At 59.1% G+C, this 111777-nt stretch carries 114 protein-coding genes, 2 pseudogenes and 1 riboswitch (1 of these 117 running past the window's edge); of the genes and pseudogenes, 77 read left to right on the top strand and 39 right to left on the bottom strand.

Features of this window, described 5'->3' with window-relative positions; genetic code table 11:
• The 21 genes from FUU19_RS14530 to FUU19_RS14430 all read left to right on the top strand — a co-directional run.
• Nucleotides 1-1216: the 3' portion of a flippase gene (locus FUU19_RS14530; protein WP_141968235.1), read on the top strand. The gene continues 83 nt to the left of window position 1, outside the view; only the last 1216 of its 1299 coding nucleotides appear in the window; its start codon lies off the left edge, out of view; the stop codon is at nt 1214-1216.
• A complete protein-coding gene (locus FUU19_RS14525; RefSeq protein ID WP_141968237.1) occupies nt 1197-2045 on the top strand; it encodes an ATP-grasp fold amidoligase family protein in 849 nt (282 codons plus the stop codon). Before FUU19_RS14530 ends, FUU19_RS14525 begins: the two co-directional genes overlap by 20 nt.
• Before the next feature lie 6 nt (nt 2046-2051).
• Complete coding sequence (locus FUU19_RS14520) at nt 2052-3206, top strand: hypothetical protein (RefSeq protein WP_230490868.1); 1155 nt, start codon at nt 2052-2054, stop codon at nt 3204-3206.
• 3 nt (nt 3207-3209) lie between these two features.
• Entirely contained in the window at nt 3210-4115 is a 906-nt protein-coding gene (locus tag FUU19_RS14515) for a glycosyltransferase family 2 protein (protein ID WP_141968241.1), read from the top strand.
• Between the two features lies 1 nt (nt 4116).
• Entirely contained in the window at nt 4117-5172 is a 1056-nt protein-coding gene (locus FUU19_RS14510; protein ID WP_141968243.1) for a glycosyltransferase family 4 protein, read from the top strand.
• Between the two features lie 7 nt (nt 5173-5179).
• Nucleotides 5180-5923: a glycosyltransferase family 2 protein gene (locus FUU19_RS14505; protein ID WP_230490869.1), complete on the top strand. Its 744-nt coding sequence runs from the start codon at nt 5180-5182 to the stop codon at nt 5921-5923.
• An 11-nt stretch (nt 5924-5934) separates the two neighbouring features.
• Complete coding sequence (locus FUU19_RS14500; protein WP_373275460.1) at nt 5935-7794, top strand: carbohydrate binding domain-containing protein; 1860 nt, start codon at nt 5935-5937, stop codon at nt 7792-7794.
• A gap of 292 nt (nt 7795-8086) precedes the next feature.
• Entirely contained in the window at nt 8087-11848 is a 3762-nt protein-coding gene (locus FUU19_RS14495; RefSeq protein ID WP_141968247.1) for a nitrate reductase subunit alpha, read from the top strand.
• Nucleotides 11845-13389 carry a nitrate reductase subunit beta gene (gene narH, locus FUU19_RS14490; protein WP_016927361.1) on the top strand — a complete coding sequence of 515 codons (1545 nt, stop codon included), beginning with the start codon at nt 11845-11847 and terminating at the stop codon, nt 13387-13389. The genes FUU19_RS14495 and narH overlap by 4 nt, the downstream gene beginning before the upstream one ends.
• Nucleotides 13386-14108: a nitrate reductase molybdenum cofactor assembly chaperone gene (gene narJ / locus FUU19_RS14485; RefSeq protein ID WP_230507148.1), complete on the top strand. Its 723-nt coding sequence runs from the start codon at nt 13386-13388 to the stop codon at nt 14106-14108. The genes narH and narJ overlap by 4 nt, the downstream gene beginning before the upstream one ends.
• Before the next feature lie 2 nt (nt 14109-14110).
• Nucleotides 14111-14788: a respiratory nitrate reductase subunit gamma gene (narI, locus tag FUU19_RS14480; protein ID WP_025303199.1), complete on the top strand. Its 678-nt coding sequence runs from the start codon at nt 14111-14113 to the stop codon at nt 14786-14788.
• Between the two features lie 273 nt (nt 14789-15061).
• Nucleotides 15062-16069 carry a 3-oxoacyl-[acyl-carrier-protein] synthase III C-terminal domain-containing protein gene (locus tag FUU19_RS14475; RefSeq protein WP_141968249.1) on the top strand — a complete coding sequence of 336 codons (1008 nt, stop codon included), beginning with the start codon at nt 15062-15064 and terminating at the stop codon, nt 16067-16069.
• Nucleotides 16066-17082, top strand: a complete 1017-nt coding sequence (locus FUU19_RS14470) for an NAD-dependent epimerase/dehydratase family protein (RefSeq protein WP_230490871.1) — start codon at nt 16066-16068, stop codon at nt 17080-17082. The genes FUU19_RS14475 and FUU19_RS14470 overlap by 4 nt, the downstream gene beginning before the upstream one ends.
• A complete protein-coding gene (locus tag FUU19_RS14465) occupies nt 17075-17881 on the top strand; it encodes an MBL fold metallo-hydrolase (RefSeq protein ID WP_230507147.1) in 807 nt (268 codons plus the stop codon). The genes FUU19_RS14470 and FUU19_RS14465 overlap by 8 nt, the downstream gene beginning before the upstream one ends.
• Complete coding sequence (locus tag FUU19_RS14460; protein WP_230490873.1) at nt 17878-19164, top strand: F390 synthetase-related protein; 1287 nt, start codon at nt 17878-17880, stop codon at nt 19162-19164. The genes FUU19_RS14465 and FUU19_RS14460 overlap by 4 nt, the downstream gene beginning before the upstream one ends.
• Nucleotides 19161-19778: a phosphatase PAP2 family protein gene (locus FUU19_RS14455; RefSeq protein WP_025303194.1), complete on the top strand. Its 618-nt coding sequence runs from the start codon at nt 19161-19163 to the stop codon at nt 19776-19778. The genes FUU19_RS14460 and FUU19_RS14455 overlap by 4 nt, the downstream gene beginning before the upstream one ends.
• Nucleotides 19775-20908, top strand: coding sequence for a sterol desaturase family protein (locus FUU19_RS14450; RefSeq protein WP_230490874.1), 1134 nt, complete (start codon nt 19775-19777; stop codon nt 20906-20908). Before FUU19_RS14455 ends, FUU19_RS14450 begins: the two co-directional genes overlap by 4 nt.
• A complete protein-coding gene (locus tag FUU19_RS14445; protein ID WP_230490875.1) occupies nt 20901-21983 on the top strand; it encodes a fatty acid desaturase family protein in 1083 nt (360 codons plus the stop codon). The genes FUU19_RS14450 and FUU19_RS14445 overlap by 8 nt, the downstream gene beginning before the upstream one ends.
• Nucleotides 21980-23065, top strand: coding sequence for an acyl-CoA desaturase (locus tag FUU19_RS14440; protein WP_197833679.1), 1086 nt, complete (start codon nt 21980-21982; stop codon nt 23063-23065). Before FUU19_RS14445 ends, FUU19_RS14440 begins: the two co-directional genes overlap by 4 nt.
• 106 nt (nt 23066-23171) lie before the next feature.
• On the top strand, nt 23172-23396 hold the full coding sequence (locus FUU19_RS14435) for a hypothetical protein (RefSeq protein ID WP_046687272.1): 225 nt from the start codon (nt 23172-23174) through the stop codon (nt 23394-23396).
• Complete coding sequence (locus FUU19_RS14430) at nt 23393-23614, top strand: hypothetical protein (protein ID WP_141968262.1); 222 nt, start codon at nt 23393-23395, stop codon at nt 23612-23614. The genes FUU19_RS14435 and FUU19_RS14430 overlap by 4 nt, the downstream gene beginning before the upstream one ends.
• A 179-nt stretch (nt 23615-23793) precedes the next feature.
• On the opposite strand, the gene FUU19_RS14425 is transcribed toward FUU19_RS14430, so the two are convergent.
• The 3 genes from FUU19_RS14425 to FUU19_RS14415 are packed head-to-tail and all read right to left on the bottom strand — an operon-like array spanning nt 23794 to nt 26371.
• Entirely contained in the window at nt 23794-23946 is a 153-nt protein-coding gene (locus tag FUU19_RS14425; protein WP_071605360.1) for a DUF2474 domain-containing protein, read from the bottom strand.
• Nucleotides 23947-23960: 14 nt separating this feature from the next.
• Nucleotides 23961-24968, bottom strand: a complete 1008-nt coding sequence (gene cydB / locus FUU19_RS14420) for a cytochrome d ubiquinol oxidase subunit II (protein WP_141968263.1) — start codon at nt 24966-24968, stop codon at nt 23961-23963.
• A gap of 2 nt (nt 24969-24970) precedes the next feature.
• The gene (locus FUU19_RS14415) at nt 24971-26371 is read right to left on the bottom strand and encodes a cytochrome ubiquinol oxidase subunit I (protein ID WP_016927376.1); all 1401 of its coding nucleotides are present in this window, start codon (nt 26369-26371) and stop codon (nt 24971-24973) included.
• 144 nt (nt 26372-26515) lie between these two features.
• Between FUU19_RS14415 and FUU19_RS14410 the strand changes: the two genes are divergently transcribed.
• The 6 genes from FUU19_RS14410 to FUU19_RS14385 all read left to right on the top strand — a co-directional run bounded on the left by FUU19_RS14410 (nt 26516) and on the right by FUU19_RS14385 (nt 33678).
• On the top strand, nt 26516-27934 hold the full coding sequence (locus FUU19_RS14410) for an aminotransferase-like domain-containing protein (protein ID WP_230490876.1): 1419 nt from the start codon (nt 26516-26518) through the stop codon (nt 27932-27934).
• Between the two features lie 187 nt (nt 27935-28121).
• The gene (locus FUU19_RS14405) at nt 28122-29777 is read left to right on the top strand and encodes an ABC transporter substrate-binding protein (RefSeq protein WP_255703156.1); all 1656 of its coding nucleotides are present in this window, start codon (nt 28122-28124) and stop codon (nt 29775-29777) included.
• A 48-nt stretch (nt 29778-29825) separates the two neighbouring features.
• Entirely contained in the window at nt 29826-30782 is a 957-nt protein-coding gene (locus tag FUU19_RS14400; RefSeq protein WP_141968269.1) for an ABC transporter permease, read from the top strand.
• Between the two features lie 4 nt (nt 30783-30786).
• Nucleotides 30787-31737: an oligopeptide ABC transporter permease gene (gene opp4C, locus FUU19_RS14395; protein WP_141968272.1), complete on the top strand. Its 951-nt coding sequence runs from the start codon at nt 30787-30789 to the stop codon at nt 31735-31737.
• Nucleotides 31734-32720 (top strand): ABC transporter ATP-binding protein, encoded by a 987-nt coding sequence (locus tag FUU19_RS14390; protein WP_141968274.1) that lies wholly within the window; start codon nt 31734-31736, stop codon nt 32718-32720. Before opp4C ends, FUU19_RS14390 begins: the two co-directional genes overlap by 4 nt.
• Nucleotides 32710-33678: an ABC transporter ATP-binding protein gene (locus FUU19_RS14385; RefSeq protein WP_230490877.1), complete on the top strand. Its 969-nt coding sequence runs from the start codon at nt 32710-32712 to the stop codon at nt 33676-33678. The genes FUU19_RS14390 and FUU19_RS14385 overlap by 11 nt, the downstream gene beginning before the upstream one ends.
• A 2-nt stretch (nt 33679-33680) precedes the next feature.
• Here FUU19_RS14385 and FUU19_RS14380 read toward each other — a convergent pair whose 3' ends face one another.
• Nucleotides 33681-34655: an alpha/beta hydrolase gene (locus FUU19_RS14380; RefSeq protein ID WP_230490878.1), complete on the bottom strand. Its 975-nt coding sequence runs from the start codon at nt 34653-34655 to the stop codon at nt 33681-33683.
• Nucleotides 34656-35319: 664 nt separating this feature from the next.
• On the opposite strand from FUU19_RS14380, the gene FUU19_RS14375 reads away from it, so the two are divergent.
• The 6 genes from FUU19_RS14375 (at nt 35320) to ompC (ending at nt 43131) form a co-directional block, all read left to right on the top strand.
• Complete coding sequence (locus FUU19_RS14375; protein WP_025303180.1) at nt 35320-36534, top strand: aspartate aminotransferase family protein; 1215 nt, start codon at nt 35320-35322, stop codon at nt 36532-36534.
• Between the two features lie 52 nt (nt 36535-36586).
• On the top strand, nt 36587-37621 hold the full coding sequence (gene astA / locus FUU19_RS14370; RefSeq protein WP_141968280.1) for an arginine N-succinyltransferase: 1035 nt from the start codon (nt 36587-36589) through the stop codon (nt 37619-37621).
• Nucleotides 37621-39093 carry a succinylglutamate-semialdehyde dehydrogenase gene (astD, locus tag FUU19_RS14365; RefSeq protein ID WP_230490879.1) on the top strand — a complete coding sequence of 491 codons (1473 nt, stop codon included), beginning with the start codon at nt 37621-37623 and terminating at the stop codon, nt 39091-39093. Before astA ends, astD begins: the two co-directional genes overlap by 1 nt.
• 52 nt (nt 39094-39145) lie before the next feature.
• Nucleotides 39146-40486 carry an N-succinylarginine dihydrolase gene (gene astB / locus FUU19_RS14360; protein ID WP_197833686.1) on the top strand — a complete coding sequence of 447 codons (1341 nt, stop codon included), beginning with the start codon at nt 39146-39148 and terminating at the stop codon, nt 40484-40486.
• Nucleotides 40487-40496: 10 nt separating this feature from the next.
• Nucleotides 40497-41480: a succinylglutamate desuccinylase gene (gene astE, locus FUU19_RS14355; protein WP_230490880.1), complete on the top strand. Its 984-nt coding sequence runs from the start codon at nt 40497-40499 to the stop codon at nt 41478-41480.
• A gap of 568 nt (nt 41481-42048) precedes the next feature.
• Nucleotides 42049-43131 (top strand): porin OmpC, encoded by a 1083-nt coding sequence (gene ompC, locus FUU19_RS14350; RefSeq protein WP_304622316.1) that lies wholly within the window; start codon nt 42049-42051, stop codon nt 43129-43131.
• Nucleotides 43132-43210: 79 nt separating this feature from the next.
• Here the strand turns inward: ompC and FUU19_RS14345 are convergent, their stop codons facing one another.
• Nucleotides 43211-43435, bottom strand: coding sequence for a biofilm development regulator YmgB/AriR family protein (locus tag FUU19_RS14345; RefSeq protein ID WP_033643403.1), 225 nt, complete (start codon nt 43433-43435; stop codon nt 43211-43213).
• Between the two features lie 121 nt (nt 43436-43556).
• Complete coding sequence (locus tag FUU19_RS14340; RefSeq protein ID WP_004934567.1) at nt 43557-43748, bottom strand: YdfD/YebW family protein; 192 nt, start codon at nt 43746-43748, stop codon at nt 43557-43559.
• Nucleotides 43749-43976: 228 nt separating this feature from the next.
• Here FUU19_RS14340 and lysM point away from each other — a divergent pair, with 228 nt between their 5' ends.
• The 5 genes and pseudogenes from lysM (at nt 43977) to FUU19_RS14315 (ending at nt 46860) form a co-directional block, all read left to right on the top strand.
• Nucleotides 43977-44423 carry a peptidoglycan-binding protein LysM gene (gene lysM / locus FUU19_RS14335; protein ID WP_016927389.1) on the top strand — a complete coding sequence of 149 codons (447 nt, stop codon included), beginning with the start codon at nt 43977-43979 and terminating at the stop codon, nt 44421-44423.
• Between the two features lie 264 nt (nt 44424-44687).
• Nucleotides 44688-44843 carry a hypothetical protein gene (locus FUU19_RS14330; RefSeq protein ID WP_016927390.1) on the top strand — a complete coding sequence of 52 codons (156 nt, stop codon included), beginning with the start codon at nt 44688-44690 and terminating at the stop codon, nt 44841-44843.
• A 23-nt stretch (nt 44844-44866) separates the two neighbouring features.
• Complete coding sequence (locus FUU19_RS14325; protein ID WP_164491940.1) at nt 44867-45031, top strand: hypothetical protein; 165 nt, start codon at nt 44867-44869, stop codon at nt 45029-45031.
• A gap of 107 nt (nt 45032-45138) precedes the next feature.
• A pseudogene (locus tag FUU19_RS14320) lies at nt 45139-46080 on the top strand (pirin family protein).
• A 426-nt stretch (nt 46081-46506) separates the two neighbouring features.
• The gene (locus FUU19_RS14315; protein WP_141968290.1) at nt 46507-46860 is read left to right on the top strand and encodes a DUF1304 domain-containing protein; all 354 of its coding nucleotides are present in this window, start codon (nt 46507-46509) and stop codon (nt 46858-46860) included.
• 21 nt (nt 46861-46881) lie between these two features.
• On the opposite strand, the gene FUU19_RS14310 is transcribed toward FUU19_RS14315, so the two are convergent.
• Together FUU19_RS14310 and FUU19_RS14305 are read right to left on the bottom strand one after the other, a co-directional pair.
• A complete protein-coding gene (locus tag FUU19_RS14310) occupies nt 46882-47268 on the bottom strand; it encodes a helix-turn-helix domain-containing protein (RefSeq protein WP_004927697.1) in 387 nt (128 codons plus the stop codon).
• A 446-nt stretch (nt 47269-47714) separates the two neighbouring features.
• Complete coding sequence (locus FUU19_RS14305) at nt 47715-47927, bottom strand: YccJ family protein (RefSeq protein ID WP_004927694.1); 213 nt, start codon at nt 47925-47927, stop codon at nt 47715-47717.
• Nucleotides 47928-48111: 184 nt separating this feature from the next.
• On the opposite strand from FUU19_RS14305, the gene FUU19_RS14300 reads away from it, so the two are divergent.
• On the top strand, nt 48112-48351 hold the full coding sequence (locus tag FUU19_RS14300) for a DUF2766 family protein (protein WP_141968292.1): 240 nt from the start codon (nt 48112-48114) through the stop codon (nt 48349-48351).
• Between the two features lie 40 nt (nt 48352-48391).
• Here FUU19_RS14300 and FUU19_RS14295 read toward each other — a convergent pair whose 3' ends face one another.
• Entirely contained in the window at nt 48392-48625 is a 234-nt protein-coding gene (locus tag FUU19_RS14295) for a YobH family protein (protein WP_049202099.1), read from the bottom strand.
• 176 nt (nt 48626-48801) lie between these two features.
• Between FUU19_RS14295 and mgrB the strand changes: the two genes are divergently transcribed.
• Together mgrB and FUU19_RS14285 are read left to right on the top strand one after the other, a co-directional pair.
• Nucleotides 48802-48945, top strand: a complete 144-nt coding sequence (gene mgrB / locus FUU19_RS14290; protein ID WP_016927395.1) for a PhoP/PhoQ regulatory lipoprotein MgrB — start codon at nt 48802-48804, stop codon at nt 48943-48945.
• Between the two features lie 81 nt (nt 48946-49026).
• On the top strand, nt 49027-49305 hold the full coding sequence (locus FUU19_RS14285) for a YebO family protein (protein WP_141968296.1): 279 nt from the start codon (nt 49027-49029) through the stop codon (nt 49303-49305).
• A 39-nt stretch (nt 49306-49344) separates the two neighbouring features.
• Here FUU19_RS14285 and fos read toward each other — a convergent pair whose 3' ends face one another.
• The gene (gene fos, locus FUU19_RS14280) at nt 49345-49752 is read right to left on the bottom strand and encodes a fosfomycin resistance glutathione transferase (RefSeq protein WP_230490881.1); all 408 of its coding nucleotides are present in this window, start codon (nt 49750-49752) and stop codon (nt 49345-49347) included.
• 170 nt (nt 49753-49922) lie between these two features.
• On the opposite strand from fos, the gene FUU19_RS14275 reads away from it, so the two are divergent.
• From FUU19_RS14275 to FUU19_RS14265, 3 genes are all read left to right on the top strand, one after another.
• Nucleotides 49923-50225, top strand: a complete 303-nt coding sequence (locus tag FUU19_RS14275; RefSeq protein ID WP_004927682.1) for a phage protein NinX family protein — start codon at nt 49923-49925, stop codon at nt 50223-50225.
• 74 nt (nt 50226-50299) lie between these two features.
• The gene (locus FUU19_RS14270; protein ID WP_004927680.1) at nt 50300-50536 is read left to right on the top strand and encodes a DUF4060 family protein; all 237 of its coding nucleotides are present in this window, start codon (nt 50300-50302) and stop codon (nt 50534-50536) included.
• Nucleotides 50537-50710: 174 nt separating this feature from the next.
• A complete protein-coding gene (locus FUU19_RS14265; RefSeq protein WP_025303166.1) occupies nt 50711-52072 on the top strand; it encodes an amino acid permease in 1362 nt (453 codons plus the stop codon).
• Nucleotides 52073-52117: 45 nt separating this feature from the next.
• Here FUU19_RS14265 and FUU19_RS14260 read toward each other — a convergent pair whose 3' ends face one another.
• A complete protein-coding gene (locus tag FUU19_RS14260) occupies nt 52118-52408 on the bottom strand; it encodes a hypothetical protein (protein WP_025303165.1) in 291 nt (96 codons plus the stop codon).
• A gap of 222 nt (nt 52409-52630) precedes the next feature.
• On the opposite strand from FUU19_RS14260, the gene FUU19_RS14255 reads away from it, so the two are divergent.
• From FUU19_RS14255 to cspE (FUU19_RS14240), 4 genes are all read left to right on the top strand, one after another.
• The gene (locus tag FUU19_RS14255; protein ID WP_230490882.1) at nt 52631-53653 is read left to right on the top strand and encodes an MBL fold metallo-hydrolase; all 1023 of its coding nucleotides are present in this window, start codon (nt 52631-52633) and stop codon (nt 53651-53653) included.
• 456 nt (nt 53654-54109) lie between these two features.
• The gene (locus FUU19_RS14250) at nt 54110-54277 is read left to right on the top strand and encodes a hypothetical protein (protein ID WP_185742283.1); all 168 of its coding nucleotides are present in this window, start codon (nt 54110-54112) and stop codon (nt 54275-54277) included.
• A gap of 68 nt (nt 54278-54345) precedes the next feature.
• Entirely contained in the window at nt 54346-54462 is a 117-nt protein-coding gene (locus FUU19_RS14245; RefSeq protein ID WP_002211058.1) for a DUF2627 domain-containing protein, read from the top strand.
• A 41-nt stretch (nt 54463-54503) separates the two neighbouring features.
• On the top strand, nt 54504-54713 hold the full coding sequence (cspE, locus tag FUU19_RS14240; protein ID WP_002221949.1) for a transcription antiterminator/RNA stability regulator CspE: 210 nt from the start codon (nt 54504-54506) through the stop codon (nt 54711-54713).
• 52 nt (nt 54714-54765) lie between these two features.
• Here the strand turns inward: cspE (FUU19_RS14240) and pgeF are convergent, their stop codons facing one another.
• On the bottom strand, nt 54766-55482 hold the full coding sequence (gene pgeF, locus FUU19_RS14235; RefSeq protein ID WP_230490883.1) for a peptidoglycan editing factor PgeF: 717 nt from the start codon (nt 55480-55482) through the stop codon (nt 54766-54768).
• Nucleotides 55483-55643: 161 nt separating this feature from the next.
• Here pgeF and rlmA point away from each other — a divergent pair, with 161 nt between their 5' ends.
• Nucleotides 55644-56462: a 23S rRNA (guanine(745)-N(1))-methyltransferase gene (gene rlmA / locus FUU19_RS14230; protein WP_197833691.1), complete on the top strand. Its 819-nt coding sequence runs from the start codon at nt 55644-55646 to the stop codon at nt 56460-56462.
• A 62-nt stretch (nt 56463-56524) separates the two neighbouring features.
• On the opposite strand, the gene mntP is transcribed toward rlmA, so the two are convergent.
• The 5 genes from mntP to manX all read right to left on the bottom strand — a co-directional run bounded on the left by mntP (nt 56525) and on the right by manX (nt 60695).
• On the bottom strand, nt 56525-57094 hold the full coding sequence (mntP, locus tag FUU19_RS14225) for a manganese efflux pump MntP (RefSeq protein ID WP_025303161.1): 570 nt from the start codon (nt 57092-57094) through the stop codon (nt 56525-56527).
• 11 nt (nt 57095-57105) lie between these two features.
• Nucleotides 57106-57289: riboswitch (yybP-ykoY riboswitch) on the bottom strand.
• 218 nt (nt 57290-57507) lie between these two features.
• Nucleotides 57508-57966, bottom strand: coding sequence for a DUF986 family protein (locus tag FUU19_RS14220; RefSeq protein ID WP_197833692.1), 459 nt, complete (start codon nt 57964-57966; stop codon nt 57508-57510).
• A 54-nt stretch (nt 57967-58020) separates the two neighbouring features.
• Nucleotides 58021-58863, bottom strand: a complete 843-nt coding sequence (locus FUU19_RS14215) for a PTS mannose transporter subunit IID (protein WP_015378157.1) — start codon at nt 58861-58863, stop codon at nt 58021-58023.
• A gap of 15 nt (nt 58864-58878) precedes the next feature.
• Nucleotides 58879-59679 (bottom strand): PTS mannose/fructose/sorbose transporter subunit IIC, encoded by an 801-nt coding sequence (locus FUU19_RS14210; RefSeq protein ID WP_015378156.1) that lies wholly within the window; start codon nt 59677-59679, stop codon nt 58879-58881.
• Nucleotides 59680-59735: 56 nt separating this feature from the next.
• Nucleotides 59736-60695, bottom strand: coding sequence for a PTS mannose transporter subunit IIAB (gene manX / locus FUU19_RS14205; RefSeq protein WP_197833693.1), 960 nt, complete (start codon nt 60693-60695; stop codon nt 59736-59738).
• A gap of 562 nt (nt 60696-61257) precedes the next feature.
• Here manX and FUU19_RS14200 point away from each other — a divergent pair.
• A complete protein-coding gene (locus FUU19_RS14200; RefSeq protein ID WP_197833694.1) occupies nt 61258-62802 on the top strand; it encodes a TerC family protein in 1545 nt (514 codons plus the stop codon).
• 16 nt (nt 62803-62818) lie between these two features.
• On the opposite strand, the gene FUU19_RS14195 is transcribed toward FUU19_RS14200, so the two are convergent.
• From FUU19_RS14195 to pabB, 4 genes are all read right to left on the bottom strand, one after another.
• On the bottom strand, nt 62819-64405 hold the full coding sequence (locus FUU19_RS14195) for an EAL domain-containing protein (protein WP_141968315.1): 1587 nt from the start codon (nt 64403-64405) through the stop codon (nt 62819-62821).
• Nucleotides 64406-64673: 268 nt separating this feature from the next.
• Nucleotides 64674-66038 carry an L-serine ammonia-lyase gene (gene sdaA, locus FUU19_RS14190; RefSeq protein ID WP_141968317.1) on the bottom strand — a complete coding sequence of 455 codons (1365 nt, stop codon included), beginning with the start codon at nt 66036-66038 and terminating at the stop codon, nt 64674-64676.
• 446 nt (nt 66039-66484) lie between these two features.
• Complete coding sequence (locus FUU19_RS14185) at nt 66485-67063, bottom strand: CoA pyrophosphatase (RefSeq protein WP_141959471.1); 579 nt, start codon at nt 67061-67063, stop codon at nt 66485-66487.
• Nucleotides 67060-68433: an aminodeoxychorismate synthase component 1 gene (gene pabB / locus FUU19_RS14180; protein WP_230490884.1), complete on the bottom strand. Its 1374-nt coding sequence runs from the start codon at nt 68431-68433 to the stop codon at nt 67060-67062. The genes FUU19_RS14185 and pabB overlap by 4 nt, the downstream gene beginning before the upstream one ends.
• A 530-nt stretch (nt 68434-68963) precedes the next feature.
• Between pabB and FUU19_RS14175 the strand changes: the two genes are divergently transcribed.
• Together FUU19_RS14175 and FUU19_RS14170 are read left to right on the top strand one after the other, a co-directional pair.
• On the top strand, nt 68964-69965 hold the full coding sequence (locus FUU19_RS14175; RefSeq protein WP_230490944.1) for a glycosyltransferase: 1002 nt from the start codon (nt 68964-68966) through the stop codon (nt 69963-69965).
• 70 nt (nt 69966-70035) lie between these two features.
• On the top strand, nt 70036-70281 hold the full coding sequence (locus FUU19_RS14170; RefSeq protein ID WP_185742284.1) for a YoaH family protein: 246 nt from the start codon (nt 70036-70038) through the stop codon (nt 70279-70281).
• A gap of 34 nt (nt 70282-70315) precedes the next feature.
• On the opposite strand, the gene purT is transcribed toward FUU19_RS14170, so the two are convergent.
• Nucleotides 70316-71494 carry a formate-dependent phosphoribosylglycinamide formyltransferase gene (gene purT, locus FUU19_RS14165; protein ID WP_230490885.1) on the bottom strand — a complete coding sequence of 393 codons (1179 nt, stop codon included), beginning with the start codon at nt 71492-71494 and terminating at the stop codon, nt 70316-70318.
• 246 nt (nt 71495-71740) lie between these two features.
• Between purT and cspE (FUU19_RS14160) the strand changes: the two genes are divergently transcribed.
• The 5 genes from cspE (FUU19_RS14160) (at nt 71741) to yebF (ending at nt 74670) form a co-directional block, all read left to right on the top strand.
• Nucleotides 71741-71950 (top strand): transcription antiterminator/RNA stability regulator CspE, encoded by a 210-nt coding sequence (gene cspE, locus FUU19_RS14160; RefSeq protein ID WP_141968330.1) that lies wholly within the window; start codon nt 71741-71743, stop codon nt 71948-71950.
• 147 nt (nt 71951-72097) lie between these two features.
• Complete coding sequence (gene dbpA / locus FUU19_RS14155) at nt 72098-73480, top strand: ATP-dependent RNA helicase DbpA (RefSeq protein ID WP_230490886.1); 1383 nt, start codon at nt 72098-72100, stop codon at nt 73478-73480.
• A gap of 88 nt (nt 73481-73568) precedes the next feature.
• Complete coding sequence (locus FUU19_RS14150; protein ID WP_141968334.1) at nt 73569-73892, top strand: YebG family protein; 324 nt, start codon at nt 73569-73571, stop codon at nt 73890-73892.
• A gap of 39 nt (nt 73893-73931) precedes the next feature.
• Nucleotides 73932-74240 carry a N(4)-acetylcytidine aminohydrolase gene (gene yqfB / locus FUU19_RS14145; RefSeq protein WP_004927562.1) on the top strand — a complete coding sequence of 103 codons (309 nt, stop codon included), beginning with the start codon at nt 73932-73934 and terminating at the stop codon, nt 74238-74240.
• Nucleotides 74241-74310: 70 nt separating this feature from the next.
• Nucleotides 74311-74670: a protein YebF gene (yebF, locus tag FUU19_RS14140; RefSeq protein ID WP_141968336.1), complete on the top strand. Its 360-nt coding sequence runs from the start codon at nt 74311-74313 to the stop codon at nt 74668-74670.
• 61 nt (nt 74671-74731) lie between these two features.
• On the opposite strand, the gene FUU19_RS14135 is transcribed toward yebF, so the two are convergent.
• From FUU19_RS14135 to mdtH, 5 genes are all read right to left on the bottom strand, one after another.
• Complete coding sequence (locus tag FUU19_RS14135) at nt 74732-75295, bottom strand: lipoprotein (protein ID WP_202669625.1); 564 nt, start codon at nt 75293-75295, stop codon at nt 74732-74734.
• A 152-nt stretch (nt 75296-75447) separates the two neighbouring features.
• Nucleotides 75448-77088: an ABC1 kinase family protein gene (locus tag FUU19_RS14130; protein WP_230490887.1), complete on the bottom strand. Its 1641-nt coding sequence runs from the start codon at nt 77086-77088 to the stop codon at nt 75448-75450.
• A gap of 34 nt (nt 77089-77122) precedes the next feature.
• Nucleotides 77123-77770: a glutaredoxin 2 gene (gene grxB / locus FUU19_RS14125; RefSeq protein ID WP_141968340.1), complete on the bottom strand. Its 648-nt coding sequence runs from the start codon at nt 77768-77770 to the stop codon at nt 77123-77125.
• A gap of 127 nt (nt 77771-77897) precedes the next feature.
• Nucleotides 77898-78146 (bottom strand): hypothetical protein, encoded by a 249-nt coding sequence (locus tag FUU19_RS14120; RefSeq protein ID WP_141968342.1) that lies wholly within the window; start codon nt 78144-78146, stop codon nt 77898-77900.
• 72 nt (nt 78147-78218) lie between these two features.
• On the bottom strand, nt 78219-79424 hold the full coding sequence (gene mdtH / locus FUU19_RS14115) for a multidrug efflux MFS transporter MdtH (RefSeq protein WP_141968344.1): 1206 nt from the start codon (nt 79422-79424) through the stop codon (nt 78219-78221).
• A gap of 345 nt (nt 79425-79769) precedes the next feature.
• Here mdtH and rimJ point away from each other — a divergent pair, with 345 nt between their 5' ends.
• The 4 genes from rimJ to murJ all read left to right on the top strand — a co-directional run bounded on the left by rimJ (nt 79770) and on the right by murJ (nt 83563).
• Nucleotides 79770-80354, top strand: a complete 585-nt coding sequence (gene rimJ, locus FUU19_RS14110; protein ID WP_025159814.1) for a ribosomal protein S5-alanine N-acetyltransferase — start codon at nt 79770-79772, stop codon at nt 80352-80354.
• A gap of 9 nt (nt 80355-80363) precedes the next feature.
• Nucleotides 80364-81008 carry a YceH family protein gene (locus tag FUU19_RS14105; protein WP_141968346.1) on the top strand — a complete coding sequence of 215 codons (645 nt, stop codon included), beginning with the start codon at nt 80364-80366 and terminating at the stop codon, nt 81006-81008.
• Nucleotides 81001-81921, top strand: a complete 921-nt coding sequence (locus FUU19_RS14100) for a Gfo/Idh/MocA family protein (protein WP_230490888.1) — start codon at nt 81001-81003, stop codon at nt 81919-81921. The genes FUU19_RS14105 and FUU19_RS14100 overlap by 8 nt, the downstream gene beginning before the upstream one ends.
• Before the next feature lie 106 nt (nt 81922-82027).
• Nucleotides 82028-83563 (top strand): murein biosynthesis integral membrane protein MurJ, encoded by a 1536-nt coding sequence (gene murJ / locus FUU19_RS14095; RefSeq protein ID WP_141968350.1) that lies wholly within the window; start codon nt 82028-82030, stop codon nt 83561-83563.
• A gap of 62 nt (nt 83564-83625) precedes the next feature.
• Here murJ and argS read toward each other — a convergent pair whose 3' ends face one another.
• Entirely contained in the window at nt 83626-85356 is a 1731-nt protein-coding gene (argS, locus tag FUU19_RS14090; protein ID WP_141968352.1) for an arginine--tRNA ligase, read from the bottom strand.
• A gap of 826 nt (nt 85357-86182) precedes the next feature.
• On the opposite strand from argS, the gene FUU19_RS14085 reads away from it, so the two are divergent.
• Nucleotides 86183-86749 carry a VOC family protein gene (locus FUU19_RS14085; RefSeq protein WP_230490889.1) on the top strand — a complete coding sequence of 189 codons (567 nt, stop codon included), beginning with the start codon at nt 86183-86185 and terminating at the stop codon, nt 86747-86749.
• Here the strand turns inward: FUU19_RS14085 and FUU19_RS14080 are convergent.
• A complete protein-coding gene (locus FUU19_RS14080) occupies nt 86746-87897 on the bottom strand; it encodes a MalY/PatB family protein (RefSeq protein WP_230490890.1) in 1152 nt (383 codons plus the stop codon). The genes FUU19_RS14085 and FUU19_RS14080 overlap by 4 nt on opposite strands.
• A gap of 101 nt (nt 87898-87998) precedes the next feature.
• Here FUU19_RS14080 and cutC point away from each other — a divergent pair, with 101 nt between their 5' ends.
• The 3 genes from cutC (at nt 87999) to FUU19_RS14065 (ending at nt 91239) form a co-directional block, all read left to right on the top strand.
• The gene (cutC, locus tag FUU19_RS14075; RefSeq protein WP_038877351.1) at nt 87999-88757 is read left to right on the top strand and encodes a copper homeostasis protein CutC; all 759 of its coding nucleotides are present in this window, start codon (nt 87999-88001) and stop codon (nt 88755-88757) included.
• 431 nt (nt 88758-89188) lie between these two features.
• On the top strand, nt 89189-89593 hold the full coding sequence (locus FUU19_RS14070) for a hypothetical protein (protein ID WP_141968358.1): 405 nt from the start codon (nt 89189-89191) through the stop codon (nt 89591-89593).
• Entirely contained in the window at nt 89590-91239 is a 1650-nt protein-coding gene (locus tag FUU19_RS14065; protein ID WP_230490891.1) for an FKBP-type peptidyl-prolyl cis-trans isomerase N-terminal domain-containing protein, read from the top strand. Before FUU19_RS14070 ends, FUU19_RS14065 begins: the two co-directional genes overlap by 4 nt.
• A gap of 36 nt (nt 91240-91275) precedes the next feature.
• On the opposite strand, the gene cmoB is transcribed toward FUU19_RS14065, so the two are convergent.
• From cmoB to FUU19_RS14040, 5 genes are all read right to left on the bottom strand, one after another.
• Nucleotides 91276-92247 carry a tRNA 5-methoxyuridine(34)/uridine 5-oxyacetic acid(34) synthase CmoB gene (gene cmoB / locus FUU19_RS14060; protein ID WP_164267984.1) on the bottom strand — a complete coding sequence of 324 codons (972 nt, stop codon included), beginning with the start codon at nt 92245-92247 and terminating at the stop codon, nt 91276-91278.
• Nucleotides 92244-92987, bottom strand: a complete 744-nt coding sequence (gene cmoA / locus FUU19_RS14055) for a carboxy-S-adenosyl-L-methionine synthase CmoA (RefSeq protein ID WP_197834360.1) — start codon at nt 92985-92987, stop codon at nt 92244-92246. Before cmoA ends, cmoB begins: the two co-directional genes overlap by 4 nt.
• A gap of 102 nt (nt 92988-93089) precedes the next feature.
• Nucleotides 93090-93485 carry an MAPEG family protein gene (locus FUU19_RS14050; RefSeq protein ID WP_004932387.1) on the bottom strand — a complete coding sequence of 132 codons (396 nt, stop codon included), beginning with the start codon at nt 93483-93485 and terminating at the stop codon, nt 93090-93092.
• A 102-nt stretch (nt 93486-93587) separates the two neighbouring features.
• Entirely contained in the window at nt 93588-94403 is an 816-nt protein-coding gene (locus FUU19_RS14045; RefSeq protein WP_230490945.1) for a DUF72 domain-containing protein, read from the bottom strand.
• A gap of 53 nt (nt 94404-94456) precedes the next feature.
• Complete coding sequence (locus tag FUU19_RS14040) at nt 94457-95035, bottom strand: hydrolase (protein WP_230490892.1); 579 nt, start codon at nt 95033-95035, stop codon at nt 94457-94459.
• 215 nt (nt 95036-95250) lie between these two features.
• On the opposite strand from FUU19_RS14040, the gene FUU19_RS14035 reads away from it, so the two are divergent.
• The 7 genes from FUU19_RS14035 to ruvB all read left to right on the top strand — a co-directional run bounded on the left by FUU19_RS14035 (nt 95251) and on the right by ruvB (nt 100880).
• Nucleotides 95251-95481, top strand: coding sequence for an FmdB family zinc ribbon protein (locus FUU19_RS14035; protein WP_320204121.1), 231 nt, complete (start codon nt 95251-95253; stop codon nt 95479-95481).
• A 74-nt stretch (nt 95482-95555) separates the two neighbouring features.
• Complete coding sequence (gene aspS, locus FUU19_RS14030) at nt 95556-97340, top strand: aspartate--tRNA ligase (protein WP_197834362.1); 1785 nt, start codon at nt 95556-95558, stop codon at nt 97338-97340.
• Nucleotides 97340-97786 (top strand): dihydroneopterin triphosphate diphosphatase, encoded by a 447-nt coding sequence (nudB, locus tag FUU19_RS14025; protein ID WP_019452808.1) that lies wholly within the window; start codon nt 97340-97342, stop codon nt 97784-97786. Before aspS ends, nudB begins: the two co-directional genes overlap by 1 nt.
• Before the next feature lie 20 nt (nt 97787-97806).
• Nucleotides 97807-98550, top strand: coding sequence for a YebC/PmpR family DNA-binding transcriptional regulator (locus tag FUU19_RS14020; RefSeq protein WP_033647638.1), 744 nt, complete (start codon nt 97807-97809; stop codon nt 98548-98550).
• Between the two features lie 57 nt (nt 98551-98607).
• A complete protein-coding gene (ruvC, locus tag FUU19_RS14015; protein WP_141968366.1) occupies nt 98608-99129 on the top strand; it encodes a crossover junction endodeoxyribonuclease RuvC in 522 nt (173 codons plus the stop codon).
• Nucleotides 99130-99241: 112 nt separating this feature from the next.
• Complete coding sequence (ruvA, locus tag FUU19_RS14010; RefSeq protein WP_025303126.1) at nt 99242-99856, top strand: Holliday junction branch migration protein RuvA; 615 nt, start codon at nt 99242-99244, stop codon at nt 99854-99856.
• A gap of 19 nt (nt 99857-99875) precedes the next feature.
• A complete protein-coding gene (gene ruvB / locus FUU19_RS14005; RefSeq protein WP_025303125.1) occupies nt 99876-100880 on the top strand; it encodes a Holliday junction branch migration DNA helicase RuvB in 1005 nt (334 codons plus the stop codon).
• 66 nt (nt 100881-100946) lie between these two features.
• Here the strand turns inward: ruvB and znuB are convergent, their stop codons facing one another.
• On the bottom strand, nt 100947-101732 hold the full coding sequence (gene znuB, locus FUU19_RS14000; protein WP_141968368.1) for a zinc ABC transporter permease subunit ZnuB: 786 nt from the start codon (nt 101730-101732) through the stop codon (nt 100947-100949).
• A complete protein-coding gene (gene znuC, locus FUU19_RS13995; protein ID WP_230490893.1) occupies nt 101729-102487 on the bottom strand; it encodes a zinc ABC transporter ATP-binding protein ZnuC in 759 nt (252 codons plus the stop codon). Before znuC ends, znuB begins: the two co-directional genes overlap by 4 nt.
• A gap of 78 nt (nt 102488-102565) precedes the next feature.
• On the opposite strand from znuC, the gene znuA reads away from it, so the two are divergent.
• The 3 genes from znuA to lpxM all read left to right on the top strand — a co-directional run bounded on the left by znuA (nt 102566) and on the right by lpxM (nt 105973).
• The gene (znuA, locus tag FUU19_RS13990; protein ID WP_141972919.1) at nt 102566-103510 is read left to right on the top strand and encodes a zinc ABC transporter substrate-binding protein ZnuA; all 945 of its coding nucleotides are present in this window, start codon (nt 102566-102568) and stop codon (nt 103508-103510) included.
• Nucleotides 103511-103531: 21 nt separating this feature from the next.
• Complete coding sequence (mepM, locus tag FUU19_RS13985; RefSeq protein ID WP_230490894.1) at nt 103532-104854, top strand: murein DD-endopeptidase MepM; 1323 nt, start codon at nt 103532-103534, stop codon at nt 104852-104854.
• A gap of 150 nt (nt 104855-105004) precedes the next feature.
• Complete coding sequence (gene lpxM / locus FUU19_RS13980) at nt 105005-105973, top strand: lauroyl-Kdo(2)-lipid IV(A) myristoyltransferase (RefSeq protein WP_015378127.1); 969 nt, start codon at nt 105005-105007, stop codon at nt 105971-105973.
• Between the two features lie 49 nt (nt 105974-106022).
• On the opposite strand, the gene FUU19_RS13975 is transcribed toward lpxM, so the two are convergent.
• From FUU19_RS13975 to FUU19_RS13965, 3 genes are all read right to left on the bottom strand, one after another.
• On the bottom strand, nt 106023-106904 hold the full coding sequence (locus FUU19_RS13975; protein ID WP_230490895.1) for a leucine-rich repeat domain-containing protein: 882 nt from the start codon (nt 106902-106904) through the stop codon (nt 106023-106025).
• A gap of 85 nt (nt 106905-106989) precedes the next feature.
• Entirely contained in the window at nt 106990-108435 is a 1446-nt protein-coding gene (pyk, locus tag FUU19_RS13970) for a pyruvate kinase (RefSeq protein WP_230507146.1), read from the bottom strand.
• A 190-nt stretch (nt 108436-108625) separates the two neighbouring features.
• A complete protein-coding gene (locus FUU19_RS13965; RefSeq protein WP_038877144.1) occupies nt 108626-109498 on the bottom strand; it encodes a MurR/RpiR family transcriptional regulator in 873 nt (290 codons plus the stop codon).
• Between the two features lie 448 nt (nt 109499-109946).
• On the opposite strand from FUU19_RS13965, the gene zwf reads away from it, so the two are divergent.
• Both zwf and FUU19_RS13955 read left to right on the top strand, forming a co-directional pair.
• A complete protein-coding gene (zwf, locus tag FUU19_RS13960; protein WP_019452799.1) occupies nt 109947-111422 on the top strand; it encodes a glucose-6-phosphate dehydrogenase in 1476 nt (491 codons plus the stop codon).
• Nucleotides 111423-111576: 154 nt separating this feature from the next.
• Nucleotides 111577-111777: pseudogene (locus FUU19_RS13955) on the top strand (bifunctional 4-hydroxy-2-oxoglutarate aldolase/2-dehydro-3-deoxy-phosphogluconate aldolase); the annotation flags it as partial.

Below are 111777 nucleotides of genomic sequence, written 5' to 3'. Positions count from 1 at the left end.
CGTTGCGCGCTATCTGGGGCCCGCGCAGTTTGGCACCCTCAACTATCTGTTGGCGACGATCGCCATCGTGGTGCCACTGGTGCAGTTGGGCGCCGACAGCATCATTTTCAACCGCGTCGCCCGCCGACAGCCGAGCGGCATTCGCCTGATGCTGGCGTCAATACGCCTGCGCCGTTGGCTGTTCCTGGTGGTGGCGCTGCCGATACTGATATGGAGCTATTTCAGCCAGTCGCCCGCCAGCCAACTGATGACGCTGTTGCTGCTTGTCAGCGCCTATTTCTCGATTCAGGACGTGTACAAGATTTATTACGATGCCCGCCTGCAGTCGAAACGCAATACGCTGATCAACAACCTGGCGCTGCTGCTGTCGATAGGGCTGCGGCTGGCGCTGGTGAGCGCGGCGCTGCCGCTGGTGTGGTTCGCGGTACCCTATATCCTCAGCAGCGCCGTCCCTTACCTGGCGCGCCTCTGGTTATTCCGTGGGGAAGCTGCGGCCGCGCCGCGGGTTACGCCGCGCCAGGCCGGGCGCTATGGCCGTTATCTGCTAAAGGTGGGCCTGCCGTTGGCCATCTCCAGCCTGTCGATAGTGATCTATACCCGCATCGATCAAATCATGCTGGGCAATCTGGTCGGCGAGCAGGCGGTAGGTTGGTTCAGTGCCGCCACCACCCTCAGTCAAGGCTGGGTTTTCGTGCCGATGGCGCTGATCACCTCGTTGATGCCGGGCATTGCCAGCTGTCGGGATCCGTTGGAGCAGGAATACCGTATCCGGGTGCTTTATCTGGTGGTCTTGGGCCTGTCGTTGCCGGTGTTGCTGGGCCTATGGTGGTTCGCCCACCCGGCGATTGCGCTGCTGTACGGTGCCGCTTTCCAACCGGCCGCCAACATCCTGGCTATTTGCACGCTGACTTCGCTGTTCTCGGTAATGGGGACAGTTTCGTATCGCAGCATCGTGCTGTTCGCCGGCTATCGCTTTATCGCCATCAAGATGCCGTTGGTGGCCGTGGCGAACGTGGTGATGAATCTGCTGCTGATCCCGCGCTACGGCCTGATCGGTGCGGCGGTGTCTACGCTGTTGGCGGAATTCATTTCGTTCTTCGTGCTGAACAGTTTATTCCGCGGCGGAAAAATTACCCGACTGCAGCTGACCTGTTTTTATTGCTTGCCGCGTCTTGTCAGCAAATTAAGGAGAGAACATGTTAAACATCCTGGTTAAAAACATTTCCAAGCGCCTGCCCGATGCCTGGCACCATCAGGTTAAATACGCGCTCTATTTCAAGAAGCTGCCGCACCTGTCAAAACCGACCGGCTTCAGCGAAAAGATCATGCGTCGCAAAATTTACCCGCGCAGCATCTACACCACCTTGTCGGACAAGTTCAAGGTACGTGAATTTATCGCCGGTCTGTGGGGCGAGGAGTATCTGGTGGAGCTGTATGCGCATGGCACTGAGCTCAGCTACGACATGTTCAGGCAATTGCCCAACGCCTTCGTGCTGAAGGCCAACCACGGCAGCGGTTATAACCGGTTGGTGTTCGACAAGCGGCAGGTTAGCTACGCGGAGTTGTACGATCTCAGCAACGCGTGGATGCGCAGCAACTTTTACGAGCAGAGTCGCGAAAAGCATTATCTGGATATCGAACCCTGCATCATGGTGGAGCGTCTGTTGCTGGATGGCGAGCAGGTGCCGAACGATATCAAGTTTCATTGTTTCAACGACAATCATGAAATTCGTATGTTCATCCAGGTGGATTATCAGCGTTTCGGCACTCATCGGCGCGATATTTTTGATATCGACTGGAACCGCACCGAAATCCGTATCAGCTTGCCGAATGCCGACGAACCGATGCCGCGCCCTACACGGCTGGACGAAATGACGCGTCTGGCTCGCCAGACAGCGCAGCAGTTCTCTTATGTCCGTGTGGATTTTTATCAGGTCGGCGAGAAGGTGTATTTCGGTGAGTTGACGTTTACGCCTGGCGCGGGGTTAAGCAAGCTGATGCCAAAAAACATTGAGCAGGAATGGGGCAGTTATTTTACTGAGTAAACACTTATGCAAAGAGTCGCCTCCAATTTTCAAATGCATGCCAACGCCGGTTATAATCAGTCGCGGGATTTAGTCAATCAATCCATCGTATTGACCTTTCTGCTGATGTTTTTCGTGAAAACCTTCCTGACTTCGGGATCGTTCAACAGCGAGCTGATTAATAAAACCGTGATGGGCCTTAATGGCCTGATGTTGCTCTATGTCGGTTATGCATTTTTTATCGCTACGCTGGCGGAAAAGGCGGTTGCGGGTTTTTTGGCTCTGTTGTTTCTGGTTAATATTGCTACCGGGCATGGGGATTATCTGTTTGGCGTGGTATTCAGCACGGCGGTGATAATTTTATTTCGCCGCATAGACATGGGGCGTGGCGCTGAAATGTTTGCCATCGCCTTTGTGGTGGCCGGGTTGCTGATGGTTATTCCCTATGCCTTTTACACCAATGGGTTTGTTTATCTTGATGAACGCTACGGCAACAGATTAACGCTGGGTTTCGATAACCCGAACACCCTGGCGTATTATTCTTTTGCCTTGTTCGCCACGCTGCTGTGCTTGATCGACCATGCGAAATTAACGCGTGGAATGAAAAATATCGCTTCGTTGGTGGTGTCGGCGTTAATTCTCCCGGTGCTGATGTATTCCTATTCTCGCACCTGTTTTATGCTGGCGTTGTTGATGTTACTGCTGTTTTGGCTGGCGCCGTTGCTGCGCGTCGCCCCCAATAGAAAAGTCTGCATCGTGCTGACGTTGGTCATTGTAGGCTTTCAATTCGCCAGCGTGATGCGCTGGGGAAGCAATCCGGCCTTGGACGTCCTATTGAACCAGGCGTTGACCGGACGAGTCTGGTTCTCCTGGCAGATGTTTCAGGCGGTGGGGCTACCTAATCCGCTGTTCGGCATGAATATAGAGCCTTATAAGCCCGTCGATTTCTTTTTCATTGCCATGTTTTATTCGGCCGGAGGAATCGCCTCTGTGGTCATGCTATTTTGTTATTTTCACCTGTTGGGAAATATGCGCAGTCTGAGTCGATTCATGCGCTGGGTAGTGGTGGTTTTCCTGTTGACAACGTTGACGGAAACCTATTTTTTGGTCCCGGTATTTAACGTGTCGTTATTGTTGCTTTGCCGTGGAAAAGAAATGATAAATTCTAAATTGGAGGGTTAAGAAATGGATTTCTCGATCGTGATCCCTATTTATAATAGTGCACGCTACCTGCCTAAAACTCTGAAGCGGGTATTCAACGCTTGCCAAGGGTTCGACTATCAGGTGATTTTGGTTGATGATTGCTCTGACGAGGAGGACATCAAATATATTCGACAGATAGCAGCGACCAATAGCAACGTGATGCTGCATGAGAAAAAAAAGAAGAGCAATGCGGCGGTATCGCGTAACTTAGGTATCAAGTTAGCGCAATCGGAGATCGTGTTTTTCCTCGACTCAGATGATTACTTCACGACAAATTACATTATTCGCCGCATGAATAAACATGAAGATCGCCATATTGATATTATCTTCGGTAACTATGCGGAGGTGAGCGGCGATTCGGTACGTGACTTTAATTTTCACTACAAATCCGGTTCTTCCGGCGAGGATTTTCTTTTTCTGGAGATGGGCGATATTCGTTCATCCACCATCAGCATACGTAAAAAAAGCGATCGCCGCTTTTTATTTCCCGAGTTCCTCAATAAGCATCAGGATTGGGGTTTCTTGGTCAATGCCACCAATTTGGGCGCGCATGTGGCGCACGATGCCGGCGGAGGGGTGTTTCTCGACATAGGGCGCTACGGGCGCATGACGTCGAAGCTTAATCTGGAGGCCAGTGACCGCTTTATCAATACGTTCCTCAGCCCCAGCGATCGCCATATTAGCGGATTCGCCTGCAAGCACCTGCTGGCCTCGTTGTATTCGGAAAACGCCCAGGCGTTCAACTATTACTCGTCGCGCATCGTACGGCACAGCCTGAGCGGCAAGTTCAAGGTGATCAAATGGTATGGCGATTGTCTGGCGCGGTTGGGGTTGTTCTCGGTTGGCGGCCGGCTGCTGCGCAATGTGCGCCAGGGATTCAGGAGATGATATGCAACCACGCAAGATAATCATCGTTATCGAAAATATAGCGGGCAAGGGCGGAACTGAACGGGTCGCCAGCGGTTTGGCCAATGCGCTGGCGCGTCTGCCGGGTTACGAGGTGGCGGTGTTTTCGCTGTTTGGCGAGCAGAGCTTCTTTCCGCTGGCGAGCGACGTCCGGCTGCGCTGCGGGGATGGCGATTCGCTGTTCTGGCCATGGCGGCTTGCGTTGGCACTGCGGCGTGAACGCGCGGACGTGATCATTACCGTTTCCATGGGGAAGCTGTCGGTGGTGATGACGCCTTTTCTGCGTTTGTTCTGTGCCCGCAGCCGGCTGCTGTTGAGTGAACACGTCAGCTTTCACCAGTATCCGCGGGTATTTAAGTGGTTGAAGTTGCTGGTTTACCGGCTGGGCGACCGCGTGATTTTCCTGACGCGGCAAGATAGCGACGCCATCGCTCGCTGGGTGGGGGCCGGGAAATGTCGGGTGATCGAGAACGTTTCACCGTTCGGCACGCAGGCGCCGACGCCGACGCTGCAGAAAAAGGTGGCGCTGGCGGTGGGGCGATTGAGCAATCAGAAAGGCTTCGATCGTCTGATCGCGTTGTGGCGAGGGGTGGCGGCGCAGGTGCCGGATTGGCAGCTGCTGATTATTGGCGACGGTCCGGAGCGCGACGCATTGCGGCGGCAGATTGAAGACGCCGGGTTGGAGCGGCAGGTGAGTCTGCTACCGGCCACCGCTGACGTGGCGGCCTATTATCGCCAAGCCAGCCTGTATTTGATGACTTCTCGCTATGAGGGGTTGCCGATGGTGCTGATCGAAGCCATGAGTTTCGGCCTGCCGCTGGTGGCCTACGACTGCAAGACCGGCCCGGCCGAGTTGATAGACGATGGTGTCAACGGCTATCTGGTGCCCGATGACGACGCCGCCGCCTTCAGCGAAGGGGTGATCAAACTGATGCTCGATCCGGGTTTGCGCGAGCACTTTTCTATCGCCGCGTTAGAGAAGTCTCGTCGTTTTTCTCCCGAACGTATTTATCCCGAGTGGCAACAGCTCACCGAGTGAGGACAGAATGGAAAAGATATCCGTGATAATGCCGGCCTACAATGCTGCGAACTCTATTAAAGAGTCGATTCTAGGCGTGTTGAACCAGCGATTTACCGATTATCACCTGTATGTGATCGATGATGCGTCCACCGACGAGACTGCCGAGGTGGTACGGCCGTTTATCCACGATCGCCTCACCTATATACGCAATGAGCATAACCAGGGCGTGGCGGAAACGCGCAACATCGGTATTGAGGCGGCGAAAGGCGACTATATCTCCTTCTGCGACAGTGATGACGTATGGCTTCCCAACAAGCTCTCGCGCCAGGCGAGCATTTTGCAAACTCGCCGCTACGACGTGGTGTGCTCCCATTATTACACCTTCGAAGACGACCTGAAATTGATCAAAAACACCCGTGGTGCGGATGAGCTTATTGGTTATCAGGACATGTTGAAAAGCAACTGGATCGGCAATCTCACCGGGATCTACAACCAGAAGCGCATCGGTAAGGTGTACCAGCAAAAGGTGGGCCATGAGGACTATTTGATGTGGCTGGCGGTGCTGCAGAAGGCGCGTAACGGCCTGGCCTACTGCATTCCCGAACCGCTGGCCTGTTACCGATTGTCTACCCACTCGCTGTCGGGCAACAAAATCCGCGCCGCGGACTGGCAATGGCGGATTTACCGTCAGCATTTGGGGCTGTCTTACCAGAAATCCTGCTATCTGTTCGCCACTTATCTGTTCAACGCCGTGGTGAAAAGGAAATGATCATGAAGGGGATGTACCAGATGGCGGCTCTGGGCTGTTGCGCCTGGTGGAGCGCTTCGGCTCTGGCGCAGAGCTGCCAACCCAATCTGTTGGCCAACCCCGGCTTTGAACAGGGGCTCAGCGGCTGGCGTGCGCAGGGCGCACAGGCCGACGGCGATGCGCACAGCGGCCGTGGCAGTCTGCGTTATGACAATGCAGATGCCGCGCAGTACCGTACCTTCAACCAGGCGCTGCAGGTCGTGCCCGGGCAGACGATCGATTTCGGCGTCTGGCTCAAGACCCAGGGCGTACGCGGGCAAAGCCGCGACGGCGGCGCCGGGGTCTATCTGCAGAGCTTTGATGCGCAGGGGCGCTTTCTGGAAGGCAGCTATCCGGCTGGGGTGACCGGCGACAGCGGCTGGCGGCAGGTGAGCGCCAGCTATACCGTGCCGCCGCAGGCGGCGCGAATCACATTTGGCGTCTATCTGCGCAAGGGGAGCACCGGTACCGCCTGGTTTGACGACGCCTATGCGTGTGCTCGAGCGCCTACGCCGGCGTTGTATCAGCTCGGCGCGTCGGCACAGGGGAAGGTCGACACGCTGTTGGTCACTTCGCAGCCGCAGCGTTTGCAGGTCGACAGCGAATTGCTCAATGCCGAGGGGCAGGTTGTTCACAGTAGCCGCGACCGTTATCAGGTTGAAAGGCAGCGCCGTATAGAATACCCACTGCCGACCGGCCTGGCCCAGGGGGAGTACCGCCTACGTCAGCAGGTCACCGGTCAGCAATCCCAGCCGGCACAGGGCAGCGAGCTGTCTTTTCGCGTCGGCCAGCCTGCGGCCAAAGTGGCGATCGACAGCGAAGGCTTTACCCTGCGCGACGGTCAACGGCTTTTCCCGTTGGGCATTTACGCCAACGTGGCTACCGATGAGCATTTGGCGCGCATCGCATCGGCGGGATTCAACACGGTGCTGAACTATGATTATGGGGAAAAGAAAGATCCTTACGCCTTTTTCCGCAACGCACGTCAGCGCGGGCTGCTGGTCATTTACTCCGTCAAAGATCAGTACCGCGGCAGCCGTTTCGCGCCGGCCGTGCGCGGTGGCGACTACGCGGCGATGACGGCCTGGTATGTGCAGCGCTTGCGCTCTCAGCCCAACCTGCTCGCCTGGTACATCAACGATGAGCTGGGGCCGGAATATCTCGATAAGATCGAGGAAAAAAACCTGCAAATAAAGCGGCTTGACGGCGATCATCCCACCTTCCAGGTGTTGAACAAAACCGGGGAGTTGGACGCCTACTTTAACAGCAGCGACATTTTGGCGACCGACCCTTACCCGGTGGGGAACGATCGCGATCTGACGCGCACCACGCGTTATACCGAACTGACGGTGCAGGCCGCCCGCCAGGCACGCGGGGCCTGGGTGGTGATGCAAATCATGGATCACGCCGCTTATGATGCCCGCCGTAAGCCACATCCGCCGTCAGAGGCAGAAATCCGCAACCAGGCCTGGCAGGCGCTGATCGGCGGCGCCAAGGGGCTGTTGTTTTATTCTTATACCGATCTGTTTTACAAGCGTAAAACCGGCCGCTTCGACCAACGGGAGTTTGACGCCACCTGGCGTGGCGTGGCTGCCGTGTCGCAGCAAATTGCCGCTTTCACCCCTTATCTGCTGACGGGAAAATCGACGCCGCTGGCGGGAAGCGATCCGCACATGCCGGCGCGGATGTTTATTCTGGGCGATCGCGCCTTGCTGCTGGTAGCCAATCCTTACTATCGAGAGGGAAGCACCCGATTGCGCCTTCCGGCGGGCTGGCGGCGGCAGGGAGAGGGCTCGGAGGTCAAGCTGGCGTTGCCCGCCGTGGGCACCGCGACGCTGTGGCTTCAACGCTGAACGCGTCGAGTGAACGACACGCGGGAGGTCTCTCCCGCGTCCTACCCCCAAATACCCCGCCTTGCCTCCCGTCCGTCATCCTTTGTCGTGAATTCCTGATTTATTCATTTAGATTCAATTAATTAAGATTAAGTCTCGCACCTATACTTTGGTGGTATTTCTCACCCGGCGCGCACGTCGCCTCCCGCTTTCTCTTGATCGCAATCAATTTGCCGCCGGTTGGCCGTCAGTAGGCTGGCGGCAGATTGAGCATGTCTTCTTATAACGACAAGAGCCTTCAGGAGCATTCCGGATGAGCAAATTTTTAGACCGTTTCCGCTATTTCAAGCAGTTGGCGGAGCCTTTTTCTGGCGAGCACGGCCAGACCTTGAACACCAACCGCGACTGGGAAGACGGCTACCGCAGCCGTTGGCAGCACGACAAAGTGGTGCGTTCCACCCACGGCGTGAACTGCACCGGTTCCTGCAGTTGGAAGATCTACGTGAAGAATGGTCTGGTGACCTGGGAAACCCAGCAAACCGACTATCCGCGCACCCGGCCCGATCTGCCCAACCATGAACCGCGCGGTTGCCCGCGCGGCGCCAGCTACTCCTGGTACCTGTACAGCGCCAACCGGCTGAAATACCCGCTGATGCGCAAGCGTCTGCTCAAGCTGTGGCGCGAAGCGAAAGCGCAGCACAGCGATCCGGTCGCGGCCTGGGGCTCTATCGTCGGCGATGCGGAAAAAGCCAAAAGCTACAAGGTGGCACGCGGCCGCGGCGGCTTCGTCCGATCCAGCTGGCAAGAGGTCAATGAACTGATCGCCGCCGCCAACGTCTATACCGCCAAAACCTTCGGGCCGGATCGCATTATCGGCTTCTCGCCGATCCCGGCGATGTCGATGGTGTCCTACGCCGCCGGCGCCCGTTACCTGTCGCTGATTGGCGGCGCCTGCCTGAGCTTCTACGACTGGTATTGCGATCTGCCGCCGGCCTCGCCGATGACCTGGGGCGAGCAGACCGACGTGCCGGAATCCGCCGACTGGTACAACTCCTCCTACATTATCGCCTGGGGCTCCAACGTGCCGCAGACGCGCACCCCGGACGCCCACTTCTTTACCGAAGTGCGTTACAAGGGCACCAAAACCGTGGCGGTGACGCCGGACTACGCCGAAGTCGCCAAGCTGTGTGACCACTGGCTGAATCCGAAGCAGGGCACCGACAGCGCGATGGCGTTGGCGATGGGCCACGTGATGCTGAAAGAGTTCCATCTCGATCGCGAAGTCGGCTACTTCCGCGACTACGTGCGCCGCTATACCGACATGCCGATGCTGGTGCTGCTGGAAGCGCGTGAAGGCGGCCACTACGCCGCCGGCCGCCTGTTGCGCGCCGCCGATCTGGTGGACGGATTGGGCCAGGAAAATAATCCCGAGTGGAAAACCGTCGCTATCGACAGCCGCAGCGGCGATCTGGTGGCGCCGCAGGGTTCCATCGGCTTCCGCTGGGGCGAGAAGGGCAAGTGGAACCTGGAACAGCGCGAAGGCAAGTCGCAACAGGAAGTCGAGCTGCAGCTCAGTCTGTTGGGCATGCATGACGACGTCGCCGAGGTGGGCTTCCCGTACTTCGGCGGCGCCGACAGCGAACATTTCAACAGCGTGGCGCTGGACGAGATCCTGCTGCACAAGCTGCCGGTGAAACGCCTGCAGTTGGCGGACGGCAGCGAAGCGCTGGTGACCAGCGTGTATGACCTGACGCTGGCCAATTACGGTCTGGAGCGCGGGCTGGGCGACGCCAACTGCGCCGCCGACTATGACGAGGTCAAGGCTTACAGCCCGGCCTGGGCCGAGCAGATCACCGGCGTGTCGCGCCACAACATCATCCGCATTGCCCGTGAGTTCGCGGAAAACGCCGAGAAAACCCACGGCCGTTCAATGATCATCGTCGGCGCCGGCGTCAACCACTGGTATCACATGGACATGACCTACCGCGGCCTGATCAATATGCTGATCTTCTGCGGCTGCGTCGGCCAGAGCGGCGGCGGCTGGGCGCACTACGTCGGCCAGGAAAAACTGCGGCCGCAAACCGGCTGGCTGCCGCTGGCGTTTGGCCTTGACTGGCAGCGCCCGCCGCGTCACATGAACAGCACCTCGTTCTTCTACAACCATTCCAGCCAATGGCGTTATGAAACCGTCGGCACCGACGAGTTGCTGTCGCCGCTGGCGGACAAGTCGCGCTTCGGCGGCAGTCTGATCGACTTTAACGTGCGTGCCGAACGCATGGGCTGGCTGCCGTCGGCGCCGCAGCTGGGCACCAACCCGCTGCGCCTGGCGGAGCAGGCCCGCGCCGCCGGCCAGTCGCCGGTCGAGTTCACCGTCGACGGCCTGAAAAACGGCACGCTGGGCTTCGCCGCCGAGCAGCCGGACAATCCGCAGAACTTCCCGCGCAACCTGTTCGTCTGGCGCTCCAACCTGCTGGGGTCTTCCGGCAAGGGCCATGAGTACATGCTCAAATACCTGTTGGGCACCGAAAACGGCATCCAGGGGAAAGATCTCGGCCAGCAGGGCGGCGTGAAGCCACAGGAAGTGGAGTGGCGCGAGCAGGGCGGCGAAGGCAAGCTGGATCTGGTGGTGACGCTCGATTTCCGTATGTCGAGCACCTGCCTGTACTCCGATGTGGTGCTGCCGACCGCCACCTGGTACGAAAAAGACGACATGAACACCTCCGACATGCACCCGTTCATCCATCCGCTGTCGGCGGCGGTCGATCCGGCCTGGGATTCGAAGAGCGACTGGGAGATTTACAAGGGCATCGCCAAGGCCTTCTCCGAAGTGTGCGTCGGCCATCTGGGCCAGGAAACCGACGTGGTGACCTTGCCTATCCAGCACGACTCCGCCGCCGAGCTGGCGCAGCCTTACGGCGTGCAGGACTGGAAGAAAGGCGAATGCGATCTGATCCCCGGCAAAACCGCGCCGCACATCATTGCGGTAGAGCGCGATTATCCCGCTACCTACGAGCGCTTCACCTCGCTGGGGCCGCTGCTGGACAAACTGGGCAACGGCGGCAAGGGCATCAGCTGGAACACCCAAACCGAGGTCGACTTCCTCAAGCAGCTTAACTACGTCAAGGCCGACGGCCCGGCGGCGGGGCGGCCGAAGATCGAGAGCGCGATTGACGCGGCGGAAGTGATCCTGTCGCTGGCGCCGGAAACCAACGGCCAGGTGGCGGTAAAAGCCTGGGAGGCCCTGAGCAACGTCACCGGCCGCGATCACCGGCATCTGGCGCTGAACAAGGAAGACGAGAAAATTCGCTTCCGCGACATTCAGGCGCAGCCGCGCAAAATCATCTCCAGCCCGACCTGGTCCGGTCTGGAAGACGAACACGTTTCCTACAACGCCTGCTACACCAACGTGCACGAGCTGATCCCGTGGCGCACCCTCAGCGGCCGTCAGCAGCTGTATCAGGACCACGAGTGGATGCGCGCCTTCGGTGAAAGCCTGCTGGTATACCGGCCACCGATCGACACCCGCGCCGCCCAGCCGCTGCTGAACAGCAAGCCGAACGGCAACAAGGAGAAAGCGCTGAACTTCCTGACGCCGCACCAGAAGTGGGGCATTCACTCCACCTACAGCGACAACCTGTTGATGCTGACGCTGTCGCGCGGCGGCCCGATCGTCTGGCTGAGCGAAGACGACGCCAAAGATCTGGGCATCGCGGACAACGACTGGATCGAGGCCTTCAACGCCAACGGCGCGCTGACGGCGCGCGCGGTGGTCAGCCAGCGTATCCCGGCCGGCATGACCATGATGTACCACGCGCAGGAGCGCATCGTGAACCTGCCGGGCTCGGAGATCACCAGCCAACGCGGCGGCATCCACAACTCGGTGACCCGCGCCTGTCCGAAGCCGACCCACATGATCGGCGGCTACGCGCAGCTGGCCTACGGCTTCAACTACTACGGCACCGTTGGCTCCAACCGCGACGAGTTCGTGGTGGTGCGCAAGATGAACCGCATTGATTGGTTGGACGACGAAGGCAACGACTACGCGCAGGGCAGTCAGCAGGAGAACAGCAAATGAAAATTCGTTCGCAAGTCGGCATGGTGCTGAATCTGGACAAGTGCATCGGTTGCCACACCTGTTCGGTCACCTGCAAAAACGTCTGGACCAGCCGCGAGGGTATGGAGTACGCCTGGTTCAATAACGTGGAAAGCAAGCCCGGCGTCGGTTATCCGCACGCCTGGGAAGATCAGGAAAAATGGAAGGGCGGCTGGATCCGTAAAATCAACGGCAAGCTGGAGCCGCGCATGGGCAGCCGCGTCGGCGTATTGTCGAAAATCTTCGCCAACCCGGACGTGCCGGCGCTGGACGACTACTACGAGCCGTTCGATTACGACTACCAGCATCTGCACACCGCCAAACAGGGCAAGCACCAGCCGGTGGCCCGCCCGCGCTCGCTGATTACCGGCCAGCGCATGAACAAGATCGAAAGCGGCCCGAACTGGGAAGAGATCCTCGGCGGGGAATTCGAAAAACGCTCGCAGGACAAGAACTTCGATAACCTGCAGAAGGCGATGTACGGCCAGTTCGAAAACACCTTCATGATGTACCTGCCGCGCCTGTGCGAGCACTGCCTCAACCCGGCCTGCGTCGCCACCTGCCCGAGCGGGGCGATCTACAAGCGCGGCGAAGACGGCATCGTGCTGATCGACCAGGACAAGTGCCGCGGCTGGCGCATGTGCCTGACCGGCTGCCCGTACAAGAAAATCTATTTCAACTGGAAGAGCGGCAAGTCCGAGAAGTGCATCTTCTGTTACCCGCGTATCGAAGCCGGGCAGCCGACGGTCTGTTCGGAGACCTGCGTGGGCCGCATCCGTTATCTCGGCGTGCTGCTGTACGACGCCGATCGCATCGAGCAGGCGGCGGCGGTGGAAAACGACAAAGATCTGTATCAGAGCCAGCTCGATATCTTCCTCGATCCGCATGATCCTAAGGTGATTGCTCAGGCGCTGGCGGACGGCGTGCCGCAGGGCGTCATTGAAGCCGCCCAGCAGTCGCCGGTGTACAAAATGGCGATGGACTGGAAGCTGGCGCTGCCGCTGCACCCGGAATACCGCACGCTGCCGATGGTGTGGTACGTGCCGCCGTTGTCGCCGATTCAGTCCGCCGCCGACGCCGGTGAGCTGGCGCACAGCGGCGTATTGCCGGACGTCGAGAGCCTGCGCATTCCGGTGCAGTATCTGGCGAATCTGCTGACCGCCGGCGATACCGAACCGGTACTGCTGGCGCTGAAGCGCATGCTGGCGATGCGCCACTACAAACGGGCGGAAACCGTCGACGGCGTGGTGGACACCAGCGCGCTGGAACAGGTTGGCCTGAGCGAAGCGCAGGCGCAGGAGATGTATCGCTACCTGGCGATCGCCAACTATGAAGATCGCTTTGTGGTGCCGTCGAGCCACCGCGAACTGGCGCGCGAAGCCTTCCCGGAAAGCAAGGGGTGCGGTTTTAGCTTCGGCGACGGCTGTCACGGCAGCGATGGCAAGTTCAATCTGTTCAACAGCCGCCGTATCGATGCCATCGACGTGACCGCGAAAACCGCGCGGCCGGAGGATGCCTCATGATCAGCCTGAAAGTGATCGCCCGCCTGCTGGATTACCCGGAGCAGGCGCTGTTTGACCATCAGCAGGCGCTGATCGAAGCGCTGGAACCGGCCAGCGAGCTGGATCTGCACCACAGCGCGCAGCTGATTCTGTTTATCCGCCGCCTGTGCGCGCGCCCGTTGCTGGACGCGCAGGCCGATTATTGCGAGCTGTTCGATCGCGGCCGCGCCACCTCGCTGCTGCTGTTTGAGCACGTGCACGGCGAGTCGCGCGGCCGCGGCCAGGCGATGGTTGACCTGATGGCGCAGTACCGCGCCGCCGGGCTGGAGATCGACAGCCGCGAGCTGCCGGATTTCCTGCCGCTGTACCTGGAGTATCTGGCCAGCCGCAGCGCGGCGCAGGCGCGGGAAGGGCTGCAGGACATCGCGCCGATCCTGGCGTTGCTGGGCGCGCGCCTGCAACAGCGCGAAAGCCCCTACGCGGTGCTGTTCGATCTGCTGCTGGCGCTGTCCGGCAGCGAGGTGCAGGCCCAGGCGTTGGAGACCCAGGTGGCGCAAGAGGCGCGTGACGATACGCCGCAGGCGCTGGATGCGGTGTGGGAAGAGGAGCAGGTCAAGTTTCTCGGCGAACAGGGCTGCGCCTCCGCCCAGCAGACGGCGCACCAGCGGCGCTTCGCCGGCGCGGTAGCGCCACAGTATCTGGATCTGACGGATGCGTTAACCGGAACCAAAGGACGCTAATCATGCAATTTTTGAATCAGTTCTTCTTCGACATCTACCCTTATCTGGCCGGCGCGGTGTTTCTGATCGGCAGCTGGTTGCGTTATGACTACGGTCAGTACAGCTGGCGCGCCGGCTCCAGCCAGATGCTGGATAAAAAGGGCATGCGGCTGGCGTCCAACCTGTTTCACATCGGCATTATCGGCATCTTCGCGGGCCACTTCCTCGGTATGCTGACGCCGCACTGGATGTATGAGGCCTTCCTGCCGATCGACGTGAAGCAGAAACTGGCGATGATCGCCGGCGGCGCCTGCGGCCTGATGACGCTGATCGGCGGCGCGCTGTTGCTGAAGCGTCGCTTGACCAACCCACGGGTGCGCGCCACCAGCAGCTTCGCCGACATCATGATCCTGACGTTGCTGGTGGTGCAGGTGTGCCTGGGCCTGCTGACCATTCCGTTCTCCGCCCAGCATATGGACGGCAGCGAAATGATGAAGCTGGTGGCCTGGGCGCAGGCGGTGGTGACCTTCCACGCCGGCGCCTCTGCGCACCTGGAAGGGGTGGCGATTATCTTCAAACTGCACATGGTGCTGGGCATGACGCTGTTCGTGCTGTTCCCGTTCTGCCGCCTGGTGCACATCTGGAGTGCGCCGGTAGAGTACCTGACCCGCCGTTATCAGCTGGTGCGCAACCGCCGCTGAGCCTGACCCCGCCGCCGCTGATCGCCAGCGGCGGCGCTATTCCGATAATTCCCCCGCCGTCTGCCCATTCTCGCCGCCTTGTCGTAAACTAACTGTCTCAGTCATGTTACGCTTATGCTTCCGCCGACGGACGTCGGCCCGTGGTAGCCGATAACAAGAGATACCGCCTTGATGAAAGGCATTTTGGGACATAAAAACCGGGGATGATCCGTGTGGCCTTCGTGCCGTGCGGGAGAATCGCTTTATGGATAGTCAGGTTAATCAATAACAATAATGACCACACAATGTCGCTCACCCGAGCTGTTGCCTCTGAAAATCATTGCCACCGGGGCCGCGTTGCCGCCCAACCGCGTGGCGTCCTCTACGCTTGACGCTCGCCTGGGAAAACCGGCCGGTTACGTTGAAAAACGCTCGGGCATCGTTTATCGCTATCACGCCGCCGACGATGCCAGCCAGGCCGAACTCGCCGCCGCTGCGCTGCAAGATGCGCTGGCTCGCCACGCCATCCCGGCAGCTTCCATTGACCTGCTGATCTCCGCCTCGGCGATATCGGTGCAGGCGCTGCCATGCACCGCCGCGCATATTCTCAAGGTGGCGGGGCTGGCGGCGGGCACGCCGGGCTTCGACATCAACAGCAGCTGCGTCAGCTTTATCTCTGCGCTGCAGGTGGCGGCGGGGCTGTTGAACGCCGGGACGTATCGGCGTATCGCCATCGTTTCGGCGGATCTCGCTTCACGCGGCATCGACTGGCAGCACGAAGAGTCGTCGCTGATTTTCGGCGATGGTGCCGCCTGCGCCATCGTGGAGCGCGGCGACGGCGCCAGCGGTATCCTCGCCAGCCTGGTGGAAACCTATCCCGCCGGCAGCGAACTGTGCGAGATCCGCGCCGGCGGTACGCGTCGTAACCCGCGCGCCGGCATGTGTGAGCAAGACTTCCTGTTTCATATGCAGGGCAAGCCGCTGTTCCGTCAGGCGTCGGCGCTGATTGAGGGCTACCTCGACCGGCTGCTGAACGCCAGCGGCCTGACCCTGGCGCAGATCGCCACCGTGGTGCCGCATCAGGCCAGCCATCTGTCGCTCGAACATATGCGCAAGCGGCTGCACGTCTCCAGCGAGGCGCTGGTCGACATCTACCGCCATCATGGCAATCAGGTGGCGGCGTCCATCCCGACGGCGCTGCATGCCGCTGCGACCACCGGGCGCTTCAATCCCGGTCAGCCGGTGATGCTGATCGGCACTGCCGCCGGGCTGGCGCTGGCCGGCATGGTGTTGCTGCCATGAGGGTGCTGGTCACCGGGGCGACCAGCGGGCTGGGACGCAACGCGGCGCAGTGGTTGCTGGAGGCCGGACATCAGGTGCGCGCCACCGGCCGCGATGCACGGGCCGGTGAAACGCTGCGTCGGCTGGGCGCCGAGTTTTGCGCGCTCGATCTGGCGCAGGCCACGCCGCAGCAGTGCCGGGAGCTGGTGACCGACTGCGAGTGGGTGTGGCACTGTGCGGCCAAGTCTTCGCCCTGGGGCAGCAAGGCGGAATTTCACCGCATCAACGCCGCGGCGACGGAGACGCTGGCGGCGGCGGCGGGGCGCTGCGGCGTGCGGCGCTTCGTGCATATCTCCACGCCGGCAATCTACTTCGATTTTCAGCCGCATTACGATCTTGACGAGGGTTACCGCGCCCGGCGCTTCGCCAATCACTATGCTGCCAGCAAGTATGCGGCCGAACAGCGCCTGTTGGCGCAGGCGAAGATCTATCCGCAAACCACCTACATTATGCTGCGGCCGCGCGGCCTGTTTGGCCCGCACGATCGGGTGATCGTGCCGCGGCTGTTGCAGCAGCTCGAACGCGATCGCGGCGTATTGCGATTGCCCGGCGGCGGGCAGGCGTTGCTGGATCTGACCTTCGCTCCCAACGTGGTGCACGCCATGGAGCTGGCCAGCCGGCAGCGCGGATTGCCGTCCGGCGCCGTGTACAACATCACCAACCACCAACCGCAGCGGCTGGCGGAGATGCTGGATGCGCTGCTGCGCCAGGCGCTGGGGCTGCGTTACCGGCTGCAGGCCGTGCCCTATCCGCTGCTGCATACGCTGGCCGGCGGCATGGAGCTGTGGGCAAGCCTGAGCGGCAAGGAACCGATGCTGACGCGCTACAGCGTGGCGGCGGTGCATTTCGACATGACCCTGAGCCAGACCCGCGCGATCGAAGAGCTGGGCTATCGGCCGCGTTACTCGATGGAAGAGGGGATCCGCCTGACCGGCGAATGGCTGCGGCAGCAAGGAGGCGGACAACATGGCTAAAGTCACCGTTTTTGAAGTGGGCTATTGCACGCATATCGGCTGCATGGCGCTGGCGCGCGCCGGGTTCCGGGTGTGCAAATTCCCGGCGCGCGCCTATCTGCTGGAGGTAGGGGAGCGCCGCTGGCTGTGGGATACCGGCTACGCGCATTATTTTCAGCAGCACACGCAGTCGGGGCTGTTCAGCCTTTACCGCCGCATGACGCCGGTCTATTTCGATCCCGCCGAGTCGTTGGCGCGCCAGCTGCGCGAAGCCGGTTACGCCGAAGGCGACATCCAGGCGCTGATCGTCTCGCATTTTCACGCGGACCACATCGCCGGGCTGCAGGATTTCAGCCAACTCGACTTTATTTGCTCTGGCGAAGGCTGGCAGCAAACCCGTGGGCTGCGCGGTTTTGCGGCGCTGAAGCGCGCCTTTATTCCCGGCCTGATCCCGGCGGACTTCGAGAGCCGTCTGCAGTTTATGGAGGCTTTTCCTTCGGTGGCGTTGCCCGCGCTGCTGGCGCCGTTCGATCGCGGTTATGCGCTGCCGGGCAGCGAAGGGCAGATCGTGCTGGTGCCGCTGCCGGGGCATGCGGCCGGCCATATCGGCGCCTTTATCCTCACCGATGCCGGTTGGACGCTGCTGGCCAGCGACGCCGCTTGGTCGCCGCAGAGCTACCAGACGCTGCGCGGGCCTTCGCGCCTGGCCAATCTGGTGATGGACGACGCGGCGGCGTACACCCGCACGCTGGAGCGGCTCAACCAGCTGTGGGCGGGCGGCCAGGTCAACATTTTGCTGTGTCATGAGGGTGACCTGTGATCCCCTTCATGACCCTTTGGCACTATTTCCGCGCCCGACGCCTGCGCTTTGGCGATCGTGCGGCACTGGAGGCGTATCAGGCCCGGCAGCTCACGGGCTTTGCCCGCCGGGTGCTGAGCAAGAGCCCCTATTTTCAGCGTTTCAGCCGCCGGCCGTTCGCCGAATGGCCGCAGATGGACAAGGCGCTGATGATGGCGCAGTTCGACCGGATGAATACCGCCGGGCTGCAGCGCGATGCGGTGCTGGCCTGCGCGCAGCGCAGCGAGGCGGATCGCGATTTCACGCCGAAGATCGGGCGCTACAGCGTCGGATTGTCGTCCGGCACCTCCGGGCAGCGCGGCGTGTTTGTCGTCAGCCCGCACGAACAGCAGGTGTGGGCCGGTGGCATGCTGGCGAAGATGCTGCCGGACGGGCTGTTGGCCGGCGAGCGCGTTGCGCTGTTTCTGCGGGCGGACAATAATCTCTATCACAGCGTGAACAACCGTTGGCTGAGCCTGGCATTTTACGATCTGCTCGCGCCGTTCAGTGCGCATCTGCCCGCATTGGAACGGCAGGCGCCCAGCATCATCGTGGCGCCGGCGCAGGTGCTGCGCGCCCTGGCGCTGGCGGTGCTGGCCGGGCAGGTGAAGCTGCCGGTCAAAAAAGCGATCTCGGTCGCCGAGGTGTTGGAAGAACAGGATCGCCGCCTGCTGATGCAGGTGTTTCCGGCGGTCGGCGAAGTGTATCAGGCTACCGAGGGGTTCCTGGCCGCGACCTGCGCGCACGGCACGCTGCACCTGAACGAAGAGTTTTTGCATATCGAACCGCAGTGGATCGACGAGCAGCGTTTCACGCCGCTGATCACCGATTTTACCCGCAGTACACAGCCGATCGTGCGTTATCGGCTGGACGATGTATTGGTGCTGCGCAAGGAACCCTGCCCGTGCGGGCAACCGACGCGGGCGATCGCCCGTATCGAGGGGCGACGCGACGATCAGCTGATGCTGCCCGACGCACTGCGGCAGCCGCAGGCGGTATTCGCCGATGCCTGTAGCCGGACGATCGCCAATGCGCTACCGCTGACCAGCGATTACCGCCTGATCCAGCGCGGCGAGCACCGGCTGGAGCTGATCGCTGATTGCAGCCCGGCGGCGTTGGCGCACTGCCAGGCGCAGCTGATCGCACTGTTCGCCCGTCAGGGCATCGCCACCGAGCGGCTCGAATGGCGGCTGACGACGCAGGCGGTGCTGCCGCAGTTCGATCGCAAGCGGCGGCGCATCGTGCGCCAGGCGGAGGAAGCATGAAAAATACGCTGTTCAGGCTAGGGCACATGTTGCTCGGCTGGGGGACGGTCGGGGTCGTGTATAGCCTGACCGATCGCCTGCAGGGGGCGGGAACTTTGTTGCCGCCGTCGGCGCTTGATCGGGCGATCCCGTTCAACCCGGCGGCCATCTGGCTCTACCTGTCGTTCTTCCTCATCGTCCCGGCCGGCTATTTGCTGGCGCCGCTGCGGCGAATCAAATGGCTGACGCTGGCGATGCAGCTGACGGCGCTGGGCGCCGGAGCGGTTTACTTGCTGTGGCCGACCACCATGGCCTATCCGCAGAACGATGGCGTTGGGATCAGCGCGCAGCTGCTGGCGGCGTTAACGCAGGTGGATTCGGCGCAGAACTGCCTGCCTTCGTTGCACATGGCGCTGACGGTGCTGGCGGTGTGGGCGCTGAGCGACGGCGAGCGCAAAATGCGGACGGCGCTGTGGATGCTATGGGGCGTGGCGATCGCGTTCTCCATTCTGCAGCTGCGCCGTCACTTGTTTGTCGATTTGGCAGGTGGCGCCTTGCTGGCGCTGTGCGCCGGCGGGCTGGCGCTGCGTATAAAGGCCCTGCGCAGGCGCGTGGTTAAAGGAGAAATGGGATGAGCGATCTGGCGTTGCCGATAGTGTTCATGCTGTTCATCGTGGTGGCCGAGGCGGTGGCGCTGCAGTGGGGGCGCCGTGAGCCGGTCAACTGGCACGATCTGGTGTTCAACCTGAACTCCGGCCATATCATGCTGTGGCTATTCCGCGGGCTGGAGATCACCTGCTACGGCTACGTGGCCGCGCATTTCAGCCTGGGGCTGCTGGACGCCTGGCCGCCGCCGCTGATGTGGTTGTTCGCCCTGCTGGCGTGGGACTTCGGTTTCTACTGGCTGCATCGTCTGCACCACCGCTTTCGCGTGCTGTGGGCCGTGCATGTGGTGCACCATCAGGGGGAGCACTTCAACCTGTCATTGGGGGTGCGCAACTCCTGGTATTCGTCGTTGACGTCGATTCCGTTCTTTTTGCTGTTGGCGCTGGCGGGCGTGCCGCTGTCGGTGTTTGTCACGGTGTCGATTTTTCACTACAGCATTCAGCTGTTTAACCACAATGCGATGACGCCGAAACTCGGTGTGCTGGAAAAAATTCTGGTCACGCCGGCGCACCACCGGGTGCACCACGTCAAGGATATGGCGTATTCCAATAAGAACTTCGGCGGCAGCTTTATCTTCTGGGACAAGCTGTTCGGCACCTTCTGCCCGGCGTTGCCGACCACGCCGTTCAGCTATGGCGTCAGCGGTGACAGGCCGTCCGCCAACCCGTTTTGGGCGAGTAATCTGCCGTTCCTGCGCTATTTCCGTCTGGCCTGGCGCCCGGCGCCGGGCCAGCCACGCGACCGCCGTTCGGCGCTCAGCGTCTTCAGCGGTGCCATGCTGTTGTTCTCGCTGGTGGTCGGTTACGTCTACCAATACGGTTATGGTTACGGCGACATCAGCTGGCCGCAAATGGCGCTGCTGGTGCTGCTGGCGTTGGGCTCGGTAGCGCTGGGCGGCATGACGGAAGGACGGCCGTGGGCGAGCGCCGTCTGGCTGCTGATCGCGCTGGGCATGCCGCTGCTGTTTATCGGCTATCTTGGCTGGCCGCAGCGCTATTGGCATATCGCCATGGCCGCCGTGGTGTTGCATGCTCTGTGCGTCGCGCTGGGCTGGGGACGGGGGGCCGCATCGGCCGCCGTGGAGGAACCGCATGGCTGAGTCATTGCCGCCGCTGCGTTTTCCCGCCGATGGCGAGCAGGCGTTTCATCGCGATCTCAAGCGCGCGGCGCACGCCTGCCTGGCGGGCGATCATCGCTATGCCGATGCCGCGCGGCTGGTCAAGGCCGCGCTGTTGTTGGCGTTGTGCGCCGGGTTTTACGCGCTCAGCCTGATGCAGCATCAGCCATGGGCGTTTTTCCTCTGCTATTTCCTGTTCGTGACCATGGGTATGCTGCTCAACGTCAACGTCAACCACGATGCTTCGCATAACGCCTTCCTGCGTGCGCCCTGGGCCAATCGTCTGGTGGGACGGGTGGTGACGCTGCCGCTGGGCGTCGATCCGGACTACTGGCGCACGCGGCATGTGGATTACCACCACGTTTACGCCAACGTCGAACACTACGATCTGGATACCGAAGAGAACGGGTTTTTCCGCCAGACGCCGTTCCAGCGCTGGCGGCCCCATATGCGCTATCAGCATCTGTACTGGCCGCTGATCGCCGCGCTTTCCTTGCCCTATATCGCCTGGATTTTCGATTGGTCCGATCGGCTCGATAAAACGCCGCTGCGGGAAAAACGCGTGCTGGCGGGGCGCGGCGGTTGGGCGCTGTTCGTGCTGTGCAAGCTCGCGCATCTGGCGCTGGTGCTGGTGGTGCCGCTGCTCGTGGGCCACCTGCACGGCATCGGCTGGGGCTGGGTGCTGTTGGCTTACGCGCTCAGCCAGATGTTTGCCTCGCTGCTGGTGGTGTTCCTGCTGCTGGGCACCCACTGGGCGCAGGCCGAGTTTTACCCGGCGCCGACGGGCGACAGCATGCCGCAAGGCTGGTACCGGCACAATTTCGCCACCGCCTGCGACTGGCAGCCCGAACCGCGCTGGCTGGAACACCTGACCGGCGGGCTGAACTATCACCTGACCCATCACCTGTTTCCCGGCTGGAATCACCGCCACTATCCGGCGCTGGCCGCCGCGGTGGCGGAGATCGCGCAGCGGCACGGCATGGCGTACCGCTGCATCGGCTATCGCGAACTGCTGGCGCAACAACAGCGCTTCTTGCGGCGGATGGGGCAGCCATGAAACCGCTGCGTCCGTTAGCCTATCGGCGCGACGACGGCGGGTTGCATCGCGCGCTGATGCAGGCCGCCCAGCACTATCTGGCGGCCAACGGCGATCACCGTTTCGCCGACGGGGGCATGCTGGCGAAGGTGGCGCTGTTGTTGGCGCTGTGCGGCCTGTGTTATAGGCTGAGCCTGCAGCAGCAAAACGGCTGGGCGTTTTTCGCCTGCTATTTCGGTTTTATCTTTATCGGCATGTTCCTGACGGTGAACGTGGTGCACGATGCCTCGCACAACGCGTTTTTCCGTCGGCCCTGGGCCAACCGTTGGCTGAACGCCCTGGTGAGTGTGCCGCTGGGACTGGACCCCGACTGCTGGCGCGTGCGCCACGTGCTGTTCCACCATGCTCATAACAATATCGAACATTACGATCCCGACATCGACGCCAACGGCGTGCTGCGGCAAACGCCGTTCCAGCGCTGGCGGCCCTTTATGCGCGCCCAGCGTTACTATTGGCCGCTGGTGGCGGCGCTGACGTTCCCGTACTACATCTGGCTGTTCGATTGGCTGGACCGAGCGGGCCGCACCCGCGTGGCGGCGCGCATGGCGCAGCAGGGCGTGCGCGGCTGGTGCGGATTTCTGGCGGGCAAGGCGGCGCACCTGCTGCTGGCGCTGGCGATCCCGTGCTGGCTGCTGCCGCCGGCCATCGGCATCGGGCAAATCCTGCTGGTCTATTTGCTGAGTCAGATGCTTTCTTCATTGCTGTTCGTGATGTTGATCATCGGCACCCACTGGGCCAAAGCCAATTTTTATCAGGCGCCGGCGCAGGGGGCGATGCCGCACGGCTGGTATCACCATGTGTTCGCCACCACCTTCGACTGGCTGACCCGGCCGCGCTGGCTGGGATACTGGCTCGGCGGGGCGAACCTGCATTTGACGCATCATCTGTTCCCGCACTGGAGCCACCGCCATTACCCGGCGCTGAGCCGCATCATCGGCGAGGTGGCCCCGCGTTTCGGCATCGACTACCGCCTGCTGGAACTGGAGGAGCTGTTGCGCCTGCAGCAACGCTTCCTCAGCGCGATGGGGCGCAAGCCGCAATAGCGTTGCATGCGGATTGTGCGAGGCATTACGCAGTTCACTAATTGAACGATATTTGCCCTTCCAGTAGACTTTCCCCCTGTGAATCAACGGCCACAGGAGGTGGACTATGCGCAGCTTGCCGATTCGGTTATCCAATGAAATCGACGACAGTTTGAACGATATTGCCCGGCGTCACGGGATGGCAAAAACCGACGTCATTCGCCTGGCATTTTCTTTAATGACGATTGCCGACCGTGAGTGGATGAAAAAAGACGGTTCCCGTCTTGGGATCGTGCGTGAAAGCGGCGAGGGGCTGGAGGCGGTCGCCGTGGTGGTGGGGATTTTTCCATGAAGCCGCAAAATGAGCGCCCGCAGGTTGATGCTGAAACGTTGTATTTGGATCCTTCGCTGATCTTCGACGAAATGGAGCGGCTGCGCCTGGCGCGCCAGGTGCTGTGCGGGATATTCGCGGTCAGCGTGGGCGTATTCGCCGCCCACGCCGCTCCTCTAAATAATTGGAGTTGCTTCCCGACGGCAAGAGCGTTCATCCCCGGGAGCTTACTCAGGTAAGTGACCGGGGTGAACGCTTGCAGCCAACACAGAAGCAACTTCAAGTATGACGAGGATATTGGGAGAGAAACGAAGCGCTCGGAAAAGTTTTCGAACTGGTGAAGATCGGCGCCTTGCCGCTGGTCACGCTGGTGGTCTCTTTTTACTTTCCCAACAGCGCGGCCAGATAAGGCGTCTCGTCAATGCGACTTCATGCCCGCCGCGGTCATCAGCAGGCGGAACAGCGAGGCGACCACGAACAGCCCCAGCACGCTGGCGCTCCAGATGATCACCAGCCAACCGATGCGTTTCCACCAGGGCGCTGGAGCGGCGGTTGCCGTTTTATCTTGCATAGCGTCCTCCCTTCTCAGTGATAGCCGTGTTCATGGCTGATCTTGCCGCGGAACACGTAGTAGCTCCAAAAGGTGTAGACCAGAATAATCGGGATGATGAACAGCGCGCCCACCAGCATAAAGCCGAGGCTCTGCGGCGGGGCGGCGGCGTCCCACAGGCTGATGGCCGGCGGGATCAGGTGTGGCCAGATGCTGATGCCAAGCCCGCTCAGGCCGAGGAACACCAGCAGCAGCGTCAGCATGAACGGCGAGTAGTGTGCGCCGCGTTTCACCCCGCGTTGAATTCCCCAGGCGCTGAGCAGCACCAGCAGCGGCACCGGCAGCAGCCAGAACAGGTTCGGCAGCGTAAACCAGCGGGCGGCGATTTCCGGATGGGCGATCGGCGTCCAGACACTGACCGCAGCCAGCACCAGCAACAGGATCGCCAGCAGCGGCGTCGCCAGGTGATACATGCGCGCCTGCAGATCACCGGCGGTTTTCATCACCAGCCAGGTGCAACCAAGCAGGGCGTAGGTCACCACCAGCCCCAGCCCGCAGAACAGCGCGAACGGCGTCAGCCAGTCCAGCGCGCCGCCGGCGTAGGTGCGGCCTTCGACCGGGAAGCCGTTGATCACGGCGCCCACCACCACACCCTGGCTAAAGGTGGCGAACAGTGAGCCCCAGATAAACGCCTTGTCCCAGATATGGCGTTTCTCCGGCTTCGCCTTGAAGCGAAACTCGAAGGCCACGCCGCGGAAAATCAGCCCGATTAACATCAGCGTCAGCGGGATCGCCAGCGCGTCGAGGATCACCGAGTAGGCCAGCGGGAAGGCGCCGAACAGCGCCGCACCGCCCAGCACCAGCCAGGTCTCATTGCCGTCCCACACCGGGGCGACGGTGTTCATCATCAGATCCCGGTCGCCGCTCTCTTTCACCCACGGAAACAGGATGCCGATGCCCAAGTCGAAACCGTCCATCACCACGTACATCATGGTGCTGAACACGATGATCACAAACCAAATCAGCGGAAGATCGATGCCCATGTTCAGCTCCTGTCGTCCAGAGTGTCGTTGACCGCGGACAGCGGACGCGCCGGGCGGCCCTCGGTATTGTCTTCTTGGTGTTCATGCGGCTGCGGCCCTTTGCGGATCAGGCGCATCATGTAGGAATACCCCACGCCGAACACCGAGCAGTAGACGATGATGAACGCCAGCAGGCTGATGCTCATGTGCAGATCGCCGTGTGCGGAGACCGCGTCCTTGGTGCGCAGCAGGCCGTACACCACCCACGGTTGGCGGCCGATCTCGGTGGTGAACCAGCCCGCCAGCAGCGCGAGCAATCCGGAAGGTCCCATCCACAGAATGAAGTACAGGAACGGACGCGACTGATACAGCCCGCCGCGCCAGCGCAGCCACAGGCTCCACACCCCGGCCAGAATCATCAGCATGCCCAGCCCGACCATGATGCGGAACGACCAGAACACCACGGTGGAGTTGGGGCGATCTTCCGGCGGGAAGGATTTGAGCGCCGGCACCTGTTCGGTCAGGCTGTGCGTCAGGATCAGGCTGCCGAGGTACGGCACCTCCAGCTTGAAGCGGGTTTCTTCGCGCTGCATGTCCGGCCAACCGACCAGGATCAGCGGCGTGGCTTCGCCCGGCGGGTTCTCCCAGTGACCTTCGATGGCGGCGATCTTCGCCGGCTGGTGTTTCAGCGTATTCAGGCCGTGCGCATCGCCGATCATCGCCTGCACCGGCGCGACGATCAGCGCCATCCACATCGCCATCGACAGCATTTTGCGCATCGCCGGGGTATCGCGGCCGCGCAGCAGGTGCCAGGCGGCGGAGGCGCCGACGAAGAACGCCGAGGAGAGGAAGGCGGCGGTGGACATGTGCAGCAGGCGGTACGGGAAGGATGGGTTGAAAATCACCTTCAGCCAGTCGACCGGCACCACCTGGCCGTTGATGATTTCATGCCCCTGCGGCGTCTGCATCCAGCTGTTGGAGGCCAGGATCCAGAAGGTGGAGATCAACGTGCCGAGTGCCACCATGCAGGTAGCGAAGAAGTGCAGCCCCGGGCCGACGCGGTTCCAGCCGAACAGCATCACGCCGAGGAAACCGGCTTCGAGGAAGAAGGCGGTCAGCACTTCATAGGTCAGCAGCGGCCCGGTAATGCTGCCGGCGAACTCGGAGAAGAAGCTCCAGTTGGTGCCGAACTGGTAGGCCATCACCAACCCGGAGACCACGCCCATGCCGAAGTTAACGGCGAAAATCTTTGACCAGAAATGGTAAAGCTCACGATAGGCTTCATTGTGCGTTTTCAACCATAATCCTTCCAGCACCGCCAGATAGCTGGCTAAGCCGATGGTGATGGCGGGGAAGATGATATGGAAAGACACGGTGAAGGCGAACTGTATTCTGGCGAGTTCCAGTGCATCAAGACCCAGCATGGCGCCTCCTAGGGTTGAACATAAATTAACCTCTTGAGTATAGCTGTCATTTTTATGTGAAATGCTTGGCGTTAAGTTAAGCACGGAGTACAGTGACTATAATAGTGACAGTTATTTTACTTTTTCATATAACAGTTAATGGTTATGACCCGATACGAGCAGCTTGCGCAGCAGATTAGAGAACAGATCCAGAACCGGGTGTGGCGGGCGGGCGACAAGCTTCCTTCGTTGCGCGAGAGCGGCAAACGCGCCGGATTGAGCCTGATGACGGTGGTGCAGTCTTACCAACTGCTGGAGAGCCAGGGGTGGATCGTCGCCCGGCCGCAATCGGGCTACTACGTGGCGGCGCGTCCGCAGCCGCTGCCCCAGCCTTCGCGCGGCGAGAAGCTGTTGCTGAGCGAGCAGGTGGACATCAACGCTTTTATTTTCGACGTGCTGCAGGCCTGCAAGGATCCGGATATCGTGCCTTTCGGTTCGGCCTTTCCCGACGCTACGCTGTTCGCCCAGCCGAAGCTGGCGCGGGCGCTGAGCAGCGTAGCGCGCAAGTTCACGCCGCACAGTTCGCTGGCCAACCTGCCGCCGGGTAATGACGCGTTGCGGCGGCACATCGCCCAACGCTATGCGCTGAGCGGCATGCAGGTTGCGCCGGACGAAATCGTCATCACCGCCGGGGCGATGGAGTCGCTCAGCCTCAGCCTGCAGGCGGTGACCCAGCCGGGCGACTATGTGGCGATCGAGTCGCCGGCGTTTTATGGCGCGCTGCAGGCGCTGGAACGGCTGCGGTTGAAGGCGGTGGCGATCGCCACCCATCCGCAGGACGGCATCGATCTGGACGCGCTGCAGCAGGCGGTGGAACAGTATCCGATCAAAGCCTGCTGGCTGATGACCCACTTCCAGAACCCGCAGGGCGCCACCCTGCCGGAGGCCAACAAGGAGCGTCTGGTGGCGCTGCTGCGCGAACGGCAGATTTCGCTGATTGAAGATGACGTTTATGGTGAGCTGTACTTCAGCGCGGAACGGCCGCTGCCAGCCAAGGCGCTCGACAGCGGCGGCCAGATCTTGCACTGCTCGTCGTTTTCCAAATGCCTGGCGCCGGGCTTTCGCGTCGGCTGGGTGGCGGCGGGGCGTTATGCGCAGCAGATCCAGCGTTTGCAGCTGATGAGCACCGTTTCCACCAGCGTGCCGACCCAGATGGCGCTGGCGGATTATCTGCTGCACGGCGGCTACGATACCCATCTGCGGCGGCTGCGGCGCCTGCTGGCCCAACGCCAAAGCGCGATGCGTCAGGCGATCGCCCACCATTTCCCGCCGACGGTGAAGGTCAGCCAGCCCGACGGCGGTTATTTCCTGTGGCTGGAGCTGGATCCGGCGCTGTCGTCGATGGAACTGTACCGGCAGGCCCTTTCCCGGGGCATCAGCATCGCGCCGGGGCGCATGTTTACCACCGGCGACCATTTCAACCACTGCTTCCGTCTCAACGCCTCTTTTGAATGGAACGATCGGTTTGAAGAGGCGATCAAAACCTTAGCCAAACTTATCCGGGGGCTGGCTGCGGCCGGTTGAACCGCGTTTTGCAGCGGGGTTCGCCCCAGAAAAATTCATAATGCTTTTTTCGGCAATGGAATGCCGGTTTCGTTGTTAGACAGCCCTCCAGCCGCCCATTACTCTGCGATAAATTTTGTCACATTTTTATCAACGGGAAGACGAGGGGCTGTGGGTGAGCAGAATAAAAAATAAACTAAACAAACTGTTGCGATATCGGCTAACGCCGCTGGCGTTGGTCTGCGCGCTGGGGCTGAGCGCCGGCGCGCAGGCGGAAACGCTGGCCGAAGGCATCACGCCGGCCAGTGACGCCGCTCGGGTACCGGCCGCCGCCAAGCAGCGCAAAGACACCGTGGTGGCGGGCATCTCGGAGCCGCAGGGGATTTTCAACCCGTATCTGTTCACCAACGGCTGGGACGAGAACGTGACCGACGTGATCTTCAGTCGCCTGATCGGCCTGGACAGCCAGGGCAAACCGGAAGGGCGATTGGCGGAGTCCTGGCAGGTCAGCCCCGATAATCTGACCTACACCATCAAGCTGCGGCCGAATCTGGTCTACAGCGACGGCTCGCCGCTGAAAGCCGACGATATCGCCTTTACCCTGACGCTGCTGCACGATCCGGCCTATGACGGCGACACCGACATCACGCCGGCGCACATCCAGGGCGGCGCCGAGTATAAAAACGGTACTGCCGCCGGCATTAGCGGCCTGAAGGTGATCGACGATCGCACCATTCAGATCGTCACCACCCAACCGGGCGCCACTACGCTGCAACTGATTGGCGGGCCGGTCTTGTCGCGGGCTTACTACGGCAAAGACTATCAGCGTGGCAAGCTCGACGGCGTGCGCGCCTTCAACGGCAAGCCGCTCGGCAACGGCCCCTATATTTACGACAAGTACGTGCCGGGGCAGGAGATCCGCTTCCACGCCAACCCGAACTTCTACCTCGGTGCGCCGCCGATGGCGCGCTTTATCTACCGCGTCACCAACCCGGCCACCAACTTCCAGCTGTTCCAGACCGGTGAGACCGACTACGACGCCTTTACCGCCAAGCCGGACGATATCGAACAGCTCAAGCTGCTCGGCTTTGCCAACATTAACCTTTACAGCTCAAGCGATTACAGCCGCGTGGATTTCAACCTCAGACGCCCGGCGCTGCAGGACAAACGGGTGCGCCAGGCGTTGATCTACGGCCTGGATCGGCAAAAGCTGATCGCCGTGGTGTACCAGGGTTACGGCAAGGTCGCCAACCAGCCGATCTCGCCGATCTCCTGGGCCTATGACGCGAACGGCATCAATCCCTACGCTTACGATCTCGATAAGGCCGGGAAGCTGTTGGACGAGGCCGGTTGGCGAGTGGGCGCGGACGGCATTCGGCAAAAAGACGGTAAAAAGCTGGAGCTGACGCTGCTGGTGACCAAAAAGCTGATCAACGACGCGCTGGTGCCGATCGCCAAGGACAACTACCGCCGGCTCGGGGTGGTGCTCAAACCGCAGGTATTGGACTTCAACGCGCTGCTGGCGCAGCGCAAGGCGGGCAACTATGACCTGGCGTCCCTCAGCACCAGTACGCTGAACGATCCGCATGACGGCGTGCGCGATTTCATCAGCCGCGAGAGCGAGACCGGTTATCACAACCCGCAGGTAGACGCGCTGATCGCCAGGGCCAACGCCACGCTGGAGATCGCCCAGCGTAAGCCGCTATACCACCAGCTGTATCAGGCGCTGGCGGACGATCCGCCGGTGATCCTGCTCGGCAATCGCGAGATTTTGAGCGCCAGCAGCGCGCGCGTCACCGGCTTTAAACCGGATATCTATAACGGATTGGTCGGCAGCCTGCCGAACGTCAAACCGGCGCCGTAACGCCCTGACGCCGCCGCGCCACTCCGGGCGGCGGCGATGGAAATCGCGATGAGAAACTTTATCCTGCGCCGTCTGTTGCAGACTATCCCGATGCTGTTGTTGGCTTCCTTGCTGATTTTTTGCATCTTCGCCCTGTCGCCCGGCGATTTTATCGACGGCAATATCAACCTGACCGCGCAACGCGCCGCCGAGCTGCGGGCGCTGTACGGGTTGGATCAGCCGTTGTTCAGCCGCTACCTGCACTGGCTCGGCCGGCTGCTGCAGGGCGATCTCGGTTTTTCGCTGCAGTATCAGATCCCAGTCAGCACGCTGCTGAACCAATACATCTGGAATTCGTTCCTGCTGGCGGCGGTGGCGATGGTGCTGTATTGGGGCATTGCGCTGGCGGTGGGGGTGATCTCGGCGATGAAACCCTATTCGCTGTTCGATCATCTGATCACCGTGGCGGTGTTCGCCGCCATGTCGTTTCCGACGTTCTTCCTGTGTCTGCTGCTGATCAAATGGTTCGCCGTCGATCTGCACTGGCTACCGGCGGGCGGCATGCTGCGCACCGGCAGTGAAGCGAGCGGGCTGGCCTGGGCGCTGGAGGTGGCTGCGCACCTGCTGCTGCCGGTGCTGGCGCTGGTGATGCTGCAGGCCGGCAGCCTGACGCGCTATTTCCGCGCCAGCATGCTGGAAGTGATCCGCATGGACTATATCCGCACCGCGCGCGCCAAGGGGCTCAGGGAGAAAACGGTGATCCTCAAACACGCGCTGCGCAATGCGCTGTTGCCTATCGTCACTCTGCTGGGGTTCGAGCTGCCGGGATTGTTCTCCGGCGCGCTGATCACCGAAAAAATCTTCAACTGGCCGGGCGCCGGACATATCCATATCGACTCGTTGGCGGCGCGTGATTACCCGGTATTGATGGGGTTCACGCTGTTTCTGGCGGCCCTGACCATCCTCGGCAATTTGCTGGCGGACATTCTGTACGCCTACGCCGACCCGCGCATTCGCTTGAGGTAACGCTATGTTGGTTACGCTGTTTTTCGGCCGTCGCCGCCGTTGGCGACAGGCCCAGCTGCCCGCGCTGGCGCAACTGTCGCCACCGCCCGCCGCACAGGCCTGGCGACGTCTGCGTCGCCACCGGCCGGCGATGATCTCGCTGGCGTTGCTGGTGCTGTTGGCGTTGCTGTGCCTGATTGGGCCGTCGCTGTCGCCGTGGCGCGACGACGCCGGCGATGTGCTGAATATCAATCAGGCGCCGAGCGGCGCGCACTGGTTAGGTACCGACTTTCTCGGCCGCGATATCTGCACCCGGCTGCTGCTGGCGGGGCGGATATCGCTGACCATCGGCCTGGTGTCGATGTTGCTGTCGGTAACGCTGGGCTATGTGCTGGGGGCGCTCGCCGGTTATCTGGGCGGTGTGGCAGACAGGCTGATCATGCGCTTCGCCGATCTGCTGATGACCATTCCCGGCCTGCCGCTGCTGATCATCATGGGGGCGATGCTGACCGAACTCGACGTGTCGCCGGATTACCGTATCTACATGGTGATGATCATGCTGAGCTTGCTGGGCTGGCCGTCGCTGGCGCGGTTGGTGCGCGGCCAGATCCTGTCGCTGCGCGAGCGGGATTTCATGTTGGCCACCGAAGTGCTGGGGCTCTCGACCTGGCGGCGTCTCTTCGGCCATTTGCTGCCCAACACCGTGCCGATTTTGGTGGTGGTCGCCACCATGGCGGTGGCCAACGCCATCCTCAGCGAGTCGGCGTTGAGCTACCTTGGGCTGGGCGTGGTGCCGCCGACGCCGTCGTGGGGCAACATGATGGACGCCGCCAATAGCCTGATCGATTTTCAGCGCCGCCCCTGGCTGTGGATGCCGCCCGGGCTGGCGATCTTCGTCACCGTGGTGGCGATCAATATCTTGGGCGACGGCCTGCGGGACGCGCTCGATCCGAAAATGAACGGGGTAACACGATGAGTCAACCGCTGGTGGCGTTCGATCGACTGTCGGTGTCGTTTCAGGGAGAACAAGGGCCGGTGCGGGCGGTGCAGCAGGTCAGCCTGGAACTGCAGGCCGGGCAAACGTTGGGGATCGTCGGCGAGTCGGGCTGCGGCAAAAGCGTGACCGCCATGGCGCTGATGGGGCTGTTGCCGCAGCCGCTGGCGCAGGTAGACGGCGGTGAAATTCGCTTTGAAGGGCAGAATCTGCTGTCGCTGCGGGCATCAAAGATGGCCGATCTGCGCGGCAACCGGCTGGCGATGATTTTTCAGGAGCCGATGAGCGCGCTCAATCCGGTGTTGACCCTCGGCGAACAGTTGGTTGAGCCGCTGATTCGTCACCTGGCCCTGTCGCCGAAAGCGGCCTGGCGTCAGGCGATTCAACTCTTGACGGAAGTGGGGTTGGCGCGCGCCGAGGCGCTAATGCGCTGCTACCCGCATCAGCTGTCCGGCGGCATGCTGCAGCGCGTGATGATCGCCATGGCGATCGGGTGTCGGCCGGCGCTGCTGATCGCCGACGAACCGACCACGGCGCTCGACGTCACGGTACAGGCGCAGATCCTGGCGTTGCTGCGTGAGCAGAGCCGGCGACACAACATGGCGATGATCTTGATCACGCACGATCTCGGGGTGATCGCCCAGATGGCGGATCGACTGGCGGTGATGTACGCCGGGCGCGTGGTCGAGCAGGGTACGACGAGAGAAGTGCTGGCCGAGCCGCGACATCCCTATACGCAGGGGCTGATCGCCTCGCGGCCGGTGCCGGGGCAACGGCGTCGTCGCCTGTACTCCATTCCCGGTCAGGTGCCGGACCTGGCCCAGTTGCCTGAACACTGTGCGTTTGCCGAGCGCTGTGCGCAGGCCTCCGCTCGATGCCGCGATGGCATTCCGCCGCTGTACGGCACGCCGCAGCGCCAGTCCGCCTGTTTCCTTAACGCCGGAGGGCGCCCGCATGTCGACTGAACCTTTGGTGGAAGTGAAAGGATTAAAGAAATATTTTCCGCTGCGCGACGGACTGTTCGGGCGAACCACCGGTCAACTGAAGGCGGTGGACGACGTCAGCTTCAGCATTCGCAAGGGCCGCATTTTCGGGCTGGTGGGCGAGTCAGGTAGCGGCAAAACCACCGTCGGCCGCACGCTGCTCGGCCTGCACGACAAAACCGCCGGTGAGGTAATGTTCAAAGGGCAGGCACTGGATAGCCTGAGCAAAGATGCGCTGCGCGCCCTACGGCCGAAAATGCAGTTAGTGTTTCAGGATCCGTACAGTTCGCTGAACCCGCGCCTGCGCGTGGGCGACGCCATCGGCGAAGCGCTGTTGCAGCACGGCCTGGCAAACAAGGCGGAACTGCGCGAACGGGTGCTCGAGACCCTGACGATTTGCGGGCTGTCCCCACAGCATTACGGGCGGTTTCCACATGAGTTTTCCGGCGGCCAGCGCCAGCGCATCGGCATCGCGCGCGCGCTGATCCTGCAGCCGGAGTTTATCGTCGCCGACGAACCGATATCGGCGCTCGACGTGTCGATTCAGGCACAGATCATCAATCTGTTTTCCGATTTGCAGGAACGGCAGGGGGTAACGCTGCTGTTTATTTCGCACGATCTTGGCGTGGTGGAGCACCTGTGTCAGGACGTGGCGGTGATGTATCTGGGGCAGATCGTCGAGAGCGCCGACCGCGACACGCTGTTTCGCCGGCCGTTGCATCCCTACACGCAGGCCTTGCTGGCGGCGGTACCGACGCTGGATCCGCATCGCTTACCGCTGCAGGCGGCAAGCGGCGAACCGCCGAATCCCGCCAACCCACCGCACGGCTGCCGTTTCCATCCTCGCTGCCCGCAGGCCACGGCGCAGTGCCGTGAACAGGCGCCGCGCCTGCGCAGCGTGGCGCCCGGTCATCTGGTGGCTTGCCACGTGGTCGGCTAGCGTCAGGACAGGTAGTGCTTCAACGCGCGCCCGGCCTGATGGATCGCCGAATGCACCGCCGGGACGTGGGCGAGCGGATTCAACAGGCCGTAGTCGTGGATCAGCCCGTTATAGCGGGTGGCGGTGACCTCGACGCCGGCGGCATCGAGCAGACGCGCGTAAGCTTCGCCTTCATCGCGCAGCACATCCAGCTCGGCGGTCTGCACCAGCGCCGGCGGCAAGCCCCGTAGCTGTTCCGGCGTGGCGTTGAGCGGCGAAGCGTAGATGTCTTTGCGCTGCGCCTTATCGGGCGCGTAGCTGTCCCAAAACCACTTCATCATGTTGCGGGTCAGGAAATGGCCTTCGGCGAACTGATGATAGGAGTCGGTATCAAACTGGGCACGGGTGACGGGCCACAGCAGTATCTGGCAACGCAGCGCCGGTATGCCTTTCTCTTTGGCCATCAGGCTGACCACCGCCGCCATATTGCCGCCGGCGCTGTTGCCGACCACCGCCAGCCGCGAACCGTCGACGTTGATCTTCTCGCCGTACTCGGCCACCCATTCGGTGGCGGCGTAAGCCAGATTGATCGCCTCGGGGTAGCGCACCTCCGGTGAGCGGGGATAATTGACGAACACTGCCACTGCGCCTGAGCTGTGCACCAGATCGCGCACCAGCCGTTCATGGGTGGGGAAATCGCCCAGCACCCAACCGCCGCCGTGAAAGAACATGAATACCGGCAGCGCCTCGTTGACCCTGGCCGGCCGCACCAGCTGCAGCAGAATATCCTGACCTTCTACGTGAATGGTTTTCTCGCTGATCTCGACCTCGCGCAGCGGCACCTCGACGCTGCGTTGCGCGTCCTCCAAGACCCTGCGCGCCTCTTTGGGTTTCATCTGTTCCATGGGTTTACCGCCGCTGGTATTCAGCGCGTCGAGAAACGCGCGGATGTCGTGCTGGGCGTGCGGCTGGCTGAGATCGACGGTTTTCTTGGGCATGGTGACTCCTTGTGCGCAGAAGAGAAGGGGCGGTCAGGATCACAGTGTAGACGCTGTCGCACAAAGCAGGAGCCGCGGTCAGCGCGGCCCTTTTCGGGAGCATAGCCGGGAGGATCTCTGCGTCGCTGCCGCGTTGCACCCTTCTGTCGCACCGCTGCACCGGGTTGGGGCAAAAAGTGTGATGGCGAGCAAATCGGATGAAATTATTTTTGCGAGCCCGATCAGAAATCCTGAAGTTTTTCGTAATTGAATAGGATTTCGCGCGCAATGATGATTTTAGGCCTTATTTTTTAATTTATGCATTACCAATGCATAGAAAATGAATAAATATTCATTATAAGCCGTTGTTTTAACGTAAAAAATAGCAAAATAAGGCAAAAATCCCGTTTTGGCACGATAGCTGCTCTACACTCTTTATCAAACGACATGTATTTTAACTGCTCGTTAACATTTACTCCCCGCTCAGGGACCGGATATACGCCATAAATAGTGAAAAACCGATTTTATGTAACAGATTTGTTTCTAAATCAGCGGTAAGGCACAGCATTTTCTCCGCCGGGAAAGTCGGTTTTGAACAACGGTTTTTTTGCATTGTGGCGGCCTAGCCGGGCTTGAGCGGTCCTTACAGTCAAAATTCAGCCTTTGCTGAGATTATGAGGTCACTATGGAACAGCCAATCGCAGTTACCCGCCAGTCTTTCGATGACTGGATGGTCCCGGTTTATGCCCCTGCCGATTTTATTCTGGTGCGGGGAGAAGGATCGCAGGTGTGGGATCAGCAGGGTAAGTCTTACATCGATTTCGCCGGCGGCATCGCGGTTAACGCGTTGGGGCATGCGCACCCGGCGGTCAAGGCGGCGCTGGTGGAGCAGGCGGGCAAACTGTGGCATCTGGGCAATGGTTATACCAACGAACCGGTGCTGCGCCTGGCCAAAAAGCTGATCGACGCCACCTTCGCTGACAAAGTGTTCTTCTGCAACTCGGGCGCCGAAGCCAACGAAGCGGCGCTGAAACTGGCGCGCAAACATGCGCATGACCAGCACGGCGCCGGTAAAGATCAAATTGTGGCGTTCAACAACGCGTTCCACGGCCGCACGCTGTTTACCGTATCCGCCGGCGGCCAGCCAAAATATTCGCAGGACTTTGCGCCGTTGCCGGGTGGCATCACTCATACGCCGTATAACGATCTGGCCGCCGCGGCCGAACTTATCAACGATCGCACCTGCGCGGTGATCGTCGAGCCGATCCAGGGCGAAGGCGGCGTGCTGCCGGCGGAAGCCAGTTTCCTGCAGGGGTTGCGTGAGCTGTGCGATCGTCATAATGCGCTGCTGATCTTCGACGAAGTGCAGACCGGCGTCGGCCGCACCGGCCACCTGTATGCCTACATGCAGTACGGCGTGGTGCCTGATGTGCTGACCACCGCCAAAGCGCTGGGGGGCGGCTTTCCGATCGGCGCCATGCTGACCACCGATGCGCTGGCGAAAACGCTGGGCGTCGGCACCCACGGCACCACCTACGGCGGCAACCCGCTGGCGACGGCGGTGGCGGGGGAAGTGTTCTCCATCATCAACACCCCTGAAGTGCTGGAAGGCGTCAAACAGCGTCACCAGTGGTTCATCGACGGATTGAACGACATCAACCGCCAGTACCCGATCTTCGCCGACATTCGCGGCGGCGGTTTGCTGATCGGCTGCCAATTGACGAAAGACTATGCCGGCAAAGCGAAGCAGATCACCCAACTGGCCAACGAAGAAGGCGTCATCGCGCTGATCGCCGGTCCGGACGTGGTGCGTTTCACGCCGTCGCTGATCATCCCTGAGCAGGATGTGAAAGAGGGGCTGGCGCGATTCGCGCGTGCCGTGGCGCGCATTTGCAGCTAATCAGCGGGCTGCGCCTTCACCGGCGCAGCCTGATTCAGAAGAGGTTCGCATTATGATGATTATTCGCCCTATAGAGCGTCGCGATCTGGCGGATTTGTTGACGCTTGCCGGTAAATCCGGCATCGGTCTCACTTCACTGCCGCAAAATGAAGATACCCTGTCGGCACGCATTGAGCGGGCGTTAAAAACCTGGCAAGGCGAACTTCCGCAAAGTGACCAGTGTTATCTGTTCGTGTTGGAGGATAGCGAGCGCCGGAAAGTGGTGGGGGTGTGCGCGATCGAAGTGGCCGTCGGCCTGGCTGAACCCTGGTACAGCTTCCGCGTCGGCACTCAGGTACACGCCTCCAAACAGTTGAACGTCTATAAATCGGTACCGACCCTGTTCCTCAGCAACGATCATACCGGCCATTCGGAGCTGTGCACGCTGTTCCTCGATCCGGACTATCGCCACGGTGAGAACGGCAAACTGCTGTCGAAGGTGCGTTTCCTGTTTATCGCTGCGTTCCGCGAGCGTTTCTCCCGGCGCCTGATCGCCGAGATGCGCGGGTTCTCCGATGAAAACGGCCGTTCGCCGTTCTGGGAGAGCGTCGGGCATCGTTTCTTCTCCATCGAGTTCGCCAAGGCGGACTACCTGAGCGGCACAGGGCAAAAGGCGTTTATCGCCGAACTGATGCCGAAACATCCGCTGTATGTCGATTTCCTGGCCGAAGACGCGCAGAAAGTGATCGGTGAAGTGCATCCGCAAACCCTGCCGGCGCGCCGCTTGCTGGAGGCGGAAGGCCTGAGCTATCAGGGTTACGTCGATATCTTCGACGGCGGCCCGACGCTGGAAGCCGAGATCGACCACATCCGCGCGGTGAAACAGAGCCGCCTGGTGAAAGTGGTGCTGGATGACACGCCGATGCGCGCCGATGCGCCGGTGCATCTGGTGGCCAACGACAACTATCAGAACTACCGCGCACTGTTGGTCAATGCCGAACTGTATGACGACCGCCTGCATATCAACGCGGCCACCGCTGCGGCGCTGGGCGTCGAGCAGGGCAGCCCGGTGCGGGTGCTCCCCCTTATTGCACAGGAGAAAGCATGATGTCTCATCCTGCACTGTTGATTAACGGCGTCTGGCGGCAGGGCCGCGGCGCCGAGTTCGGCAAAGCCGATCCGGTCGGCAACCAGCCGCTGTGGCGCGCTAACGCCGCCGATACTGATGACGTCGCCGCCGCCTGCGAGGCCGCGCGCGCCGCGTTCCCCGCCTGGGCGCGTACGCCGTTCGAGCAGCGCGAACAGCTGGTGAAACGCTTCGCCGCCTTGCTGGAAGAACACAAGCAGTCGCTGGCAGAAACCATCAGCCGCGAGACCGGCAAACCGCGTTGGGAAACGTTGACCGAAATTCAGGCGATGATCGGCAAAGTGGGCATTTCGCTGCAGGCCTATCAGACGCGCACCGGTTTTAGCCAGACGGCGATGGCTGACGGCGCTTCGGTGCTGCGTCACCGCCCGCACGGCGTGCTGGCGGTGTTCGGGCCTTACAACTTCCCCGGCCACCTGCCGAACGGCCATATCGTGCCGGCGCTGTTGGCCGGAAACTGCGTGGTATTTAAACCGAGCGAGCTGACGCCGCTGACCGCCGAGGAAACCCTCAAGCTGTGGCAGCAGGCCGGCCTGCCGGACGGGGTGATCAATCTGGTGCAAGGCGGCCGGGAAACCGGCGAAGCGCTGGCGGCCAGTGCGGATATCGACGGCCTGCTGTTCACCGGCAGCGCTGGCACCGGCTATCACCTGCATCGCCAATTGGCGGGGCAACCGGAGAAGATCCTGGCGCTGGAGATGGGCGGTAACAACGCGCTGATCGTCGACGGTTTCGACGATCGCGATGCGGCGGTCAACCTGGCTATCCAATCGGCGTTTATCTCCGCCGGCCAACGCTGCACCTGTTCACGCCGTATTCTGGTGAAGCAGGGGGCGGAAGGCGATGCCTTTATCGCGCGTTTGGTCCAGGTGGCGGGCGAACTGCGTGTCGGCCGCTGGGATGCCGAACCGCAGCCGTTCATGGGTGGGGTGGTGTCGGCAGCCGCGGCGGAAAACATGCTGAAAGCGCAGCAAAACTTGCTGGCGCTGGGCGGTAAATCGCTGCTGACCCTGCGCCTGCTGGAGCCGGGCAGTTCGCTGCTCAGCCCGGGCATCGTCGATCTGACCGGCGTGGCCGGCGTACCGGACGAAGAGTATTTCGGGCCGTTGACCACCATCGTACGTTACCGCGATTTCGACGAGGCGCTGCAGCTGGCCAACCGGACGCGCTACGGGCTGTCGGTGGGGCTGGTGTCGCCGCAGCGTGAGCTGTTCGAGCGGTTGCTGCTGGAAGCGCGCGCCGGCATCGTCAACTGGAACAAGCCGCTGACCGGGGCATCCAGCGCGGCGCCGTTCGGTGGCGTGGGAGCCTCCGGCAACCATCGCCCAAGCGCCTTCTATGCGGCGGACTATTGCGCCTGGCCGATGGCTTCGCTGGAAAGCGAAAGCCTGTCGCTGCCGGTGACGCTCTCGCCGGGCTTGTCGTTCGGTTAATCGTCTGCGGCGGCGCGATGGCGCTGCCGCACGCTATCCACTGGGGATGAACATGTCAGGATATGAAGTCAATTTCGACGGTTTGGTGGGGCCGACGCACCACTATGCCGGGCTGTCGTTCGGCAACGAGGCGTCGACGCAGCATCAAAACAGCGTATCGAACCCGAAGCTGGCGGCGAAACAAGGCTTGTTGAAAATGAAGGCGCTGGCCGATCTCGGTTTCCAGCAAGGGGTATTGCCGCCGCAGGAGCGGCCGCACTTGCCGATGCTGCGGCGCCTGGGCTTCAGCGGCAGCGATGAGGCGGTGCTGGCGCAGGCGATGCGTCAGTCGCCGCGCCTGCTGTCGGCGCTCAGCTCGGCGTCGTGCATGTGGACCGCCAATGCAGCCACCGTATCGCCCTCGGCGGACAGCGCCGACGGCAAGGTGCATTTCACCGCCGCCAACCTGAATAACAAATTCCACCGCGCCATCGAAGCGGAAACCACCACCGCCGTATTGCGGGCGATGTTCAGCGACGATCGGCATTTTGCCCACCACGAGGCGCTGCCGCAGGTGGCGTTGTTCGGCGACGAAGGGGCGGCCAACCACAACCGTCTGGGCGGCGACTACGCCAAGCGCAGCGTGCAGGTGTTCGTCTACGGTCGGCAGGAGTTCGGCGGCGAAACGGCGCCGGCGCGTTATCCGGCGCGCCAGACGCGCGAAGCCGGCGAGGCGATCGCGCGTCTGCACCAGTTGGACGAACAGCATACGGTCTTCGTGCAGCAAAACCCGGCGGTGATCGATCAGGGCGTATTCCATAACGACGTGATTGCGGTCAGTAACCAGAATGTGTTGTTCCACCACCAGCAGGCGTTTTACCGCCAGCAGCAGGCGCTGGATGAAGTGCGCCGCAAGATGGCGACGCTGGACAGCGAGCTGGTGGCGATCGAGGTGCCGACCGAGCGCGTCTCGGTGGCGGACGCGGTGGCGACCTATCTGTTCAACAGCCAAATTCTTACCAAGCCGAACGGCAAGATGATGATCGTGGTACCGGAAGAGTCGCGTCAGCACGTCGGCGTGTGGCGTTATCTGAACGACATGGTCGGCAGCGGCGGCCCGATCGATGAAATCCGCGTGTTCGACCTGCGCGAAAGCATGCGCAACGGCGGCGGCCCGGCCTGCCTGCGGCTGCGGGTGGCGCTTAACGAGCAGGAGCTGCGGGCGGTGAATCCGCGCGTGATGATGAACGAGCGGCTGTTCGCGACGCTGAACGAATGGGTCGATCGCCATTATCGCGATCGCCTGACGCAGGATGACCTGGCCGACCCGCTGTTGCTGCGCGAAGGGCGCGAGGCGCTGGATTCGCTGACGTCGATCCTCGGTCTCGGCTCCATTTATCCGTTCCAACGCTAAGGGAGGCGGCATGATCGATCTACTGCCCTTGACGCTGGAAGGGAACGAACCCGTCGAATGGCAAGGTGAAACCCCGCAGCTGCGCTGGCGCTGGCAGGGGGAAGGGGTGCTGGAGCTCACGCCGCGGCAGCCATACCGCCAGGCGATGGTGATATCGGCAGGCGTGCACGGCAACGAAACCGCGCCGATTGAACTGCTCAATCAGCTGGTCGGCGATCTGCTGGCCGGCCGGTTGCCGCTGACGGTGCGGCTGTTGGTGGTGCTGGGTAACCCGGCGGCGATGCGGGCCGGCAAGCGTTATCTGCACAGCGATATGAACCGCATGTTTGGCGGCCGCTACCGCAACTTCGCCGCCAGCGGCGAAACCGTGCGCGCGCAGCAGTTGGAGCGTGCGCTCGCCGCCTTTTTCGATGGCGAACAGGCGGCGCGTTTCCATTACGATCTGCACACCGCCATCCGTGAATCGCGTTTGCCACGCTTCGGCATTCTGCCCTTCCAGAAACGCCCGTACAGTGAGCCGATGTTGAAGCTGCTGGATGCGGCCGATCTGGATGCGTTAGTGGTACACAGTGCACCGGGTGGGACTTTTAGCCACTACTCCAGCGAACATCTCAATGCGGCGAGCTGCACGCTCGAGTTGGGCAAGGCGCGGCCGTTCGGCAGCAACGATCTGCAGCAGTTCGCCGCCATCGATCGCGCCTTGCGGGCGGCGGTCAGCGAAGGCGCCTTGCCGGTGCGTTCGGGCGACCCGATTCGGGTTTTCCGCGTGATGCACTCGTTGATTAAACACAGCGAGGATTTTACGCTGCACCTGGACGATAACACCGCCAACTTCACCGAACTGAAACCGGGCATGTTGCTGTGCGAGCAGCCGCAGGAGGACTATCGCGTGGGTCAAGAGGGGGCCTGGATACTGTTCCCTAACCCCAACGTGGCGTTGGGCCTGCGCGCCGGTATGTTGTTGAGCGAAGTTTCCCGCTCTACGCTGTATTGATTCATCTACGGCGGTGCCGTCAGCGCGCCGCCGTTATTCCCTTCATTATTTTAGCCTGCTAATTCCCGCTATTTAAATTGCCGTAAGGCGAGTTTTATTCGTCCCGAATGCGCGCCTTTATGCGAATGAATAAAAGGCGGTGTCAGATGATTTGCTGAAGGTCTTTATTGCCTGGTGAGTTTGTTAAGATAAAAATGTGAAATAAGTAACGTTTTTAATAACCATGCTAATATTGTTGTTACTTTTGAATCGTGCAGAAAGCAAACAAAACGAAACCAAAATGCACCAATTTGGTGCGTTGCACCATTTTAGTTATAAGTTATGTTATAAAAAATTCTTATATTCAATGGGTTATGTGTTTTCTTTTTTGAAATGTTTAGTTACAAATAAACATGCTTTCTCCTCGTTGTTTCATGAACTTTTTGATTTTAAGTTTTGATTCATGATGCTAATGTCACATCACCCCCGTATTAGGGGCGCTCATAAAATACCAAAAGATAAAATCACAGCCCAAATTATAAATTGGGCGTGACGGGCAGGGTTCTAATTATAATATCTAGGAAAATAAATGATGAAACGCAGTGTATTAGCCTTAGCTGTCGCCCTCGGGGCAATCTCCTCCTTCGCCAACGCGGCTGAAATCTACAATAAAGATGGCAATAAGCTCGACCTGTACGGTCGCGTTGCCGCCAAACACGTTTTCAGTAAAGACAAGGGTGAGGACGGGGATAAAACTTACGTTCGTCTGGGCTTTAAAGGCGAAACCCAAATCAACGATCAGCTGACCGGTTACGGCCAGTGGGAATACCAGGTTGCTTCCAACCACGACGAAGCGCAGGGCACCACCGGCACCAAAACGCGTCTGGGCTTCGCCGGCCTGAAGTTCGCCAACTACGGTTCATTCGACTACGGCCGTAACTACGGCGTGGTGTACGATGCCGAAGCCTACACCGACATGCTGCCGGAGTTCGGCGGCGACTCCTACAGCTACACCGACAACTACATGACCGCGCGCTCCAACGGCCTGGCAACCTACCGCAACCGTGACTTCTTCGGTTTGGTGGAAGGCCTGAACCTGGCGTTGCAGTACCAGGGTAAAAACGACGGTGATGGCCGCAGCGTCAGCAAGCAAAACGGCGACGGTTACGGCATGTCTCTGGACTATCAGGACATCGGCGGCAGCGGCATCGGCGTAGCGGCGGCGTTCTCTGACTCCAACCGCACCAGCGATCAGAAAGCGCTGCAGTACGGTAAAGGCGACAAGGCCACTGCCTGGACCACCGCGGTCAAATACGACGCCAATCAGGTCTACCTGGCGGCCATGTATGCCGATACGCGCAACATGACGCCGATCAGCGGCAACGGCGTTTCAGGCTTCGCCAATAAAACGCAAAACTTCGAAGTGGTGGCTCAGTACCAGTTCGAAAACGGCCTGCGTCCGTCCGTGGCTTACGTCCAGTCCAAAGGCAAGGATATTGAAGGGATTGGCGATGTCGATCTGGTGAAATACGTGGAAGTGGGCGCGACTTACTACTTCAACAAAAACATGTACACCTACGTCGATTACAAGATCAACCAGTTGAACGACGACAACAAACTGAAGCTGAGCACTGACGACATTGTTGCCGTCAACCTGACTTACCGCTTCTAAGTTTCCATCATTACCTTCATCCTGTGTCGGGATCGGTAATCAGGCAGGGCGCAAGCCCTGCCTTTGTTTTATCGGGAGTTCAGCCTTTGGGTGCCAACCCGACCAGTTCGATGGCGGAACGCAGTGCGGCAAAACGCTGCTGATCCTGCTCGCGCTCTATCTCTGTCACCAACTGTGAAAGAATATTGCCGCCGGATACCTTTTTGTGGTTTTTGATTAACTGCAACACCGCGTCGCCTAACGCCAGGCTGACGTTGCGCAGCAGAATTTCATATTGCTCGTTGGAATGAGCCGATGCTGACATGACCTTTCTCTGTCTCTCTTCTTCGGGAGCCGCAATTTAGCAAAACAGCGGCCTCATGCCTCGGGGGAAGACGAAGTTTCCGATGAAATCAGAAATTCCTCAGCATCGCGCGGGAAGGGGATCAAAAGTCTGAGTATTCGCTGGCCGGTAACCAAAAGCCGTCGATAAACTCTTCCATGGGATAACAGCCGGCGTGGCGCAGGTTCTGCTCTTTCATCGCCACCAGGCATTGCGGTTCATCGCGCAATATATCGACCACCATTTCACTGCAGCCGCCATCCAGATAACAGACAAACATCACCAATGCGTACATCGTTGCATGCCTCCTTCGTCGAACCGCCCTGTAGGCAACAGTGTAGGTAAAAAAGCGCGATTTTTCAGCATCATTGCGTGACAAATCGCCATTGAGACGCTGCTGACGGCACTTTCGGAATTCTCTAACCATTTCTGACGCCGGGAGCGGATGGCATATCCTTTTGACGATGCTAAGCTTAACAAGCCTTACTTCAATGCATCAGTGCAACCATCAAAAGGAGTGAATATGGGCTTGTTTAACTTCGTCAAAGAAGCGGGCGAAAAACTGTGGGACACCGTCACCGGCAATGCCTCCGCCGAAGATCAAAGCGCCAAACTCAAGGAGCATCTCGATAAGAGCGGCCTGCCGGGCACCGACAAAGTCGATGTGCAGGTGGTCGATGGTAAAGCGGTGGTGACCGGCGATGCCGTCAGTCAGGAGCTGAAAGAGAAGATCCTGGTGGCGATCGGCAACGTGGCCGGCATCAGCGGCGTGGAAGACAAGGTGGCGGTGGCGCAATCCGACGCCGAGAGCCGCTTCTACACCGTGAAGAAGGGCGATACGCTGAGCGCTATCTCCAAAGAGATGTACGGCAACGCCAATTTGTACAACAAGATTTTCGAAGCCAACAAGCCGATGCTGTCGAGCCCGGACAAGATCTATCCGGGTCAGGTATTGCGTATCCCGCAATAATCTGTCTCTCTGCCAGAGCCCGGTTGCGTACCGGGCTTTTTTTTGTCCTCTGTAATCGCCATCTCTTATTTCCCTGCGACCTCAATGCCGGTTACATTTACGCTGTGTACCCGCTCGCTCGCCGGCAGGCACGGTGTTGACCCTGATGGGGAAAGTTGATAGCGTCATGCCCCGGTTGAGGCCGGAACGCCCAAGGTGGTAACGTTAACGCCTTATACTGAGGGGCCTTTTGCCCCGCCCAACAGCAATGCAGCAGTTGAACGAGTGAAAACTGATTTAGTGAAACAACAGCGTAACGCCTCAACGGATAAAAACTATCGAGAAACCTTGGGTGATGCGCAATTTGCTATCGTCGTGTTGGCGGTGGCGTCCTGCTCACTGATTATCTTTACGCTGGCGGTCACGCTGTGGGTGACCTGACGCGATTAACTAGGGGAGATAAAATGGAGCCTAATCTCCATGATGAAACCAAACTGCTGGCGATTATCGGCCTGTTGGTTTCCGTGCTGCTGGTGGTATCAATTCTCTTTGGCGTGACCTATTTCTCCGATCTCAGGCACGCACACGACGATGTTGACATCAAAAGCTGCTATATCAAAGCGTCCTAATCCGCGCGAATGCGCCTGAGCGCCGCCGCTCTGTGAGGTGAACAGTCCTGTGTTAAGCTGGGACGGTTATCCCTTGGCGAATCGGCGCTATTCAGGAGGTCTTTGCGATGAGTCAGTCCCGTCCTACGCTCTCTTCACCTTCACGCGAGTGTCCCGTCGTTGACGGCGTGCGCCAGATCCAGCGTATTGCCGTGCGTAACGCCGAAGTGGGGGGCATTCCGATCCACCGCGCGCTGCCAACCCGGGAAAGGCGTACCGTCGGTGCCTGGTGTTTTCTCGATCACGCCGGGCCGACGGTATTTAACGGTACCTCGCCCGGCATGGATGTGGGGCCGCATCCGCACATCGGTCTGCAAACGTTCACCTGGATGATCGAAGGCGAAGTACTGCACCGCGACAGCCTCGGCAGCGAGTAGGTGATCCGCCCGGGCCAGGTCAATCTGATGACCGCCGGGCACGGCATCGCACATACGGAACAGTCGGTGGGCGAACCGCGGCGATTGCATGCCGCACAATTATGGATTGCGTTGCCGGCCGAACATGCCGATATGGCCCCGCGTTTCGATCATTACCCCGACCTGCCGCAGTGGCAGAATAACGGCGTGAATCATCGTTTGCTGGTCGGGGAATTTGGCGCTTATCGTTCGCCGGTATTTACCCTCTCGCCATTAATTGCCATTGATATGGAATGGCAGGAAACGGCGACGGTGCAATTGCCGCTGCGCGATGACTATGAAATCGGCTTTTTGCCCCTGATGGGGGCATTCGAACTTAATGGTGAAACCTTTTCACCTGACGAATTTGCCTATTTGGGCATGAGGAATAACTCTATTGAGTTAAATGCACAGAAGGGCAGCCGGGGATTATTAATTGGCGGCGCACCGTTAAACGAAGAGATCCTTATCTGGTGGAACTTCGTTGGCCATACCAAGGCTGAAATTACTCGGGCCCAGCGTGATTGGGAACAAGGGACGTCGCTTTTTCCGCCGGTGAGCGGTTATTCCGGCGAGCGAATGACCGCGCCACGCCTGCCCTGGAGCGATGTTTGATAGCGTTAGGATATAATCGCCGCGATTATTCGGCTTATTTCGCTATAATAAGCCGAAATTACTGTGATCGCGGCTCCAGCTTTACCACAGAATAAGGTTTATCGGCAGAACAGTGATCTGGCGCATATAATGACAATGAGAAGAAGTTTAGGATAATCCTCAGGAAGTCAGGTTGTCTCCCGTTAGTCAGATGTCAGTGAGGTCATTATGAGCCAGGTACTCTATCGTGCAAGACTGTCCCATGTCGTGATTGCCACGGCGCTGTTTTGGGTCTCTGTCGCGGCATTGTTGGTCGCCGTATTAAACTAACCTCAGACAATGACTCCTGCATAAACCCGCTTCGGCGGGTTTTTTTATCGCCATTGTCTGACGATAGGGGCTACGCGCTTATACTTAATGGCATCTTCAATAAGCGATAGGACAATCATGAAGCTGTTTGCCGATATTTTGCTGTTGTTCATTGCGGCGCTCCACCTGTATATCCTGGTATTGGAAATGTTCCTGTGGCGCACGCCGCTCGGCAGACGCGCATTCGGTACGACGGCGGAATTCGCCGCGGCCACGCGGGTATTGGCCGCCAATCAGGGGCTGTACAACGGTTTTCTGGCGCTGGGACTGGCATGGGGCTACTGGCGCGAGGACATGGCGATGCAGCTGTTCTTTCTCGGGTGCGTGTTGGCGGCCGGGGTGTTCGGCGGGCTGACCGCCAGTCGCAAGATCCTGTGGGTGCAGGCGCTGCCGGCCTTGATCGCGATGCTGGCGGTATGGGGGACACGTTAACCCGCCGGTTTACGGCGGGCGTCAGGCGGATTTTTGGTGAATGACATGCAACGGCGGGTCGATGTGCAGATCGACGCTCAAATCCTGGCGGAAATCATAAGGCGTGATATTAAAACGCTTTCTGAACATGTAGGTGAAATGGGACTGTGAGCCGAAGCCAAAGTCCAGGGCGATATCGAAGATCGACGCTTCACTGCTGCGCAGTTGGTAAACCGCGCCGGCCAGGCGGCGTTCGCGAATGTATTTGCCCAGCGAAATCCCTGTCGCTTCTTTGAACAGCTTCTGCATGTGCCACAGCGAGTAGCCGGAGTACTCGGCCAGCTCTTCGAGATGGATCACTCGTCCAAGGTGAGTTTCGACCCATTTGCTGAGGGCGCAGACCAATGAGAGATGGTGTTCTTGTATCATCAGTGCGTCAGTGTGAGATCTACATAGCGGTGAAGTATACACAACTTGCCGCCGCGGACAAAAACGCCGCCGGTGACGGGGGCAATTATTCGGAAAAACCGTTCAACCACAGCTTGTCAGTAGAAAGGAAAAACGGCTAATCTGAGACTGTCGCCGCCGCGGTGGGTGACGCGGAGAAGGCCACAACAAGTAACCGCCAAAGCAGAGTCAGCCGTAACAACTCAACGTTGATGGGGTGATCGCATGTTAATGACAGTGATTATTACTCTGGTTGTAATCGTGGGCGTCGGCGCTTTTATGGCGATGCCGGTGATGAGCATGAAAAATGCGGAAGGTGTGGGAGGTGAAGAACCGTGAGAGCAAGAGACATTGCGCGCCGCTGAGCGGGGCGATCGCTAATCGGGAAAGCCTGGGTCAGAAACCCGGGCTTTTTGTTGCGTAGCCGCTCAAACGTTTTTGCGCTCGACGGTTTCCTCTCCCCAATAAAGCTGATCGGCGGTGGTTTTGGCAAAGGCCTTCTCCAGCGCTTCGTCGCTGCCTTCTTCCCAGATCTTCTGTGCCAACACTTCGTCGTTCCCTGCCAGTTCAAAAATAGCTTCGGCGATTTCCACCGAAGTTTCACGCACTGTCGCCCAGGATTTCACATTGTGATTCGCCATAACTTTCTCCTGTTGGTTGTGGCTTACGGGTGGCTTTTGCCACCGTCATGCTGCAAGTATAGGCTAATCCACCACGGGCTTTTGCCTGGCGGTGCGCAGAAGGGGGAAAAAGGCGGGGAGAGCGGGCAATGGTGCAGGCGGCGTGCTATTCTGTGCGGCGTTTGAATCAAGAGGAAAAGTTATTATGTCTGACATGCTGAGCAACGAGCAGGAACTGGCTTCCGATCTGGTCGCTTGCCAACTGGTCATCAAACAGATTCTGGACGTTATCGACGTGATTGCGCCGACCGAAGTGCGCGACAAGATGGCGGGTCAGCTTAAAAGCATCGATTTCTCCACGCATCCTGCAGGCGCCGATCCGGTGACCCGCCGGGCGATTGACAAGGCGATTGCGCTGATCGAGTTGAAGTTCACCCGCAGCTGAGGCGGGGCCGCCGCAGAGCGGCGGCGTCGGACGGTGGCGGTTAATCCACCACCGTTTCGATTTTCTTGAACAGCGGGCAGTCGGCTACGCCGATGAAACCGTTGTCGCCATTGACGTACTGGGCGATCGCCACATTGCGCGCCGTCAGGTATTTGCACTGCAATCCCAACCCGCCAACGTTCTTGTTGCTGCCTATCAGCACGCCGTAGCCCGAGATCAAAAACCCACCGTAAATGACCGCCAACACCACTACCCACTTAATCAATCTGCTCATTGCGCTTCCTCATTATCCCTGAGGGTTCATCTAGCCATGACCGGCGCGCGACGACAAGGGTAACAGTCTGAAAACCGGACGATAGCCAGAAATCTAAACGACAAGTTAAACTTCGTTTAACTTCGTTGTGATAACATGCGCGATAGATTACCCAGATAACAATGAGGCTGCTAAATTTGTTGCGAAAAAAAATCCTCGTGATAATGACGGCCGTCGCTGCCTGCCTGTTTTTCTACCTGTTGGCGCTGGACAGTTATTGCGACGATGGCGGAAACTTTGCGCTGGGCATCTGCTCGGTAACGCGCTTCGTGCCCTGGTAAGCAATTTTTGGCAGGGATGTTCGCACGGCCGTCGCGAGTGTTAAGATGGCGGCCTGAATGTCGCAGTAGATAGGGTTGTCCATGTACGATTTAGGTTTTGGCCAGAACGGCCTGTTGTCGCTGGCCCTCGCCGCCGTGGCGTTACTGGCCGGGCTGTGGGTTTGGTTTCTGGTGAACCGCGCCAGCGTGCGCGCCAACGAGCAGATTCGTCTGCTGCAGGAGATTGCCGAGCAACAACGCCAACAAACGGCGCTGTTGAAACGTCTGGCGCACCGCGCTCGCGCTGATGGCGGCGATGCTGCTGACGACGACGATCTCAGCCCCGCGCTGGATTTCAAAGGTTTTATCCCCGAACGTTGAGCATGATGCTCCGGCCGGCGGCAGCGCCGCCGGAGTGCCTCAGTAAAACACCATTCCCTGATACGGTTTTTCCCGGCATGCCGCCAGGCGGCTGGCCAGATCGCCGACATGGATCTCCAACTGGTGTCCGTCAGGATCGAGAAAATAGAACGATTCGCCTTCGCTGCGATTGCTCTTCCACTCTTTGACGCCGTTCTGGCGCAGCCGCGCGCTGACCTGCTCAATGTGCTCCGGCGCTGCGCTGAAGGCGTAATGGGTGTAATCGCGCGCGCTTTGCTGCGCCCGGGCCTCATCCCGCGACAGACACAGCCACAACGCTCCCAACGAAAGATAAGCGCCGTCTTGCCAGCGGGCGTGCGGGATAAACCCCAACAGATGACGATAAAATTCGAAGCTGCGATCGAGATCGCTGACGGCAAGCGTCAGGTGATTGAGGCCGGTCAACATGCATGCATTCCCAGGGCGTTGAACAGAGGGAAAAGTGTACGCAGGCGCTGGGGAAAGATAAAGAGGGCAAAGCATTAGTAGAGATAATGTGAAAACCGGCGACGCTGTCATAAAACTGTCGTACAGACATCGTAATGTAGCGCGAACCTTACGAAAGATGGATAAAGCCGATGATTAAATGGTACGAAGAAAGCGATGCCGAAGTGAACCGCAGCATCGCGCTGCTGACCGGAGAGAACCCGGACAAGTGGTATCCCTACGGTGGCGTGAAAGGTAAAGATTACTGCAAGAATCCCTCCGATGCCTGGCCGATCATTTGCGCCAACAAAATCAGTCTGAACCCCGATAACCAAAGCGACAGCCCGCAATGGCAGGCGCGCATGAGCACCCAGGGCGGTGAATGGCAGGCGGACAGCGCCAGCCCGCTGCGCGCGGCGATGATCTGCTTTCTGATGAGCCGGCAGGCTAACTGATTCGAACAATACCGGTGATTGGTAAGAGTTTCTCCTTTTTCTAATAACAGAGCTGTCGTTGGCGGAGGCTGTTTATGAAGCGCATTATCAAAGGTGATAAAAACTTGTCTCATCTGGTGATTGCCCATGCGGCGATCGATCGTCATGCCGAAAGCTTCGGCCAGCGCCGTCAGGGCTGGCCCTCGACCTACCTGATAAAATATCAAAACGATCGCGTGGCGGTGGAAGTGGTCACGCGTAGCCAATCTTATGTCGCCACGCTGATGATCGGCGCGCGCAACCTGACCAAACTGTGCGGAATGCCTGGCTAAACGCTGCCTTATCCGCTTTCTCACGGTAAAAAAATCGCGCTCCGGCCTGTCGTCTCGGGGCGCTTCTCCTTGATGCTCACGGGGTTAAGTGTTAAAAAGCCGCCCGCAGATACATTTATTGATTGGTGAAATCTTGGCCGATAACGGCAAGGGTGTATGCCATATGAGGATGAGATGGGCGGTCAGCATCAGGATACCCCGCTAAAACGCGGTTTAAAAAACAGACACATACAGCTTATTGCCCTCGGGGGCGCCATCGGTACCGGTTTATTTCTCGGCATTGCGCAAACCATCAAAATGGCCGGCCCCGCCGTGCTGTTGGGCTACGCCATCGGCGGCTTTATCGCGTTTTTAATCATGCGCCAGCTGGGCGAAATGGTGGTGGAAGAGCCGGTCGCCGGATCTTTCAGCCACTTTGCCTATAAATATTGGGGCGATTTCGCCGGTTTCCTTTCCGGCTGGAACTACTGGGCAATGTTCATTTTGGTCGGTATGGCGGAATTGACCGCCGTCGGCATCTACATTCAGTACTGGTGGCCGGAAATCCCCACCTGGGCCTCCGCCGCGCTGTTTTTCGTGCTGATCAACCTGATTAACCTGGTGAACGTGCGCCTGTACGGCGAAACCGAGTTCTGGTTCGCCATCATCAAAGTGGTGGCGATTGTCGGCATGATCGTGTTCGGTGCCTGGCTGTTGGCCAGCGGCAACGGTGGCCCACAGGCCAGCATCACCAACCTGTGGCAGCAGGGCGGCTTTATGCCGCACGGCTTCTCCGGGCTGGTGATGGCGATGGCGGTCATCATGTTTTCGTTCGGCGGGCTGGAAATGGTCGGCATCACCGCGGCGGAAGCCGCCGACCCGCGTCGCAGCATTCCCAAAGCCACCAATCAGGTGGTGTACCGCATTCTGATCTTCTATATCGGCTCGCTGACCGTGCTGCTGTCGCTCTATCCGTGGGGGCAAGTGGTGGAGGGCGGCAGCCCGTTCGTGTTGATCTTCCATGCGCTGAACAGCAATCTGGTGGCGACCGTGCTCAATGTGGTGGTATTGACCGCCGCGCTGTCGGTCTACAACAGCGGCGTTTACGCCAACAGCCGCATGCTGTTCGGGCTGGCCAGCCAGGGCAACGCGCCGCAGGCGCTGACGCGTGTGAATAAACGCGGCGTGCCGGTGCTGTCCATCGCGCTGTCGGCGTTGATTACCTCGATCGGCGTGCTGATTAACTACCTGATGCCCGGTAAGGCGTTTGAGCTGCTGATGGCGCTGGTGGTTTCAACGTTGGTGATCAACTGGGTGATGATCTGCCTGGCGCACCTGAAATTCCGCGCTGCCAAGAATCGTCAGGGCGTTATTCCCAGCTTTAAGGCGCTGTGGTATCCGTACGGCAACTACCTGTGCCTGGCGTTCCTCGGCCTGATTCTGGTGATTATGTATTTCAGCGAAGGGATCCGCATTTCGGTGTTGCTGATGCCGGTGTGGATTGCGGTGCTGTGGTGCGGGTTTATGCTGACGCGCCGTAAAGGCGCCAAGCGCTAAACGGTATGCAGCGGAGGCGTAGTCTGCGCCTCCGCGCTTTTCTCGTCAGCCGCGCGGCATAAAGGCGCGCCCCTCAGCGTGACCCCGCCCCAGCAGTTTCCGGCACAGCAGCAGCAACGTGCTGATCACATCGATGGCCACCACGCTGAGCATCAGCAGGGTCAGCATGAAAAACCCGAGCAGCGAACCGCCCAGCAGAACCAGTGGCGCCGGTACGCGCAGACGGCGCAGCTTCATGGCGAAATACATTTTCCAGTATTGCTTCTGCGCCAGCAGCGCGCTGCGAATACGGCGCCCCAGGCTTGAGCCTGATTTGCGGGATGTAGAACGACTCATAACTTCTCCTTTTCTGTATGCCCTACAAGTCAATCACAAAGATCTTAAGAGAGTCTTAACGGGCTCTTGGCGGCCCTGGCAGTCTCACCGGAGTGAGACACCAGCATACGGCAAAAGGTCCCGCAATGCAGCGCACGGCTGATGAAGTGCGAGCTTCATCGGATTTGTTACACTGAAAGTCACGCCCGCGCAGGGGGCGCAGCGGTCAGGAGAAGGGACTGGATGAAGAGAATCAATCGTTATTACGACGCGGCCAAGGCGCATCACACGCCGGAGGGATTTCGCAACCCGGAACCTTCGCGGCGGCAGGAGGGCGACCTGCAGCGTTGGCAGGATGAACGCAAGCGGCAGGGGCTGCCCAAGCCGCCGCAGCAGGGGTACGCGCAATTTACCGAACGCTGGTGGCAACCCGCCGATCTTAGCGGCAGCGATGACAGCATCTGGTGGCTGGGGCATGCCTCTATGCTGCTGCGGCTGAGCGGCCGCTATATCCTGATCGATCCGGTGTTGTCCGAGCGCGCCTCGCCCCTGAGCTTTTACGGCCCGAAGCGCAGAACGCCGGCGCCGCTGACGGTGGAGCAATTGCCGGCGGTGGATGCGGTGCTGATCTCCCATAACCATTATGACCACCTCGACAGGCGCACGGTGCGGCAATTGGCGCGGCGCTTCCCGCTGGCCGAGTTCGTCGTGCCGCTGGGATTGAAGCGCTGGTTCCGCCGCTATCGGCTGAAGGTGCATGAACTGGACTGGTGGCAGAGCCTGTCATTGGGCGAACTGACGGTCTACGCCACCCCGGCGCGGCACTGGAGCATGCGCACGCTGTGGGATCGCAATCGCTCGCTGTGGTGCGGGTGGGTGATCCATCATCCGGCGCTGCGGTTTTATTTTTCCGGCGACAGCGGTTATTCGGAACGACTGGCGGAGATCGGTCAACGATTGGGGCCGTTCGACGTGGCGGCGCTGCCGATTGGCGCCTATGCGCCGCGCTGGTTCATGCAGGAGCAGCATATGGATCCGCAGCAGTCGGTGACGTTGTATCGCGAGCTGAACCAGCCGCGCGCCATTCCCATCCATTGGGGGGTATTCGAACTGGCGGATGAATCGCTGGACGAACCGCCACAGCAGCTGAACCTGGCGCTGAACGAGGCGGGGCTGGAACAGCATCAATTCCACCCGTTGAAGATTGGCGAGCGCATCGCATTACAGGACTCGGAGCCTGCGTTAACGAATGAGCCGGCGGCGTAGCGGGCGGAATAAAACCAACGGTTTGAAAGCGCGGCTGTAATTAGCAGAATTGATAAGCATGGGTGGTGATTCAAATAACCCCCCTGTTTTCAGGATTTAATTCAACGTTGAACTTTCTTTATGGATAAGATTATTCCGGCTATTGGGGTTAACGGCATTCGGATTATTTATGATGAAACAACAGGCCAGCGGGAGATGCACCAGCGCGTTGCATGCTTATGCATCCGTTGTGCCGGGCGGGGCGTCATCGCTCGCCTGGGCGCTGCTCCTGCTCGCGCGGTTTGGCGGTAGCGCTGAAGGTTGATGATGATGCGCTTTCCGGCGGTAAATGGTCGGAGCAGCGATGAATAAATTGGCCCCCGTTCATCGATATTCAAATGTTGCATATCAAATTCCATAAAGATTCAAATTTTTTAACGCTATAAGCGGCAAAAAAGCGGAAATGACGAGACGGGCATGCGACAAAACGATGAAAGTTTTGTTAAAACTCCACCAGAATGCGGGGTCTGGCGCGGTGGTTTTGGCAAGCAGAAAATAGCCGATGCTTCAACATCTTTTAGCCTATTTAAGCAAATGTGGCTCTCGACCGTTTCAAATATGTGCGACATGTCGTTCAGTGATTAAAAATGGCTTGCCATCGCATACAGAGTATGTGATAACGCATCTGGGTAAAACGAGGTACAGTTCTGTATATGTGTGGCATTTTCAGTAAAGAAGTTCTGAGTAAAGACGTTAGCGTTGAATACCGCTTCTCTGCCGATCCTTATCTTAGTGCCTCAAGCAGTAACGACTCTAGTTTGTCTATGTAACGCCCTCGGGCGGTTTAAACAATCCAAAGGAAATACTCAAGATGGCAAAGATCAAAGGTCAAGTTAAGTGGTTCAACGAGTCTAAAGGTTTCGGTTTCATCACCCCGGCTGACGGCAGCAAAGACGTGTTCGTACACTTCTCTGCAATCCAGGGTAACGGCTTCAAAACCCTGGCTGAAGGCCAGAACGTTGAGTTCGAAATCCAAGATGGCCAGAAAGGCCCATCTGCAGTAAACGTTACTGCTATCTAATCAGCGTCAGCTGTACAAAAAGCCCGCCTTTGCGCGGGCTTTTTCGTTTCCGTTATCCGGCGGCGATGACGATGCCGGCATACTGGTTGCGGCCTTTGATTCCCGGATGCGTCGGATCCTGCGTGCGCCGATGGCTGTTGCGGCGATAGCTGGTGTATTTGAAGCGCTGTGGCCGCTGCGGGTCGATATCCGGCGTACAGATAGTGCAGCTGCCTGCGCGGTCAACGGCAGCGAAGCCGAGCGCCGTCAGCTTGTATTCGGCAATCGCGGCCAGATCCAGATGCCGATAATGCGGGCTGATCAGCGTGGCGGGCAGCGGCAGGCGCTGTTTAAAATTCTCCACCAGCGCTTCATCGACTTCGTAGCAGCACGGGCCGGCGGCGGGGCCGATAGAAACAACCCAATCGGCGGTGTCGCCGTCCTGGCGAATGCGGGTCGCCATCTGTTCCAAAATACCGTCCAGCAGCCCGCGCCAGCCGGCGTGTACCGCCGCGATGGCGCTGCCGTCGCGGCGGCTGAACAGCACCGGCAGACAGTCCGCCGTCAGTACGCTGAGCAGAATGCCGGGCTGGCGAGTGTAGAAACCATCGGCTTCACCGCACGCCTGCGCCGGTTGCAGCACGTCGACGATGCGAGTGCCGTGTACCTGCTTTTTTTCCGGCAGCGTGGCGCTGTAGGGCAGCAGATGCCCTGGCAGCAGCGCGAGTTTGCTGCCGAAGCCGTGCTGAATGTGAGGCACCGCATCGAGCAGCGCGGAACGATCGCTCATAAGTTATTTTCACCTGCGTGAGAAAACAGACTCTCAGTGTAGCCAGCTTTTTCCCCGCTTGGCCAGGCGTTGTTGGCGACGAAAGCGAGCGGGGATGCGCCTTGCATCAAACCGGCGCCTTCTTTAGACTAGCCGCGCCCTGTCTTTCTGGAAGCCCATTCATGTCTTATCAATGCCCCCTGTGTCATCAACCGCTGCATTTTTCATCACAACACTGGCGTTGCGACGGCAATCATCAGTTCGATCAAGCCAAAGAGGGCTACGTCAATCTGCTGCCGGTACAGCACAAGCGATCGAAACAGCCGGGAGACAGCGCGGAAATGATGCAGGCACGGCGTGCGTTTCTCGACGGTGGATATTATCAACCATTGCAAGAGCAGGTGGCCGAGTGGCTGGATTTGGCGCTGGCAGCCGATGCAGGCGCGTTATTGGACATCGGCTGTGGGGAAGGGTATTACACCGCCGCCGTAGCCGCACGGCTGGCGCAGGCGCGCAATATGGCGGTCTATGGGCTGGACGTCGCCAAGGTGGCAATCCGCTATGCCGCCAAACGTTATCCGGCGGTCTCGTTCTGCGTCGCCTCCAGTCACCGTTTGCCGTTCGCCGACGGGGCGCTGGATGCGGTCTTGCGCATTTATGCGCCTTGCAAGGCGGAGGAGTTGGCGCGGGTAGTGAAGCCGGGTGGCGTGGTGGTGACGGTTTCGCCGGGCCCGCGCCATCTGTACCAGCTGAAAGAGCAGGTATACTCACAGGTGCAGCTGCATGCCGAGCAGGACGAACAGTTCGCCGGATTCGACTGCGAGCGTAAAGAGGCGCTGGCCTATACGATGACCCTACCGGGTGAGCAGGCTGCCAATCTGTTGCAGATGACGCCGTTCGCCTGGCGTGCCACGCCGGAGGTGCAGCAGCGGTTGGCCGAGGGCGGCGAGTTCGTGTGCGAGACGGATTTCGTCCTGGCGTTGTACCGACGTCGCGCCTAAGGGGACTTGAACTCAAAAACAAAAAAACCTGCCGCGGCAGGTTTTTTTGCAGAGTCATCGCCTCAGGCCAGGTAGCCGAGGTGCTCCAGCAGAATGTTGACGCCGATACCGATCAGCACCACGCCGCCAAGGATCTCGGCGCGTTTGCCGAGCAGCGGGCCGATAAAGCGGCCGATCATCATGCCCAGCGTCGCCATGATCATGGTGGCGCAGCCGATGGCCATCGCGGTATGCACGATGTTCACCTGCAGGAAGGCCAGACCGACGCCGATGGCCATCGCGTCGAGGCTGGTGGCGATGGCGGTGGCGACCAGCAACCAGAAGCCATGACGTTTGACCTTCTCTTCTTCATCGGGCTTGTTACGTACCCCTTCGACGATCATGCGCATGCCGAGAATGAACAGCAGCGAGAAGGCGACCCAGTGGTCCCATTCCATGATGTATTGGCTGGCGAACAGGCCGATGGCCCAACCGATGAGCGGGGTGATCGCTTCGACCACGCCGAAGATCAGGCCGGTGCGGATCGCTTCGCGGAAACGGGGTTGATGCAGGCTGGCACCTTTGCCGATCGACGCGGCGAAAGCATCCATGGACATGCCAAAAGCGAGAATGAGTGTTGCTGAAAGGTTCATGTGAAATAGCCTCGGCCGGGTGGCTCCATATACACGTAACCCACCCCCAACCAAACGACGGAGTTACGTGTCTATGGTCTCGCCAACCTTACCTGGCTGCCCGCACCACGTTTCATACGGCGAAACGAGTATGTTGATACGGGCGTTTCTGGCGTTTTATTCTCCAGAAACCGGCTACTCCCCAATGACGGCGCAACCATACCATATTATTTCCGCCACCGACAACATTATTCTAGAATAATGTTTGTTCTTAATTGAGACTCGTTTTCATTAATCTAAGTTCATGCGGGAATATAATGTAGACGTGGGTAACAATGTTGCAGAAATAATAGTCAGAAAAGAAATGGCGCTGCCGATTAATTATCCATAAGCAGCGCAGGGTTTGAGCAGTAACGGAGAGGGTTTTTCTTTATTTATTGATTATCAACGAAAAAATGATAAATCTTCTCCAGGTCGTCCAGGTGCGTTACCTGAACCAACAACCTGCGCTGTTCCAGGTCGACGGCCAGGATGCCGTCCTCCGATAAATTCATGGCTTTAATGCGGTTATATTCGACAAACACATTGGCGAAGAAAAAACCTTGCGCTTTAAACACCATTTTTGGGGCGCGAATATAAGAGATATAGATCGCGAGCAGCGCCAAAGAAATAAGCAAATAGGTGGTTAATACCGCACCGTTGGTGGTGACGTTGCGGTAAATCAGAATGGCGATCAGGCCGACGAAAATCAGGCTATCGAGGCGGTTACGGCGTTTGAGCGGCACTTTGAGCCGCGTTTTGCCTTTCAGCAGATCCATGCCGAATTCGTCGTACAGCGAATACAGCAACAGCAGGGCGATAAACAGCATCAGTACGGCGTCGGTCAGTGACATTTCTTGCTCCACACATAAAAAAGCCGGGGGTTGCCCCCCGGCCGTTTCTAACGATTACAGGCCCAGCAGGCCAATCCAATAGCCAAAGATACCGATGACGAAGAAGCCGATGATGATCCACAGCGCGTTAACTTTCTTGCGCAGCAGCCACATACAGGCGAAGGTCAGCAGCAGCGGCACCAGGCCCGGCATCAGTTGGTCGAGGATGGTTTGCACCGTGGTGACGTTGGTATGCCCGGTCTGGTCGGTGATCTTGGACACCACCAGCGGGATATTCACGTGCGTCCACTTGTTGACCAGCGCCCCCATGACAAACAGGCCGAGAATGGACGCTCCTTCAGTCAGTTTCTGCAGGAAACCGCCGCCCATGTCGTTGACGATATCCACCCCTTTACGGTAACCGTAGGCCACGCCGTAGTAACGGGTCAGCAGGCGCACCAGGTTGAACAGCACGAAGAACAGGATCGGTCCAAGCAGGCTTCCGCTCATGGCGATGCCGGCGCCGAGCGCGGCGAATACTGGCCGCACGGTGCCCCAGAAGATCGGGTCACCGACGCCCGCTAACGGCCCCATCAAACCGACCTTGATGCCGTTGATTGCGGCGTCGTCGATCGGCGCGCCGTTGGCGCGTTGCTCTTCCATCGCCATGGTTACGCCGAGCACCGGCGCCGCCACGTAAGGGTGGGTGTTGAAGAACTCAAGGTGGCGCTTGATCGCTTGTTTGCGATCGTCATTGTTTTCCGGATACAGGCGGCGGATCACCGGCACCATCGAGAAGCAAAAACCCAGCGCCTGCATGCGTTCGAAGTTCCATGAACCCTGGAACAGGTTCGAGCGCAGGAATACGCCGCGAATATCGGCCGGCGTGAGTTTCTTTTGAGCAGTTGTATCAACCATTTCTCTCACCTATTCCTAGTCGAGTTCGTTATCGAGATCGTTCGCGTTAGCCGGGCCGGCCTGTACAACCTGAGACTTGTTGTATTTTGGGCTGAGCTGGATATACAGCACGGCCATCACCACGCCGATGACGCCGAGCGCCACCAGGTTGAAGTTGGTGAAGGCGGCGGTCACGAAACCAAGGTAGAAGAACGGCATCAGGTAGCCGGCGCGCATCATGTTAATCACCATCGCGTAACCGACCACCACGATCATGCCACCGGCGATGTTCAGGCCGCTGGTGACCACTTCCGGGATCGAGTTGAGCAGGGCGTGTACCCCGGCGGTACCCACCGAGATGGCGACGATAACCGCCGGAATGGCGATTCGCATCGCCTGCAGCAGCAGGGCACCGACATGGATCCAGCTAATGGCGCGCAGGCTGCCGCGCTCCGCTGCGCTATCCGCCGCGTGCTGGAAGGCCACGGTGAGGGTACGCACGATGATGGTCAATACCTGGCCGGCCGCCGCCAGCGGAATGGCCAGGGCGATACCGGCGCCGACGCTTTGCCCGCCGGCGATGACCAGAATGGTCGAGATGATGGACGCCAGGGCAGCATCCGGCGCGACTGCCGCACCGATGTTCATCCAGCCCAGGGCGATCATTTCCAGCGTACCGCCGATAATGATGCCGGTTTTCATATCGCCGAGAATGAAGCCGATCAGGGTACAGGCGACCAGCGGACGGTGGAACTGAAACTCGTCGAGGACGGACCCCATCCCGGCGATACAGGCAACGATAAATATCAGCACAATCTGAAGAGTGGTGATCTCCATTGCACTTCTCCTATGACCAAAAAAGCTCTGAGTAAAATAATCAGCGGCTGGCGCCACTAATTGAGTTTGTTAATCAGGTCCATCATTTTTAGCCGGCTGTCGGACGAGACCTTACGCACCTCCAGCTCGATACCGCGATCGTTCAGTTTCTTAAACGCTTCGATATCTTTTTCATCGACGGAAACGGCGTTGTTCACCTGGGTCTTCCCCTGACGGAACGCCATGCCGCCGATATTGACGGATTTAATCTCCACGCCGCCTTCCACCAGGCGCCAGACGTCGGTCGGGTTGGTGAATAACAGCATCACGCGATCGTTGGCGTATTTCGGGTTGTTCCAGACGCGGATGGCCTTCGCCACGTCCACCACGTGCGCGGTGACGCCCGGCGGGGCAACCTGGGTCAGCAGGGTCTTGCGCACATGGTCGGCGGCGACTTCATCGCTGACGACGATAATGCGGCTGACGTTGGTCTCTTTGGTCCAGCGGGTCGCAACCTGGCCGTGGATTAAGCGGTCATCAATGCGCGCCAGGCCGATTTTCATGTGGTCGTTCGGCCCCAGCGGTGCCTGTGGGGCAGCGGCTTTGGCGACGGGTGCTGCGGGTTTTGCGGGTTCTTCCTGCGGTTTTTTCAGCGCTTTCACGCCTTCACGGCCGGTTTCCAACGCCAGCGCCACCAGTTCATCGAACGCGGGGTTGTCGTCCCGCGCCATGAAGGTTTCCACCAGCATCGGAATGTTGACCCCGGTGACGACCTCATAGTTTTCTTTATCGACCGCAATGCGGCTGGCGGCGTTGAACGGGCTGCCGCCCCAGGTATCCACCAGGAACAGCACGCCGCCGCTGGTATCCAACCCACTGATTTTTTCGTTGTACTTGACGATTAACGTTTCGGCATTCTCACCGGGAACGAAGTCTATAAAGGCGACGTTGTCCTGCTCGCCCAATAGCATCTCCGCCGTTTTCAGCAGTTGTTCCGCTGCAGCCCCGTGTGTGCCGATGATAATAGCTATTGCCACTCGCTACCTCCTCGTTGAACTCCAGGCGCGGTTTGTGTCGTTTCTCCGCGCCATCTTGGCAGTCACTTCCGCGGTTCAGATACATTATGGTAGAAAAAAAGAAACGCACGCCTAACATTTCTCACGCAGTTTCAAACGCCTGTGCGTGATGCTTCACGAACGCGAGATTTATTTTAGTGAGTGAAAAAATATTTTTTGTGACGCTGCTCCGTTATTGAATGCTCGGAGAAATCTTAGCTCTCGCAGACGATATGGCGTGGCGCCATGCTAAACCGCCGTTGAAAAAGCCGCTTTGTCCCCCAGAAAAATCCTGATACAGTAATTTCCTCTTTCATCACTAAGGAGTGAAGGGCCTCAGCCCTCCCTATGGACTGTCACCGAAGTTACTGTTTTTCCAGGTTTCACCCGCCACCTGCTGGCGTTGCATATGCTGTTCGGCCCTTCGGCCATCTCCCGGTAACCCCATCCCGTCACTTTGCTATTGTCGACTGCGCCCATGCAGCGGCGGCATCGTCACGTCTGAGCGGCGAGCGCTCATTCCCACTTTTCTCTGGAGTCTGATATGGAATTTTTAATGGACCCCTCTATTTGGGCGGGGTTGCTTACGCTGGTGGTGCTGGAAATCGTTCTGGGCATCGACAACCTGGTGTTCATCGCCATTTTGGCCGACAAACTGCCGCCGAAGCAGCGCGATAAGGCGCGCATCATCGGCCTGTCGCTGGCATTGCTGATGCGTTTGGGCCTGCTGTCGGTGATCTCCTGGATGGTAACTCTGACCACGCCGCTGTTCAGCGTCGGCGACTTCAGCTTCTCCGGCCGCGATTTGATCCTGCTGTTCGGTGGGGTGTTCCTGCTGTTCAAGGCCACCATGGAGCTGCACGAACGGCTGGAAGGGCAGACGCACCAGGACGGCGCCAACCGTGGTTATGCCAAGTTCTGGGCGGTGGTGGTGCAGATCGTGATCCTTGACGCCGTGTTTTCGCTCGATGCGGTGATTACCGCCGTGGGTATGGTGAACGATCTGCCGGTGATGATGGCGGCGGTGGTGATTGCGATGGCGGTGATGCTGCTGGCGTCGAAGCCGTTGACCAACTTCGTCAACGCGCACCCGACCATCGTGGTGCTGTGCCTGAGCTTCCTGTTGATGATTGGCCTGAGCCTGATCGCCGAAGGCTTCGGTTTGCACATTCCTAAAGGCTATCTGTATGCCGCTATCGGCTTCTCGATCCTGATTGAATTGTTCAACCAGATCGCGCGTCGCAACTTCATCAAGCATCAAGCGCGTCGCCCGATGCGCGAGCGCACCGCGGAAGCGATCATGCGCCTGATGGGGCAGCAGCGTACGCAGCAGACGGACGATGCGGTCGCCTTGCCGAGGGATGAAACCTTTGCAGCGGAAGAGCGTTATATGATCAGCGGCGTGTTGACGCTCGCCTCGCGTTCATTGCGCAGCGTGATGACGCCGCGCACCGACATTTCCTGGGTCGACTGCGAGCGCTCCCGCGAGGAGGTACGCGCACAGCTGCTGGATACGCCACACAGTCTGTTCCCGGTGTGTCGTGATTCGGTGGATGAGATCGTCGGCGTGGTACGCGCCAAGGATCTGCTGGTGGCGCTGGAGCAGGGTGAAGATATTGCCGAGTTCGCCGCCCGCACGCCGCCGATCGTGGTGCCGGAAACCATGGACGTCATCAAACTGCTGGCGGTGCTGCGCCGCGCCAAAGGGCGTCTGGTGGTGGTCACCAATGAATTTGGCGTCGTGCAGGGGCTGGTGACGCCGCTGGACGTGCTGGAAGCGATTGCCGGTGAATTCCCGGACGAGGACGAAACGCCGGACATCGTGGCGGAAGGCGACGGCTGGCTGGTGAAGGGCGGAACCGATCTGCACTCGCTGGAACAGGCGCTGGCCTGCGATGACCTGGTTAGCCCCACCGCCGACTACGCCACCCTGGCGGGGCTGCTGTTGGCCCACTACGGACAGATGCCGGTGGTGGGAGATGCCATTGAACTGAACCACCTGCGTTTCGATATCGTTGAGGTGTCCGAATACCGTATCGAACTGGTGCGCGTTACCCGCGTCGCCCTGGACGAGACGGCGCACGCGTAACCCTCCCGCCGGGGGCTCAGGCCTCCGGCGGATCTTCTTCCGCTTTCCTGACGCGCGATTCGTACTGTTGCAACCACAGCGGGAAAACATGAATCGGCATCGGCTTGGCGAAATAATACCCCTGCAGGGCATTGACCTCGCGTGAGCGCAGATAGTCGGCCTGTTCCTCCGTTTCCACCCCCTCTGCCACCAGTTTCAGCTTCAGGCGCTGCGCCAGCGTAATGATGGTGTCGGTCACCGTGGCGTTGACCGCGTCGGTGCCGATGGCGGCAGTAAACCCGCGATCGATCTTCAAGACGTCCGGGCTGAGGTTCTTCAGGTAGCTCAGCGAGCTGTGGCCGGTGCCGAAATCGTCAATGGCCAGCATGATCCCCATGTCTTTCAGCGTGCGAATCTGGTCATACTGGATGGCCGACAGCGCCGTGCGTTCAGTCAGCTCCAGCATCAATGAGGGCATCGGATGCGCCGGCAGCCAAATCTGGCGGATATCGTCGATGATGTTGAGCGTTTTAAAATGCTCGGCAGCGACGTTAATGCTGATATAGAAGGACGGTCGTGGCGGGAACAGCTGCAGATTTTCCGTCACGGTGTTCATCAGATAGCGAGTGAGCGGAATGATGAGGTCATGCTGCTCGGCCAACGGAATAAACACATCGGGCGAGATCCATCCTTGTCGCTTCTTTTTCCAACGCAGCAACATCTCGACGCCGGCACAGCGCCCGGTGTCACTGTGAATGATAGGCTGACAGTAGACGCGGAACTCCCGATGAGTGATGGCATGGCCTATGTGGTAAGACAGACTCATGCGGTTAGCGGTGAGCAGGTAGACCACATAGGCCGCCAGCAGGCTGATCAACAGCGCCAGCGGGATATGGCGCGGCAATGCGGAAAGCGCCAACATGCCGATCTGTGGGCCGAACAGTGAAATCGAGAACGGGTACAGCGCAGAGCCGGCGGTGTAGCGCAGATCGTTGGTCAGGGTGTCGCGGCTCAGGATTTCGCGGCGGCCATATTCCAGGCTGCTGTCGGCCACGTTCAGGACTACTCGCTGAACGTAAGGCTCTTGCGGCTCGAGTAAAAAGTTGGACAGCAGCTCGATATTGAACACGTGCAGCACGCCGCTGGTGTTATCGCGGGGGGAAGGCGTCCACATCACCAGCGTGGGCAGCCCTTTGCTCACTGCCAGCGAAGGGCGCAGCGCCAGCCTGGCGTTGCTGTTGACGAAGATCGGCAGCACGGCGCTCAGCTGGTAATGACGGGCGCCAAACAGGCTGGAGCAGTAAATAATGCCGTTTTTGACCAGCAGCATGGCGCGCAGCGCCTGATTTTGTGCGGCGCGAAAGCGCAGGGTCGATGCGACGTTCTCGCAGGGTTGTTCCAACATCTCCATACTGCGTTCAGCCTGCAGATGCGCGGGGGTTAACAGCTGGTTGATCTTGCCAACGGTGCGGGTAGCCAACGTCTGCTGGCTCTGCTCGATGCTTTTGACCTCTTGATAGTAACGGGTATACAGCGATACCAACAGAATAGCCGCGCCCACCGCTCCGGCCAGCAGCCAACGGTAGTAACGATATCGGGACGCGGCGAGGTGGGTCATCAACATCCGGTAAATCCTTGTTCGGTAATCCAGCTCCGAGTCACAGTCAGGCCATAGCTCCTTAAGTTGCGCTCGGCTAATTCTAGCCTGAGGTTATACAAGATTGATGGTAACTCAGTAAATTATTTCAGTTTGGTAAAACAGAAGGCCAATTTGCAGGCTAACCGCCGGATCGATGAGAAAAATGCAGGATATTTTCCGGTGACATTGTCACTAAAAAGGGGCAATAGATTGATTGCCCATAAAAAAACCCGCCGGGCGGCGGGGTTGTCTGTCAGTCGCATTGCACCTTGATCGCCAGGCCACCGCGTGACGTTTCTCGATACTTGGCGTTCATGTCTTTGCCGGTTTCGTACATGGTCTCGATCACCTTATCCAGCGAAACGCGCGGCTCGCTGGTGCGGCGCAGGGCCATACGGGCGGCGTTGATCGCTTTGACCGAGGCGATGGCGTTGCGCTCGATGCACGGCACCTGTACCTGGCCGGCGACCGGGTCGCAGGTCAGACCCAGGTTGTGTTCCATGCCGATCTCTGCCGCCACGCACACCTGTTCAGGGCTGCCGCCCAGCAGCTCGGCCAGACCGGCCGCCGCCATGGAGCAGGCCACGCCGACTTCACCCTGGCAGCCGACTTCGGCGCCGGAAATGGACGCGTTCATCTTGTACAACGCGCCGATGGCGCCCGCCGCCATAAAGTAACGGATGTAGATATCCGGGCTGACGGACTCGATGAAGTGATCGTAGTAAGCCAGCACCGCAGGCACGATGCCGCAGGCACCGTTGGTCGGCGCGGTGACCACGCGGCCGCCGGCGGCGTTTTCTTCGTTCACCGCCAGCGCGAACATGTTGACCCAATCGATCACGTTCATCGGATCGTTGGACAGTTTGTCCGACGCCACCAGCATGCGGCGCAGCGCGGAGGCACGGCGCGGTACGCGCAGCGGCCCAGGCAGCACGCCTTCGGTGTTCAGACCGCGATCGATACAGGCGCGCATGGTTTGCCAGACGTTACCGAAGTAGGTCTCGATCTCTTGCTTGCTGTGCAGCGCCAACTCGTTCTGCATCACCATGCCGGACAGCGACAGGCCGGTCTCGCGGCAGTGGTCGAGCATTTCGCGCGCGGAGTTGAATGGATAAGGCATTTGCAGCTCTTGTTCGCCGGCCTTGCCAAAGTTCTCCTCGTCGACGATGAAACCGCCGCCGATGGAGTAATAGGTCTTGCTGTACACTTCTTTATCGCCGGCGAAGGCGTGGATTTGCATGCCGTTCTCATGCAGCGGCAGGTTGTCGCTGCGGAAGACCATGCCGCCGTCGCGTGGGAAATCGACTTCATGCAGGCCGCTGGCCAGCATCAGGCGTTGACGTTGTTCTACATCGCGAATAAAACCCGGAATGCTATCGATATCGACGGTGTCCGGCATATTGCCGGCCAGGCCGAGAATGATAGCGATATCGGTATGGTGACCTTTACCGGTCAATGAGAGTGAGCCGTAAACGTCTACGGCAACACGCGTGATAGAAGGCATCAGGCCTTTATTTACCAGATCGTCGACAAACTGTTTGCCGGCTTTCATCGGTCCAACCGTATGAGAGCTGGACGGGCCGATGCCGATCTTAAACATGTCGAAAACGCTAATCACGCTAAAACTCCTTAAAGAGACGTATTGTTATGGCTGCAGCGGTTAAAAACCGCGCAGGGAACAGCGATATTGTAAAAGGGCCGTGCGGGTTCGGCTGCCTTTTTCGCATGAAATTAAATAATCCGTGGTGTCGCTTTTTTTACTGATTACCCGGGGCGAACCCTTAAGCGGGGTATCCGCTTTCGCCCAAGCTCCATTAGTGGTAATCGCGCCCGCTTTCCGTGCTGAACGCCGCCGGCTTAATCCCTGTTTCTACAGTGGTTTATCTCGGACGGTGGTATTTTACAGGTATTTCGTAAGGTTTAAGAGAGGGTTTACAGTTTTTTTAAAACCATTCAACCGGAACGGTAGTTGAAAAAGCGATCAAATGAAGTGATTTCGATCGCTTTACCTGCAGCGGACGCCGACGGCCATGCCAGATTGCGAGTCAGATCACGCAATGCGGCTTAAATACTGACCTGCTGCGCCAGGCGGCGAATAATGGCGGCGGTCAGCCCCCAGATAAACTGGCTGTGATACCAGGAGAGGTAAATGCGGTGCGTATGACCGGCGCGATGAATATCCAGCGGGTAGTAACGCGACAGGGTTAGCGCTTCCCGCAGGGGCATCTCGAACACGTCCGCCACTTCGCCCTCATTGGCGTGGAACTGCACATCCGGTGGGATCAGGCCGACGATGGGCGTGACCTGAAATCCGGTGCTGCTGTCGAGCGGCGCCATTTGGCCGATAACGGTCACCGCGTGCGGCGGTATCGCCACTTCTTCCTGCGCTTCTCGCAGCGCCGTGACGACCGCCGACCCGTCTTCGGCATCGGTTTTCCCGCCGGGGAAGGCCACCTGGCCGGCATGTTTGCGCAGCGAATCGGCACGGCGGGTCAATAGCAGGGTGGGCTCAGCACGGCAAACGATCGGGACCAGCACCGCCGCCGGGCGCACATTGTGCGAGATCTGCGCCGCCTGGGGCAGCTGCAGTTGAAAACGGCTGATAAAGGCGTGCAGTGAGGTCGGTGAATTCGATGGGATCACGACAGGGCACACTCCCCAAGCTGCGGCAGAATACGGCCAACCTTGTCGAAGGTTTCCTGGTATTCCGCCTGTTCCTGGCTGTCTGCCACAATACCGCCGCCTGCGGAGCAGTGGATGCGACCGTTTTCGGTGACGAGCGTGCGGATAGTGATGTTGGTGTCCATGGTGCCGCAGGCGCTCAGGTATCCGATGCTGCCGCAATAGGCGTTGCGGCGCTGCGGTTCCAGTTCTTCGATGATTTCCATCGCTCGCACCTTGGGAGCGCCGGTGATCGAACCGCCGGGGAAGCAGGCGCGCAGCAATTCGGCCGCCGAGGTCTGGTCCGGCAGGATCGCGGTAATGGTGCTCACCAGGTGATGCACGGCGGGGAACGGCTCCACGGCAAACAGTTCCGGCACCCGTACGCTGCCAGGCTGGGCGACGCGGCCGATATCGTTGCGCAGCAGATCGACGATCATCAGATTCTCAGCGCGATCCTTGGGGGAATCGGCCAACCGACGAGCCTGCACGGCGTCCTGTTCCGCGTCCGCCAGCCGCGGCAGCGTGCCTTTGATCGGGCGGGTTTGAATGCGCTGCTGCTCCAACCACAGGAAGCGCTCGGGAGAGACGCTCAGTACGCTGTTGTGCGGCAGGCGCAGGAAGGCAGAGAACGGCGCGCGGTTGCTGGCGCTCAATCGACAGAACGCCTGCCACTCATCTCCCTGATAGTCGGCGGAGAACCGCTGTGCCAGATTAATTTGGTAACAGTCGCCGCTGCGCAGGTAGCGCTGAATACGTTGGAACTTCTCGCCGTATTGCCGCCGGCTCATATTGGGGTACCAGTCGCTCAGCAGCGTGAAAGGGCGTTCTGCAGGCGCAGTTTGGCTATTGAGCCAGCGCCAGCGCTGCTCCACGTCGCCATAGCTGAGCAGCGTCAGGGTTTGCAGCTGGTGATCGGCGATCAATGCCCAGTCATAAATGCCCACCGCCATATCCGGCAACGTAAGGTCAGTGTCGGCCAACTGCGGCAGGGTTTCTACCCGGCGCCCGAGATCGTAGCCGAACAGTCCCAGAGCACCGCCCTGAAACGGCAGATCCGGGTTAAACGCCGGCTGCCAGCCTTGCGCCGTCAACTGTTGCTGCAGCAGGAAGAATGGATCTTCCTTCGACTGAGTAGTGACGCCGTCACTTTCGATTTTCGTGCTGGCACCCTGAGTGGTGAGCGTAACGCGCGGCTGCGCGACCAGAATATCGAAGCGGTTATGCGAGTGATCGGCAAAACCTGAATGCAGCAACATCGCCCAGGGCTGTGCTGAAAGCGGGGCGAAAAGCGTCAACAGGGCACTGCGGCTATAGGGCAAAGACTTTATGTTTGGGGCGGTTACGCTCATGAACGTCAAAAAACCTGGCTGTGAAGACGGCAATGTCTGGGCGTTAGTGTGCCATAGACGGCTACGGCATGCATGTTTTGCCATGCGAGACATGCAGCACAGTTCACATAAACGGCAGTTCAATAAACCAGAAATAAGGCATTTTTTGCGCCATTCATTATACTTCGGTATGTTAAAAATTTAACGTCGAATGCACGGTAAGTTTATTCATCGAGGGCGCAAGACCCGAGAGATATAAAAGAGATTCGTTAATTTCATCAATTTATTGTTACCCATGGTGATTAACCGGGTGATGCGGGAAAGTTTTGCCTGTGTTTTGTCACGCGGGTCACTCTGTGAAATTGATGCCGTGTATTGGGCACCGTTTTTCTTGCTGAAAGCATGAAAAGACAAACAAGATAAATCTTATTTAGTCCGCTGCGGAAATCTGAGTGCCTGAGGCTTATTTCTCCTCTCTGGCGCTGAATGGATTGATATTTTTTAAAAAAATAAAATTATTAATTTGTTACATTATCATTGAAGAGCTGCCTATGTCGTTAATGCTGAGCGTCATCGTCCCGATGCACAATGCAGGAGAATTATTAGAGCCTTTCCTGGCTTCGTTGCTGGCCCAACGCGAGCAACGCCTGGAAGTGATCATCGTGAACGATGGTTCTACCGACGGTTCAGGGGAGACTGCGCACCGTTACGCGGCGGCGCATCCGCATATTCGGGTCATCGATCAGGCCAACGCCGGCGTTTCTAACGCGCGCAATGCCGGGCTCGCCGTTGCCCGGGGCAAATACGTGGCGTTTCCCGATGCCGACGATCTGCTGGCGCCGGACATGTATTCCACGCTGCTGGAACAGGCGGAACAGCACCAATTAGACGTGATGCAATGCAATGGCGAACGCTATTTTGCCAGCGAAGACGAATTACAGCCGATTTTTCCCGAGGCACGTTTACAGACCACTGACGTTATCAGCGGCGTACAGTGGTTCGAACGTGCATTGAAATCGAGAAAATTTATCCACGTTGTATGGTTGGCGATATATCGCCTCGACTTTATCCGCCAGCATCGGCTTTATTTTGAGCCGGGGTTACATCATCAGGATATTCCCTGGACGACCGAGGTTATGTTTAATGCCCAACGGGTCAAATATTTAAGCACGCCGCTGTACCGTCAACGGGTACACGACAAGTCGATCAGTAATCGTCGTCGCACCGGAAAAGCAAACGTGGATTATCAACGCCATTATATGAAAATCGTCGAAATGCTGGAGCGGCTCAACCGGCGCTATGCAGGCAGCATTGCCATTCGTCCGGCTTTCCATTGGCAAATCACCCGTGAAGCGTTGGGCATTTGCCACAGCATTCGCCGTGAGCCGGATCCGGTCGCCCAGAATCAGATTACCGAAGAGTTCTATCAGCGCGGCATCGACAGAGCGATGTTTGCTAATGCGCGCGGCATGAAGCAGGGGTGGCATGTCATGCTGTGGCGGCATCGCCTGAAGCAGTGGCGCGGCGATAATGGCTGTTCGCAACCGGCCTGAGGCACAAGGCGTTGGGATCCGCCGCGTTAGCGCGTATACTCCTTCTCCCTTTTGCCGGAGAGAACGACACATGCATGCAGGTATGCCATTACTGAGTCACGCGGAGCAGCAGGAAGCGGCGGATCGCATCCATCAACTGATGGAGCAGGGCATGAGCAGCGGCGAAGCCATTGCTCGCGTTGCGCAGGAAATTCGTGAGAAGCATCAGGGCGCTCAGGTTGCGGTACTGTTCGATGAGGATGATGAAGACGAGCAGCATGATGCCGCACCGGAGGCGTCGCGGAATGACGATGCTGAAGAAGACGAAGACTATTGATGTTATCGGGGCCGCGTAAGCGGCCCCGTCAGTTTCAGCCGTTGACCGCCACGGCGGCGGCGGCTTGTTTCGCCTGCTCCACCGCCCGTTCCGTCGTGATCGCCGTCGCCAGCGCTACGCCCAGACGACGTTGCCCGGCGATCTCCGGTTTGCCGAACAGGCGCAGCTGGTTGTGCCCGCGCAGCGCATTTTCCAATCCGCTGAAACGCACATCGCTGCTGTTGAGCTGCGGCAGGATCACTGCCGAAGCGGAAGGGCCGAACTGGCGGATAGCGCCGATCGGCAACCCGAGAAACGCGCGAACGTGCAGAGCGAACTCAGACAGATCCTGTGAAATCAACGTGACCATGCCGGTATCGTGCGGGCGCGGTGACACCTCGCTGAAGATCACTTCGTCGCCACAGACGAACAGCTCCACGCCGAACAGCCCGAAACCGCCCAGGGCTTTCACCACTTTTTCTGCGATAGCCTGGGCCCGGCTCAGCGCCGTCGCCGACATCAGTTGCGGCTGCCAGGATTCGCGATAGTCCCCATCCTCCTGACGATGGCCGATCGGCTCGCAGAAATGCACGCCGTCCACGGCGCTGATGGTCAGCAACGTAATTTCAAAATCGAATCTTACCAGCCCTTCGACGATCACCCGGCCGCCGCCGGCGCGGCCGCCCTGTTGGGCGTAATCCCAGGCGCTTTGCAGTTGTTCAGGCGTGCGGATCAGGCTTTGCCCCTTGCCGGAAGAACTCATCACCGGTTTGACGATGCACGGGTAGCCGATGTGTTCGACCGCCTGCCGGAAAGTCGCCTCGCTGTCGGCAAAGCGGTAGCTGGAGGTGGGCAGGCCAAGCTCTTCCGCCGCCAGGCGGCGGATGCCTTCACGGTTCATCGTCAGGCGGGTGGCTTCGGCGCAGGGCACTACGCGGTGGCCCTGGCGTTCAAGCTCGACCAGCATAGCGGTGGCGATTGCTTCGATTTCGGGAACGATATAGTCCGGCCGCTCTTGTTCGATAACGGCTTTCAGCGCGTCACCGTCCAGCATATTGATGACGTGGCTGCGGTGCGCCACATGCATGGCGGGGGCGTCGGGATAGCGATCGACGGCGATCACTTCCAGACCAAGGCGCTGGCATTCAATGGCGACTTCTTTACCCAGCTCCCCGGAGCCGAGCAACATAACGCGGGTGGCGGAAGGGCGCAGGGCGGTTCCAATCGTTAACATAGTTTCGTACCTGGATCGGTGAAAGTAAGCGGATTGATGATCGGCGGGCAGTATATACGAAAACGATTGCGTGCACAGCCGCAGCGCCAAGTTTGTTGCTAACTGACTGTTTTCATAACAAGCAGAAATATTTGCCCTGTATGAGGGATTATGCGTTAATAACCGACGGCGAAAGAAGGCCTACTTATCACAAGGTTTTCGCGTCTCGTGCCGTCAAGGCAGGTTTATCAAGTAAAGGAAACACAAATGAGCAAGATCACTGGTCACGTTAAATGGTTCAACGAAAGCAAAGGTTTCGGCTTTATTACACCTGCCGATGGCTCTAAAGACGTTTTCGTTCATTTCTCCGCTATCGTTAACGATGGTTTCAAGACCCTGGCTGAAGGCCAGCAGGTTGAGTTCTCCATCCAGGACAGCCAACGTGGCCCAGCCGCAGCCAACGTCGTTGCTATTTAACGACTGAGCCGCGAAGAAACCCGCCGCCGGCGGGTTTTTTTATGCCCGCTGTCCGTAACGCCGCCCATCTCTGTTATCATTTAGCGCTGATTCGGCGCCAACCTGCGGGCGCGCCGCCATTCCATTCGTCATATAAGAGTTATCGCCGTGAGCACAGTTTCTTTTTCTTCCCTGCCTCTGCCAGCCGAACAGTTGGCCAACCTCAACGAACTGGGGTACGCCAAAATGACGCCGGTGCAGGCCGCTGCGTTGCCCGCCATTCTGCAAGGGCGAGACGTGCGCGCCAAGGCGAAAACCGGTAGCGGTAAAACGGCGGCGTTCGGCATTGGTTTGCTGAATAACATCGTCGTTGCTCAGGTTGCCACGCAGGCGCTGGTGCTCTGTCCCACCCGCGAGCTGGCCGATCAGGTGAGCAAAGAACTGCGCCGCCTGGCGCGCTTCACGCAAAACATCAAAATCCTGACGCTGTGCGGCGGCCAACCGATGGGTCCACAGCTCGATTCGCTGGTGCACGCACCGCATATCGTGGTAGGAACGCCGGGCCGCATTCAGGAGCACCTGCGCAAGAAAACGCTGCAGCTGGACGAGCTGAAGGTGCTGGTGCTGGATGAGGCCGACCGTATGCTGGATATGGGCTTCGCCGACGACATCGACGATGTGATCAGCTACACGCCGCCGCAGCGTCAGACGCTGCTGTTTTCCGCCACCTACCCGGCGGGTATCGAACGCATCAGCGAGCGCGTTCAGCGTCAGCCGCTGAGCGTCGAAGTGGACGATGACGAAGCGCAGACCGCCATCGAACAACGTTTCTATGAGACCACGCGCGATCAGCGCCCGGCGCTGCTGGTGTCGGCCATTCGTTATCATCAACCCGCGTCCTGCGTGGTGTTCTGCAATACCAAACGCGATTGCCAAACGGTGCTTGAGGCTCTGGAGGCCCGCGGCATCAGCGCACTGGCGCTGCATGGCGATCTGGAGCAACGCGACCGCGACCAGGTGTTGGTGCGTTTCGCCAATCGCAGTTGCCGGGTGTTGGTAGCGACCGACGTTGCCGCACGCGGGCTGGACATCAAAGAACTGGAGCTGGTGGTTAACTACGAGCTGGCGTTCGATCCTGAAGTGCATGTGCACCGTATCGGTCGTACCGGTCGCGCCGGCATGAGCGGGCTGGCGATCAGCCTGTGCACGCCGCAGGAAATGGCGCGGGCGCACGCGATTGAAGACTACCTGCAGATGACCATTGCCTGGGCGCCGGTGTCCGAGCTGAGCGGGGCCGCCAACGGTTCGCTGGAGGCGGAGATGGTGACGCTGTGCATCGATGGCGGCCGTAAGGCGAAGATCCGCCCCGGCGATATCCTTGGCGCGCTGACCGGCGATGCCGGGCTGACGGCGGCGGAAGTGGGCAAGATCGACATGTTCCCGGTACACGCCTACGTCGCGATCCGTAAAGCCAGCGCGCGCAAGGCGCTGCAGCAGCTGCAACAGGGCAAAATCAAAGGCAAGAGCTGCAAGGTGCGGCTGCTGAAATAAGCCGAAGGCGGGCGGCGGTTTGCCTTCCCGCCGCTATCTATTTATACTGTATATAATTACAGTTATTTGAGTATTTGAGGACGCACGCATGGCGGTTGAAGTTAAATATGTGGTGGTGAGAAACGGTGAGGAAAAAATGACTTTCGCGAGCAAGAAAGAAGCCGACGCCTACGACAAAATGCTGGATTTGGCGGATAACCTCGGAGAGTGGCTGCAACAGGCGCCGCTGAACCTGGACGACGAACAGCGCGACGGGCTGAGCTTCTTCCTGGCAGAGAATAAGGACGCACTGGGCCTGATTCTGCGCGGCGCATCGCCGGCGGAAACCGGCAAAAAACCGACGGAAGCGAAAGCGAAAAAAACGGCCTCTAACTCAAAAGAGGGATCTGCGTCAGAAAAGCAAGCGGCATAATGACTTATGTTGCGGTGTTGTGATGAAAAAGGATCTAAAATGAGCCGTGAAATAACTTTCTTCAGCCGCTTCGAGCAAGACATTCTGGCCGGGCGCAAAACCATCACCATTCGGGATGCCAGTGAGTCGCACTTCGAACCGGGCGAGGTATTGCGCGTAAGCCGCAATGAAGACGGCGTATTTTTCTGCTTTATCGAAGTGCTGTCGGTAACGCCGGTGCGCCTGGATGCGCTGACCGAACGCCACGCACAGCAGGAGAACATGTCGCTGGGCGAACTGAAGCAGGTGATCAAGGAAATCTATCCGGGCCTGGATGCGCTGTTTGTCATCGAGTTCGTCAAACGGTAACTCTTTGCCGAAACCCTGTTGTGAGCCAGGGATGGGCGCCCGGATAGCGCTAATCACAACGGGAGGACATATGAAAAAAACGGGTTTGGCTATCGCCTTGTTGGCCATGATGGGAGCATCGACTGCGGTGTGGGCGCAGGATCAAGAGCAACGCACCGCCAAGGTGGGGCAGTGTGCCGGTCTGCAGCCGGCCGATATTGCCGCTCAGGTCAAGCGTGATTTCTTGCAGAACCGCATCACGCGCTGGGAGGCGGACAAAAAGCTGCTGGGCACCGCAACCCCGATCGCCTGGGTCAGCCCGGATGCCATCACCGGCAAGGATCAGGTGTGGCAGGTGCCGCTGACGGTGCGGGGTACCAAGATGGATAAAACCTACAACGTGACGCTCAACTGCAACACCGGCGAGATTGCCTACAGCGAGCCGCAGTAATACTTTCCCGCAATAAAATAAAAAAGCCCGCCGAGCGGCGGGCTTGATGCATCAAACGCGGTCAGTCGCTAAACGGGATCACCAGTTCACCCGGTTTCACTTCCAATCCCTTTGCCAGTTTTTTCGCCAGCGCTTCGGTTTTGCTGTTGTCAGGATTCAGCACATAAGCCGGCTTTTGGTCGAAGTAAGACTTCAGCGACTGATTCAGGTATGGCGTCAGCGCTTTCATCACCGTCTGCATTTTTTCCGGCTGTACGCTGTAATCGGTCAACTCCATATCCTTCAGGTAAATGGCGCCCTGTGTGCGGTCGTAAACCGGCTGCGCTTTCAGCGTCAGCTTAAGATCCGCCGTCTGCGGGCCGAGAATCGACGTGATGTTGACCTTGGCGTCGCCGGAAAGGGTGACTTTACCCGGTTCGCTGCGGCCGATCTGGCTTTGCAGCTGAGTCAGCACGATGTTGGCGTCCACCAGGCCGGGCACGCCGATCTGCTTCTGATAGTCGTTGTGTTTCTGCAGGTAATCATTCACTTCCTGCTCGCTCAGGGTGTATTGGGTCAGTTGATTGCAACCGGCCAATACGCCGGCGAACAGCAGGGCGGCTGCGCCCATCAGGATCTTCTTCATTCATGCCTCATTGCGACTGCTGGCGAAAAGTGCTGCAGATAATTGATTAATCATTATAAACGTTCCGCCTGCGCGTGAAAACGGCAGGCGGCGATGTGCAGAGGATAGTGCGCGCAAAAGTGGGTGAGACCTATCGGATAACGCCGAAAGCGTCAGCGCCGCAGTCGCAGCGCCAAGAGAATCACGCCGGCCAGGCAGGCTGCGCCGCCCAACAGTGGGAACAGCGGAATGCCCCACAGCCGCAGCGACGAATGCATCAGATAAGGCGCCAGCCCCAGGGTAAAAGCGGCGGTGACGATGGCGATAGCCAGGGTGACGGCGGCGCGTTCCAGCGCTTTGCTCAGCTGGCCGAGGTTACTGACGTTGATATCGGCATTGAGCTGCCCGCGTTTGAGGCGGCGAACCAGTAGGCGCAGGGTTTGCGGCAGCTCCTCTCCGGCATCGAGCGCTTCCCCGCCCAGGGCCAACAACCGCTGGCGCACGGCGTCGGGGGCATAGCGCTGCAGCACCGTTTGTTGCAGCATCGGTTTGAGCGTGGCCACGATGTCGAAGGCCGGATCCAACCGATGCAGCACGCCGTCGGCGGTGATTAATGCCTTGAACAGCAGGACCAGGTCGGGCGGCAACGCCAGCTGGTGTTCACGCGCCATCACCAGCAGGTCGGTCAAGGCTTTGCCCAGCGTCAGGGTGGCGGCGGCCTGTTTGTCGAGAAAGTTTTGTGCCGCCAACTCCAGATCCATCAGGTCCAACGGTTCGCTGTCCGACCAGGCGATCAGCGTGTTAACGATGCCTTCGGATTGGCGATCGGCGATGGCCTGCAGCAGCAGGAGCAACTGGTTGCGCCGCCGCTCGGACAGCTGGCCCACCATACCAAAGTCGATAAAACCGACGCGGTCACCGCTCAGCGCCATGACGTTGCCGGGGTGGGGATCGGCGTGATACAGCCGATGCTCCAGCACCATGCTCATAAAGGCGCGGGCGCCGCGTTGCGCCAGCAGCGGGCCGTCAAAGCCTGCCGCCGCCAATTGCTGAGGGTTCTCCGGCGCGGTACCGGGCAAGTATTCCTGCACTAACAGACGCGGAGACGACCATTGCCAATAGATTTTCGGCACGACCACGTCGGGTTCTCGTGCAAACATCTTGGCGACGCGATCGCAGTTATGCCCTTCGTGAGTTAAATCCAGCTCGTGATTGAGCGCCGTCGCCAGCGCTCGGACCATCTGCCGCGGCCGATAGCGTGCTAGCGTGGGGCTCTGCTGCTCCACGGTTTCCGCCAGCGAGGCCAGCAGCCGAAGATCGGCGTGGATGGTTTTCGCCAAACCGGGCCGCAGCACTTTCACCACTACCTGTTCGCCGCTGTGCAAGCGGGCGCGGTAAATTTGCGCCATCGATGCCGCGGCCAGCGGCGTGCGATCGAATTCGGCAAACAGGTGCTCGGGCTCGTCCCCCAGATCGGCGATGATCTGCGGCGCCAGTATCTCCCATGGCAATACCGCCGCCTGGCTGTGCAGGCGATCCAGTTCGTCGGTCCACGCCGGATCCAGGAGGTCAGAACGCGTGGCCAGGATCTGACCGAATTTGACGAAGGTGGGGCCCAGCGCCTCGAGTGCTTCCCGCAGCCTTTCAGGCAGGGTCTGTGCGTCCTGCAGGGCGGGCTCGCCGCGGACACCGCGCAGCAATGCCCCCAGCCCCAGCAAGCGCAGAACGTCTTGCAGACCATAACGGATCAGAACGGAGGTAATTTCCTTCAGCCGCGCCCGATCGCGAGCGGTGGCGAGCACCATTTTCAACATCAGTACGCCATGTCCTTTTTGTGACTCTCGAACGTTATTGTTCCATATCCAGCAGTAACGGCACCTCGCTGCGCTGCGCCATGCGGTTGCGGTAGGCTTCCACGTTATCCGGCAGCGCAACCCCGGCGACGATCGACAACGAACGCAGCAGCGGGAACAGGTGAATGTCGTCCTCGGACAGCTCGCCGTTCACCGCGTCGGCGGAGACGATCAGCGGTGACAGCGCTTGCAGATCGGCTTCCAGTTCGGCGATCAGATCGGCGCTGTTGGCGAGATGCTCGGCGAAATCACCGATTGACGCCTGCTTCTTATCGATAAAGTAACGGCGGGCGCTGTCGGTGGCAAATTCTTCGAAGTCGGCATGTGCAATACGCGGCAGCAGCAATTTTGCGCTGTAGCTGCCGGCCCGCTGCAGCCACTCGGCGATGGCCGGGTTGGTGCGGCCGGTCAGCACCGGCTTACCGTCCAGGCTATCGACATAGCGCACGATATCCAGGCTTTCCGGCATCGCTTCGCCATTGTCCTTGACTAGGATCGGCACCATTTTCTGGCCGATCAGGTTGAACGGGGTCGTCTCATCGTCATTGAGCAACGTGACCAGGCGAATCGGCAAACGTTTCAGGCCGAAAATCATGCGGGCTTTAACGCAGAATGGGCAATGATCGTAAATGAACAGTTTCATGCTTGCTCCGGGTTGTCAGGTTTTAACAGCAATAGTTACCACAGCTTATCGAGGCTGTCTTGACGTGCGTGTGTTGGATGGTGCGCTATTGCGATATTGCCCGCGCAACAGGCGCGGGCGAGGGGCGTTATTTCTTGGCCGGTACCGAGTTGAGCACGTCGATCAGGTGAATGCGGGCCTGTTCCAGATCGACCCGATCGCGCTCGTTGGCGGCGGAGACGACCTGCAGCTGTTTGATGATATCGCTTTTCAGCGCGCTGTCGCCGGCGATGATGTGAGCCAGCGCTTTTTCCACCAGGGTGGAGCGCGCGTAAATCATGCGCAGGTTCAATATCATATGTTCGAGCAGTTGCGGTAACTTCGCTTCTTCAATCATGCCGACGGGCTCCTGTGAGGTTTTTACTAACAGGATAGCAGCTGTTGCCGATTCGGCCGGATTTCTATGGCGTTAACCGCCGCGCAGCATCATCGACGCATTGCGCCGTGGGCTGAATTGCCAGTACAGCGCCAGCAGCGTGGCAAAACCGACGGCCCCGAGCAGCAACCAGGGCAGTTCCGGCATATTCATCGCCCGTCCGCTATCGTACATCCAGCCGCCGCCGGTATAGCCCAACGCGCCGCCCAGCGCCAGACCGAGGCGGCTGAAGCCCATGTAGCTGCCGCGCGCACGCGGATCGGCCAGCGAAGCGCTCAGCGTTTCGCGCGCCGGTTCGGCGATAATCGAGCCCAGATAGAAGCAGCAGATCAGCGTGAAGACCCCTTGCAGGCTGGTGGCGAGACCGATCGGCAGCAGGCTGAGCGTCATCAGCAACAGGCCCGCCATCAGGCGCTGCTCAAGCCGGAAGTGTTTTTCTCCCCAACGCGCCAACGGATAGAGCAACGACAGCGACAGCGCCGCTTCGATCGCGTACATCCATTTCACCGCCGCCGGTGAACCGGCAATTTCGTTGACCACGATCGGCATCATCAGCATCACCTGCACCGCCAGCATGTAGTAACCGGTCAGCGTCAGGACATAGGTGAGGAAGCGGCGATCGCGCAGGACCCGCAACAGGCCTTCTTTCATCGGCACGCGCACGGTGGAGATGCGGTAAGCCGGCAGTAACCAGGCGTTCCAACCGGCGGCCAGCACGAAGATCGCCGCTCCAACCCAGCAGACAAAGTGAAAATCGTACTGCAGCAGCCAACTGCCGATCAGCGCGCCGACCACCGCGCCGGCGCTGTCCTGCATCATCAGCAGCGAGAAAAAGCGGCCGCGCTCGTGCGGACGGGTCAATTTGATCACCAAAGCGGTGCGCGGCGGATCGAACAGCGTGCCGCCGAGGGCGGAGAGCGCGCAGGAGAACCACAGTATCCAGGGCTCATCGGCCATCGCCATGGTGGCGAACCCGGCGGCGCGCAGCAACATGCCGGTGACGATCATCGGCTTGGCGCCGAAACGATCGGCGATGGCGCCGCCAAAGATGCCGAGCCCTTGTTGCAACAGCTGGCGCAAACCCAGCGCGATGCCGACGACCAGCGCCGCCCATCCCAGCTGATCGACGAAGCGAATCGAAATAAGCGGGAAAACGACAAAGAAGCCTAACACCACCAGCAGATTGTCGAGCAACAGAAAATATTTACCCAAGCTGCGCGCTTGCGATACCAGAGACATGCTTCACCATGAGCAATTAAGAAAGAAGGGGAGACAGCCGTTCCATTCTCTACCCAATTCCCGTACGGCGACAGGGGCGGCATAGATAATATTTTTTTATCGTCAAGGTGTTACCTGAACTGCAAAATTGGCGGAAAAACGCCGTAAAACGCTTATTCGGCGATTTACTGAGCGGCCGGGATTTTACCTCGGGGGCGGGCTACGGTTATATTGAATGCAGGGAAGTGCAGTTCTGCGGCGCTATGGGCAAAATAAAACCATGGCAAAAGATCGGCACAGGATAATGATCCGCTCGGCTTCCTAATAAATACTTCTTATCGAACCGTTTTGACCGCGGGGGAAATGATGTTCGGCTATCGCTCTGCATCGCCAAAAGTACGTCTTACAACCGACCGGATGGTGGTCCGTTTAGTGCATGAACGGGATGCCTATCGCCTGGCGGATTATTATGCCGAGAACCGGACCTTTCTCAAACCCTGGGAGCCGGTGCGCGACGAAAGCCACTGTTATCCTTCCGGCTGGCAGGCGCGCCTGGGCATGATCACCGAAATGCAAAAGCAGGGCAGCGCCTACTATTTTATCCTGCTCGATCCGGAAGAACAGGAAGTGCGCGGCGTGGCCAACTTCAGCAACGTGCTGCGCGGTTCGTTTCACGCCTGTTTCCTCGGTTATTCACTGGGGGAGAAATGGCAGGGACAAGGGCTGATGTTCGAAGCCTTGCAGTCCGCTATCCGTTATATGCTGCGCCAACAGCGCATGCACCGCATCATGGCCAACTATATGCCTCACAACCAGCGCAGCGGCGCACTGCTGACGCGTCTGGGATTTGAACGCGAAGGTTACGCCAAGGATTACCTGCTGATCGACGGCAAGTGGCAAGACCACGTTTTGACGGCATACACCAATAAAGAGTGGCTACCCCCACGTTGAGGCCAAACGATGAAATATGAATTGAACGCCAGAGAGGCGCGGGTCATCGGCTGCCTGTTGGAAAAACAGGTCACGACCCCGGATCAATACCCGCTTTCGCTTAACGCCATTACCCTGGCGTGCAACCAAAAAACCAACCGCGAGCCGGTGATGGATCTGAGCGAAAGCGAGGTGCAGCAACTGCTGGATCTGTTGCTGCGCAAACATTTCCTGCGCACCCTCAGCGGGTTCGGCAACCGGGTAGTCAAGTACGAACAGCGGTTTTGCAACTCCGAGTTTGGCCAACTGAAACTTTCGCCCGCCGAACTGGCGGTGATCGCCACCTTATTGCTGCGCGGCGCGCAAACGCCGGGCGAACTGCGCACCCGCACCAACCGGATGCACGAGTTCAACGATGTCAGCGAGGTTGAACAGGTGCTGCAGCAGCTGGCCACGCGGGAAGATGGCCCGTTCGTGGTGCGCCTGGCGCGTGAGCCGGGCAAACGCGAAAGTCGGTTCATGCACCTGTTCAGCGGCCAAATTGATGAGGCCCCGGCGGCGCTTGAGTCTGAAGACGACGGCGACCTGAGCGCCAGGGTCAGCGCATTGGAAAACGAAGTGTCGGAATTGAAACGGCTGGTGCAACATCTGTTGGCGAGGGAAGCGAATGACTAAATTGCGTGTGGGCGTGGTGGGATTGGGCAGTATTGCGCAGAAGGCTTACCTGCCAATCCTCGGCCAGGCGGCGGATTGGACGCTGGTGGGCGGTTTTTCGCCCAACCAGCAAAAAGCGCAGCCGCTGTGCGACAGCTACCGCATGGCCTGTTTTTCCCGGCTGGACAGCCTGGCCGAACAGTGCGACGCGGTGTTTGTTCACAGCAGCACCGCCAGCCATTTTTCGGTGATAGGCGAGCTGCTGAACCGCGGCGTTCACGTTTACGTCGATAAGCCGCTGGCGGAAACGCTGGAGCAGGGCGAGCAGTTGCTCGAGTTGGCCGAGCGGCGAGGCAAGACGCTGATGGTGGGGTTCAACCGCCGTTTCGCGCCGCTTTACCGGCAGCTCAAGCAGCAAATGAACCAGCCGGCCTCTATTCGCATGGATAAACATCGGGCGGACAGCGTCGGTCCGCACGATCTGCGTTTTACCCTGTTGGATGACTACCTTCACGTGGTGGACACCGCGCTGTGGCTGGCTGGCGGGCGTGAGCAACTGCTGAGCGGCCGTTTGCACGCCAACGCCGCCGGTGAAATGCTGTACGCTGAGCACCACTTCGCCTGCGGCGACACGCAGGTAACGACCAGCATGCATCGCCGGGGCGGCAGCCAGCGTGAAAGCGTGCAGGCGGTGACCGATGGCGCGCTGTATCAGTTAACCGACATGCGTCACTGGCGGCGCGAAGACGCGCAGGGCGAGTTGGAACAGCCGGTACCGGGCTGGCAAAGCACGCTGGTGCAACGCGGTTTCGACGGGGCGGTGCGGCATTTCCTCAGCGCTGTCGCCAACCAGAGCGTGCCGGAAACCGGTGGCGAACAGGCGCTGGTCGCCCAGCGGGTGGTCGAGCGTTTGCTGCGGGATAACTCTATGTAACATATGGCGGTAGCTATTCTTTTCCGGATGCGTAAACTGAGCCGATTGTTTCACTGACGCCTGCTGTTGCAGGCGTTGATATTTACGGTACCTATCAGACAACCACATGAACCTACTCAAATCCTTGGCTGCCGTCAGCTCGATGACGATGTTTTCGCGGGTGTTGGGCTTTGCCCGCGATGCGATCGTCGCGCGCGTGTTCGGGGCCGGCATGGCAACGGACGCCTTCTTCGTGGCGTTCAAACTCCCTAATCTGTTACGCCGTATCTTTGCCGAAGGCGCGTTTTCGCAGGCCTTCGTGCCGATCCTGGCCGAATACAAGAGCCAGCAGGGTGAAGAGGCGACGCGCACCTTTATCGCCTATGTCTCCGGGCTGTTGACGCTGGTGCTGGCGGTGGTGACGGTGCTGGGGATGCTGGCCGCGCCCTGGGTGATTTACATTACTGCGCCGGGCTTTACCGATACGCCCGACAAGTTTGCTCTGACGTCGGCGCTGCTGCGCATCACGTTCCCCTACATTTTGTTGATCTCGCTGGCTTCGCTGGTGGGGGCTATTCTCAATACCTGGAACCGCTTCTCGATCCCGGCCTTTGCGCCTACGTTGCTTAACGTCAGCATGATCGGCTTCGCGCTATTCGCCGCCCCGTATTTCCACCCGCCGGTGCTGGCGTTGGCTTGGGCAGTGGTGGTGGGCGGCGTGCTGCAGCTGGGTTATCAGCTGCCGCACCTGCGCAAGATCGGCATGCTGGTATTGCCGCGGCTCAAGCTGGGCGATGCCGGGGTCTGGCGCGTGATGCGCCAGATGGGGCCGGCGATCCTCGGGGTGTCGGTCAGCCAAATCTCGCTGATCATCAACACCATTTTCGCTTCGTTCCTGGTGTCCGGCTCGGTGTCCTGGATGTACTACGCCGACCGCCTGATGGAGTTTCCTTCCGGCGTATTGGGCGTGGCCTTGGGCACCATCCTGCTGCCGTCGCTGGCCAAAAGTTTTTCGAGCGGCAACCACGACGAGTACTCACGCCTGATGGATTGGGGGCTGCGCCTGTGCTTCCTGCTGGCGTTGCCGAGCGCTATCGCGCTCGGCATTTTGGCCAAGCCGTTGACCGTTTCGCTGTTCCAGTACGGCAAGTTCAGCGCCTTTGATGCGGCGATGACGCAACGCGCGCTGGTGGCGTACTCGGTAGGGCTGATGGGGCTGATCGTGGTTAAAGTGCTGGCGCCGGGGTTCTATTCGCGGCAGGACATCAAAACGCCGGTCAAGATCGCCATCATTACGCTGATCATGACGCAGGTGATGAACCTGGCGTTTATTGGCCCGCTGAAGCATGCCGGCCTGGCGCTGTCGATCGGTTTGGCGGCCTGTCTGAACGCCGCGCTGCTGTATTGGCAGCTGCGCAAGCAGAAGATCTTCCAGCCACAGCCGGGTTGGGCGCTGTTCCTCACCAAGCTGGTGATTGCCGTGCTGGTGATGTCGGCGGTGCTGATTGGCTTGATGTGGCTGATGCCGGCCTGGGATCAGGGCAACATGCTGGAGCGTTTGCTGCGCTTGGCTGCGGTGGTGGTGGCTGGTGTGGTGGCCTACTTCGGCGTGCTGGCCGGGTTGGGCTTCCGCCCGCGTGATTTCGCGCGCCGGGTTGCCTGAGCCACAGGCAAGCATAAAAAAAGGTCGCCTGGGCGACCTTTTTGCTTTCTGTACGGCGCGGTTTACATGCGTTCGACGGTTTCGATGCCGAGCGTATCCAGACCGGTTTTCAGCGTTTTCGAGGTCAGCAGCGCCAGCTTCAGACGGCTCTGACGCGCTTCTTCGCTGTCGGCGTTCAGGATCTGGCAGTGCTCGTAGAAACCGGAGAACAAGCCGGCCAGATCGTACAGGTAGCTGCACATGACGTGAGGTGTACCTTCACGCGCGACGGTGGTGAGCACCTCTTCGAACTGCAGCAGGCGGGTGGCCAGCGCAATCTCACGTTCTTCGGTCAGCGTCAGCGGCAGCGTCAGGCTGGTTTCGTCGATTCCGGCGCGTTTGAATACCGATGCCACACGGGTATAGGCGTATTGCATATAAGGCGCGGTATTGCCCTCGAAGGCCAGCATGTTATCCCAGTCGAAGACATAGTCGGTGGTGCGGCTTTTCGACAGGTCGGCGTATTTCACTGCGCCGATGCCGACCACGCGGGCCACGGTTTTCATTTCGTCTTCCGGCATATCCGGGTTTTTGCCGGCGATCAGCTGTTCGGCGCGTTCAATGGCTTCATCCAGCAGATCGGAGAGCTTCACGGTGCCGCCCGAGCGGGTTTTGAACGGTTTACCGTCTTTGCCCAACATCATGCCGAACATGTGGTGTTCCAGCGAGACGGACTCCGGCACGTAACCGGCCTTGCGCACGATGGTCCAGGCCTGCATCAGGTGCTGATGCTGACGGGAGTCGATGTAATACAGGACGCGATTGGCGCCCAGGGTTTCGTAGCGATACTTGGCGCAGGCGATGTCGGTGGTGGTGTAGAGGTAGCCGCCATCCTTTTTCTGGATGATGACGCCCATCGGATCGCCGTCTTTGTTCTTGTATTCGTCGAGGAACACCACGGTGGCGCCTTCGCTTTCCACCGCCAGCCCTTTGGCTTTCAGATCGGCGACGATGCCCGGCAGCATCGCGTTATACAGGCTTTCGCCCATCACGTCGTCTTCGGTCAGCGTGACGTTCAGGCGGTTATAGGTCAGCTGGTTTTGCGCCATGGTGATATCGACCAGCTTACGCCACATTTTCAGACAGTATTGATCGCCGCCCTGCAGCTTCACGACATACGCGCGTGCGCGCTCGGCGAACTCGGCGTCTTCGTCGTAATGTTTCTTGGCTTCGCGGTAAAACTGCTCGAGATCGGACAGGCCCATATCGCTGGCGTTTTCGTTCTGCATTTTTTCCAGGTAGGCAATCAGCATGCCGAACTGGGTACCCCAGTCGCCGACGTGGTTGGCGCGGATTACTTTATGGCCCAGAAACTCCTGGGTACGCGCCGCGGCGTCGCCGATAATCGTGGAGCGCAGGTGGCCGACGTGCATCTCTTTCGCCACGTTCGGCGCGGAGTAGTCGATAACGATGGTTTGCGGCTCAACCGGCGCAATGCCCAGTTTCGGTGCGTTCAGCACCTGATCGGCCTGGCGCGCGACCCAGTCGCTGTTCAGGAAAATGTTGATAAAGCCGGGGCCGGCGATTTCCACTTTACCGGCGACGTCGCCGAGATCCAGCAGTTGCACCACTTTTTCCGCCAGCTGACGGGGCGGCATGCCCAGCTTTTTGGCGACTGACATCACGCCATTGGCCTGATAATCACCAAACTGCGCCTTGGCGGATGGGCGGACCTGCGCTTCGCAATCGGCTGGCGCGCCAGCGGCGATCAGCGCCTGGCTGACTTTATCTGAAAGAAGAACCTGAATATTCACCGGGTTACCTTAATGACGAACGAGGGGCTGAAGCCAACCCCTGTGGGATTCAACGGTGGCAGGTGCGACGGGCACCTCCCACAAAACAGCCTGCAATTGTAACCGATCTGACGGAGCCCGTCAGCAGTTGGCGCGGCCGCAGCGATGAAACATTGTCGGGTACGGCGCGTTGATTGCCGGAAGGTGAAAGGCAGGATGAATGAACGAGAGCGTGTGGCGGCGAGGATTAGGAGACTAACGTTTTTTGTTGTGGCGTCTGGCATCCAGCGTGTTGGTGCTGCGGGATTTAAAGTGACGGTAGATGGCGTACACGGCGATAATTATCAATACCAAGGACATCGTCAGCAATAACATAATAATCATCTCGAATTTAAATTTTCTCCAAAGTAGCTGAGTTGCCTTGATGAATCAATTGCTCGGGAGTAAATTAAGATAATCCTTATTATTTTATTAATAATTGAATTTTATTGTCTTTGTTTACAATAGGTTGATTGTTGTTTTTTTGTGAGCTTGATAAGCAGGTAAAGTGTGATGAAGCGAAACAATTCAATCGGTTTAGCCCGCGAACCACGAATTTTTTTGTGAAGAATAACTTAAATCATAACGTCATGATGAAAGGGTATAATGGATGCGAAAAATCTTAATTTTTATTTTTCTGTTGATTTAATGAGCTGTCATCTTAATAAAAAATTGGTTTTTTGTTCTCCCCGCACGCAACCGAAAATCATTCTGAACTGCCGCTGAAAAACCTCGCAATGCTGGCGAGCGCTGTCGCCACCGTGTAAATTACGGCGTCTCACTTGCGTTCCGTTGTTTTGAGGTTTCTATGACATCCCCCTTGCAGGCCATTGCCGAGCTGGACGACCTGATGCTCGACCTGCCACGCTTCGAGCAGGCGTTACAACAATTTGCTGCCAGATTGCGGCTTGACCTGGCCGCGTTTACGGCCGATCACATCTCCCTGCGTTGTCACCAGAATGCCACTGCCGACCGCTGGCGTCAGGGCTTGATGCAGTGCGGAACACTGCTGTCCGAGTCGATGATCAACGGGCGACCTATCTGTCTGTTCGATTTGTCGCGGCCGCTGGCCGTGGGGCCGTGGCAGATAGACTGCGCCGAACTGCCGTATCCTGGGGAGAAACGCTATCCGCATGAAGGTTGGGAACACGTCGAGTTAGTGCTCAGTGGCGATCCGCAGACGCTGCACGCTCGGGCGTTGAGCCTTCTCGCCGATGAAGCGCTGCTGGCCCCGGGGATCAAGCTGAAACAAAGCTCGCCAAAAGGCGAGGGCGAGCGCTTGCCGAATCCAATCCTGGCTATCACCGATGGAACGGTGACGATCAAGTTTCATCCCTATTCCATTCGGGACATCGTCGCCAGCGAGCAAGGCTAGGCATGCAGCGCCGCGCAGGCCCGCGCCATGCGAGCGAGCGCTTCATCGAGCAGGGCCCACCGGCAACCAAAGTTAAGCCGCACAAAGCGCCGGTCGCCAAAATCCAAACCGGCGCTTAATCCTACGCCCGCGCGTTCTTCGAAGAACTGATGCGGGTTGTCCACCGGTAAAGCGCTGCAATCGATCCACGCCAGGTAGGTGGCTTCGATTGGCAAAACCGTCAACCCCGGTATGGCGTTGATGCGCTCGGTCAGCCGATCGCGATTGGCGCGTAGATAAATCAGCTGTTCGTCCAGCCAGGGCTGCCCGTATTGATAAGCCGCCTGCGCCGCCACCAGCGCCAGCAGATTGACCTCCGGCACAATGCCGCTGCGCGCGCGTTTCAGCCGTTGTCGCAGCACTTCGTTGGGGACGATCGCCATTGAAGCGCCCAGTCCGGCGAGATTAAACGTCTTTGACGGCGACATCAGCGTCACGCTGCGTTGGGCCGCATCGTCATTCAGGGTGGCGAAAGGGATATGCCGCACGCCGGGTTCAAGCAGCAGCTCGCAGTGGATTTCATCGGAACAGACGATTAAATCGTGCTCGCGCGCGAACTGATGGTGCTGCAACAGTTCGTCCCGGCGGTAAACGGTGCCTCCGGGATTCTGCGGGTTGCACAGCAACAGGAGCTTCTCGTTGCCGCTAAGCCGATCATGCAACGCGGAGAAATCCAGCACCCAACGTTGGCCTGCCGCCGTTAGCGGCACCGAGAGGTGTTTACGCCCGGCGAATTTAGCCGCTTTGCGAAACGGCGGATAAATGGGGGAGGGAGCCAGCGTGCTCTGATGTTCTTCAGTGCAGGCACGCACGCACAGGTTCAGGCCGCACACCAACCCAGGCAGGAAAATGATCCATTCAGGCTTGATGTGCCAGCCGTAGCGCTCTACCATGCGGCGAGTAAAAACCTCAATAAGATCAGGGGATGGGTAGGTGTAGCCGAATACGCCGTGCGCCACGCGACGCTGCAAGGCTTCGATCACCGCCGGCGGTGAGGTGAAATCGCTGTCGGCGACCCAAAGCGGAATAATGTCGCGGTCGCGATATTTATCCCACTTAACGCTGTCACTGTGACTGCGGTCTACCCATTGATCAAAATTGAATGCCATAGTTACAACCCTGAGCCGGTTTATGCCTAAGCATGAGCCTACGTGAGAAATGAAGAAATGAACAATTGCCGCCGTATGTTGGCCGTTATCTGGGGGTGACAATGATAAAACTGGAAGTTTGTTGCTTTAGCGTCGACTGCGCGCTGACGGCCGAACGAGCAGGTGCCGATCGCATCGAGTTGTGCGCCAGCCAGAGCGAGGGCGGATTGACGCCGAGCTATGGCACGCTGCGTCTGGCGCGCGAGCGGGTTGCGATCCCGGTGCATCCGATCGTTCGTCCTCGCGGTGGCGATTTCTGCTACGGTGCGGTGGATTTCGAGGTGATCAAACAGGATCTCCGCCAGATCCGCGAGATGGGATTCCCCGGTGTCGTGGTCGGCATGCTGGACGAAGAAGGGCACATCGATCTGCCGCGCATGCGCGAAGTGATGAAGCTGTGCGAGGGCATGGCGGTGACGTTTCATCGTGCGTTCGACATGTGCCAGAACCCGATGGTGGCGTTGGAACAACTGACCGAACTGGGCGTGGCGCGCATTCTGACCTCCGGCCAACAGCAGAGCGCTGAACTGGGCCTGCCGTTGCTGCGTGATTTGCGCCAGGCCAGTCACGGCCCGGTGATCATGGCGGGTGCCGGCGTGCGTCTCAGCAATTTGCACAAGTTTGTCGATATCGGCCTGCATGAACTGCACAGCTCTTCCGGTCATCTGGTGCCGTCGACCATGCGTTACCGCAAGGCGGGCGTCACCATGTGCTCCGATAACGAGTTTGACGAATTTAGCCATTATTGCGTGGATGGCGAAATGGTGGAGGCGATGAAAAACGCGCTGGCCTTGGTTGATCCCCTGGCGCAAAGCGCATAAACACGCAGCTAACCGCGTTTGACAACCGGTTTCCGGGCCGTAAGACCCTTTGCGTATCACTGAGCCCTCGGCGATCACGCAAGTACCAGGCCCCGGCGTTTTGCCGGGGCTTTTTTTATGCCTTGTAAAGACAAGCAGCCCGTTTCAAGACGGTTTCTCGATCGAACTGCCTCCCATCTCTTCTTGCGCTCGTCATGCCCTGCTGATAAGTTTGTGAGTTAAAATCCTTTAAATATCATAATATTAAATGATTTTTTTTGTATGTATTGGTGTGGTGAATGAATTTGTAATCTGCCGCTCATCAACGCGTCCATATTTTTTACCTTTTCATCGGCTGCCTTATGGCCGGAACATCACAGCATCAATTGAGGAGAGCCGTTGGCGCAGCCGCAGAGCGCGTTGGCGGCGGACTTAACAAGGAGATAACGATAATGACCCGAACGGCACACTGTTTGACCGCTGCGCTTTTGCTGACATTGGCCCTGACCGGCTGCCAGACCGCCAAGCGGCCTGTTTCTGCATTAAGTAAGCCGCCCAGCGCGGAAGAAATTGCCGAGCAAGACAAACGGCAGCGTGAAGCCGAACGCATGCAGCAGTGCCAGCGCGAACTGGATGCCATGCGCGGCATGGATAACGAAAAATACCAAAAATTCAAACGCGAATTCGATACCTTGATGGGCGGCGCCGCGCAGTATGCCGGGGTACGCCAGCGGGTCAACACGGACACGCAGGAAACCGTCGACGCGCTGTATCGTTATCGCACCAGCCGTCTGTGCGCAGACATCAGTTCTGCCATGATGACCGGCCTGGCTGAGCGTGGAGAGCGCGCCCAATGACCCCTCGTGCGAGAAAGGCGTTACTGAGCCTGATGATACCGTTGGCGTTTGCGCCGGCGGTGGCCGCAGCGGATGACGACGTGCCGGCATTATTGCAGTTTGCCGAGCGTTACCAACGGCAGGACGCACCGGCAGCTGATACCGTGGTTGCCCCATCCCGGGAAACCCAAAAACCGGCGTCCCGGCCGGTTCAAACGCGTGAGACGACGGCGCAGAAAAAGCAGCTGGCGCAGTTGCAAAAGACGCTGCGCGAGAAGGAAGCTCGATTGGAGCAACAGCAAACCGCCATTCAATCACTGCAACAGGAGCTGACCGCGTTGCGCGTTGCGTCATCCCTGACCGCTGCCGATAAGCCGGCATCTGCGCCCGATCTGAGCGCGTTGAGCGATTTTGCCAGCGGCGTGCGACAGGCGCTGAACCTGACGCCGCAGGAGCGGAAGGCTCAGGCGCAGATCGCCGAAGCGCAGGCGGCATTAGCGCGGCAAAAGCAACAAACCGAGGAGAGCGATCGGCGTATCGCCTTGCTGGAACAACGGCTGGCAGCGCTGCCTGGTCAGGCGGATAACGCCTGGCAGGAGAAATTGGCCGCGGCGCAGACCGCCAACGATAAAGCACGCCAGCGTTATGAACAGGATAAGAAAGCGGCCGCCGCTGAGCTGGAACAGCAGAAGGCCGAGGCTGCCAGGCTGACGGGCGAACTGCAGCAGCAGCTGGCGAAACTGCAAAAAGAGCAGGAGGGCCAACGGCAGCAGGGTGGGCAGCAAGAGAAAAGCCTGAAGACGGCGCTGGCGCAGCTGCAGGAAAAAAACAAGACCCAAACCGAACAGGCTAAGACGCTGGAACAACGCCTGGTAACGGCAACGACGGAAAGTGCGCAGGCTGCGCAGCAGCGAGATAAAGCGACGCAGCAGGCGGAAAAAACGGCAACGGAGCTGGCGGCCGCCCATCAGGCGCAGCAAGCTTTGCAAGACGAGCTGAGCGGGCTGAGATCGCGGGCCAAATGGCTGCCGGATACGCAGTCGCTCAAGAAAAAGCCGGAGCAACAGAGCTATGCTGCCGGTGTCGCCTTGGGGCGCGACATTCAAACGATGCTGGCGGAGCGTAAAAATTGGGGCATCAATCCCGATAAAACCGTGCTGCTGGCGGGCGTGATCGATACCTTCAACGGCCGTTACCAGTTGAGCGATGCACAGTTGACCAACGCGCTGGCGGAGTCGGAAAAAGCGGTGAACGACGCCAGAAATCAGGCGGCGAAGACGCAGACCAGCAAGGGTGAGGCGTTCGTCGCCGAGTTTAAAAAGAAGAAGGGCACGCAGAAGTCGCCTGCCGGTTTCTGGTATCGCATCGATTATGCGGGTGATGAAGCCATTAAGGAAAACGCGCGGGTGGACATCGTGGTGAAAGAGAGCTTAACCGACGGTAGCGTGATTCAGGATATGGATCGCAGCGGGAAGGTGATGTCTCAGCCGCTCTCCGCCTATCCACCGCTGTTCCGCGAGGCGATCGGCCATCTGAAAAATCACGGTTCGCTGACGATGGTGGTGCCGCCGGCGTTGGCGTACGGAGAAACGGGCTATGCGCCGCAGATCCCGCCGAACGCGACGATGGTCTATGTGCTGCGAATTGTCGATGTCAGTAACGGGTGAATGCGGGCCGGCACAGGCCGGCCCGATTAGCGAGCGCTAGGGCTTTTTGGCGGTCAGCACGGCGCGCAGGGGCGCCGGATAGCCTTCGATCGTTTTACTGCGATCGTTCGGATCGAGGAATTCGGCCAGCGATTCGCTGGTCATCCAGTCGGTGCGGCGCTGCTCTACGAGGCTGGTGACGCACATATCGGCGATCTTCACATCGACGAAGCCGCATTTCTCCAGCCAGCATTTCAGCGCTTCGGCGGAAGGAATGAAATACACGTTGCGCATCTGCGCATAACGGTCGCCCGGCACCAGCACCTGGTGGCGATCGCCTTCCACCACCAGCGTTTCCAGCACCAGTTCCCCTTCAGCCACCAGCTGATTTTTCAGCTGATACAGATGATCGAGCGGCGAGCGGCGGTGATACAGCACCCCCATCGAGAACACGGTGTCGAACGCCGCCAGATCCGGCAACTGCTCGATGCCGAGCGGCAGCAGGTGGGCGCGCTGATCCCCGCCCAACAGTTTGCGCACCGCTTCGAACTGGCACAGGAACAGCTGCATCGGATCGATGCCTACGGCGAAGTGGGCACCGGCGCCGATCATGCGCCACAGGTGATAACCGCTGCCGCAGCCGACGTCGAGAATAGTGCGGCCGGCGAGCGGGGAAATGTGCGGCAGTACGCGATCCCACTTCCAGTCGGAATGCCATTCGGTATCGATATCGATGCCATACAGCGAGAATGGCCCTTTACGCCATGGCATCAGGGTGCGCAGCATTTTCTCGATGCCCTCGAGCTGGCCCGGCGACAGGCCGGGCTCCATTTCGGCGCGCACGCCGTGCAGCAGGTCGAGGCGGGTTGGGGTCAGCGTCGGCAAATGTTCTACCGAGTTGAACCACTGTTTGAATTTGCCGTGCAGCGATTCGCGTTGCCAGGCGCTGAGCTGCGCAGGCAGGGTGTCCAGCCAATGGCTGAGGGGGCTTTTGGCGATGCGCTGATAGAAATCACCGAACTCGATCATTGCGCATCCCCCGCTTTCAGGGCGATCAGCGAACCGAAGTTGAAGCATTGGAACCACACTTCGGCATGCTCGAACCCGGCTTGATGCAGACGCGCTTTGTGCGCTTCCACCGAATCGGTCAGCATCACGTTTTCCAACATGCTGCGTTTTTGGCTGATCTCCAGCTCGCTGTACCCGTTGGCGCGTTTAAAATCGTGGTGCATGTTGAACAGCAGCTCGCCGACTTCGGCGTCTTCGAAGCTGAATTTCTCCGACAGCACCAGTGCGCCGCCCGGGCGCAGACCGCGATAAATTTTCTCCAGCAGCCGCAGGCGATCCGCCGGCTCGAGGAACTGCAGCGTAAAGTTCAGCACCACCATCGAGGCGTTCTCGATGTCGATGTCGCGAATGTCAGCTTCGATGACGTCGACCGGCGTATCGGCGCGGAAGGCGTCGATATGGCGGCGGCAACGCTCCACCATTGCCGGCGAATTGTCGACGGCGACAATATGGCAGCCGGGCACCTTGATATTCCGCCGCATCGACAGCGTCGCCGCGCCCAGCGAGCAGCCCAGGTCATATACCCGGCTGTCGGGTTGCACAAAGCGTTCGGCCAGCATGCCGATCATCGAGATGATGTTGGAATAGCCGGGAACGGAGCGTTGGATCATGTCGGGGAACACTTCGGCAACGCGTTCGTCGAAGGTCCAGTCGCCCAATTTGGCGATGGGGGCGGAGAAAAGGGTATCGCGGTTTGGCATAGCGGCAAATCAGTTCAGAATTCGAAGCTGCGTAGTCTAACAGAAAAGCGCAAAAAAGCGGAGCGGAAGCAGGCGGCGCGGCCGCCTGATGATAAAACGGGATCAATGCAGGCTGAAAATCAGATCCCAGGGCAGATAGAAGATATTTGCCAGAACCATCAACAACAAAGAGATATAGGTTGCGGCCATGCCTGAACGGCGCCAGCGAACCTCGCGGTTACGCAAACCGTAGTAATGCACCAGCCGCCCGGCCATCAGCATCAGGCCGCAGAGGTGAATCATCCAGATTTCCGCGCCGTTCATTTCCATAATCACCAGCAATACGGCAGCGATAGGAATGTATTCAACGGCGTTGCCATGCACGCGGATGGCGGTCTGCAACTCGTAAAAACCGCCGTCGCCGTAGGCTACGCGGTACTGCATCCTTAATCTGACTACGTCATAAGAGAGTTTGATCAACAACAATGCGCCGAGCACCACATAAAGCGCGCTTACCATTTTTAACTCCGTTCCCTAACCAAAACTGGCAGCCAGCATCATAGCCGTCATTGTATTCACTGTCGCGGGGAAATATTTGATGTTATTGGTCAGATTAATAGGTCAAAACAGTGCATCCTGTTCCGGCCAGTCCGGCGGCGCAGGCAAATCGGGGGTTGTCAGGCGCAGCTGCTGCCAAATTTTTTGCGCCTGCTGGGGCGAATCGCCGTTGTCCGGCGTATGAATAAACAGATAAGGCTGGTGCTGTTGCTGCCACAGCGGCAGCTTTTGCTGCCAGGCTTCGAACCAGCGCAGGTTATCGGCCAGCTGGTCGCCGCCGATAAAGCGAACCAGCGGTCGGTCGGCGGTGACCAGAGCGTGTACCGGCAGCTTCGGTTTTTTCTGCTGAGCATCGCGTACGGCGGCGGTGTTGGGGGCGGCGTGATGCACCGGGCGGCTGTCGAGGATCACCCGATTGATGCCGCGCTGGTGTAACCCCTGATTCAGCGCACGCTCTTCCTCGCCCTTGGCGAAAAACGCCGGATGACGCACCTCTACGCCGTAGGTGAATTCCTTCGGCAGGCTTTCGAAAAACTGCCACATGCGCGGCAGCTCGTCTGGGCCGAAGGCGGCGGGCAGCTGCAGCCACAGTTGGCCGAGGCGTTGATGCACCGGGGTCAGGCAGTGGTAAAACGCCAGCAGCTCGGCGGCGCAGTTGCGCAGGGCGGCTTTGTGACTGATGTCCGACGGGAATTTGAAGCAGAAGCGAAAATCGTCGCCGGTCATGTCGCGCCAGCGTTGCACGATTTCCAGCTTCGGCAGCGCGTAGAAGGTGGTGTTGCCTTCCACGCAGTTGAAGTAGCGGCTGTAATCCGCCAAGTCACGCAGCCCGATACGATTCCAGGCTGAATGTTGCCACTGGGGCAGTCCGATGTAGATCACGGCGTCGTCTTCCTTTACTTATCCTTGGCTTATCAGGCTACAACTTAACGTTACCGGTCGAGCGCGGCAAGAATTTCGCCGGTGTCGCGCACTCGCGCCAAACGCGGGAAGATGTGTTCGAACGCGAAACGGTGCATTTCCGCGTTCTGTGCGCTGCAGACGTCCTCGGCGATCACCAGCTCATAGCCGTGTTCCCAGGCGGCGCGGGCGGTAGATTCCACGCCGATATTGGTGGAGATGCCGCCCAGCACCACAGACTTGATGCCGCGCCGACGCAGCTGCAAATCCAGATCGGTGCCGTAGAAGGCGCCCCATTGGCGCTTGGTGACCAGAATATCGCTGTCATTGACCGCCAGCGGCGCGGGGAATTCCCACCAATTGGCCGGCAAGCCGCCGGCGGGCGCGGGAGCCGGCTTGTCCACCGGCTGTTTCAGCGCCTCGGCGAAAGTGTCGGACCAGCCGACGCGCACCAGCAGCACCGGCGCGCCCAGCAGACGAAAACGCGCGGCCAGCAGAGCGGCGTTCGCGACCACTTGGTCGGCGCTGTGCGGGCCACCGGCGTAGGGCAGAATGCCGTTTTGCAAATCGATCAGCACCAGAGCGGTGGTTTGAGCGTCAAGTTTCAGCATGGATTTCATCTCGTTGCGAAGTGAATAAAAACTGTTCGGCGCGCCAGGCGAGCAGCGCACGGCGCAAAACCGGGGGAGAATCAGGCTACGTGAAAAAACTGTCGCAGGTTAATGGGAAATTTGTTAACCGATGTGTTGATTCGAACAAAAACGCGCCATTTAGTGCGGTAACAATGCTGTGTTCGCACTTATCGGGCGGATGAATTTCCTTTATAATGACCCCCTTTTTTCAACACTCTTTAATCCAACGACCTATGCCGATTTATGAATATGCATGTGGTGCTTGCAACCATCGGTTAGAGAAATTGCAAAAATTTTCCGATGCGCCGCTGGCAGACTGCCCGGCGTGTGGGCAGCCCGCGTTGACCAAGTTGATCTCGTCCTCCGGTTTCCAGCTTAAGGGTACCGGCTGGTATGCGACGGATTTTAAACCGGGTAACAAGTAGAATTTATCAGATAACAGCCGCGCGACAGGGGCGCAGTAGCCCGGCGCGGCATCGGCTGTGTAAAAGGATAGCGTATGCGTACTGAATATTGCGGACAGTTGAATCTGTCCCACGTGGGCCAGGAAGTCACTCTGTGTGGTTGGGTCAATCGTCGTCGCGATCTCGGCGGCCTGATCTTTATTGATATGCGCGACCGCGAAGGCATCGTGCAGGTGTTCTTCGATCCGGACCAGAAAGTGGCGTTCGACAAGGCTTACGACCTGCGCAATGAGTTCTGCATCCAGATCGTCGGTACCGTGCGTGCGCGTCCGGACAGCCAGATCAATAAAGATATGGCCACCGGCGAAGTGGAAGTGTTCGCCCACGCGCTGGAAATCATCAACCGCTCCGAGCCGCTGCCGCTGGACTCCAACCAGGTCAACAGCGAAGAAGCGCGCCTGAAATACCGCTACCTGGATCTGCGCCGCCCGGAAATGGCCGAGCGTCTGAAGACCCGCGCCAAAATCACCAGCTTCGTGCGCCGCTTCATGGACAGCCACGGCTTCCTCGACATCGAAACGCCGATGCTGACCAAGGCGACGCCGGAAGGCGCCCGCGATTACCTGGTGCCGAGCCGCGTGCACAAGGGCAAATTCTACGCGCTGCCGCAGTCCCCACAGCTGTTCAAACAGCTGCTGATGATGTCCGGCTTCGATCGTTACTATCAGATCGTCAAATGCTTCCGTGACGAAGACCTGCGTGCGGACCGTCAGCCTGAATTCACCCAGATCGACGTCGAAACCTCCTTCATGACCGCCGATCAGGTGCGTGAAGTGATGGAGAAACTGGCGCGCGAGCTGTGGCTGGACGTGAAGGGCGTGGATCTGGGCGATTTCCCGGTCATGACCTTCGCCGAAGCGATGCGTCGCTTTGGCTCCGACAAGCCGGACCTGCGTAACCCGCTGGAGCTGGTGGACGTGGCCGATCTGGTCAAAGACGTCGAGTTTAAAGTGTTCTCCGGCCCGGCTAACGACGCCAAAGGCCGCGTGGCGGCGATCCGCGTACCGGGCGGCGCACAGCTGACCCGCAAGCAGATCGACGAGTACGGCGCTTTCGTCAACATCTACGGCGCCAAAGGCCTGGCCTGGCTGAAGGTCAACGACCGCGCCGCGGGCATGGAAGGCGTGCAGAGCCCGATCGCCAAATTCCTCAGTGCAGACGTGCTGGAAGCCATTCTGGCGCGCACCGATGCGCAGACCGGCGATATCCTGTTCTTCGGCGCAGACAGTTTCAAGATTGTCACCGATGCGATGGGCGCGCTGCGCCTGAAGCTGGGTCGCGATCTGGGGCTGACCCAACTCGACAGCTGGGCGCCGCTGTGGGTGGTCGACTTCCCGATGTTCGAAGAGGACGACGAGGGCGGCCTGGCGGCCATGCACCATCCGTTCACCTCGCCGCGCGACATGAGCCCGGAAGAGCTGGCGGCAGCGCCGGTCAACGCCATCGCCAACGCCTATGACATGGTGATCAACGGTTACGAAGTGGGCGGCGGTTCGGTGCGTATTCACCGCAGCGAAATGCAGCAGACGGTATTCAGCATTCTGGGCATTAACGAACACGAACAGCGCGAGAAGTTCGGCTTCCTGCTGGACGCGCTGAAGTACGGCACGCCGCCGCACGCCGGCCTGGCCTTCGGCCTGGATCGTCTGGTGATGCTGCTGACCGGCACCGACAACATCCGCGACGTGATCGCCTTCCCGAAAACCACCGCGGCGGCCTGTCTGATGACCGACGCACCGAGCTTCGCCAACCCGGCGTCGCTGCAGGAGCTGGCGATCAGCGTGGTAAAGAAAGCCGGTGCGGAACAAGAGAGCGAGTGATGAGTTACAAGCGCCCTGAATCTATCCTGGTAGTGATTTACGCGAAATCCAGTGGTCGGGTGCTGATGTTACAGCGGCGCGACGATACCGAGTTCTGGCAGTCGGTTACCGGCAGCCTGGAACAGGATGAGTCGCCGCCGCATGCCGCGCAGCGTGAAGTCATGGAAGAAGTCGGCATCGATATCGAAGCAGAGCACCTGCCGTTGTTCGATTGCCAGCGCTGCGTGGAGTTTGAACTCTTTGTCCATTTGCGACATCGCTATGCGCCGGGAACCACGCGCAATAAAGAGCACTGGTTCTGTCTGGCGTTGCCCGAGGAGCGCGATCCGGTGATTACCGAGCATCACGCTTACCAATGGCTTGAGGCGGCCGAGGCCGTGAAGTTGACCAAGTCATGGAGCAATCAGCAGGCGATTGAAGAGTTCGTGATCAATTCAGTCCAGTAGTTTTTTTCGGAGATTTTTTTATGGCAGGTCATAGTAAGTGGGCCAACACAAAGCACCGTAAAGCGGCGCAGGACGCCAAGCGCGGTAAAATTTTCACCAAGATTATTCGTGAGCTGGTCACCGCCGCCAAGCTGGGCGGCGGCGATCCGGATTCCAACCCGCGTCTGCGCGCGGCGATGGACAAGGCGTTGTCGAACAACATGACGCGCGACACCATGAACCGTGCGATCGCGCGCGGCGTGGGCGGTGATGATGATACCAATATGGAAACCATCATCTATGAAGGTTACGGCCCTGGCGGCACCGCCGTCATGATCGAATGCCTGAGCGACAACCGCAACCGCACCGTGGCGGAAGTGCGTCACGCTTTCACCAAGTGTGGCGGCAACCTCGGCACCGACGGTTCCGTGGCTTATTTGTTCACCAAGAAGGGCGTGATCACCTACGCACCGGGCCTGGATGAAGACACCGTAATGGAAGCGGCGCTGGAAGCCGGTGCAGAAGACATCGTGACCTATGACGATGGCGCCATCGATGTGTTCACCGCCTGGGAAAGCCTGGGCGCGGTGAAAGACGCGCTGACCGCGGCGGGCTTCGAAGCCGAAGCGGCGGAAGTGTCGATGATCCCATCGACCAAGGCCGACATGGACGCGGAAACCGCGCCTAAGCTGTTGCGTCTGATCGATATGCTGGAAGACTGCGACGACGTGCAGGAAGTTTACCATAACGGTGAAATCTCCGACGAAGTGGCGGCGACGCTGTAATCCGGTAAAACGGGCGCCGCCGTTCGGCGGCGCCGTGCATGCAAGGTGGATGTAGATATGGCGATCATACTCGGTATCGATCCCGGTTCACGCGTCACCGGCTATGGCCTTATCCGCCAGCAGGGGCGTCAGTTGAGCTATATCGCCAGCGGCTGCATCCGCACGGTGGTTGACGACATGCCGACGCGGCTGAAGCTGATTTACGCCGGCGTCAGTGAGATCATCACCCAGTTTCAGCCCGACTTCTTCGCCATCGAACAGGTGTTTATGGCCAAGAACCCGGATTCGGCGCTCAAGCTCGGCCAGGCGCGCGGCGTCGCGATCGTGGCGGCGGTGAATCAGAATCTGGACGTGTTCGAGTATGCGGCGCGGCAGGTCAAACAGACCGTGGTCGGTACCGGCGCGGCCGAAAAGGCGCAGGTACAGCACATGGTGCGCTCGCTGCTCAAACTCTCGGCCAACCCGCAGGCGGACGCCGCCGATGCTCTGGCTATCGCCATCACCCACTGCCACCTCAGCCAGAACGTGCTGCGGATGAGCGAAGGGCGGTTGAACCTGGCGCGCGGGCGTTTGCGCTGACGCAAAGCGATGATTGCTCAGGCTGGATATTCATCCAGCCTTTTTTATGTTATAAGCTTTACCAGCAACGGCATGGCAGGGCGCCATGCCCGGTTATTCTGCAGGAGGGTAAATGATAGGTCGTCTCAGAGGAAATATTCTGGAAAAGCAGCCGCCGCTGGTGTTACTGGAGGCGAACGGCGTGGGCTATGAGGTACACATGCCGATGACCTGCTTTTACGAGCTACCGGAACTGGGGCAAGAGGCCATCGTGTTTACCCACTTCGTGGTGCGTGAAGACGCGCAGCTGCTGTACGGTTTCAACGACAAGCAGGAGCGCGCGCTGTTCCGCGAGCTGATCAAGGTCAACGGCGTCGGGCCGAAGCTGGCGCTGGCGATCCTGTCAGGCATGTCCGCGCAGCAGTTCGTCAGCGCGGTGGAGCGTGAAGAGATCACCGCACTGGTCAAGCTGCCGGGCGTGGGCAAAAAAACCGCCGAGCGCCTGGTGGTAGAGATGAAAGACCGCTTCAAAGGGCTTAACGGCGACCTGTTCAACAGCAGCAGCGAGATCAGCCTGCCGTCCGCCGCCGACAACGCGCCGGAAGCGGACGCGGAAGCCGAAGCCGTTTCGGCGCTGGTGGCGCTGGGCTACAAGCCACAGGAAGCGAGTCGCATGGTCAGCAAAATTGCCAAACCGGGCGCCGACTGCGAGACGCTGATCCGCGACGCGTTGCGCGCTGCTTTGTAAGGCCGCTAAGAGGTAGATAATGATTGAAGCCGATCGCCTGATCTCCGCCGAACCGATCAACGAGGAAGAAGTCCTCGATCGTGCCATTCGTCCCAAGCTGTTGACTGAATACGTGGGTCAGCCGCACGTACGCGAGCAGATGGAGATCTTCATCCAGGCGGCCAAGCAGCGCGGTGATGCGCTCGACCACCTGCTGATCTTCGGCCCGCCGGGCCTGGGGAAAACCACCCTGGCCAACATCGTGGCCAACGAAATGGGCGTGAATCTGCGCACCACTTCCGGCCCGGTGCTGGAGAAGGCGGGCGATTTGGCGGCGATGCTGACCAACCTCGAACCGCACGACGTGTTATTCATCGACGAAATCCACCGTTTGTCACCGGTGGTAGAAGAAGTGCTGTATCCGGCGATGGAAGACTACCAGCTGGATATCATGATCGGCGAAGGGCCGGCGGCGCGTTCGATTAAGCTCGATCTGCCGCCGTTCACGTTGGTGGGCGCGACCACCCGCGCCGGTTCGCTGACCTCGCCGCTGCGCGATCGTTTCGGCATAGTCCAGCGGCTGGAGTTTTATCAGGTGGCGGATCTGCAGCATATCGTCTCACGCAGCGCCGGGTGCCTTGGGTTGGAGCTGTCCGACGAGGGCGCCCATGAGGTGGCCCGCCGCGCGCGCGGTACGCCGCGTATCGCCAACCGCCTGCTGCGCCGGGTGCGTGACTTCGCCGAAGTGCGCGCCAACGGCGTGATCAGCGGCGCAGTGGCGGCGCAGGCACTCGATATGCTCAACGTCGATGCCGAAGGCTTCGACTATATGGATCGCAAGCTGCTGCTGGCGATCATCGACAAGTTTACCGGCGGCCCGGTCGGGTTGGACAACCTGGCGGCGGCGATCGGCGAAGAGCGTGAAACCATCGAAGACGTGATTGAACCGTTCCTGATCCAGCAGGGCTTTATCCAGCGCACGCCGCGCGGCCGCCTGGCGACGCAGCATGCCTACCGGCATTTCGGTCTCGAACGCGAAGCATAAGTTTTCCACCCATCATAAAAAAGGGCCGCATTCGCGGCCCTTGTCATATTCTGCTGCTGGCTTTAATCAAGCCTGCTGTTTTTTGAACAGGCTCAGCGTGAACAGCACGGCGGCGCTCAGCACCACCGAAGGGCCGGCCGGCGTATCGTAAAACGCCGAGAAGGTCAGGCCGCCGGTGACGGCCACCATGCCGATCAGCACCGCGACGCCCGCCATCTGCTCCGGTGTGCGCGCGAAGCGCCGAGCGGTGGCTGCCGGAATGATCAGCAGTGAGGTGATGATCAGCGCGCCGACGAATTTCATCGCCAGACCGATGGTCAAGGCGGTGACCAGCATCAACACGGTGCGTGCGCGCACCAGATTAACGCCGTCGACGTGCGCCAGCTCCGGGCTGATGGTCATCGACAGCAGATCGCGCCACTGCCACCACAGCACTAACAGCACCACGGCGACGCCGCCGGCAATCATCAGGATATCGCTCAGCGTAACCGACAGCAGATCGCCGAACAGGTAGGCCATCAGATCGACCCGCACGTTAGACATCAGCGCCACCACCACCAGTCCCAGCGACAGGGCGCTATGCGCCAGAATGCCGAGCAGGGTATCCACCGAAAGCTGCGGGCGACGTTCCAGCCAAACCAGGGCCAGAGCCAGCAGCAGCGTAATGGCGATCACCGCATAGAAGGGGTTGATGTCGAGCAGCAGACCAAAGGCGACGCCGAGCAGCGAGGCGTGCGCCAAGGTATCACCAAAGTAGGACATGCGGCGCCAGACCACGAAGGAACCCAGCGGCCCGGCGGCGCTAGCCAGCAACACGCCGGCCAGCCAGCCGGGAAGTAACAGTTCAATCATGCTTCGCGGCTCCCGGTTTTCTTCAAGACAATTCTTCCCTGCAGATCGTGGCGGTGGTTGTGGTGGTGGCGATACACCGCCAGTTGCTCTGCGCCGCGGTTGCCGAACATGGCGATGAATTCGGGATGCATCGACACCACCTCCGGCGCGCCGGAGCAGCAGATGTGCTGATTGAGGCACAAGACCTCGTCGGTTTTCGCCATCACCAGATGCAGATCGTGCGAGACCATCAGCACGGCGCAGCCCAGCTCTTTACGCAGCTGATCGATCAGATCGTACAGCGCCAGCTGGCCGTTGACGTCCACCCCTTGCGTGGGTTCGTCCAGCACCAGCAGCTGCGGTTTGTTCAGCAGTGCTCGCGCCAGCAGCACGCGTTGGTTTTCACCGCCGGAGAGCTTTTGCATCGGCTGGTCGAGCAGGTGGGCGGCGTGCACGCGCTTGAGCGCCGGCAGAATGTCGGCTTTCTTTACGCCGGGCTTGAGACGCATAAAGCGGCTGACGGTCAGCGGCAGGGTGGCGTCGAGGTGCAGCTTTTGCGGCACGTAGCCGATGCGCAGATCGGGCTCACGCTCCAGCGTGCCGGCGTTCGGTTTGACCAATCCCAGCACCACGCGCACCAGCGTAGACTTGCCCGCGCCGTTCGGGCCCAGCAGCGTGAGAATACGGCCGGGTTGCAGGCTGAGGGAAATGTTCGACAGCACCTTGCGGCTGCCGAAGGCGACGGAGATATTTTTTAGCGTTATCAGTGTAGACATCTCGAGATTACAGGTTGCAGAACGAAGCGAATGTTATAATATCACGCCTTGTTGATGAAAACGATGGGATTACTGATGATGGCAAAGAAAAATAAATGGCTGCAGCGCACGCTGCTGGCCAGCGCACTGTTGATGGCCGGTCCGCTGAGCAGCGCTTCCGCTGCGGTGGTGACCTCGATTCGTCCGTTAGGCTTTATCGCATCGGCCATCGCCGACGGCGTGACGCCGACCGAGGTGTTGCTGCCGGACGGCGCTTCACCGCACGATTTTGCGCTGCGTCCTTCCGATATCCAGCGTTTGCGCTCTGCGGACCTGGTGCTATGGGTCGGGCCGGACATGGAGGCGTTCCTGAACAAGGCGCTGGTGCCTATCTCGGCAACCCGCAAGCTGGCTATCAGCGAACTGCCGGCGGTGAAGCCGTTGCTGATGAAAGGCGAAGATGACGACGATCATGATCATGCAGGCGAAGCGCATAACCATGCCGATGACGATCATGGGCATCATCACGGCGAGTACAATATGCACGTTTGGCTGTCGCCGGAGATAGCAAAAGTGACCGCGATCGCGATTCACGACAGATTGTTGGAACTTATGCCGCAAAATAAGGACAAATTAGACGCAAACCTGCGCCAGTTCGAGAATCTGCTGACGCAAACTGACAAAAATGTTGGTAACATGCTTACGCCTGTGCAAGGTAAGGGTTATTTTGTTTTTCATGATGCTTACGGCTACTTTGAGAAACACTACGGTTTGAGTCCGCTGGGCCATTTCACCGTCAATCCCGAAATTCAGCCTGGAGCACAGCGCCTACACCAAATTCGAACACAGTTGGTTGAGCAGAAAGCGGTATGCGTTTTTGCTGAGCCACAATTCAGGCCGGCCGTAATCAATGCCGTCGCCAAGGGTACCAAAGTGCGTTCTGGAACGCTGGACCCGCTGGGCATCGGCATCGCGCTGGGGAAGGACAGCTACGGGAAATTCCTGAATCAGCTGTCAAACCAGTACGTGAGCTGCCTGAAGTAAAGCTTATGAGGATAATATCGAGTGCAGCAGATAGTCCGAACTATCGCTCTGGCGTATAACAACCTGCCACGGCCCCACCGCGTCATGCTGGGGTCGCTGACAGTCGTCACATTGGCCGTCGCTGTTTGGCGGCCTTTTGTTTACCACCCAGAACACAATCCCATTGCCAAGAGCGTCGAGTTAGAATCCAGCCAGATGCGGTCATTGCTCCCCGAAGCCAGTGAGCCGATAGATGCCGACCAACCCACCCCCGATGACGAAATCCCGCAGGATGAGCTGGATCAAAAAGATGCCGGCGACGATGGCGTGCATGAATATGTGGTTTCCACCGGCGACACCCTCGGCAGCATTTTGACGCAATATGGCATCGATATGTCGGATGTCACCTTGCTGGCTTCGCAAAACCGCGATCTGCGTAATCTGAAGATCGGCCAACAGCTGTCGTGGACCGTCAATGATGCAGGCGATCTGCAGCAGTTGACCTGGGAAGTTTCCCGCCGCGAAACCCGCACCTATGACCGCGTCGGCAATATCTTCAAAGAGTCGAAAGAGGCGCAGCAGGGCGAATGGCGCAACAACGTGATCAGCGGCCGGGTCAACGGCAGCTTCGTCAGCAGCGCCGGCGACGCCGGGCTGAGCCGTAACGAAATCAACTCGGTGATCAAAGCCCTGCAGTGGCAGCTCGATTTCCGCAAGCTGCGCAAAGGCGACCAGTTCTCCGTGCTGATGTCGCGCGAGCATTTCGACGGTAAGAAATCGCAAAGCCAGCTGTTGGGCGTGCGTCTGCGCACCGGCGGCAAAGATTACTATGCGATCCGCGCCGAAGACGGCAAATTCTACGATCGCCAGGGCTCTGGCCTGGCGCGCGGCTTCATGCGTTTCCCGACCATGAAACAGTTCCGCATCTCCTCCAACTTCAACCCGCGCCGCGTGAACCCGGTGACCGGCCGCGTGGCGCCGCATAAGGGCGTCGATTTCGCCATGCCGGTCGGCACGCCGGTGCTGGCGGTCGGCGACGGTGAGGTGGTGATCGCCAAACGCAGCGGCGCAGCGGGCAACTATGTGGCGATCCGCCACGGTCGTCAGTACACCACGCGCTATATGCACCTGAAAAAACTGCTGGTGAAACCAGGCCAGAAGGTGAAACGCGGCGATCGCATTGCGCTCTCCGGGAACACCGGCCGTTCCACCGGGCCACACCTGCACTTTGAACTGTGGACCGGCCAACAGGCGGTGAACCCGCTGACGGCCAAACTGCCGCGTTCCGAAGGGCTGGGCGGCAAAGACCGCAGCGATTATCTGGCACAGGTGAAGGAAGTGGTTCCTCAGCTGCAGTTGGATTAACGACCCCCTTTTTCCGGCGCTCCGGCGCCGTTAATTTCATCGGCCTGATTGCGGGCCGATGCTGTTTTATCTGGGCGGTTCGCGGTTGTTAATTGCAAAATCGGTGATGGCAATTATGATTAGCCGAATCGCTAAGCGAAGAGCATGTGCATGCAAAACGAGAAGAAATCGAACGTAGAGTTCATCCCGCAGTTTCAAAAAGCCTTTTTATATCCGCGCTACTGGGGCGTGTGGTTGGGAACCGGTCTGATGGCCGGCATTTCGCTGGTGCCCGCGCGCCTGCGCGACCCGGTGCTGGGTGCGGTCGGCAAACTCGCCGGCAAGCTGGCGAAGGGCGCGCGCCGTCGTGCCCGCATCAACCTGCTGTATTGCTTGCCGGAGCTGCCTGAAAGCGAACGCGAACACATTATTGACCAGATGTTTGCCTGCGCGCCGCAGTCGATGGTGCTGATGGCGGAACTGGCCTGCACCAAGCCGGAAAAAGTGCTCAAGCGCGTGCGTTGGCACGGGGAAGAGGTGCTGGACAAGATCCGGGCGGAAGGGCGCAACGTGATTTTCCTGGTGCCCCACGGCTGGGCGGTGGATGTGCCGGCGATGCTGATGGCTGCGCGCGGCCAACCGATGGCGGCGATGTTCCACAATCAGCGTAATCAGCTGATCGACTACCTGTGGAATGCCGTGCGTCGTAAATTCGGCGGCCGCATGCACGCGCGCAACGACGGCATCAAACCGTTTATCAGTTCGGTGCGGCAGGGGTATTGGGGCTACTACTTGCCCGATCAGGACCACGGCGCGGAGCACAGCGAGTTCGTCGATTTCTTCGCGACCTACAAGGCGACGCTGCCGGCGGTGGGGCGGCTGATGAAGGTTTGCCGTGCGGCGATCGTGCCTTTGTTTCCTGTGTACGACGGCAAAACCAGCATGCTGGATATTTATATTCGCGAGCCGATGGACGATCTGGCCGAAGCCGATGACCCACGGATTGCGCGCCGCATGAATGAAGAGGTGGAAAATCTGGTGGGCCCGAACCCGGAGCAGTACACCTGGATCCTCAAACTGCTCAAGACGCGCAAAGAAGGGGAGATTGAACCCTACTCGCGCGACGATTTGTATCGTTAATCCTTCCTAACGCTAACGCCGATCGGGCTACAACCCGGCCGGCGTCACTTCAGATGTGCACCATACAGCCGCGAGCCCGCAGGATGTCGATGACTTTAGGCGTGTGGGTGAAATCATTCCAGCGCAGATCCAGCTTGCGCAGCCGGCTCAGTTCGCCGAGGCTTTCCGGCAGGTCGCTCAGGCGGTTGGCGCGCAGATCCAGACTTCTCAGCGCCGTCAGTTCACCGATATTTTCCGGCAGGCGCGTCAGCTGATTGAAACGCAGGTTCAGCTCGCTCAACCGCGGCAGCCGACAGAAGGCCTGCGGCAGCGCAGCGATGGCATTGTTAGCCGCATCGAGTATCTCCAGCTCACCGAGCTGAGCCATTTCCGCCGGCAGTGTGGTCAGGGCATTTTTCATGATATGCAGTTCGCGCAGCGCGCGCAGTTGCCCAATTTCGGCGGGCAGGCTGCCGATGCGATTGTTGTATAAACGCAGCTCCTGCAATGCCGCAAGCCTCGGTATCGCCTGTGGCAAAACGGCCAGGCGGTTGTCGGTCGCATTGAGATAGATGAGCTGCTGCAGCTGCGCCAGCGAGCGCGGCAGATCGCTAAAGCCGTTATCGCTCAGATAGAGGTATTTCAATCGATGCAGTTGCCCCAGTTCCTCGGGGAGTTCGCTTGCGCGATTGTGGCCAAAGTCGAACATTTCGAGCTGTTGCAACTGACCAATCTCCGGCGGCAGACGGTCGAGCTGATTGCAGGAGATATTCAGCACCTGCAGATTCTGGTGCCGGAAGATCGGGGTGGGGAAGGCCGTCAGCTGATTGTCGTACAGGCTGACCTTGCGCAGCGCGTGGCCGGCAAGCTGCGATTCGTCGAGCTGCGTCAGGCTACGGCCGTCGAGATCGAGCTCATCAGCGCTCGCTGCGGGGTTGTGTTGGTGGAGCATGGCGTTCTCCGTCGTTTATGGCGATGTCAGCGCAAAAAAAATGCCGGCCAACGTGAGCCGGCCGGCATTTCGTCTGCGGCGTGAATTACTCGACGCGCAGGATACGGCTGGTATTGGTGGTACCGACGGTTTCCATCACGTCGCCCTGGGTGACGATCACCAGATCACCGGAGACCAGGAAACCTTTGTCGCGCAGGCGATTGACGGCTTCATTGGCGGCGATCACGCCGTCTTTGTGGCTATCGAAATACACCGGCGTCACGCCGCGATACAGCGCAGTCAGGTTCAGCGTATGCTCATGACGCGACATGGCGAATATCGGCAGGCCGGAGCTGATACGCGACATCATCAGCGCGGTGCGGCCAGATTCGGTCATGGCGATCAGCGCGGTGACGCCTTTCAGGTGGTTGGCCGCATACAACATCGAAGACATGGCGATCGCCTCTTCGATGTTGTCGAACTGCACGTCCAGACGGTGTTTGGAAACATTGATGCTCGGGATCTTCTCTGCGCCCAAACAAACGCGCGCCATCGCCGCCACGGTTTCCGCCGGGTATTGGCCGGCAGCGGTTTCTGCCGACAGCATCACGGCATCGGTACCGTCCAGCACGGCGTTGGCCACGTCCATGACTTCGGCGCGGGTTGGCATCGGGTTGGTGATCATCGACTCCATCATCTGGGTCGCGGTGATCACCGCACGGTTCAGGGTACGGGCACGGCGGATCAGTTTCTTCTGAATGCCGACCAGTTCCGGATCGCCGATTTCGACGCCCAGATCGCCACGGGCGACCATCACCACGTCGGAAGCCAGAATGATGTCGTCCATCGCTTCGTCGCTGCAGACCGCTTCGGCGCGCTCAACCTTGGACACGATCTTGGCGTTGCAGCCCGCGTCGCGCGCCAGGCGGCGAGCGTAGTTCAAGTCTTCACCGGTACGCGGGAAGGAGACCGCCAGGTAGTCGACGCCGATCTTGGCGGCGGTGACGATGTCTGCCTTGTCTTTTTCGGTCAGCGCTTCGGCCGACAGGCCGCCGCCGAGTTTGTTGATGCCTTTGTTGTTGGACAGCGGGCCGCCAACGGTGACTTCGGTAAACACTTTCATGCCCTGAACTTCGAGCACTTTCAGCTGAACGCGGCCGTCGTCGAGCAGCAGGACATCGCCCGGCACCACGTCGGCAGGCAGGCCTTTATAGTCGATACCGACTTTTTCTTTATCGCCTTCGCCTTTTGACAGGTTGGCGTCCAGCAGGAATTTATCGCCCACGTTGAGGAAGATTTTGCCTTCCTTGAAGGTGGATACGCGGATTTTCGGCCCTTGCAGATCGCCGAGGATAGCGACGTGACGTCCCAGTTTAGCGGCGATTTCACGCACTTTGTCAGCGCGAGCCTGGTGGTCTTCCGGGCTGCCGTGGGAGAAGTTAAGCCGAACTACGTTGGCGCCGGCGGCAATGATCTTTTCCAGATTATTGTCGCGGTCTGTAGCCGGACCCAGGGTGGTAACGATTTTGGTTCTTCTGAGCCGTCTGGACATGTATTACTCCGTTGACTGGTGAAGCAAATATTGGTGTTGCGATAAACGTCGGATAACGAAACCAGGCGTGAAATGTAATTTTACAACACTGATATTTCACCCGGGTTACCCGCATGAGCATGTTAACAGGGTACAGCCTCTGATGCCGTCATTCAAATGTCTGTTGAACGGCGATTTTTTCTTCGTCAGGTCACGAGTCAAAACTGTTGGGAATGACCACCCCTTTATCAAAGCGCGATTCTTTGAGCGCTTCTTTGACCCGCTTCAAGTTATCTCTGAATTTAGCCCCTCTGCGCAAGGTAAATCCGGTGGCGAGCACGTCAATGAGCGTTAATTGCGCGATCCGCGACACCATCGGCATGTAAACGTCGGTGTCTTCGGGCACATCGAGCAGCAAAGGAAGGGTCGCCGCCTGAGCGAGCGGGGTGTCACGTGAGGTGATAGCCAATACCGTGGCGTCGTTTTCTCGCGCCAGGTGAGCCATCTCCACCAGATTCTTGGTGCGGCCGGTGTGTGAGATCAATACCACCACGTCGCCTTCGCCGGAGTTCATGCAACTCATGCGTTGCATGACGATGTCATCGAAGTAGACCACCGGGATATTGAAGCGGAAAAATTTGTTCATCGCGTCGTGCGCCACCGCTGCGGAGGCGCCCAGGCCGAAGAAAGAGATCTTTTTTGCCTGGGTGAGCAGGTCAACCGCACGATTGATTGCGGCAATATCCAAATTTGCCTTTACTGTATCCAGGCTGGCCATGACCGATTCGAAGATCTTGCTGGTATAGGAATCGACGCTGTCGTCTTCCTCAACGTTACGGTTTACGTAGGGCGTGCCGTTAGCCAGGCTTTGGGCGAGGTGCAGTTTGAAATCGGGAAAGCCTTTGGTGTCAAGGCGTCGGCAAAAACGGTTGACGGTAGGTTCGCTGACGTCGGCCATGCGCGCCAGCGTGGCAATGCTGGAGTGAATGGCGGTCTGTGGGGAGGCCAGGATCACCTCGGCGACTTTCCTTTCAGATTTGCTCAGGAGTTCCAGATGGCTCTGGATTTTGTCCAGCGTATTCATATAACGAGAGTCACTCATGGTTTTATCCCTGTGGCTTTCAAGCAACAGCGCCGAATTTCGCCCGTGTTCGCCGCGCACGCAGACGCCAAACGAGCGGCTGTAACCTGGAATCGATAGGGTATGTCGATTTCAAACAAAGGAGAAATCAATGCCGGTTTAGTGAAAATATACTACGTGCTGGTAACCGTTGGCAGTCTCGACAGGGCGTATGCAGGCTTTTTTCACCAGAATATGACCTGTGTCTAACTTTCATAATGGTAACAGAGCGTCAAAAAAGACGAAAAATTACAGTTTTGCCCGCCTGTGCGGGCTCTGGCGCGCATTGGCGCTACCGCTGGAATCTTGAGGTCTTTTTTCCTGCTTCTGCACCGGGTTTGCTGGCCGTAGTCAAACAGAGTACATTAGTAATGTAAGAAAATTACAAATATCCTGCAACGAGGAGATGAACATGGCGGTAACCTCTACAGCCCAGGCGTGTGACCTGGTTATTTTCGGCGCGAAAGGTGATTTGGCGCGCCGTAAGCTGCTGCCTTCCCTGTACCAGTTAGAGAAAGCCGGACACATCCACCCGGATACGCGGATCATCGGCGTCGGCCGCGCGGAGTGGGATAAAAAAGCCTATACCGAAGTGGTCAAGGAAGCGCTTGGCACCTTCATGAAAGAAAAACTGGATGACGAACTCTGGGCCACGCTGAGCGCACGCCTGGACTTCTGCAATCTGGACGTCAACGACAGCAAGAACTTTACCAAACTGGGTAAAATGCTGGATCAGAAACACCGCACCACCATCAACTACTTCGCCATGCCGCCAAGCACCTTCGGCGCCATCTGCAAAGGGTTGGGCGAAGCCAAGCTGAATCATGAGCCGGCGCGCGTGGTAATGGAAAAACCGTTGGGCACCGATCTGGCGTCCTCTCGCGTGATCAACGATCAGGTGGCGGAGTACTTCAACGAATCCCAGGTTTACCGTATCGACCACTATCTCGGCAAAGAGACGGTGCTGAACCTGTTGGCGCTGCGTTTCGCCAACTCGCTGTTCGCCTCCAACTGGGATAACCGCACCATCGATTCGGTGCAGATCACCGTGGCGGAAGAGGTGGGCATCGAAGGGCGCTGGGGTTACTTCGACCAGGCCGGCCAGATGCGCGACATGATCCAGAACCACCTGCTGCAGATCCTGACCATGATCGCCATGTCGCCGCCGGCGGATCTGACCACCGACCGTATCCGCGACGAAAAGGTGAAGGTACTGCGCTCGCTGCGCCGTATCGATCAGACCAATGTACGGGAAACCACCGTGCGCGGTCAGTACACCGCCGGTTTCGTCCAGGGCAAGAAAGTGCCGGGTTATCTGGAAGAGGAAGGGGCGAACAAGAGCAGCAGCACCGAAACCTTCGTCTCCATCCGCGTGGATATCGACAACTGGCAGTGGGCCGGGGTGCCGTTCTATCTGCGTACCGGTAAACGCCTGCCGACCAAATGTTCGGAAGTGGTGGTGTACTTCAAAAACCCGCCGCTTAACCTGTTCAGCGATTCTTACCAGCAGCTGCCGCAGAACAAGCTGACCATCCGCCTGCAGCCGGACGAAGGCATCGAAATTCAGGTACTGAACAAGGTGCCGGGGCTGGATCACAAGCACCGTCTGCAGACCACCAAGCTGGACCTGAGCTTCTCGGAAACCTTCAACCAGGAGCACGTGGCGGACGCCTACGAGCGCCTGCTGCTGGAGACCATGCGCGGCATTCAGGCGCTGTTCGTGCGCCGCGATGAGGTGGAAGAGGCCTGGAAGTGGGTCGATTCCATCATGGACGCATGGAAAGCCGACAACGAGGCGCCTAAGCCTTATCAGGCGGGCACCTGGGGGCCGGTGGCCTCGGTGGCGATGATCACCCGCGACGGCCGTTCCTGGAACGAGTTCGAGTAATGCGCAATGCCGGCAGCCTGTCTGCCGGCTTTTTTTTGCCTGCGATCTGCGCGTGGGCCACATCACTTACGGTACGGCCGGACGTCCGCGCATTTGTGCGGAGCCCTGTGGCAGGGGCGTGCCATTGTTAACCGCGAGTAATGGAGAAATAACGATGAAAAACTGGAAAACCAGCGCCGAGCAGATCTTGACGGCGGGACCGGTGGTGCCGGTTATCGTGATCAACAAGCTGGAGCAGGCGGTGCCGCTGGCGAAAGCGCTGGTTGCCGGCGGCGTGCGGGTATTGGAGGTGACGCTGCGCACCGCCTGCGGGCTGGAGGCTATCCGCGCTATTGCCAAAGAGGTGCCGGAGGCC

This window comes from Serratia montpellierensis (genome assembly GCF_020858655.1).
Classification (GTDB): Bacteria; Pseudomonadota; Gammaproteobacteria; order Enterobacterales; family Enterobacteriaceae; genus Serratia; species Serratia montpellierensis.
This window is presented reverse-complemented; position numbering and strand designations above follow the sequence as displayed.

Coding starts and splice junctions, on each gene's coding strand:
- FUU19_RS14525 (WP_141968237.1), top strand. CDS start 1,197: ATGTTAAACATCCTGGTTAAAAACATTTCCAAGCGCCTGCCCGATGCC.
- FUU19_RS14520 (WP_230490868.1), top strand. CDS start 2,052: ATGCAAAGAGTCGCCTCCAATTTTCAAATGCATGCCAACGCCGGTTAT.
- FUU19_RS14515 (WP_141968241.1), top strand. CDS start 3,210: ATGGATTTCTCGATCGTGATCCCTATTTATAATAGTGCACGCTACCTG.
- FUU19_RS14510 (WP_141968243.1), top strand. CDS start 4,117: ATGCAACCACGCAAGATAATCATCGTTATCGAAAATATAGCGGGCAAG.
- FUU19_RS14505 (WP_230490869.1), top strand. CDS start 5,180: ATGGAAAAGATATCCGTGATAATGCCGGCCTACAATGCTGCGAACTCT.
- FUU19_RS14500 (WP_373275460.1), top strand. CDS start 5,935: ATGTACCAGATGGCGGCTCTGGGCTGTTGCGCCTGGTGGAGCGCTTCG.
- FUU19_RS14495 (WP_141968247.1), top strand. CDS start 8,087: ATGAGCAAATTTTTAGACCGTTTCCGCTATTTCAAGCAGTTGGCGGAG.
- narH (WP_016927361.1), top strand. CDS start 11,845: ATGAAAATTCGTTCGCAAGTCGGCATGGTGCTGAATCTGGACAAGTGC.
- narJ (WP_230507148.1), top strand. CDS start 13,386: ATGATCAGCCTGAAAGTGATCGCCCGCCTGCTGGATTACCCGGAGCAG.
- narI (WP_025303199.1), top strand. CDS start 14,111: ATGCAATTTTTGAATCAGTTCTTCTTCGACATCTACCCTTATCTGGCC.
- FUU19_RS14475 (WP_141968249.1), top strand. CDS start 15,062: ATGACCACACAATGTCGCTCACCCGAGCTGTTGCCTCTGAAAATCATT.
- FUU19_RS14470 (WP_230490871.1), top strand. CDS start 16,066: ATGAGGGTGCTGGTCACCGGGGCGACCAGCGGGCTGGGACGCAACGCG.
- FUU19_RS14465 (WP_230507147.1), top strand. CDS start 17,075: ATGGCTAAAGTCACCGTTTTTGAAGTGGGCTATTGCACGCATATCGGC.
- FUU19_RS14455 (WP_025303194.1), top strand. CDS start 19,161: ATGAAAAATACGCTGTTCAGGCTAGGGCACATGTTGCTCGGCTGGGGG.
- FUU19_RS14450 (WP_230490874.1), top strand. CDS start 19,775: ATGAGCGATCTGGCGTTGCCGATAGTGTTCATGCTGTTCATCGTGGTG.
- FUU19_RS14445 (WP_230490875.1), top strand. CDS start 20,901: ATGGCTGAGTCATTGCCGCCGCTGCGTTTTCCCGCCGATGGCGAGCAG.
- FUU19_RS14440 (WP_197833679.1), top strand. CDS start 21,980: ATGAAACCGCTGCGTCCGTTAGCCTATCGGCGCGACGACGGCGGGTTG.
- FUU19_RS14435 (WP_046687272.1), top strand. CDS start 23,172: ATGCGCAGCTTGCCGATTCGGTTATCCAATGAAATCGACGACAGTTTG.
- FUU19_RS14430 (WP_141968262.1), top strand. CDS start 23,393: ATGAAGCCGCAAAATGAGCGCCCGCAGGTTGATGCTGAAACGTTGTAT.
- FUU19_RS14425 (WP_071605360.1), bottom strand. CDS start 23,946: ATGCAAGATAAAACGGCAACCGCCGCTCCAGCGCCCTGGTGGAAACGC.
- cydB (WP_141968263.1), bottom strand. CDS start 24,968: ATGGGCATCGATCTTCCGCTGATTTGGTTTGTGATCATCGTGTTCAGC.
- FUU19_RS14415 (WP_016927376.1), bottom strand. CDS start 26,371: ATGCTGGGTCTTGATGCACTGGAACTCGCCAGAATACAGTTCGCCTTC.
- FUU19_RS14410 (WP_230490876.1), top strand. CDS start 26,516: ATGACCCGATACGAGCAGCTTGCGCAGCAGATTAGAGAACAGATCCAG.
- FUU19_RS14400 (WP_141968269.1), top strand. CDS start 29,826: ATGAGAAACTTTATCCTGCGCCGTCTGTTGCAGACTATCCCGATGCTG.
- opp4C (WP_141968272.1), top strand. CDS start 30,787: ATGTTGGTTACGCTGTTTTTCGGCCGTCGCCGCCGTTGGCGACAGGCC.
- FUU19_RS14390 (WP_141968274.1), top strand. CDS start 31,734: ATGAGTCAACCGCTGGTGGCGTTCGATCGACTGTCGGTGTCGTTTCAG.
- FUU19_RS14385 (WP_230490877.1), top strand. CDS start 32,710: ATGTCGACTGAACCTTTGGTGGAAGTGAAAGGATTAAAGAAATATTTT.
- FUU19_RS14380 (WP_230490878.1), bottom strand. CDS start 34,655: ATGCCCAAGAAAACCGTCGATCTCAGCCAGCCGCACGCCCAGCACGAC.
- FUU19_RS14375 (WP_025303180.1), top strand. CDS start 35,320: ATGGAACAGCCAATCGCAGTTACCCGCCAGTCTTTCGATGACTGGATG.
- astA (WP_141968280.1), top strand. CDS start 36,587: ATGATGATTATTCGCCCTATAGAGCGTCGCGATCTGGCGGATTTGTTG.
- astD (WP_230490879.1), top strand. CDS start 37,621: ATGTCTCATCCTGCACTGTTGATTAACGGCGTCTGGCGGCAGGGCCGC.
- astB (WP_197833686.1), top strand. CDS start 39,146: ATGTCAGGATATGAAGTCAATTTCGACGGTTTGGTGGGGCCGACGCAC.
- astE (WP_230490880.1), top strand. CDS start 40,497: ATGATCGATCTACTGCCCTTGACGCTGGAAGGGAACGAACCCGTCGAA.
- ompC (WP_304622316.1), top strand. CDS start 42,049: ATGATGAAACGCAGTGTATTAGCCTTAGCTGTCGCCCTCGGGGCAATC.
- FUU19_RS14345 (WP_033643403.1), bottom strand. CDS start 43,435: ATGTCAGCATCGGCTCATTCCAACGAGCAATATGAAATTCTGCTGCGC.
- FUU19_RS14340 (WP_004934567.1), bottom strand. CDS start 43,748: ATGTACGCATTGGTGATGTTTGTCTGTTATCTGGATGGCGGCTGCAGT.
- lysM (WP_016927389.1), top strand. CDS start 43,977: ATGGGCTTGTTTAACTTCGTCAAAGAAGCGGGCGAAAAACTGTGGGAC.
- FUU19_RS14325 (WP_164491940.1), top strand. CDS start 44,867: ATGGAGCCTAATCTCCATGATGAAACCAAACTGCTGGCGATTATCGGC.
- FUU19_RS14315 (WP_141968290.1), top strand. CDS start 46,507: ATGAAGCTGTTTGCCGATATTTTGCTGTTGTTCATTGCGGCGCTCCAC.
- FUU19_RS14310 (WP_004927697.1), bottom strand. CDS start 47,268: ATGATACAAGAACACCATCTCTCATTGGTCTGCGCCCTCAGCAAATGG.
- FUU19_RS14305 (WP_004927694.1), bottom strand. CDS start 47,927: ATGGCGAATCACAATGTGAAATCCTGGGCGACAGTGCGTGAAACTTCG.
- FUU19_RS14300 (WP_141968292.1), top strand. CDS start 48,112: ATGTCTGACATGCTGAGCAACGAGCAGGAACTGGCTTCCGATCTGGTC.
- FUU19_RS14295 (WP_049202099.1), bottom strand. CDS start 48,625: ATGAGCAGATTGATTAAGTGGGTAGTGGTGTTGGCGGTCATTTACGGT.
- FUU19_RS14285 (WP_141968296.1), top strand. CDS start 49,027: ATGTACGATTTAGGTTTTGGCCAGAACGGCCTGTTGTCGCTGGCCCTC.
- fos (WP_230490881.1), bottom strand. CDS start 49,752: ATGTTGACCGGCCTCAATCACCTGACGCTTGCCGTCAGCGATCTCGAT.
- FUU19_RS14275 (WP_004927682.1), top strand. CDS start 49,923: ATGATTAAATGGTACGAAGAAAGCGATGCCGAAGTGAACCGCAGCATC.
- FUU19_RS14270 (WP_004927680.1), top strand. CDS start 50,300: ATGAAGCGCATTATCAAAGGTGATAAAAACTTGTCTCATCTGGTGATT.
- FUU19_RS14265 (WP_025303166.1), top strand. CDS start 50,711: ATGGGCGGTCAGCATCAGGATACCCCGCTAAAACGCGGTTTAAAAAAC.
- FUU19_RS14260 (WP_025303165.1), bottom strand. CDS start 52,408: ATGAGTCGTTCTACATCCCGCAAATCAGGCTCAAGCCTGGGGCGCCGT.
- FUU19_RS14255 (WP_230490882.1), top strand. CDS start 52,631: ATGAAGAGAATCAATCGTTATTACGACGCGGCCAAGGCGCATCACACG.
- FUU19_RS14250 (WP_185742283.1), top strand. CDS start 54,110: ATGCGACAAAACGATGAAAGTTTTGTTAAAACTCCACCAGAATGCGGG.
- FUU19_RS14245 (WP_002211058.1), top strand. CDS start 54,346: ATGTGTGGCATTTTCAGTAAAGAAGTTCTGAGTAAAGACGTTAGCGTT.
- cspE (WP_002221949.1), top strand. CDS start 54,504: ATGGCAAAGATCAAAGGTCAAGTTAAGTGGTTCAACGAGTCTAAAGGT.
- pgeF (WP_230490883.1), bottom strand. CDS start 55,482: ATGAGCGATCGTTCCGCGCTGCTCGATGCGGTGCCTCACATTCAGCAC.
- rlmA (WP_197833691.1), top strand. CDS start 55,644: ATGTCTTATCAATGCCCCCTGTGTCATCAACCGCTGCATTTTTCATCA.
- mntP (WP_025303161.1), bottom strand. CDS start 57,094: ATGAACCTTTCAGCAACACTCATTCTCGCTTTTGGCATGTCCATGGAT.
- FUU19_RS14220 (WP_197833692.1), bottom strand. CDS start 57,966: ATGTCACTGACCGACGCCGTACTGATGCTGTTTATCGCCCTGCTGTTG.
- FUU19_RS14215 (WP_015378157.1), bottom strand. CDS start 58,863: ATGGTTGATACAACTGCTCAAAAGAAACTCACGCCGGCCGATATTCGC.
- FUU19_RS14210 (WP_015378156.1), bottom strand. CDS start 59,679: ATGGAGATCACCACTCTTCAGATTGTGCTGATATTTATCGTTGCCTGT.
- FUU19_RS14200 (WP_197833694.1), top strand. CDS start 61,258: ATGGAATTTTTAATGGACCCCTCTATTTGGGCGGGGTTGCTTACGCTG.
- FUU19_RS14195 (WP_141968315.1), bottom strand. CDS start 64,405: ATGTTGATGACCCACCTCGCCGCGTCCCGATATCGTTACTACCGTTGG.
- pabB (WP_230490884.1), bottom strand. CDS start 68,433: ATGAGCGTAACCGCCCCAAACATAAAGTCTTTGCCCTATAGCCGCAGT.
- FUU19_RS14175 (WP_230490944.1), top strand. CDS start 68,964: ATGTCGTTAATGCTGAGCGTCATCGTCCCGATGCACAATGCAGGAGAA.
- FUU19_RS14170 (WP_185742284.1), top strand. CDS start 70,036: ATGCATGCAGGTATGCCATTACTGAGTCACGCGGAGCAGCAGGAAGCG.
- purT (WP_230490885.1), bottom strand. CDS start 71,494: ATGTTAACGATTGGAACCGCCCTGCGCCCTTCCGCCACCCGCGTTATG.
- cspE (WP_141968330.1), top strand. CDS start 71,741: ATGAGCAAGATCACTGGTCACGTTAAATGGTTCAACGAAAGCAAAGGT.
- FUU19_RS14150 (WP_141968334.1), top strand. CDS start 73,569: ATGGCGGTTGAAGTTAAATATGTGGTGGTGAGAAACGGTGAGGAAAAA.
- yqfB (WP_004927562.1), top strand. CDS start 73,932: ATGAGCCGTGAAATAACTTTCTTCAGCCGCTTCGAGCAAGACATTCTG.
- yebF (WP_141968336.1), top strand. CDS start 74,311: ATGAAAAAAACGGGTTTGGCTATCGCCTTGTTGGCCATGATGGGAGCA.
- FUU19_RS14135 (WP_202669625.1), bottom strand. CDS start 75,295: ATGAAGAAGATCCTGATGGGCGCAGCCGCCCTGCTGTTCGCCGGCGTA.
- FUU19_RS14130 (WP_230490887.1), bottom strand. CDS start 77,088: ATGTTGAAAATGGTGCTCGCCACCGCTCGCGATCGGGCGCGGCTGAAG.
- grxB (WP_141968340.1), bottom strand. CDS start 77,770: ATGAAACTGTTCATTTACGATCATTGCCCATTCTGCGTTAAAGCCCGC.
- FUU19_RS14120 (WP_141968342.1), bottom strand. CDS start 78,146: ATGATTGAAGAAGCGAAGTTACCGCAACTGCTCGAACATATGATATTG.
- mdtH (WP_141968344.1), bottom strand. CDS start 79,424: ATGTCTCTGGTATCGCAAGCGCGCAGCTTGGGTAAATATTTTCTGTTG.
- rimJ (WP_025159814.1), top strand. CDS start 79,770: ATGTTCGGCTATCGCTCTGCATCGCCAAAAGTACGTCTTACAACCGAC.
- FUU19_RS14105 (WP_141968346.1), top strand. CDS start 80,364: ATGAAATATGAATTGAACGCCAGAGAGGCGCGGGTCATCGGCTGCCTG.
- FUU19_RS14100 (WP_230490888.1), top strand. CDS start 81,001: ATGACTAAATTGCGTGTGGGCGTGGTGGGATTGGGCAGTATTGCGCAG.
- murJ (WP_141968350.1), top strand. CDS start 82,028: ATGAACCTACTCAAATCCTTGGCTGCCGTCAGCTCGATGACGATGTTT.
- FUU19_RS14085 (WP_230490889.1), top strand. CDS start 86,183: ATGACATCCCCCTTGCAGGCCATTGCCGAGCTGGACGACCTGATGCTC.
- FUU19_RS14080 (WP_230490890.1), bottom strand. CDS start 87,897: ATGGCATTCAATTTTGATCAATGGGTAGACCGCAGTCACAGTGACAGC.
- cutC (WP_038877351.1), top strand. CDS start 87,999: ATGATAAAACTGGAAGTTTGTTGCTTTAGCGTCGACTGCGCGCTGACG.
- FUU19_RS14070 (WP_141968358.1), top strand. CDS start 89,189: ATGACCCGAACGGCACACTGTTTGACCGCTGCGCTTTTGCTGACATTG.
- FUU19_RS14065 (WP_230490891.1), top strand. CDS start 89,590: ATGACCCCTCGTGCGAGAAAGGCGTTACTGAGCCTGATGATACCGTTG.
- cmoB (WP_164267984.1), bottom strand. CDS start 92,247: ATGATCGAGTTCGGTGATTTCTATCAGCGCATCGCCAAAAGCCCCCTC.
- cmoA (WP_197834360.1), bottom strand. CDS start 92,987: ATGCCAAACCGCGATACCCTTTTCTCCGCCCCCATCGCCAAATTGGGC.
- FUU19_RS14050 (WP_004932387.1), bottom strand. CDS start 93,485: ATGGTAAGCGCGCTTTATGTGGTGCTCGGCGCATTGTTGTTGATCAAA.
- FUU19_RS14040 (WP_230490892.1), bottom strand. CDS start 95,035: ATGCTGAAACTTGACGCTCAAACCACCGCTCTGGTGCTGATCGATTTG.
- FUU19_RS14035 (WP_320204121.1), top strand. CDS start 95,251: ATGACCCCCTTTTTTCAACACTCTTTAATCCAACGACCTATGCCGATT.
- aspS (WP_197834362.1), top strand. CDS start 95,556: ATGCGTACTGAATATTGCGGACAGTTGAATCTGTCCCACGTGGGCCAG.
- nudB (WP_019452808.1), top strand. CDS start 97,340: ATGAGTTACAAGCGCCCTGAATCTATCCTGGTAGTGATTTACGCGAAA.
- FUU19_RS14020 (WP_033647638.1), top strand. CDS start 97,807: ATGGCAGGTCATAGTAAGTGGGCCAACACAAAGCACCGTAAAGCGGCG.
- ruvC (WP_141968366.1), top strand. CDS start 98,608: ATGGCGATCATACTCGGTATCGATCCCGGTTCACGCGTCACCGGCTAT.
- ruvA (WP_025303126.1), top strand. CDS start 99,242: ATGATAGGTCGTCTCAGAGGAAATATTCTGGAAAAGCAGCCGCCGCTG.
- ruvB (WP_025303125.1), top strand. CDS start 99,876: ATGATTGAAGCCGATCGCCTGATCTCCGCCGAACCGATCAACGAGGAA.
- znuB (WP_141968368.1), bottom strand. CDS start 101,732: ATGATTGAACTGTTACTTCCCGGCTGGCTGGCCGGCGTGTTGCTGGCT.
- znuC (WP_230490893.1), bottom strand. CDS start 102,487: ATGTCTACACTGATAACGCTAAAAAATATCTCCGTCGCCTTCGGCAGC.
- znuA (WP_141972919.1), top strand. CDS start 102,566: ATGGCAAAGAAAAATAAATGGCTGCAGCGCACGCTGCTGGCCAGCGCA.
- lpxM (WP_015378127.1), top strand. CDS start 105,005: ATGCAAAACGAGAAGAAATCGAACGTAGAGTTCATCCCGCAGTTTCAA.
- FUU19_RS13975 (WP_230490895.1), bottom strand. CDS start 106,904: ATGCTCCACCAACACAACCCCGCAGCGAGCGCTGATGAGCTCGATCTC.
- pyk (WP_230507146.1), bottom strand. CDS start 108,435: ATGTCCAGACGGCTCAGAAGAACCAAAATCGTTACCACCCTGGGTCCG.
- FUU19_RS13965 (WP_038877144.1), bottom strand. CDS start 109,498: ATGAATACGCTGGACAAAATCCAGAGCCATCTGGAACTCCTGAGCAAA.
- zwf (WP_019452799.1), top strand. CDS start 109,947: ATGGCGGTAACCTCTACAGCCCAGGCGTGTGACCTGGTTATTTTCGGC.